114 protein-coding genes, 2 tRNA genes and 2 pseudogenes (2 of these 118 running past the window's edge) are annotated in these 112,991 nt (G+C 67.8%); 51 read left to right on the top strand and 67 right to left on the bottom strand.

Going from position 1 to position 112,991, the window contains the following annotated elements; all coding sequences use genetic code 11:
• The 4 genes from folP to QXK92_RS27930 form a co-directional block, all read right to left on the bottom strand.
• On the bottom strand, positions 1–587 hold the 5' portion of the coding sequence (gene folP / locus QXK92_RS27945) for a dihydropteroate synthase (protein WP_306247227.1). Its footprint begins 256 nt before the window's first position; only the first 587 of its 843 coding nucleotides appear in the window; the start codon lies at positions 585–587; its stop codon lies off the left edge, out of view.
• Positions 584–1,186 carry a GTP cyclohydrolase I FolE gene (folE, locus tag QXK92_RS27940; RefSeq protein ID WP_306247226.1) on the bottom strand — a complete coding sequence of 201 codons (603 nt, stop codon included), beginning with the start codon at positions 1,184–1,186 and terminating at the stop codon, positions 584–586. Before folE ends, folP begins: the two co-directional genes overlap by 4 nt.
• Before the next feature lie 15 nt (positions 1,187–1,201).
• A complete protein-coding gene (ftsH, locus tag QXK92_RS27935) occupies positions 1,202–3,430 on the bottom strand; it encodes an ATP-dependent zinc metalloprotease FtsH (RefSeq protein WP_306247224.1) in 2,229 nt (742 codons plus the stop codon).
• Positions 3,431–3,748: 318 nt separating this feature from the next.
• Positions 3,749–4,162: a VOC family protein gene (locus QXK92_RS27930; RefSeq protein ID WP_306247222.1), complete on the bottom strand. Its 414-nt coding sequence runs from the start codon at positions 4,160–4,162 to the stop codon at positions 3,749–3,751.
• 81 nt (positions 4,163–4,243) lie between these two features.
• Here QXK92_RS27930 and QXK92_RS27925 point away from each other — a divergent pair, with 81 nt between their 5' ends.
• Genes QXK92_RS27925 through QXK92_RS27915 form a run of 3 tightly spaced genes read left to right on the top strand, consistent with a single transcriptional unit; the run spans position 4,244 to position 7,406 of the window.
• Entirely contained in the window at positions 4,244–5,209 is a 966-nt protein-coding gene (locus tag QXK92_RS27925; RefSeq protein WP_306247220.1) for an alpha/beta fold hydrolase, read from the top strand.
• Positions 5,206–6,393 (top strand): LLM class flavin-dependent oxidoreductase, encoded by a 1,188-nt coding sequence (locus QXK92_RS27920; RefSeq protein ID WP_306247218.1) that lies wholly within the window; start codon positions 5,206–5,208, stop codon positions 6,391–6,393. The genes QXK92_RS27925 and QXK92_RS27920 overlap by 4 nt, the downstream gene beginning before the upstream one ends.
• On the top strand, positions 6,393–7,406 hold the full coding sequence (locus tag QXK92_RS27915) for a zinc-binding dehydrogenase (protein ID WP_306247216.1): 1,014 nt from the start codon (positions 6,393–6,395) through the stop codon (positions 7,404–7,406). The genes QXK92_RS27920 and QXK92_RS27915 overlap by 1 nt, the downstream gene beginning before the upstream one ends.
• Before the next feature lie 3 nt (positions 7,407–7,409).
• Here the strand turns inward: QXK92_RS27915 and QXK92_RS27910 are convergent, their stop codons facing one another.
• The 4 genes from QXK92_RS27910 to QXK92_RS27895 form a co-directional block, all read right to left on the bottom strand.
• Positions 7,410–8,654: a PPE family protein gene (locus QXK92_RS27910; RefSeq protein ID WP_306247214.1), complete on the bottom strand. Its 1,245-nt coding sequence runs from the start codon at positions 8,652–8,654 to the stop codon at positions 7,410–7,412.
• Between the two features lie 6 nt (positions 8,655–8,660).
• Positions 8,661–8,960 (bottom strand): PE family protein, encoded by a 300-nt coding sequence (locus tag QXK92_RS27905; protein WP_306247213.1) that lies wholly within the window; start codon positions 8,958–8,960, stop codon positions 8,661–8,663.
• 667 nt (positions 8,961–9,627) lie between these two features.
• Positions 9,628–10,875: a PPE family protein gene (locus tag QXK92_RS27900; RefSeq protein ID WP_306247211.1), complete on the bottom strand. Its 1,248-nt coding sequence runs from the start codon at positions 10,873–10,875 to the stop codon at positions 9,628–9,630.
• A 9-nt stretch (positions 10,876–10,884) separates the two neighbouring features.
• On the bottom strand, positions 10,885–11,184 hold the full coding sequence (locus tag QXK92_RS27895; protein ID WP_306247209.1) for a PE family protein: 300 nt from the start codon (positions 11,182–11,184) through the stop codon (positions 10,885–10,887).
• Positions 11,185–11,849: 665 nt separating this feature from the next.
• Here QXK92_RS27895 and QXK92_RS27890 point away from each other — a divergent pair.
• On the top strand, positions 11,850–12,575 hold the full coding sequence (locus QXK92_RS27890; RefSeq protein ID WP_306247206.1) for an SIMPL domain-containing protein: 726 nt from the start codon (positions 11,850–11,852) through the stop codon (positions 12,573–12,575).
• Here the strand turns inward: QXK92_RS27890 and hpt are convergent, their stop codons facing one another.
• The 4 genes from hpt to dacB are packed head-to-tail and all read right to left on the bottom strand — an operon-like array spanning position 12,576 to position 16,556.
• Positions 12,576–13,151 (bottom strand): hypoxanthine phosphoribosyltransferase, encoded by a 576-nt coding sequence (gene hpt, locus QXK92_RS27885; protein WP_306247205.1) that lies wholly within the window; start codon positions 13,149–13,151, stop codon positions 12,576–12,578. It lies immediately after the preceding gene.
• Positions 13,152–13,189: 38 nt separating this feature from the next.
• A complete protein-coding gene (gene tilS / locus QXK92_RS27880; RefSeq protein ID WP_306247203.1) occupies positions 13,190–14,149 on the bottom strand; it encodes a tRNA lysidine(34) synthetase TilS in 960 nt (319 codons plus the stop codon).
• Positions 14,128–15,171: a zinc-dependent metalloprotease gene (locus QXK92_RS27875; RefSeq protein ID WP_306247201.1), complete on the bottom strand. Its 1,044-nt coding sequence runs from the start codon at positions 15,169–15,171 to the stop codon at positions 14,128–14,130. The genes tilS and QXK92_RS27875 overlap by 22 nt, the downstream gene beginning before the upstream one ends.
• The gene (gene dacB, locus QXK92_RS27870; protein WP_306247986.1) at positions 15,168–16,556 is read right to left on the bottom strand and encodes a D-alanyl-D-alanine carboxypeptidase/D-alanyl-D-alanine-endopeptidase; all 1,389 of its coding nucleotides are present in this window, start codon (positions 16,554–16,556) and stop codon (positions 15,168–15,170) included. Before dacB ends, QXK92_RS27875 begins: the two co-directional genes overlap by 4 nt.
• 101 nt (positions 16,557–16,657) lie before the next feature.
• Here dacB and QXK92_RS27865 point away from each other — a divergent pair, with 101 nt between their 5' ends.
• The 4 genes from QXK92_RS27865 to QXK92_RS27850 are packed head-to-tail and all read left to right on the top strand — an operon-like array spanning position 16,658 to position 19,508.
• Positions 16,658–17,146 (top strand): inorganic diphosphatase, encoded by a 489-nt coding sequence (locus tag QXK92_RS27865; RefSeq protein WP_306247199.1) that lies wholly within the window; start codon positions 16,658–16,660, stop codon positions 17,144–17,146.
• Positions 17,143–18,441: a hypothetical protein gene (locus QXK92_RS27860; RefSeq protein WP_371934620.1), complete on the top strand. Its 1,299-nt coding sequence runs from the start codon at positions 17,143–17,145 to the stop codon at positions 18,439–18,441. Before QXK92_RS27865 ends, QXK92_RS27860 begins: the two co-directional genes overlap by 4 nt.
• A gap of 13 nt (positions 18,442–18,454) precedes the next feature.
• Complete coding sequence (locus QXK92_RS27855; RefSeq protein ID WP_306247195.1) at positions 18,455–19,156, top strand: glycosyltransferase family 2 protein; 702 nt, start codon at positions 18,455–18,457, stop codon at positions 19,154–19,156.
• A 13-nt stretch (positions 19,157–19,169) separates the two neighbouring features.
• Positions 19,170–19,508 (top strand): DUF2304 domain-containing protein, encoded by a 339-nt coding sequence (locus tag QXK92_RS27850; RefSeq protein WP_306247192.1) that lies wholly within the window; start codon positions 19,170–19,172, stop codon positions 19,506–19,508.
• Here the strand turns inward: QXK92_RS27850 and QXK92_RS27845 are convergent.
• On the bottom strand, positions 19,505–20,449 hold the full coding sequence (locus QXK92_RS27845; RefSeq protein WP_306247190.1) for an NAD-dependent epimerase/dehydratase family protein: 945 nt from the start codon (positions 20,447–20,449) through the stop codon (positions 19,505–19,507). The genes QXK92_RS27850 and QXK92_RS27845 overlap by 4 nt on opposite strands.
• Here QXK92_RS27845 and QXK92_RS27840 point away from each other — a divergent pair.
• The 3 genes and pseudogenes from QXK92_RS27840 (at position 20,415) to QXK92_RS27830 (ending at position 24,294) form a co-directional block, all read left to right on the top strand.
• Positions 20,415–22,217: a hypothetical protein gene (locus QXK92_RS27840; protein ID WP_306247188.1), complete on the top strand. Its 1,803-nt coding sequence runs from the start codon at positions 20,415–20,417 to the stop codon at positions 22,215–22,217. The two genes, QXK92_RS27845 and QXK92_RS27840, sit on opposite strands and share 35 nt — an antisense overlap.
• 74 nt (positions 22,218–22,291) lie before the next feature.
• Positions 22,292–23,485: pseudogene (locus QXK92_RS27835) on the top strand (PE family protein); the annotation flags it as partial.
• A gap of 26 nt (positions 23,486–23,511) precedes the next feature.
• A complete protein-coding gene (locus QXK92_RS27830) occupies positions 23,512–24,294 on the top strand; it encodes an enoyl-CoA hydratase/isomerase family protein (RefSeq protein WP_306247186.1) in 783 nt (260 codons plus the stop codon).
• Here QXK92_RS27830 and QXK92_RS27825 read toward each other — a convergent pair.
• The 3 genes from QXK92_RS27825 to QXK92_RS27815 all read right to left on the bottom strand — a co-directional run bounded on the left by QXK92_RS27825 (position 24,291) and on the right by QXK92_RS27815 (position 26,551).
• Positions 24,291–25,142: a PE family protein gene (locus tag QXK92_RS27825; protein WP_306247184.1), complete on the bottom strand. Its 852-nt coding sequence runs from the start codon at positions 25,140–25,142 to the stop codon at positions 24,291–24,293. The two genes, QXK92_RS27830 and QXK92_RS27825, sit on opposite strands and share 4 nt — an antisense overlap.
• Before the next feature lie 91 nt (positions 25,143–25,233).
• A tRNA-Thr gene (locus tag QXK92_RS27820) sits at positions 25,234–25,309 on the bottom strand.
• 24 nt (positions 25,310–25,333) lie between these two features.
• Positions 25,334–26,551, bottom strand: a complete 1,218-nt coding sequence (locus QXK92_RS27815; protein ID WP_306247181.1) for a DNA polymerase III subunit delta' — start codon at positions 26,549–26,551, stop codon at positions 25,334–25,336.
• Positions 26,552–26,712: 161 nt separating this feature from the next.
• Here QXK92_RS27815 and QXK92_RS27810 point away from each other — a divergent pair, with 161 nt between their 5' ends.
• A complete protein-coding gene (locus QXK92_RS27810) occupies positions 26,713–28,314 on the top strand; it encodes an adenylate/guanylate cyclase domain-containing protein (RefSeq protein WP_306247180.1) in 1,602 nt (533 codons plus the stop codon).
• Here QXK92_RS27810 and topA read toward each other — a convergent pair.
• The 3 genes from topA to cspA form a co-directional block, all read right to left on the bottom strand.
• Complete coding sequence (gene topA, locus QXK92_RS27805) at positions 28,311–31,124, bottom strand: type I DNA topoisomerase (RefSeq protein WP_306247178.1); 2,814 nt, start codon at positions 31,122–31,124, stop codon at positions 28,311–28,313. The genes QXK92_RS27810 and topA overlap by 4 nt on opposite strands.
• A 204-nt stretch (positions 31,125–31,328) precedes the next feature.
• Positions 31,329–31,907 (bottom strand): hypothetical protein, encoded by a 579-nt coding sequence (locus QXK92_RS27800; protein ID WP_306247176.1) that lies wholly within the window; start codon positions 31,905–31,907, stop codon positions 31,329–31,331.
• Between the two features lie 127 nt (positions 31,908–32,034).
• Positions 32,035–32,238 carry a cold shock protein CspA gene (cspA, locus tag QXK92_RS27795; RefSeq protein WP_003419650.1) on the bottom strand — a complete coding sequence of 68 codons (204 nt, stop codon included), beginning with the start codon at positions 32,236–32,238 and terminating at the stop codon, positions 32,035–32,037.
• A gap of 312 nt (positions 32,239–32,550) precedes the next feature.
• Between cspA and QXK92_RS27790 the strand changes: the two genes are divergently transcribed.
• From QXK92_RS27790 to QXK92_RS27770, 5 genes are all read left to right on the top strand, one after another.
• Entirely contained in the window at positions 32,551–34,860 is a 2,310-nt protein-coding gene (locus QXK92_RS27790) for a DEAD/DEAH box helicase (protein ID WP_306247172.1), read from the top strand.
• A gap of 131 nt (positions 34,861–34,991) precedes the next feature.
• On the top strand, positions 34,992–37,595 hold the full coding sequence (locus QXK92_RS27785) for a PE family protein (protein WP_306247171.1): 2,604 nt from the start codon (positions 34,992–34,994) through the stop codon (positions 37,593–37,595).
• Between the two features lie 148 nt (positions 37,596–37,743).
• The gene (locus QXK92_RS27780; RefSeq protein ID WP_306247169.1) at positions 37,744–38,589 is read left to right on the top strand and encodes a PE family protein; all 846 of its coding nucleotides are present in this window, start codon (positions 37,744–37,746) and stop codon (positions 38,587–38,589) included.
• Between the two features lie 1,074 nt (positions 38,590–39,663).
• Positions 39,664–40,695: a PAS domain-containing protein gene (locus QXK92_RS27775; RefSeq protein ID WP_306247167.1), complete on the top strand. Its 1,032-nt coding sequence runs from the start codon at positions 39,664–39,666 to the stop codon at positions 40,693–40,695.
• An 83-nt stretch (positions 40,696–40,778) separates the two neighbouring features.
• Positions 40,779–42,425, top strand: a complete 1,647-nt coding sequence (locus tag QXK92_RS27770; protein ID WP_306247165.1) for a PE family protein — start codon at positions 40,779–40,781, stop codon at positions 42,423–42,425.
• A gap of 66 nt (positions 42,426–42,491) precedes the next feature.
• Here the strand turns inward: QXK92_RS27770 and QXK92_RS27765 are convergent, their stop codons facing one another.
• The 7 genes from QXK92_RS27765 to ssd are packed head-to-tail and all read right to left on the bottom strand — an operon-like array spanning position 42,492 to position 46,955.
• Positions 42,492–42,788 (bottom strand): Rv3654c family TadE-like protein, encoded by a 297-nt coding sequence (locus QXK92_RS27765; RefSeq protein ID WP_306247984.1) that lies wholly within the window; start codon positions 42,786–42,788, stop codon positions 42,492–42,494.
• Between the two features lie 31 nt (positions 42,789–42,819).
• Positions 42,820–43,107, bottom strand: a complete 288-nt coding sequence (locus QXK92_RS27760) for a TadE family type IV pilus minor pilin (RefSeq protein ID WP_306247164.1) — start codon at positions 43,105–43,107, stop codon at positions 42,820–42,822.
• Positions 43,108–43,142: 35 nt separating this feature from the next.
• Entirely contained in the window at positions 43,143–43,343 is a 201-nt protein-coding gene (locus tag QXK92_RS27755) for a DUF4244 domain-containing protein (RefSeq protein ID WP_306247162.1), read from the bottom strand.
• 15 nt (positions 43,344–43,358) lie between these two features.
• Positions 43,359–43,943 carry a type II secretion system F family protein gene (locus tag QXK92_RS27750; protein ID WP_306247160.1) on the bottom strand — a complete coding sequence of 195 codons (585 nt, stop codon included), beginning with the start codon at positions 43,941–43,943 and terminating at the stop codon, positions 43,359–43,361.
• The gene (locus QXK92_RS27745; RefSeq protein ID WP_306247158.1) at positions 43,940–44,743 is read right to left on the bottom strand and encodes a type II secretion system F family protein; all 804 of its coding nucleotides are present in this window, start codon (positions 44,741–44,743) and stop codon (positions 43,940–43,942) included. The genes QXK92_RS27750 and QXK92_RS27745 overlap by 4 nt, the downstream gene beginning before the upstream one ends.
• Positions 44,740–45,906, bottom strand: coding sequence for a TadA family conjugal transfer-associated ATPase (locus QXK92_RS27740; protein WP_306247156.1), 1,167 nt, complete (start codon positions 45,904–45,906; stop codon positions 44,740–44,742). Before QXK92_RS27740 ends, QXK92_RS27745 begins: the two co-directional genes overlap by 4 nt.
• Positions 45,903–46,955 (bottom strand): septum site-determining protein Ssd, encoded by a 1,053-nt coding sequence (gene ssd, locus QXK92_RS27735; RefSeq protein WP_306247982.1) that lies wholly within the window; start codon positions 46,953–46,955, stop codon positions 45,903–45,905. Before ssd ends, QXK92_RS27740 begins: the two co-directional genes overlap by 4 nt.
• A 502-nt stretch (positions 46,956–47,457) precedes the next feature.
• Here ssd and QXK92_RS27730 point away from each other — a divergent pair.
• Entirely contained in the window at positions 47,458–48,315 is an 858-nt protein-coding gene (locus QXK92_RS27730) for an HAD-IB family hydrolase (protein WP_306247154.1), read from the top strand.
• Positions 48,316–48,749: 434 nt separating this feature from the next.
• Here the strand turns inward: QXK92_RS27730 and QXK92_RS27725 are convergent, their stop codons facing one another.
• Genes QXK92_RS27725 through QXK92_RS27700 form a run of 6 tightly spaced genes read right to left on the bottom strand, consistent with a single transcriptional unit; the run spans position 48,750 to position 55,070 of the window.
• Complete coding sequence (locus QXK92_RS27725) at positions 48,750–49,493, bottom strand: oxidoreductase (protein WP_306247979.1); 744 nt, start codon at positions 49,491–49,493, stop codon at positions 48,750–48,752.
• Positions 49,494–49,528: 35 nt separating this feature from the next.
• Positions 49,529–51,166 carry an ABC transporter ATP-binding protein gene (locus tag QXK92_RS27720; protein ID WP_306247977.1) on the bottom strand — a complete coding sequence of 546 codons (1,638 nt, stop codon included), beginning with the start codon at positions 51,164–51,166 and terminating at the stop codon, positions 49,529–49,531.
• On the bottom strand, positions 51,163–52,011 hold the full coding sequence (locus tag QXK92_RS27715) for an ABC transporter permease (RefSeq protein WP_306247152.1): 849 nt from the start codon (positions 52,009–52,011) through the stop codon (positions 51,163–51,165). The genes QXK92_RS27720 and QXK92_RS27715 overlap by 4 nt, the downstream gene beginning before the upstream one ends.
• Positions 51,977–52,903 (bottom strand): ABC transporter permease, encoded by a 927-nt coding sequence (locus tag QXK92_RS27710; RefSeq protein ID WP_306247150.1) that lies wholly within the window; start codon positions 52,901–52,903, stop codon positions 51,977–51,979. The genes QXK92_RS27715 and QXK92_RS27710 overlap by 35 nt, the downstream gene beginning before the upstream one ends.
• Positions 52,903–54,513 carry an ABC transporter substrate-binding protein gene (locus QXK92_RS27705; protein ID WP_306247974.1) on the bottom strand — a complete coding sequence of 537 codons (1,611 nt, stop codon included), beginning with the start codon at positions 54,511–54,513 and terminating at the stop codon, positions 52,903–52,905. The genes QXK92_RS27710 and QXK92_RS27705 overlap by 1 nt, the downstream gene beginning before the upstream one ends.
• A gap of 32 nt (positions 54,514–54,545) precedes the next feature.
• The gene (locus tag QXK92_RS27700; RefSeq protein ID WP_306247148.1) at positions 54,546–55,070 is read right to left on the bottom strand and encodes a DUF4232 domain-containing protein; all 525 of its coding nucleotides are present in this window, start codon (positions 55,068–55,070) and stop codon (positions 54,546–54,548) included.
• An 85-nt stretch (positions 55,071–55,155) separates the two neighbouring features.
• Here QXK92_RS27700 and acs point away from each other — a divergent pair, with 85 nt between their 5' ends.
• Positions 55,156–57,108: an acetate--CoA ligase gene (gene acs, locus QXK92_RS27695; RefSeq protein WP_306247147.1), complete on the top strand. Its 1,953-nt coding sequence runs from the start codon at positions 55,156–55,158 to the stop codon at positions 57,106–57,108.
• 1 nt (position 57,109) lies between these two features.
• Here acs and QXK92_RS27690 read toward each other — a convergent pair whose 3' ends face one another.
• Positions 57,110–57,796 (bottom strand): S1 family peptidase, encoded by a 687-nt coding sequence (locus QXK92_RS27690; protein WP_306247145.1) that lies wholly within the window; start codon positions 57,794–57,796, stop codon positions 57,110–57,112.
• A 231-nt stretch (positions 57,797–58,027) separates the two neighbouring features.
• Here QXK92_RS27690 and QXK92_RS27685 point away from each other — a divergent pair, with 231 nt between their 5' ends.
• Both QXK92_RS27685 and QXK92_RS27680 read left to right on the top strand, forming a co-directional pair.
• Complete coding sequence (locus QXK92_RS27685) at positions 58,028–58,570, top strand: phage holin family protein (protein ID WP_306247143.1); 543 nt, start codon at positions 58,028–58,030, stop codon at positions 58,568–58,570.
• Positions 58,571–59,524 carry an alpha/beta fold hydrolase gene (locus QXK92_RS27680; RefSeq protein ID WP_306247141.1) on the top strand — a complete coding sequence of 318 codons (954 nt, stop codon included), beginning with the start codon at positions 58,571–58,573 and terminating at the stop codon, positions 59,522–59,524.
• Here QXK92_RS27680 and marP read toward each other — a convergent pair.
• From marP to nth, 4 genes are read right to left on the bottom strand one after another with little or no spacing between them, the layout of a single operon-like run.
• A complete protein-coding gene (marP, locus tag QXK92_RS27675) occupies positions 59,517–60,710 on the bottom strand; it encodes an acid resistance serine protease MarP (RefSeq protein WP_306247140.1) in 1,194 nt (397 codons plus the stop codon). The two genes, QXK92_RS27680 and marP, sit on opposite strands and share 8 nt — an antisense overlap.
• A gap of 5 nt (positions 60,711–60,715) precedes the next feature.
• On the bottom strand, positions 60,716–61,531 hold the full coding sequence (locus tag QXK92_RS27670; protein ID WP_306247137.1) for a CoA pyrophosphatase: 816 nt from the start codon (positions 61,529–61,531) through the stop codon (positions 60,716–60,718).
• A 6-nt stretch (positions 61,532–61,537) separates the two neighbouring features.
• Positions 61,538–62,176: a TlpA disulfide reductase family protein gene (locus QXK92_RS27665; RefSeq protein ID WP_306247135.1), complete on the bottom strand. Its 639-nt coding sequence runs from the start codon at positions 62,174–62,176 to the stop codon at positions 61,538–61,540.
• Positions 62,177–62,187: 11 nt separating this feature from the next.
• A complete protein-coding gene (nth, locus tag QXK92_RS27660) occupies positions 62,188–62,868 on the bottom strand; it encodes an endonuclease III (protein WP_306247972.1) in 681 nt (226 codons plus the stop codon).
• Positions 62,869–63,020: 152 nt separating this feature from the next.
• On the opposite strand from nth, the gene QXK92_RS27655 reads away from it, so the two are divergent.
• Both QXK92_RS27655 and crp read left to right on the top strand, forming a co-directional pair.
• A complete protein-coding gene (locus QXK92_RS27655; protein WP_306247970.1) occupies positions 63,021–63,416 on the top strand; it encodes a hypothetical protein in 396 nt (131 codons plus the stop codon).
• A 107-nt stretch (positions 63,417–63,523) separates the two neighbouring features.
• The gene (crp, locus tag QXK92_RS27650) at positions 63,524–64,198 is read left to right on the top strand and encodes a cAMP-activated global transcriptional regulator CRP (protein WP_036362963.1); all 675 of its coding nucleotides are present in this window, start codon (positions 63,524–63,526) and stop codon (positions 64,196–64,198) included.
• Between the two features lie 133 nt (positions 64,199–64,331).
• Here crp and QXK92_RS27645 read toward each other — a convergent pair whose 3' ends face one another.
• The 3 genes from QXK92_RS27645 to QXK92_RS27635 are packed head-to-tail and all read right to left on the bottom strand — an operon-like array spanning position 64,332 to position 65,751.
• Complete coding sequence (locus tag QXK92_RS27645) at positions 64,332–65,117, bottom strand: MBL fold metallo-hydrolase (RefSeq protein ID WP_306247133.1); 786 nt, start codon at positions 65,115–65,117, stop codon at positions 64,332–64,334.
• A gap of 5 nt (positions 65,118–65,122) precedes the next feature.
• A complete protein-coding gene (locus tag QXK92_RS27640; protein ID WP_306247131.1) occupies positions 65,123–65,578 on the bottom strand; it encodes a RidA family protein in 456 nt (151 codons plus the stop codon).
• Between the two features lie 11 nt (positions 65,579–65,589).
• Positions 65,590–65,751, bottom strand: a complete 162-nt coding sequence (locus QXK92_RS27635) for a DUF4177 domain-containing protein (protein ID WP_120794267.1) — start codon at positions 65,749–65,751, stop codon at positions 65,590–65,592.
• A 42-nt stretch (positions 65,752–65,793) separates the two neighbouring features.
• Here QXK92_RS27635 and QXK92_RS27630 point away from each other — a divergent pair, with 42 nt between their 5' ends.
• Positions 65,794–66,816 (top strand): ArsA family ATPase, encoded by a 1,023-nt coding sequence (locus QXK92_RS27630; RefSeq protein ID WP_306247129.1) that lies wholly within the window; start codon positions 65,794–65,796, stop codon positions 66,814–66,816.
• A 1-nt stretch (position 66,817) separates the two neighbouring features.
• A complete protein-coding gene (locus QXK92_RS27625) occupies positions 66,818–67,954 on the top strand; it encodes an ArsA family ATPase (protein WP_306247127.1) in 1,137 nt (378 codons plus the stop codon).
• Positions 67,955–68,435: 481 nt separating this feature from the next.
• On the opposite strand, the gene QXK92_RS27620 is transcribed toward QXK92_RS27625, so the two are convergent.
• Positions 68,436–68,786 carry a WhiB family transcriptional regulator gene (locus QXK92_RS27620; RefSeq protein WP_065132588.1) on the bottom strand — a complete coding sequence of 117 codons (351 nt, stop codon included), beginning with the start codon at positions 68,784–68,786 and terminating at the stop codon, positions 68,436–68,438.
• 361 nt (positions 68,787–69,147) lie between these two features.
• Between QXK92_RS27620 and ponA2 the strand changes: the two genes are divergently transcribed.
• The 4 genes from ponA2 to QXK92_RS27600 all read left to right on the top strand — a co-directional run bounded on the left by ponA2 (position 69,148) and on the right by QXK92_RS27600 (position 73,830).
• Complete coding sequence (gene ponA2 / locus QXK92_RS27615) at positions 69,148–71,577, top strand: transglycosylase/D,D-transpeptidase PonA2 (RefSeq protein ID WP_306247125.1); 2,430 nt, start codon at positions 69,148–69,150, stop codon at positions 71,575–71,577.
• A gap of 58 nt (positions 71,578–71,635) precedes the next feature.
• Positions 71,636–72,595: a metallophosphoesterase gene (locus QXK92_RS27610; RefSeq protein ID WP_306247122.1), complete on the top strand. Its 960-nt coding sequence runs from the start codon at positions 71,636–71,638 to the stop codon at positions 72,593–72,595.
• Positions 72,592–73,695 (top strand): PLP-dependent cysteine synthase family protein, encoded by a 1,104-nt coding sequence (locus tag QXK92_RS27605; protein WP_306247120.1) that lies wholly within the window; start codon positions 72,592–72,594, stop codon positions 73,693–73,695. Before QXK92_RS27610 ends, QXK92_RS27605 begins: the two co-directional genes overlap by 4 nt.
• A 61-nt stretch (positions 73,696–73,756) precedes the next feature.
• Positions 73,757–73,830: transfer RNA gene (locus tag QXK92_RS27600), tRNA-Pro, on the top strand.
• A 92-nt stretch (positions 73,831–73,922) separates the two neighbouring features.
• Here the strand turns inward: QXK92_RS27600 and QXK92_RS27595 are convergent.
• The 3 genes and pseudogenes from QXK92_RS27595 to QXK92_RS27585 all read right to left on the bottom strand — a co-directional run.
• A complete protein-coding gene (locus tag QXK92_RS27595) occupies positions 73,923–74,078 on the bottom strand; it encodes a hypothetical protein (protein WP_120794271.1) in 156 nt (51 codons plus the stop codon).
• A gap of 95 nt (positions 74,079–74,173) precedes the next feature.
• Positions 74,174–74,422: a hypothetical protein gene (locus QXK92_RS27590; RefSeq protein WP_306247118.1), complete on the bottom strand. Its 249-nt coding sequence runs from the start codon at positions 74,420–74,422 to the stop codon at positions 74,174–74,176.
• Between the two features lie 33 nt (positions 74,423–74,455).
• A pseudogene (locus tag QXK92_RS27585) lies at positions 74,456–75,676 on the bottom strand (cytochrome P450); the annotation flags it as partial.
• A gap of 214 nt (positions 75,677–75,890) precedes the next feature.
• Between QXK92_RS27585 and istA the strand changes: the two are divergent.
• Together istA and QXK92_RS27575 are read left to right on the top strand one after the other, a co-directional pair.
• Positions 75,891–77,408 carry an IS21 family transposase gene (istA, locus tag QXK92_RS27580; RefSeq protein ID WP_240258325.1) on the top strand — a complete coding sequence of 506 codons (1,518 nt, stop codon included), beginning with the start codon at positions 75,891–75,893 and terminating at the stop codon, positions 77,406–77,408.
• Between the two features lie 47 nt (positions 77,409–77,455).
• Complete coding sequence (locus tag QXK92_RS27575; protein ID WP_240263800.1) at positions 77,456–78,181, top strand: ATP-binding protein; 726 nt, start codon at positions 77,456–77,458, stop codon at positions 78,179–78,181.
• A 79-nt stretch (positions 78,182–78,260) separates the two neighbouring features.
• Here the strand turns inward: QXK92_RS27575 and QXK92_RS27570 are convergent, their stop codons facing one another.
• From QXK92_RS27570 to QXK92_RS27560, 3 genes are all read right to left on the bottom strand, one after another.
• Entirely contained in the window at positions 78,261–78,422 is a 162-nt protein-coding gene (locus QXK92_RS27570; protein ID WP_306247116.1) for a hypothetical protein, read from the bottom strand.
• A 28-nt stretch (positions 78,423–78,450) separates the two neighbouring features.
• On the bottom strand, positions 78,451–78,750 hold the full coding sequence (locus tag QXK92_RS27565) for a DUF4193 domain-containing protein (protein WP_306247114.1): 300 nt from the start codon (positions 78,748–78,750) through the stop codon (positions 78,451–78,453).
• Positions 78,751–78,886: 136 nt separating this feature from the next.
• A complete protein-coding gene (locus tag QXK92_RS27560) occupies positions 78,887–79,234 on the bottom strand; it encodes a hypothetical protein (RefSeq protein ID WP_306247112.1) in 348 nt (115 codons plus the stop codon).
• A gap of 112 nt (positions 79,235–79,346) precedes the next feature.
• Between QXK92_RS27560 and QXK92_RS27555 the strand changes: the two genes are divergently transcribed.
• On the top strand, positions 79,347–79,886 hold the full coding sequence (locus tag QXK92_RS27555; protein WP_306247110.1) for a cysteine hydrolase family protein: 540 nt from the start codon (positions 79,347–79,349) through the stop codon (positions 79,884–79,886).
• Between the two features lie 44 nt (positions 79,887–79,930).
• Positions 79,931–80,098 (top strand): hypothetical protein, encoded by a 168-nt coding sequence (locus QXK92_RS27550; protein ID WP_306247108.1) that lies wholly within the window; start codon positions 79,931–79,933, stop codon positions 80,096–80,098.
• 34 nt (positions 80,099–80,132) lie between these two features.
• Here the strand turns inward: QXK92_RS27550 and QXK92_RS27545 are convergent, their stop codons facing one another.
• The 5 genes from QXK92_RS27545 to QXK92_RS27525 are packed head-to-tail and all read right to left on the bottom strand — an operon-like array spanning position 80,133 to position 83,929.
• Positions 80,133–80,894, bottom strand: a complete 762-nt coding sequence (locus tag QXK92_RS27545; protein WP_306247105.1) for an endonuclease/exonuclease/phosphatase family protein — start codon at positions 80,892–80,894, stop codon at positions 80,133–80,135.
• Entirely contained in the window at positions 80,885–81,526 is a 642-nt protein-coding gene (locus QXK92_RS27540) for an SAM-dependent methyltransferase (protein WP_306247103.1), read from the bottom strand. The genes QXK92_RS27545 and QXK92_RS27540 overlap by 10 nt, the downstream gene beginning before the upstream one ends.
• A complete protein-coding gene (locus QXK92_RS27535) occupies positions 81,523–82,272 on the bottom strand; it encodes a PIG-L deacetylase family protein (protein WP_306247101.1) in 750 nt (249 codons plus the stop codon). Before QXK92_RS27535 ends, QXK92_RS27540 begins: the two co-directional genes overlap by 4 nt.
• Positions 82,269–83,216: an acyl-CoA dehydrogenase gene (locus QXK92_RS27530; protein WP_306247099.1), complete on the bottom strand. Its 948-nt coding sequence runs from the start codon at positions 83,214–83,216 to the stop codon at positions 82,269–82,271. The genes QXK92_RS27535 and QXK92_RS27530 overlap by 4 nt, the downstream gene beginning before the upstream one ends.
• The gene (locus QXK92_RS27525; RefSeq protein ID WP_306247097.1) at positions 83,213–83,929 is read right to left on the bottom strand and encodes a glycosyltransferase family 2 protein; all 717 of its coding nucleotides are present in this window, start codon (positions 83,927–83,929) and stop codon (positions 83,213–83,215) included. Before QXK92_RS27525 ends, QXK92_RS27530 begins: the two co-directional genes overlap by 4 nt.
• Positions 83,930–84,032: 103 nt before the next feature.
• Here QXK92_RS27525 and QXK92_RS27520 point away from each other — a divergent pair, with 103 nt between their 5' ends.
• Positions 84,033–84,587 (top strand): hypothetical protein, encoded by a 555-nt coding sequence (locus QXK92_RS27520; protein ID WP_306247095.1) that lies wholly within the window; start codon positions 84,033–84,035, stop codon positions 84,585–84,587.
• A 38-nt stretch (positions 84,588–84,625) separates the two neighbouring features.
• The gene (locus QXK92_RS27515) at positions 84,626–84,796 is read left to right on the top strand and encodes a hypothetical protein (protein ID WP_306247093.1); all 171 of its coding nucleotides are present in this window, start codon (positions 84,626–84,628) and stop codon (positions 84,794–84,796) included.
• Here QXK92_RS27515 and QXK92_RS27510 read toward each other — a convergent pair whose 3' ends face one another.
• Positions 84,797–85,054: a Rho termination factor gene (locus tag QXK92_RS27510; protein ID WP_306247091.1), complete on the bottom strand. Its 258-nt coding sequence runs from the start codon at positions 85,052–85,054 to the stop codon at positions 84,797–84,799.
• 361 nt (positions 85,055–85,415) lie between these two features.
• Here QXK92_RS27510 and QXK92_RS27505 point away from each other — a divergent pair, with 361 nt between their 5' ends.
• From QXK92_RS27505 to QXK92_RS27495, 3 genes are all read left to right on the top strand, one after another.
• Positions 85,416–86,177 (top strand): STAS domain-containing protein, encoded by a 762-nt coding sequence (locus QXK92_RS27505; protein ID WP_371934619.1) that lies wholly within the window; start codon positions 85,416–85,418, stop codon positions 86,175–86,177.
• Positions 86,178–86,364: 187 nt separating this feature from the next.
• Positions 86,365–87,543, top strand: a complete 1,179-nt coding sequence (locus QXK92_RS27500; RefSeq protein ID WP_306247088.1) for a glycosyltransferase — start codon at positions 86,365–86,367, stop codon at positions 87,541–87,543.
• A gap of 12 nt (positions 87,544–87,555) precedes the next feature.
• A complete protein-coding gene (locus tag QXK92_RS27495) occupies positions 87,556–88,551 on the top strand; it encodes a helix-turn-helix transcriptional regulator (RefSeq protein ID WP_306247086.1) in 996 nt (331 codons plus the stop codon).
• 5 nt (positions 88,552–88,556) lie between these two features.
• Here the strand turns inward: QXK92_RS27495 and QXK92_RS27490 are convergent, their stop codons facing one another.
• From QXK92_RS27490 to QXK92_RS27475, 4 genes are all read right to left on the bottom strand, one after another.
• A complete protein-coding gene (locus tag QXK92_RS27490) occupies positions 88,557–89,150 on the bottom strand; it encodes a PAS and ANTAR domain-containing protein (RefSeq protein WP_306247084.1) in 594 nt (197 codons plus the stop codon).
• A 141-nt stretch (positions 89,151–89,291) separates the two neighbouring features.
• A complete protein-coding gene (locus tag QXK92_RS27485; RefSeq protein WP_306247082.1) occupies positions 89,292–90,350 on the bottom strand; it encodes a DNA topoisomerase IB in 1,059 nt (352 codons plus the stop codon).
• Between the two features lie 176 nt (positions 90,351–90,526).
• The gene (locus tag QXK92_RS27480; protein ID WP_306247080.1) at positions 90,527–90,925 is read right to left on the bottom strand and encodes a heme-binding protein; all 399 of its coding nucleotides are present in this window, start codon (positions 90,923–90,925) and stop codon (positions 90,527–90,529) included.
• 284 nt (positions 90,926–91,209) lie between these two features.
• Positions 91,210–91,578, bottom strand: a complete 369-nt coding sequence (locus QXK92_RS27475) for an STAS domain-containing protein (protein WP_306247078.1) — start codon at positions 91,576–91,578, stop codon at positions 91,210–91,212.
• A 159-nt stretch (positions 91,579–91,737) separates the two neighbouring features.
• Here QXK92_RS27475 and QXK92_RS27470 point away from each other — a divergent pair, with 159 nt between their 5' ends.
• Genes QXK92_RS27470 through QXK92_RS27445 form a run of 6 tightly spaced genes read left to right on the top strand, consistent with a single transcriptional unit; the run spans position 91,738 to position 97,290 of the window.
• Complete coding sequence (locus QXK92_RS27470) at positions 91,738–92,616, top strand: STAS domain-containing protein (RefSeq protein WP_065048101.1); 879 nt, start codon at positions 91,738–91,740, stop codon at positions 92,614–92,616.
• 15 nt (positions 92,617–92,631) lie between these two features.
• Positions 92,632–93,021, top strand: a complete 390-nt coding sequence (locus QXK92_RS27465) for an STAS domain-containing protein (RefSeq protein WP_065132435.1) — start codon at positions 92,632–92,634, stop codon at positions 93,019–93,021.
• Positions 93,011–93,421, top strand: a complete 411-nt coding sequence (locus QXK92_RS27460; protein ID WP_306247968.1) for an anti-sigma regulatory factor — start codon at positions 93,011–93,013, stop codon at positions 93,419–93,421. The genes QXK92_RS27465 and QXK92_RS27460 overlap by 11 nt, the downstream gene beginning before the upstream one ends.
• A 31-nt stretch (positions 93,422–93,452) precedes the next feature.
• Positions 93,453–94,052 (top strand): SpoIIE family protein phosphatase, encoded by a 600-nt coding sequence (locus QXK92_RS27455; protein WP_306247966.1) that lies wholly within the window; start codon positions 93,453–93,455, stop codon positions 94,050–94,052.
• Positions 94,049–96,256 carry a SpoIIE family protein phosphatase gene (locus tag QXK92_RS27450; RefSeq protein ID WP_306247073.1) on the top strand — a complete coding sequence of 736 codons (2,208 nt, stop codon included), beginning with the start codon at positions 94,049–94,051 and terminating at the stop codon, positions 96,254–96,256. Before QXK92_RS27455 ends, QXK92_RS27450 begins: the two co-directional genes overlap by 4 nt.
• A 17-nt stretch (positions 96,257–96,273) precedes the next feature.
• Positions 96,274–97,290: an iron-containing redox enzyme family protein gene (locus QXK92_RS27445; protein ID WP_306247072.1), complete on the top strand. Its 1,017-nt coding sequence runs from the start codon at positions 96,274–96,276 to the stop codon at positions 97,288–97,290.
• Between the two features lie 5 nt (positions 97,291–97,295).
• Here the strand turns inward: QXK92_RS27445 and QXK92_RS27440 are convergent, their stop codons facing one another.
• The 8 genes from QXK92_RS27440 to QXK92_RS27405 form a co-directional block, all read right to left on the bottom strand.
• Positions 97,296–97,511, bottom strand: coding sequence for a CDGSH iron-sulfur domain-containing protein (locus tag QXK92_RS27440; RefSeq protein ID WP_306247070.1), 216 nt, complete (start codon positions 97,509–97,511; stop codon positions 97,296–97,298).
• On the bottom strand, positions 97,508–98,200 hold the full coding sequence (locus QXK92_RS27435) for a HemK2/MTQ2 family protein methyltransferase (protein WP_306247068.1): 693 nt from the start codon (positions 98,198–98,200) through the stop codon (positions 97,508–97,510). Before QXK92_RS27435 ends, QXK92_RS27440 begins: the two co-directional genes overlap by 4 nt.
• 104 nt (positions 98,201–98,304) lie before the next feature.
• Entirely contained in the window at positions 98,305–98,868 is a 564-nt protein-coding gene (locus tag QXK92_RS27430) for a type 1 glutamine amidotransferase domain-containing protein (RefSeq protein WP_306247066.1), read from the bottom strand.
• Positions 98,869–98,876: 8 nt separating this feature from the next.
• Positions 98,877–100,046 carry a zinc-dependent alcohol dehydrogenase gene (locus QXK92_RS27425; protein ID WP_306247064.1) on the bottom strand — a complete coding sequence of 390 codons (1,170 nt, stop codon included), beginning with the start codon at positions 100,044–100,046 and terminating at the stop codon, positions 98,877–98,879.
• Positions 100,043–100,978: an SRPBCC family protein gene (locus QXK92_RS27420; protein ID WP_306247062.1), complete on the bottom strand. Its 936-nt coding sequence runs from the start codon at positions 100,976–100,978 to the stop codon at positions 100,043–100,045. Before QXK92_RS27420 ends, QXK92_RS27425 begins: the two co-directional genes overlap by 4 nt.
• Positions 100,979–101,110: 132 nt before the next feature.
• Positions 101,111–102,097, bottom strand: coding sequence for an LLM class F420-dependent oxidoreductase (locus tag QXK92_RS27415; protein WP_306247060.1), 987 nt, complete (start codon positions 102,095–102,097; stop codon positions 101,111–101,113).
• 141 nt (positions 102,098–102,238) lie between these two features.
• Positions 102,239–103,732: an HNH endonuclease signature motif containing protein gene (locus QXK92_RS27410; RefSeq protein WP_306247964.1), complete on the bottom strand. Its 1,494-nt coding sequence runs from the start codon at positions 103,730–103,732 to the stop codon at positions 102,239–102,241.
• A gap of 147 nt (positions 103,733–103,879) precedes the next feature.
• Positions 103,880–104,344: a GatB/YqeY domain-containing protein gene (locus tag QXK92_RS27405; protein WP_306247059.1), complete on the bottom strand. Its 465-nt coding sequence runs from the start codon at positions 104,342–104,344 to the stop codon at positions 103,880–103,882.
• On the opposite strand from QXK92_RS27405, the gene QXK92_RS27400 reads away from it, so the two are divergent.
• The 5 genes from QXK92_RS27400 to QXK92_RS27380 are packed head-to-tail and all read left to right on the top strand — an operon-like array spanning position 104,331 to position 109,891.
• The gene (locus QXK92_RS27400) at positions 104,331–105,821 is read left to right on the top strand and encodes a hypothetical protein (protein WP_306247057.1); all 1,491 of its coding nucleotides are present in this window, start codon (positions 104,331–104,333) and stop codon (positions 105,819–105,821) included. The two genes, QXK92_RS27405 and QXK92_RS27400, sit on opposite strands and share 14 nt — an antisense overlap.
• Positions 105,822–105,829: 8 nt before the next feature.
• Positions 105,830–106,480 carry a DUF4129 domain-containing protein gene (locus QXK92_RS27395; protein ID WP_306247055.1) on the top strand — a complete coding sequence of 217 codons (651 nt, stop codon included), beginning with the start codon at positions 105,830–105,832 and terminating at the stop codon, positions 106,478–106,480.
• Entirely contained in the window at positions 106,462–107,619 is a 1,158-nt protein-coding gene (locus tag QXK92_RS27390) for a DUF4350 domain-containing protein (RefSeq protein WP_306247053.1), read from the top strand. Before QXK92_RS27395 ends, QXK92_RS27390 begins: the two co-directional genes overlap by 19 nt.
• A complete protein-coding gene (locus QXK92_RS27385; RefSeq protein ID WP_306247051.1) occupies positions 107,616–108,569 on the top strand; it encodes a MoxR family ATPase in 954 nt (317 codons plus the stop codon). Before QXK92_RS27390 ends, QXK92_RS27385 begins: the two co-directional genes overlap by 4 nt.
• Positions 108,569–109,891: a DUF58 domain-containing protein gene (locus tag QXK92_RS27380; RefSeq protein ID WP_306247049.1), complete on the top strand. Its 1,323-nt coding sequence runs from the start codon at positions 108,569–108,571 to the stop codon at positions 109,889–109,891. Before QXK92_RS27385 ends, QXK92_RS27380 begins: the two co-directional genes overlap by 1 nt.
• A gap of 83 nt (positions 109,892–109,974) precedes the next feature.
• Here the strand turns inward: QXK92_RS27380 and QXK92_RS27375 are convergent, their stop codons facing one another.
• The gene (locus QXK92_RS27375) at positions 109,975–110,967 is read right to left on the bottom strand and encodes a stage II sporulation protein M (RefSeq protein ID WP_306247047.1); all 993 of its coding nucleotides are present in this window, start codon (positions 110,965–110,967) and stop codon (positions 109,975–109,977) included.
• 35 nt (positions 110,968–111,002) lie between these two features.
• Here QXK92_RS27375 and QXK92_RS27370 point away from each other — a divergent pair, with 35 nt between their 5' ends.
• Positions 111,003–111,998 carry an RDD family protein gene (locus QXK92_RS27370; RefSeq protein WP_306247045.1) on the top strand — a complete coding sequence of 332 codons (996 nt, stop codon included), beginning with the start codon at positions 111,003–111,005 and terminating at the stop codon, positions 111,996–111,998.
• Here QXK92_RS27370 and QXK92_RS27365 read toward each other — a convergent pair.
• Complete coding sequence (locus tag QXK92_RS27365) at positions 111,995–112,348, bottom strand: hypothetical protein (RefSeq protein ID WP_371934335.1); 354 nt, start codon at positions 112,346–112,348, stop codon at positions 111,995–111,997. The two genes, QXK92_RS27370 and QXK92_RS27365, sit on opposite strands and share 4 nt — an antisense overlap.
• Positions 112,349–112,537: 189 nt before the next feature.
• Between QXK92_RS27365 and QXK92_RS27360 the strand changes: the two genes are divergently transcribed.
• On the top strand, positions 112,538–112,991 hold the 5' portion of the coding sequence (locus tag QXK92_RS27360; protein ID WP_306247042.1) for a PadR family transcriptional regulator. 206 nt of this gene lie beyond the right edge of the window; the window shows 454 of its 660 coding nt (coding positions 1–454); it begins with the start codon at positions 112,538–112,540; its stop codon lies off the right edge, out of view.

Below are 112,991 nucleotides of genomic sequence, written 5' to 3'. Positions count from 1 at the left end.
AGGCCGTGCAGCAAAGCCCAATTGTGTTGGCCCGTCTTGGCGAAACCCAGCCCGGGGTCGATCAGCAGCTTGGCGGGGTCAACGCCTGCCGCGACCGCGTCGTCCACGCTGGCCAGCAGGTCGGCACGTACGTCGGCGACCACGTCCAGGTAGTCCGGTACCCGGTGCGGGTGGTCCCTCGATACCGGCCGCCAGTGCATCAGCACCCACGGCACTCCGGCCTCGGCCAGCAGCGGCGCCATGCCCGGGTCCGCCCGCCCGCCCGACACGTCGTTGACGATCCGCGCGCCGTTCTCCAGCGCCGCCCGCGCCACCCGTGCATGCATTGTGTCGATGCTGACCGTAAGTCCCTGCGCCGCAAGATTTTTCACGACCGTGACGACGCGTGCGGCTTCCACAGCGGGGTCCACCCGGGTGGCGCCGGGCCGGGTCGACTCGCCGCCCACGTCGATGATGTCCGCACCTTCAGCGGCCAACGCCAGTCCGTGTTCGACAGCACCGTCAGGATCCAGGTAACGCCCGCCGTCGGAGAACGAGTCGTCAGTGACGTTGAGCACCCCCATCACCTGCATGGGTGCCGAACTCACTTACGCAGGATGAGATCGAGCGCTTCCGCCCGGGAGGCGGCGTCGGACTTGAACTGACCACGCACCGCAGACGTCGTCGTGGTGGCACCGGGTTTGCGGACACCACGCATCGCCATGCACAGGTGCTCGGCCTCGACCACCACGATGACGCCGCGCGGGTCCAGCTTGTGCACCAGGGCGTCCGCGATCTGGCTGGTGAGCCGCTCCTGCACCTGGGGACGTTTGGCGTAGAGGTCGACCAGCCGCGCGATCTTCGACAGGCCGGTCACCCTGCCGTCCACACCCGGGATGTATCCGACGTGAGCCACCCCGTGGAAGGCCACCAGATGGTGCTCACAGGTGGAGTACATCGGTATCTCTTTGACGAGCACCAATTCATCGTGGTTCTCGTCGAACATGGCGTTGAGCACCGAGGTTGGCTCCGTATAGAGCCCGGCGAAGATCTCCCGGTAGGCGCGCGCGACCCGAGCCGGCGTGTCGCGCAGACCGTGCCGATCGGGATCCTCACCGACGGCGATCAGCAACTCACGAACCGCCGCCTCGGCACGCTCCTGGTCGAACGGCCTGGTGCCGGTCTCTGTGGATTCCAGCTGCGTCATCAAATGCTCCGTCGTTCAGCCGTGGGCCGGTGGGTTGGACCGAGTCACATCCTTGTCCAGCTGACCGGAATCGTCCTCGGCGTCGGACTCATCCGGGCCGGGGTAACCGGGAGCCGGTTGCGGCCGGCTGGAAGACGGCGGCGGCCAGCCGGGCGCGTGCCACCCTGCCGGGGCCCCGTAGTCGGGCTGGGTGGTGGCGTGCGAGCCGTTGCCTCCGCGCGAATTCGCACCGTCCCCGTTGCCCTTTTCCGCCTCTTCGGCTGCCTTATTGGCGCGCGCGATCGCCAATTTGAAAGCCGGCTCGGGCACCGGTTGCGGCCACGGCTCGCCCCGCTCGATGGCCAGTTCGCCGGGCGTCTTGATCGGCGGCTTGTCCGAGGGGATCCGGCCACCGAAGTCGTCGAACATGGTCAGCCGCGGGCGCTTCTCGACGTCACCGAAGATCGCTTCCAGCTCGGGCCGGTGCAGCGTCTCCTTTTCCAGCAACTCGCCGGCCAGCGTGTCCAGCACGTCGCGGTATTCGGTGAGGATCTCCCAGGCTTCGGTGTGCGCGGCCTCGATGAGCTTGCGGACCTCTTCGTCGATTTCGCGGGCGACCTCGTGCGAATAGTCCGGCTGGGTCCCCATGGTGCGCCCCAGGAACGGATCGCCGTGTTCGGTGCCGTACTTCACCGCGCCCAGGCGCGCGCTCATCCCGTATTCGGTGACCATCGCCCGGGCGACCTTCGTGGCCTGCTCGATGTCGGATACCGCGCCGGTGGTCGGCTCGCGGAACACCAGTTCCTCGGCTGCGCGCCCGCCCATCGCGAAGACGAGTTGGGCGATCATCTCCGAGCGGGTCCGCAGGCCCTTGTCCTCTTCCGGCACCGCGACGGCATGTCCGCCGGTGCGGCCGCGGGCCAGGATCGTCACCTTGTAAACCGGGTCGATGTCCGGCATCGCCCAGGCCGCCAGCGTGTGCCCGCCCTCGTGGTAGGCGGTGATCTTCTTCTCCTGCTCGCTGATGATGCGGCCCTTGCGGCGGGGGCCGCCGATGACCCGGTCGACCGCCTCTTCCAGCGCCGGGCCGGTGATGACGGTGCCGTTTTCCCGGGCGGTCAGCAGCGCTGCCTCGTTGATGACGTTGGCCAGGTCGGCGCCGGTCATGCCGACGGTGCGCTTGGCCAGGCCGTCCAGGTCGGCGTCCGGGCCGATCGGCTTGCCTTTGGAGTGCACCCGCAGGACGGCGCGGCGGCCGGCCAGGTCCGGGTTGGTCACCGGGATCTGGCGGTCGAACCGTCCCGGCCGCAACAAGGCGGGGTCCAGGATGTCGGGCCGGTTGGTGGCCGCGATCAGGATGACGCCGGCGCGGTCGCCGAAGCCGTCCATCTCGACCAGCAGCTGGTTCAGGGTCTGCTCGCGCTCGTCGTGACCGCCACCTAGGCCGGCGCCGCGCTGGCGGCCGACGGCGTCGATCTCGTCGACGAAGATGATGCACGGGCTGTTTTGTTTTGCCTGCTCGAAAAGGTCCCGGACGCGCGATGCGCCGACGCCGACGAACATCTCGACGAAGTCGGAACCGGAGATGGTGAAGAACGGAACGCCCGCCTCCCCCGCCACCGCGCGCGCCAGCAGCGTCTTGCCGGTGCCGGGCGGGCCGTAGAGCAGCACGCCCTTGGGGATCTTGGCGCCGAGGGCCTGGTACCTGCTGGGGTTCTGCAGGAAGTCCTTGATTTCGTAAAGTTCCTCGACAGCCTCGTCGACGCCGGCGACGTCGGCGAAGGTGGTCTTGGGCATGTCCTTGGACAGCTGTTTGGCTCGCGATTTGCCGAAGCCGAAGCCCATCCGGGCGCCACCCTGCATGCGGGAGAACATCACGAACAGCCCGACCAGCAGCAGCAGCGGCAACACGTAGACCAGCAGCTCGCCGATCAGGCTACCTTCGTTGACCACGGTGCTGACCTTGGCGTTCTTGGCGGTCAGCGCGTTGAAGAGGTCGACACCGTAGCCCGTGGGGTACTTGGTGATGACCTTGTCGGAGTTCTCGGTGTCGTTGTTGCCCTTTTTCAGGGTCAACCGCAGCTGTTGTTCGCGGTCGTCGATCTGTGCGCTCTTGACGTTGTCGGTGTTGATCTGGGTCATCGCCACCGAGGTATCGACGGGTTTGTAACCGCGGGTGTCATCGCTGAAGTAAAAGAACGACCAGCCGAGCAGCACCAGCACAGCAACTGCCGTAACGGTGCGGATCACGTTTCTACGGTTCATCAATCATCGGCCGTGGGGGCCAGGTCCTTCCGATAAACGCAGCTGGAAATGTCCAGGTTACCGCCCATGGCGATCGCAAGCTCCGGCAGAGCCGGAGCGCAGCGGGTCGCCACGGTTGTTCCCCGGCGATCGCAAGCTCCGGCAGAGCCGGAGCGCAGCGGGTCGCCACGGTTGTTCCCCGGCGATCGCAAGCTCCGGCAGAGCGGATCGCCTTTGTCTCTTGGTCAACGATCGGGAGTTCCCGGCCCGTCGCCGAGCGTGCGGCCAGCTTCACGTTCGGCGCCGAGCGTGCGGCCAGCTGCACGCTCGGCGGAGGGGCTACCCGTAGTAGCGGGCCTCGATCACATTTCCGTCGGGGTCGGCGAAGTAACAACCCTGCGGCGCCCAACCCCGGGCACCGAAGCTGTTGTTCAGTCGCGCGCTGGTGTCCACGCCCCGGGTCTGCAGCCGGCGGTCCAGCGCGTCGTACTCGTCCTTCGTCATGGCCAGGCAGACGTGGTTGACCGGATGGCCCGCACTGCCGGCAACCTTCGTCATCGCCTCGGTGTCGCCGGCGCCGCCGGCCGGCAGCAGGTCGATGATCGAGTCGTCGCAGACGCGCACACTCGGGAACGGCGCCTCGCCGGACCGAAACTCCTCGAACCGGACGGGCGCCAGGCCCACCACCGTGGTGTAGAAATCCATGGCCACCGCGGGGTTGTTGGTCCAGAGCACCACATGGTCCAGCTGCATGAGGCCATGATGCGCGGGGGTCCCGCCGATAACCACCGGCGGCCCCTTCTCAGGCCGGTGGCGGTGTGATTTGGTGAGACGATGGCCCTATCAACCGAACGGTTAGTTGACACCAACGGTGTGCGGTTGCGCGTGGTCGAGGCCGGGGAGCGCGGTGCGCCCGTCGTGGTGCTGTGTCACGGCTTCCCGGAACTCGCTTACTCCTGGCGACATCAGATCCCGGTGCTCGCCGACGCCGGCTACCACGTGCTCGCACCCGACCAGCGCGGCTATGGCGGCTCGTCGTGTCCGGCCGCGATCGAGGCCTACGACATCCACCAACTGACGGCCGACATCGCCGGCTTGCTCGACGACGTCGGCGCCCAGCGCGCCGCCTGGATCGGCCACGACTGGGGCGCCATGGTGGTGTGGAACGCGGGCCTGCTGCACCCGGACCGCGTCGCCGCCGTCGCCGCACTGAGCGTTCCGCCGGTGCCGCGCGCAAAGCGTCCGGTCACCGTCGCGCTCCGGCGCACGTTCGGCGAAAACTTCTTCTACATCCTGTATTTCCAGGAACCCGGTGTGGCTGACGCCGAACTCAACGGCGACCCCGCGCGGGTGATGCGCCGGATGATGGGAAGCCTGCAGCTCACCGGCGACCAGGGCGCGGCATTGCGGATGGTGGCGCCGGGACCTGAGGGTTTCATCGACCGGCTCCCGGAGCCCGAAGGGTTGCCCGACTGGATCAGTCAGGACGAAATCGACCACTATGTAAGCGAATTCACCCGCACCGGTTTCACCGGCGGACTGAACTGGTACCGCAATATGGACCGCAACTGGGAGACGACGCCGCAACTCGACAGCGCGAAGATCACGGTGCCCTGCCTTTTCATCGGCGGCACAGCCGACCCGGTGCTGGCGTTCACCCGCAGCGACCGCGCCGCCGAAGTGGTGAGTGGCCCCTACCGCGAGCTGATGATCGAGGGGGCGGGGCACTGGCTGCAGCAGGAGCGGCCCGCCGAAGTCAATTCCGCCCTGCTGGAATTCCTCAAAGGAGTGGAATGGTGAGTGCACCAATGCGTTTCGGAGTCTTCATCACCCCGTTTCACCCGACCGGCCAATCGCCGACGGTGGCGCTGGAGTACGACATGGAACGGGTGGTCGCACTGGACCGCCTGGGTTACGACGAGGCTTGGTTCGGCGAACACCATTCGGGGGGTTACGAGTTGATCGCGTGCCCCGAGGTCTTCATCGCGGCCGCCGCCGAACGCACCAAGCACATCCGGCTGGGCACCGGCGTCGTTTCGCTGCCGTATCACCATCCGCTCATGGTGGCCGACCGCTGGGTACTGCTGGATCACCTGACCCGGGGACGCGTCATGTTCGGCACCGGGCCGGGCGCGCTGCCTTCCGACGCCTACATGATGGGCATCGATCCGGTCGACCAGCGCCGGATGATGCAGGAATCGCTGGAGGCGATCCTGGCGTTGTTCCGCGCCGCGCCGGACGAACGGATCGACCGCCATACCGATTGGTTCACACTTCGCGATGCGCAGTTGCACATTCGTCCCTACACCTGGCCGTATCCCGAGATCTCCACGGCCGCAATGATCTCGCCGTCCGGACCGCGACTGGCCGGCGCGCTGGGCACCTCACTGCTGTCGCTGTCGATGTCGGTGCCCGGTGGATTCGCCGCGCTGGAGAACACCTGGGACGTCGTGTGCGAACAGGCCGCGAAGGCAGGACGCGCCGAGCCCGACCGCACCGATTGGCGGGTGCTGAGCATCATGCACATCGCCGACACCCGTGACCAGGCGATCGAGGATTGCACGTACGGGCTGTTGGATTTCGCCAAGTACTTCGGTGCCGCCGGCTTCGTCCCGCTGTCCAACACGGTCGAAGGGGCGCAATCACCGCGCGAGTTCGTCGAAGACTATGCGGCTAAGGGCAATTGCTGTATCGGCACGCCCGAGGATGCCATCGCGTACATCGAGGATCTACTGGAACGCTCGGGCGGTTTCGGCACCCTGCTGTTGCTAGGCCATGACTGGGCGTCGCCCCAGGCGACCTACCACTCCTATGATCTGTTTGCCCGCAAGGTGATTCCTCACTTCAAGGGCCAGCTCGAAGCGCCGCGGGCCTCCCACGAATGGGCCAGGGACAAACGCGAGGAACTCATCGGCCGTGCCGGTCAGGCTGTCGTGCAGGCGATTACCCAGCATGTGGCCGAGCACGACGGCGCCGCCAACTGATGCGCGCGTCGGTGTTGCGCGACGGGCGCATGGTGTACCGGGACGACGTCCCGGACCCGGTGCCGGGACCGGGACAGGTGCTGGTCGGGGTCCGGTGTTGCGGAATCTGCGGTTCGGACCTGCATTTCGCGGCACACGGTGCCGACGTGGTGGCGCTGAGCAATCAGCTGGCCCGGGGCCGGGGCGGCATGGACCTCGACCTTGGCCGGGACGTCTTCATGGGGCATGAGTTCAGCGCCGAAATCCTCGAGGCCGGACCCGATACCGAAACCCATCCGCCCGGCACCCTAGTGACGTCAGTGCCGGTAGTGCTGTCCGACAAAGGCGTTGAACCGATCGTCTTCAGCAACACCACGCTCGGCGGATACGCCGAGCGGATGTTGCTCTCGGCCCCGCTGCTGCTGCCCGTCCCGAACGGCTTGGACGCCAGGCATGCCGCGCTGGCCGAACCGATGGCGGTGGGATTGCACGCGGTGAACAGGTCCAAGATCGAGGCGGCTGAAACCGCACTGGTGATCGGCTGCGGACCGATCGGCATCGCCATCATCGCGGCGCTGCGAGTGCGCGGGGTGGAACATATTGCGGCATCGGACTTCTCGCCCAAGCGGCGCGAGCTGGCGGCCACCATGGGCGCCCACCAGACGGTCGATCCGGCACAGGGGTCGCCGTTCGACAGCGTCAAAGCACGGGTGGTCTTCGAGGCCGTCGGGGTACCCGGCATCATCGACGACATCATGTGGCGCGCCCGCAACGGCACCCGGCTCGTCATCGCCGGCGTGTGCATGCAGCCCGACACCGTGCATCCGTTCTTCGGCATCGCGAAGGAGATCAGCCTGCAGTTCGTCAACGCCTACACACCCGAGGAGTTTGCCGACTCGTTGCGTGCGATCGCCGAGGGCCTGATCGACGTCGCACCCATGATCACCGGCGAGGTCGGATTACAGGACGTCGGAACGGCATTCGACGATCTAGCAGATCCGGAGCGGCACTGCAAGATCCTGGTGACGCCGTAGAGTTCATCCCGCAAACGGTGGCCGGGTCATCACCGTCGGGTGGAACCCGTAACGCGGAGCGTTCGCGGCAGCTGCGCCGCGGCCCAGACCACCGGTTAGCGGCATGCCGCCGAGCAGGTGTTGGCTGGGCAATGGAGCCGCGGCCGCGTTGGCGCCCGCGCCGCTGAACGGCAATGCCGATACCCGGCCGAGACCGGGGGTGCCGGCCGCCCACGCATTGGGCACCGATAGGCCTCCAATCTGTGCGGCGGTTCCGATCCCGCCCAGTCCCGGGAGGACCGAGGGCGCCGGGATGGCAGCAGGCAGCGCCTGCAATGCCTTGGCGCCCTCGGATGCGGCGTGCGGCAGCAGGGACGTGCCGAGTCCGTGGATGTCCCTGAAGACGGTTGCGAAGAGCCTGACCGGAGAAACCAGCCTGATGAAGGCGTCGACACCCGTGCTGCCGTCGATGGTCGCCGACCCCGTCAGACCCTCCACCACGTCGCCGAGGAGGCCGGCCACCACAATCCCGTCACCGTTGGAGTTCCAGGTGTGCCCCGTCAGGCCCAGTGCCGCAGCGGGATTGCTGAGCCAGGGCGGCGCATTGGTGAAACCGGCCATGGTTAGCAGACTGCTGGGCAGGGTGTTCATCAATTGCTGCAGCGCCAGGGTGTCGCCTGCCGCGGCGCCGCCAACGGCTTGGCCCACTGCCGCCGCCTGAGCCGCCAAGCCCGACGGTGTGGTGGCGGTTTGCGGTGGGACCAACTCGGGGAGCGCCGCCGCCGCAGCCGACGCGCCGGCGTAGCTGTACATGGTGCTGGCGTCCTGCGCCCACATCTCGGCATAGTCAGCCTCTACCACGGCGATCGCCGGAGTGTTCTGGCCGAAGATGTTGGTGGCCACCAGAGTTGCCAGTAATGCGCGGTTCGCCGCTACCTCCACTGGCGGCACCGTGCCGGCGAATGCGGCCTCGTAGGCGCTGGCTGCCGCGGCCGCCTGGACACCGGCCTGCTCGACCTGCGCGGCGGTGGTGCTCAACCATGTCAAGTGTGGCGAGACCGCAGCGGCCATGGCCGCCGATGCGGGCCCCAACCAGGGACCTGCGGTAACGCCGGACACCAACGACCGATACGACGCCGCAGTGCTGTGTAACTGCGCGGCAAGGCTTTCCCAGGCAGCGGCCGCCGTCAGCATCGGTCCCGAACCCGGACCGGAGTACATCAAGGTTGAGTTGACCTCCGGCGGCATCAGCGCGAAACTCATAACCATCCCCCGCTAGGCGATCGTCGCCGCGTTGGCGGCCTCGGTATCGGCATACGAGCCGGCGGAGACGGCCAAGGTGGTGGCCAGCTCGTCCTGAACGGCGGCAGCCTGAGCGCTGATGACCTGATAGAGCTTTGCGTGCGCGGCGAACTGGGTAGCGGTCAGTACCGAAACCATGTCCGCCGCAGCAGGTACTACCCCGGTGGTCGGTGCTGCCGCGAACTCGTCCCCACTGCGCGCCACGGCGTTGATCGATTGCAACTCACCAGCGACTCCGGCCACGATCTCTGGCCGTGCGATCACTTGTGACATGTTTCCTCCCGTAAATGCATGTTGTGGAAGCAATTTCCCCCGTTGTCAGCTCACTGACGGCGACGCCGCACTCCTACGCCCGAACGTCTGCGAAGCGGCCACTGGCCAGGCTATGGGAGCCCCCCGCTGGCAACACAAGGCTTCTCGCGGCCTGTTCATCGTCGAGTTGACAACTATTCATCCACGGCAACGCATCTCAGTGTTAAAATGCCGCATTTTATGAACTATGCATGAGGATCTGAGAAGGTCGCGGTTGCGGACTATACTGCCCTTCTTGCCATAGTTGTTGTCCGCCAATAGATTTGCTGTTGGCACGCACCAGGTTGGCATCCCAGGAATTCTGCGGTGCACAGAGAAGAAACCAAATAGTCCAGTGCGCGAAGGGAATTGCGCAGGTGAACACCCGGCGAGCGAACATCTCACGACTTCGCCTGCGGCACAACGAATGCTGAACGGACGTAGCCTACGCCGACGCCATTGCAGTTGAAGCTGTTACGGCGCAGGCCTTATCGCCCCTTCTGGGGCGGAGCTGCACCAGCGGCGTCAGGTCGGGCCCGCCAATGAGGCGAGTTCTTCACCACCTTGGCCGCGGTGCTGCAAATGCCGAACGGCGGCAGCTTGTGCTGCCGCCGTTCGGGTCGAAGATGCTACTGCGCCGGTCTTTTCGTCATCCCCCGGACGGAGGCTGTACGACCACCGTCGGCTTGAAGCCGTAGCGCGGCGCTGCGAAGTTCGCCACGCTCCGGCCAGTGCCGGCGCCCGGCACCATCGGCAACCCACCGAACGCAGCGGTGGCGGGTTCGGCTGCGGCCGCACCACTCATTCCGTTCAGTGCCACCGTGATCGGGTTCGCAGCCGGCGTGCTGATCCAGCTGGCGGGAACCGACATCGCGCCGACCTTGGCCGCGTTGCCGGCCGCGCCGGCGATTCCGCCCAAGGCATTGCCCAGACCGCTGCCGAAGGTGGGGGCAACGGCCGCCGCCGCTCCCTCGGCCGCCTTCGCGGCACCCTCGGCAGCTTTGGAAGCAGCGGGAAACGCGCTGTGGAAGAGACCGTCAAGGTCCTTCATCGCGGTCGTGCTGAGACGGAAGGGAGAAACCATCCTGATGTAGGTGTCGAACGCGGTGCTGGCGTCGACCGTCGCCGATCCGGTGAGACCCTCAACGACGTCACCGAGCATCCCGTTGATGACAATCCCGTCACCGGTGGCGTTCCAGGTATGTCCGGTCAGACCCAGGGCCGCCTGCGGGTTGGCGAGCCAGGGCGGGGTGTTGGTCAGACCGGCCATCTGGCTCAAGGCCTTGGGAATCTCGTGCAATCCCGCTGCCGCGGCGGCCGAGTTGAGGGCGTTGAACTGCGCGTTGACCTGGGCACCCAGGCCGGCCAGGCTGGTGGCTATGTACTGAGGAGTCAGGGGCGGCAGGGCGGTTGCCGCCGCCGACGCGCCGGAGTAGCCGTACATTGCAGCGGCATCCTGCGCCCACATCTCCAGGTATTGCGCCTCGGTCGCCGCGATGGCAGCGGTGTTTTGGCCGAGGAAGTTTGTCGCCAGAAGCGTCGCCAGCAGCGTCCGGTTGGCCTCGACCACCGGCGGCGGGACTGTGGCCAGGAAGGCGGCCTCGTAGGCACTCGCCGCGGCAGCAGCCTGCGAACCGCTTAGCGCGGCCTTTTCGGCGGCGCTGTTGAGCCACGCGATCTGCGGCGTTGCGGCGGCCGCCATGGCAGCCGCCGACGGCCCCTGCCAGGGCCCGTCGGTGAGGCTGACGACTACCGCTCCATATGAGGCCGCAACGGACTGCAATTCACCGGCCAGCGCGTCCCACGCGGCGGCGGCGGACAGCATCGGCCCCGAACCCGCACCGGCATACATCAGCGCCGAGTTGATCTCGGGCGGAAGAGCTGCGAAGTCAATCATGAGGTCGCCCTAACCGATCGTGGCGGCGTTGGCGCCTTCGGTAATCCCATACGAGGCGGCAGACAGCCCCAGGGTGGCCGCGAGCTGCTCTTGCACCGCCACCGCGTGCGCGCCGATCTCCTGATAGAGGTTCGCGTGATTGGCGAACTGGGTGGCGGTCAGCAGTGACACCAGGTCGGACGCGGCCGGAGCGATCACCGTGGTCGGGCCGGCGGCAGCCGAATTGCCGGCGCGCATGGCCGCGTTGATGGACTGCAACTCCCCCGCGGCACCAGCCAATGTGTCGGGCTCTGCGTAGACGAGCGACATGAAGGTTCCTCCCTGATTGCAATGTGCACTCACAGCGTTGCGCGCCCAATGACTTCGTCGTCATCGGACGCGTTAGCGGATCTGAACTCACGTTAAGCAAGCGGGCGGAAACAACAACAGGCTTCCTACAGCCTGTTCATTGCCGAGTTAGCAATTATTCATTTGCCTCCCGATAAACGCAGGAGACAATCGAGATTATTATGAATCATATTTGTTTCAAATATGATTTGAGAATCATATGAATCCATTGGATTCTGACTCCATGATCTATTTAATGCGGTAGGGGCGCAGCCGGTCGCGCCCCCGGGCCTGCACACCTCCCCCATTGCCACTGTGATCAAAAACACTGTGCGCCAGCACTTAAGCGCGTACGGCCGCATGCGCAATGACGGTCCGCAGAGATACGGCACCCTGCCCCTGCGCAACGCCGCCCTGTCACAGAATCGCCAGGTAAATCTGACCGCGCGCGCGCCGGGCAATGATCTCGATAGGCGAATGACTACGAAGGCTCATCCGTGCCCGGCGGAAATGCGGAGCGACCGACCTGCCGCTTCGCCGAATTGTTGAAGTCGCGTTGGGTGAAACCTGAAATGGGCATGCGCCAGCGAGCCGGCCAGGTCCTTTGCTGGCCCTTCCGTCGGCGCCGGGCGGCTAAGGTGCCAGGCATGCCGATCGCAATCCGCGCCCGCAGGTCGATTGCCGCCGCGGGCCTCGCCCTGGTCACGTTGTCGGCCTGCGACTCGCACACTGCGGCGCCGTCACCAGCGACCACACCGCGGCAGGTGACTGTGGTCGGATCCGGGCAGGTGCAGGGCGTCCCGGACACCCTTACCGCCGCCGTGGCCATCGAATTCACCGCACCCGACGTCACCACCGCCATGAATCAGACCAACGACCGCCAGCAAGCGGTGATCAATGCCCTGCAGGGGGCCGGCGTGGACCGCAAAGATATCCGCACCACGCAGGTCAGCCTGCAACCGCAATACACCACGCCTGAATCCGCCGGATCCGCCACGATCGCCGGCTACCGGGCCACCAACGGGATCGAGATCAAGATTCATCCCACAGATGCCGCGTCCAAGCTGCTGTCCCTGATCGTCAGCACGGGCGGCGACGCCACCCGGATCGGCTCGGTGAGTTACTCGATCGCGGACGATTCGCAGCTGCTCAAGGACGCTCGGGCACGCGCCTTCGAGGACGCCAAGAACCGTGCCCGGCAGTATGCCCAGCTCTCGGGCCTCAGCCTGGGCAAGGTGCTGTCTATTTCGGAAGCCTCCGGCGCGACGCCCCCGCCCGGCCCGCAGCCCGCGCCGCGCGCCGCGATGGCGCCGCTGGAACCCGGCCAGCAGACAGTGAGTTTTTCGGTGACCGCGGTATGGGAGCTGGACTAGTTACTGGTAGACGCGAGGGTCCAGGGTGCCGATGTAGGACAGGTCCCGGTAGCGCTCGTCGTAGTCCAGGCCGTAACCGACCACGAAGTCGTTGGGGATGTCGAAACCCACGTAGGTGATGTCGACGTTGGCACCTACGGCTTCCGGCTTGCGCAGCAGCGTGCACACCCGCAAGGAGCGGGGATGGCGGCTGGTCAGGTTGCGCAACAGCCAGGACAGGGTCAGGCCGGAGTCCACCACGTCTTCCACGATCAGCACGTCGCGGTCGTGGATGTCGCGATCGAGGTCCTTGAGGATGCGCACCACTCCCGACGAGGACGTCGAGGACCCGTAGGAGCTCACCGCCATGAACTCGAACTGGGTCGGCAGCGGAATGGCGCGCGCCAGATCCGTCACGAAAAGCACAGCGCCCTTGAGCACGGTGATCAACAACAGGTCCTGGCCGGTGGTGGCCGCCAGATCCTGGTAGTCCTCACCGATCTGTCGGCCGAGCTCAGCGATGCGGCCCTGGATCTGCTCCTGGGTGAGCAGTACCGACTTGATGTCCCCCGGGTACAGCTCCGCCGTCACGAGCACAGCGTGCCACGCCTACCTGAGAAGAACCAACGCAGGCGTCAAATTGCCTGCTGGCGCAACATAAGTACGCCGTCGCTGCGACCCGCGAAGAGGCGCTGACCCCGCAGCCTGGACCCGACCGCCACCCCGCCCTGGCCCCGCCACGCCGTGATCAGCGCGTCCACTGCCCGGATCTGCTTGTCGGTCAGTCCGACCGCCCCGCCGGCCAGCAGCCAGCTGCGGATCACGCGGCGGCGCACGGGGGCAGGCAATGCGGCCAAGCCAGCCGCGTCCAGCCCAGCTCCGGTCGAGACGTCGGTGAGCGCCTCGGCGGCGAGCGCGTCGATCAGGTCGGTGTCCTCACGCAAGGCGGTCGCGGTGCGAGCCAGCGCCTCGGCGACACCGCCGCCCAGCACGTCCTCCAGCAGCGGCAGAACCTCGCTCCGCAGCCGGGCACGGGTGAACCGCCGGTCCACGTTGTGCGGGTCCTGCCAGGGTGTCAGGCCCAGTTCGGCGCAGGCGGCGTGGGTGCTCACCCGCCGTATCCGCAATAGCGGCCGGCACCAGGGCGGATCGTACGGACGCATGCCCGCGATGGACCGGGCCCCGGAGCCGCGGCCCAGCCCCAATAACACCGTCTCGGCCTGATCGTCGAGCGTGTGCGCCAACAGCACCGGCCCGTCCCGCTGGGCTTCCAGCGCGCCGTAGCGGGCTGTGCGTGCGGCGGCCTCCGGGCCGCCATCCGACGTCACCTCGACACGCAGCACCTTCGCCGCGGCACAGCCGAGCGAAAGAGCTTGTTGCCGTGCGGTTTCGGCAACGGATGCGGAATCTTGCTGCAGGCCGTGGTCGACGATCAGGGCGGTGGTGGGCAGCAGGCCCGCCGCAACCGCGGTCAGCGCCAGCGAATCCGGCCCGCCGGACAGCCCCACGCTCCAACGATCGGTTCCACCCAGCTGGGTCTGCGCGAATTCGCTTACTGCCCTGCGCAGTTGGGCTACAGCACCCTGTCGATCCATCGCTGTGGGTGATCGATCTCGGCGGGCAGGGGCAACGTCTCGGGGCCCGTCCAGACCGCGTTGAACCGCTGCATCCCGACCCGGTCCACCACGTGGTCCACGAACGCCTTGCCGCGGGTGTACTGGCTGAGTTTGGCCTCGAAGCCCAACAGCGCACGCAACAACCGCTGCAACGGCGGCTGCTTGCGCTGTCGACGTTCGTCGAACTTGCTGCGGATGGCGGCGACCGAGGGCACCACCACCGGCCCGACGGCGTCCATCACGTGCTCGGCGTGGCCTTCCAGCAGCGTCCCGAGCACCAGCAGTTGGTCGAGGGCCTGACGCTGCGGCTCGGACTGCACGGCGCGCACCAGTCCCAGGATTCCTTCGGGGTGGGATTCGTCGCGTCCCCGGTTGCGGACGAAGTCGGCGAGCCGGCCGGCCACCTCGCGGATGTCCTCGGCGGGCTCCTGGGTCAGCAGGCCCAGCGAGCTCGACATATGGCCGGCGATCCAGGGGTTCGCCGTGAACTGCACCCGGTGGGTCACCTCGTGCAGACACACCCACAACCGGAAATCCGACGGGTCGACCTTCAGCTGCCGCTCCACGGCGATGACATTGGGATACACCAGCAGCAGCGTGCCGGCGTCCGGGCTGGTGAACGGGTCGTACTGGCCGAGGATGCCGGAGGACACGAAGGCCAGCACGGCACCCGTCTGGGCTCCGGTGAGCCGGCCGGTGAGGAAGCTGTGCGGCTTTTCGGCGCCGTTGGTCATGGCGCGCATCGACTCGGCGGCCGCCCGGATCCATTCCGGCCGGTCCACGATGCGGGCCGGAGGCACCGTGTCATCGGTGATCAGACCGGTAACTTCGCGGACCGGCGGCTCGGCCTGCTCGGCCGCCCGGGTCAGCTCCTCCATCACCTGCCGGCGGGTGTAATCAGAGGTGACCGGCCCCCCGCGGGCCAGCTTCTCCCCCACCGTGGCGGCGAACCGCCAGTCGACGGCATTGCCCATCGACAGGCCGGACGATGACGGGCTCATGTCGCGCACCCGCAGAACCACAGCTTGGTGGCCAGCGCGTCCATCGCGTTGCGGCCGTTGGGGCCGGCGTCGTTGGAGATGAAGGCGAAGGTGAGGACCCGTCCGCTGGCGTCGGTGAGCACCCCGACCAGCGAGTTCACCGCCGTCAGCGACCCGGTCTTGGCGCGCAGCCAGCCGGCCGGGCCCTGGTTGGTGGACCGGTCCAGGAAACGTTCGCCCAGCGTGCCGCTGCCGCCGGCGATCGGCAACAGGTCCAGCAGCGCCCGCAGCGACGCCTGATCCGGTCCGGCCGCGGCCTGCATCACGCCGTCCAGGGTCCGGGCCGTCAGACGGTCGTTCACCGACAACCCGCTGGAGTCGACCAGTGCGGCGCCGCCGGTGTCGACGTGGGCCGTGTTGAGCCGGCTGGTGACGGCGTCGACCGCACCGGTGAAGCTCTGCGGCCGATTGATGGCCGCGGCCACCTCACGGCCGATGCACTCGGCCATCACGTTGTCCGAGGCGTTCATCATCTGCGACAGCCGCTGGATCAGCGGCGCCGACTGCACCACCGCGAGCTGGCGCGCGCCGGCCGGCGCCGACCCGATTGTCACCTGCGCAGGGTCGAGGCCCAGGGCAATGGCCAGCTGGCGTCCGGCATCCAGTGCCGGGGTCTTGGACCGTCTCGAGTTGACGGTGGTCGGCTGGATGCGTCCGGCGTCGATCATCGCGGACTCGATCGGAGCCACGTCGCCGTTGTCGATGTCGGCCGGGTCCCAGCCGGGTGCCAGCCCGGGACCGCTGAACGCCGAGGTGTCGACCTGCACGGCCGTCGGAGTCATGCCGCTGCGGTGCACCTGTTCGACCAGGTCGCTGATCCGGGCGGCACCCCGGTACCAGGTCTCCACACCCGGCGGTGCCGCCGACAGCGTCGGGTCGCCGGCGCCCACCAGCACGACGGGCCCCTGCGCGGCCTGACCCGCCGCCACCACCCTGGTGCTGATGCGGGCCTGCCGGTCCAGGGTGAGCAGGGCCGCTGCCGCGGTCAGCACCTTGTTCGTCGAGGCCGGCACCATCGGCAGGTCGTCGAGCTGCCGCCAGAGTTCCTTGCCGGTCATGGCGTCGGTGATCCGCCCGCCCAGCTTGCCGAGATTCGGATCGGCCACCGCGGGCGCCAGCGCCGCCGTCACGCCTTCCGAACTCGGTGCGGCGGCATTGTCGGCCACCGGGCTCACCCCCGCCTTGACCGTCGGCGGCCGGGGCGGCGGCACGGGTGAGCGCGCTCCGTTGGGTCCGTGACCACCGGTGGTGAAGAGCACCGCGGCGGCCACCACGGCCGCGACGAACGCCAGCACCACGAGCCCGACCAGCACGTGGGTGGACTTGCGCCAGCGTTTGGGCCCCATCAATTCCTCAGCGATCGCGTCGTAGCTCTGCTTTTCGAGACCCATTCTGCCGAATCGGCCGTAGAGCACTGCCGCGGCACCTGCTCGACTACTGTGTACCCGTGCAATTCGACGTGACCATCGAAATCCCAAAGGGCCAGCGCAACAAGTACGAGATCGATCACGTGACCGGCCGCGTGCGCTTGGACCGCTACCTCCACACCCCGATGGCCTACCCGGCCGATTACGGCTTCATCGAGGACACCCTCGGTGAGGACGGTGACCCGCTGGACGCGTTGGTGCTGCTGCCCCAGCCGGTGTTCCCCGGCGTGTTGATCGAGGTGCGGCCGGTGGCGATGTTCCGGATGGTCGACGAGAAGGGCGGCGACGACAAGGTGCTGTGCGTGCCGGCCGGTGACCACCGGTGGGATCACGTCCAGGACATCGGCGACGTCCCCCAATACGAGCTGGACGACATCAAGCACTTCTTCGAGCACTACAAGGACAACGAGCCGGGCAAGTTCGTCAAGGCGGCCGACTGGGTGGGCCGGGACGAGGCCGAGGCTGAGGTGCAGCGGTCGGTGGAGCGGTTCCAGGCCGAAGGGCACTGAAGTCCGCGTCCGATAGTGTCGCGACGGTGACGGACGGCGCGGGTACCACCGGAGCCACCGGCGCGTCGGTGGGCCCGGTCGCACGCGGCAGCGTCGCCCGGGTCGGCACCGCAACGGCGGTGACCGCGCTGTGCGGCTATGCGGTGATCTATCTGGCGGCGCGCAACCTGGCACCCGGCGGCTTCTCTGTCTTCGGCGTCTTCTGGGGAGCGTTCGGCCTGGTCACCGGCGCCGCCAACGGCCTGCTTCAGGAAACGACCCGCGAGGTCCGCGCGATGCAGTACCTGGACGTGCGCCCGGACGGGGAACGAACGCATCCGCTGCGCGTCGCCGGCATGGTCGGACTGGCCTCTGCCGTCCTGATCGCGGGCAGCTCGGTGCTGTGGAGCGGACGGGTCTTCGTCGAGGACCGCTGGCTGTCGGTCCTCCTGCTCAGCGTCGGACTGGCGGGTTTCTGCCTGCACGCGACGCTGCTGGGCACGCTCGCCGGCGTCAACCGGTGGGGCCAGTACGGCGCGCTGATGGTGACCGACGCCGTCATCCGGGTGGCGGTCGCGACGGCGACCTTTGTGCTCAGCTGGGGGCTGGTCGGGTTTCTGTGGGCGACGGTCGCGGGGGCGGTGGCCTGGCTGATCATCCTGGCCACCTCGCCGACAGCCCGTACAGCGGCACGTGTGCTGACGCCCGGCAGCACCGCGACGTTTCTGCGCGGCGCGGCCCACTCGATCACCGCGGCGGGCGCCAGCGCCATCCTGGTGATGGGGTTTCCGGTCCTGCTGAAGTTGACGTCTACCGAGCTGGGCGCCCAGGGCGGCGTCGTGATTCTGGCGGTGACGCTGACCCGGGCGCCGCTGCTGGTGCCGCTGACCGCTATGCAGGGCAATCTCATCGCGCATTTCGTGGACGAGCGCAGCCACCGGTTGCGGGCCCTGATCTCGCCCGCCCTGCTCATCGCCGGGATCGGCGGGGTCGGGGTACTGCTGGCCGGCCTGGTGGGGCCGTGGTTGCTGCGGTTCGCGTTCGGTTCCCAGTACCAGGCCAGTAGCGCGCTGCTGGCCTGGCTGACGGCCGCCGCCGTCGCCATCGCCCTGCTGACCCTGACCGGTGCCGCGTCGGTGGCGGCCGCGCTGCACCGGGCGTACTCGCTGGGCTGGGTCAGCGCCACCGTCGCCTCCGGGCTGCTGCTGGCGCTGCCACTGGCACTGGAGACCCGCACCGTCATCGGCCTGCTGTGCGGTCCCATGGTGGGAATCGCCGTCCATCTGGTCGCGCTCGGACGCGGCGGACGCGTGTAATTTTGGCCTTGAAATGGCCCTGAAAATGGATTACTCCGACGCCTGGATCATCGTCCCCGCCTTCAACGAAGCCGCCGTCATCGGCGAGGTCGTCGCCGAGTTGCGAACGGTCTTCGACCACGTCGTCTGCGTGGACGACGGCAGCGCGGACGGCACCGGCGAGATCGCCCGGCAGGCTGGCGCGTTCCTGGTGCGTCATCCCATCAACCTGGGCCAGGGTGCGGCGATCCAGACCGGCGTGGAATACGCCCGAAACCAGCCCGGCGCCCAGGTCTTCGCCACCTTCGACGCCGACGGACAGCACCGCGTCAAGGACGTGACCACGATGATCGACCGGCTGAAGCAGGGCGACGTCGACATTGTGATCGGCACCCGGTTCGGCCAGCAGGTCACCAACCGGCCCCCGTTCCTCAAGCGCATGGTGCTGCAGACCGCCGCGCGGCTGAGCCGCCGCGGGCGCCGGCTCGGCCTGACCGACACCAACAACGGCCTGCGGGTGTTCAACAAGACCGTCGCCGACGGCATGAACATCACCATGAGCGGCATGAGCCACGCCACCGAGATCGTCATGATGATCGCCGAAAACCATTGGCGGGTGGCCGAAGTGCCGGTCGAGGTGCTCTACACCGAGTACTCCAAGTCCAAGGGGCAGCCGTTGCTCAACGGCGTCAACATCATCTTCGACGGTTTTCTGCGAGGGAGGATGCGGAGATGAAAAGGACCGGAGAATGAACTGGATCCAGGTGCTGCTGATCGGGTCGATCATCGCGCTGCTGGTGTTCCTGCTGCGGTCGCGGCGCAGTGCGCGGGCCCGCGCCTGGGTGAAAGTGGGCTACGTCCTGTTCGTGCTGCTGGGGGTCTATGCGGTACTGCGACCGGACGACACCACGCTGGTGGCGCACTGGTTCGGCGTGCGGCGCGGCACCGACCTCATGCTCTACGGGCTGATCATGGCGTTCAGCTTCACCACGCTCAGCACCTACATGCGCTTCAAGGACCTGGAGTTGCGCTACGCCCGGCTGGCTCGCGCGATCGCGCTCGAGGGAGCGCAGACGCCCGAAGTCTAGGCGTGCTTGTGCTGGCGGAAGTACTCCACGGTGCGCCGCACACCCTCGTCCAACCCCACCTGTGGCCGCCAGCCCAAAACCTCTGCGGCCCTGGCAATGTCGAGGCATGACCGCTTCAGGTCGCCCAGCCGCGGCGGATGGAACTCCGGGTCGTCGGGGCCGCCGACCGCAGCCGCGACCGCGGTATGCAGCTGACGGTCCGAGGTCTCGATGCCGGTTCCGACGTTGAAACGCTGCCCGCCCCCGGCATCCCCGGCCGCCTTCACGAAGGCGTCGACGACGTCGTCGACGAACACGTAGTCGCGGGTGTTGGAGCCGTCACCGAAGACTTTGGTGGGCCTGCCTTCCAGCAGGGCCTGGGCGAAGATCGCCACCACGCCGGCCTCGCCGTGCGGGTCCTGGCGCGGCCCGTAGACGTTGGCGGGCGCGATGTGCGAGCAGTCCAGGCCGTACAGATGCCGGAAGGTGTTCAGGTAGATCTCCCCGGACACCTTCCCGGCGGCATAGGGCGAGAACGGGTCGGTCGGCACCGTTTCGGGCGTCGGGTACTGCGGCGGCACGCCGTAGATGGACCCGCCCGACGAGGTGTGCACCACCTTGCGCACTCTGGCACGCTGGGCCGCTTCGGCAAGCCGGATGGTGCCGATCACGTTGACCGAGGCGTCGAACTGCGGGTTGGCCACCGAGTGCCGGACGTCGATCTGCGCGGCCAGGTGAAAGACCACCTCCGGCTTGTGCTCACCGAGGATGGCGTCCAGGTCCGACGTGACGATGTCGGCCTCGACGAAGACGTGTTCCGGGTTGTCGGCGAGGTGCTCCAGGTTGGTCGCCCGGCCGGTGGCGAAGTTGTCCAGGCCGACCACCGTGTGCCCGTCGGCCAGGAGACGGTCGACTAGCGTCGACCCGATGAAACCGGCTGCCCCGGTGACCAGTGCTCGCACCGGCCCACCATACAGAGTCGCCGCGGTGGCAGCCGCGCTGATCGTCGCGCAGCTGGGCGTTCGTGCCGTGTTGGCGTTCGGTGGCTACTTCTATTGGGACGATCTGATTCTCATCGGCCGGGCCGGCACCCAGGGCCTGCTCTCGCCGTCGTACCTGTTCGACGACCACGACGGACACGTCATGCCGGGCGCGTTCCTGGTGGCCGGGGCGATCACCCGGCTGGCCCCGCTGGTCTGGACGTGGCCGGCGGTCAGCCTGGTGGTGCTGCAGTTAATCGCGTCGCTGTCGCTGCTACGCGCCCTGTACGTGGTCCTGGGCTGGCGTCCGGTGCTGCCGATCCCGCTGACGTTCGCACTGTTCACGCCACTGGGGATCACCGGCTTCGCCTGGTGGTCGGCGGCGCTCAACTCGCTGCCCATGCTGACGGCACTGGCCTGGGTCTGCGGCGACGCCGTGCTGCTGGTCCGTACCGGCAACGCGCGCTACGCGGTCACGGGTGTGCTGGTCTACTTCGGCGGCCTGCTGTTCTTCGAGAAGGCGGCGGTGATCCCGTTCGTCGCGTTCGCGGTGGTGGCGCTGCTGTGCCACGTGTCCGGGGACCGGGCCGCCCTGCGAACGACGTGGCGCGGCGGTCTGCGGTTGTGGGTGGCGTCGCTGGCGCTGACCGCGGGCTGGGTGGCGCTGTACCTGGCGGTGGTGAACCAGCGACGCTGGAGTTCGGATCTGGCGATGACCGGGGCCCTGTTACGCCGGTCGGTCACCCACGGCATCGTGCCGGGACTGGCGGGCGGGCCGTGGGACTGGGCGCGCTGGGCCCCGGCCTCCCCCTGGGCCACTCCACCGACGTCGGTGATGCTGCTGGGTTGGTTCATTCTGGTTGGGCTGCTCGCTGTTTCGCTGATCCGCAAACGGCGCATCGGGTTGGTCTGGCTCACCGCGGCCGGGTACGCGGTCGCTTGCCAGGTGCCGATTTATCTGATGCGGTCGTCGCGGTTCACCGCGTTGGAACTGGCGCAGACGCTGCGCTATTTTCCCGATCTGGTCGTCGTGCTCGCGCTGCTGGCCGCCGTCGCCTTCACTGCGCCGAACCGGGAGTCGTCGAGGTGGCTGGACACCTCGCGGACGCGTACCGCACTGACAAGCGTTGCGGCGCTGTTGTTTCTGGCCAGCAGCCTGCATTCGACGCTGACGTTTCTCACGTCCTGGCGCGACAATCCGGCCGAGCCGTACCTGAAGAACGCTCAAGCCGGCCTGGCGGCCACCGATTCCGCGGTGCCACTGCTGGACCAGGAGGTCGATCCGTTGGTGCTGCAACGGGTGGCGTGGCCGGAGAATCTGGCCAGCCACATGTTCGCCCTGGTCCGCGATCGACCCGAATTTGCCTCGGCGACAACGCAATTGCGGATGCTGGACAGCAAGGGCAAACTGGCCGGCGCCCGGGTGACCTGGGTGCGGACCATCACACCCGGTCCCGTTGCAAACTGCGGCTACTTCGCCCAGCCCGATCAGCCGGCCCGCATGGTTCTGGACGGGCCGTTGTTGCCGGCCGACTGGACAGTCGAGCTGAACTATCTGGGCAACACCGACGGCTCGATGATGCTGGCGCTGTCGGAGGGGCCCGAGGTCAAGGTGCCGGTGCACCCGGGACTCAATCGTGTGTACGCGCGGTTGCCGGGCGCCGGGAGCGCGATCACGGTACGGGCTACGACGGCCGCGCTGTCGCTGTGCCTGGCCTCGGGACCGGTGGGGTTTCTGGCGCCGCTCTGAGCCGCCGAAATGAAACGTTCTGACGGGCGATCCCGATACCCTTCTTGTCGACCAGTCCGAGTGGGAGGGCAGCGTTGTCGAACCTTGTTGCGGTTCCGGAGCTGATAACCTCCGCGGCAACGGATCTGGCGGGTATCAGGTCGGCGCTGTGCGCCGCCAACGCGTGCGCGGCGCCGCCCACCTCGGCCGTGCTGGCCGCCGGAGCCGACGAGGTGTCGGCGGCGGTAGCGGCGCTGTTCTCCGGCTACGCGCGGCAGTATCAGGCGCTGAGCGCCCAATCCGAGGCTTTTCACGACCGCTTCGTGCAGTTGCTGACCTCGGGCGCCGGGGTATACGCCGCGGCGGAAGCCACCAACGCCGGTCCGCTGCAGCCGGTGCTGGACCTCATCAATGCGCCCACCCAGGCGCTGCTGGGCCGGCCGTTGATCGGAAACGGGGCCGATGCCACGACGCCGGGAGGCGCCGGCGGGGCCGGCGGCCTGCTGCTCGGCAACGGCGGAAACGGCGCGGCCGGCGGGGCCGCTCAGGCCGGCGGCGCCGGCGGCGAGGCGGGTTTGATCGGCAACGGCGGTCGGGGCGGAACCGGCGGCAGCGGAGCCGGTGGCGGCGCCGGCGGCGCCGGCGGATGGCTGCTGGGCAACGGCGGTGGCGGCGGATCCGGCGGACTGGGCGGCGGCTTCGGCGGCGCCGGCGGGGCCGCCCGGGTGATCGGCTTCGGGGGCATCGGTGGTGCGGGCGGAGTCGGCGCACTCAGCGGCACCGGCGGCGGCGGGGGCGCCGGCGGCCAAGGTGGTTTCCTGTTCGGCGGTGGCGGCAACGGCGGTGCCGGGGGCTTGGGTGGATTGGCGGGTGGCAGCGGCGTAGGGGGCAATGGCGGCGCCGGTGGAGCCGGGGGCGCCGCAGGCCTGCTGTACGGCAACGGCGGCGTGGGCGGGTCCGGCGGCCAGGGCGGTGAGGCCGCAGGTGTCGCGGCCGGCGTCGGCGGCGACGGTGGCGCCGGCGGCCGGGGTGGTGACGCCGGATGGATCGGCACGGGCGGGAATGCCGGCGGTGGTGGAGCCGGCGGGGTCGGCGGAGTCGGCGGGTCGGGGGGCGACGGCGGTGACGGCGGGGCCGGCGGATCGGCGAAGTATCTCGGCACCGGCGGCAGCGGCGGGGCCGGCGGAGTGCCCAGTCCGCCCTTCGGCGTCGCCGTCGGCGGCACCGGCGGGCCCGGTGGCGCGAAGGGCCTGATCTTCGGCGCGGCCGGCTTACCGGGGCCCGACGGCTGAGCCGCCCTGGCTAGCATCCCAGGATGACCAGCTACGAGACCCTCAACTTCGCCCAGGACGGGCCCGTCACACGCATTGCGCTCAATCGGCCCGACGCGGCGAACAGCATCGACGATGTGATGGCCCGCGAGCTGATGGATGCGGCAAGCCGCTGCGATGTCGCCGAGACGAAGGTCGTCCTGCTCACCGGCAACGGCCGGTTCTTCTGCGCCGGAGGTGACCTGCAGGCGATGGCGCGCTCGCCCCTGGGTGCGGGCCGATTCGTCAAGGGCATCGCCGACGACCTGCACCGGGCGATCTCGACCTTCGCCCGCATGGACGCCGTGCTGGTCGTCGCCGTGAACGGCGCCGCGGCCGGGGCCGGATTCAGCCTTGCCCTGATGGGAGATCTGGTGCTGGCCGCCGAATCCGCGTCCTTCACGATGGCCTACACCAGGGCGGGACTGAGCCCCGACGGCAGTTCGTCGTACTACCTGCCGCGGCTGGTGGGAGTGCGGCGCACCCAGGAGCTGATGCTGACCAACCGACGGCTGTCGGCCACGGAGGCGGCACAGTGGCACCTGGTCACCGAGGCCGTGCCCGACGACGCGCTGACCGACCGGGCCGAAGCTCTCGTCACCCAAATGAGCTCTGCGGCAAAACTTTCCAGTTCGTCGGTGAAGAAGCTGCTGCTCATGAGCTTCAGCAACGGCTTGGAGGAACAGATGGAGATCGAAGGCCGCATGATCGCGGCATGCGCCGGTGGCCCCGACGGCCGGGAGGGCATCGACGCGTTCCTGAACAAGCGCCGACCCGAATTCGCCTAGGAGGGCCAGAGCAGCGCGGGGATCGCCCCTGGCGGCGGCCAGGCATGGTCGTTGCGGTAAGCCCATGTCTCCCAGGGGTTGTCGTAATAAGCCAGCGTCGTGATCACGCGGGACAAGTCTTCCTCGGGGTGCAACAACCAGTAGCCGTAACCGGCGATCGTTCCGCCCGTAGTCCAGGCGGAATAGCTGGCCGAGAACAGCGGCCCGAACAACCGGTTCTGCCAGACGTGCAGTGCTTCATGGTTGAGCATGAGATCCACGGCCTTCGGGCTGTAGCCGAGATGACTAGTGACGTTGCCGAACGTGGTGGCATAGCCGGGGAGCCCGATGCCGCCCCGGTAGACGTGCGAGCCCGCTACCGCGCTCAGCGCTGCATCGTAGTTGGAATTCGGGGTCGAATCGTTGACGATCTGTACGGCATAGCCCAGTGCGGTGCCCGGCGCCCCCCACGTGTAGTCCAGCAGGAAAGCGGCCCAGCCGCGCGGGTCACTGAAGTCGTAGATCGCGAATTGGCGAGCGATGAACCCGGTGACGCGGTCGATGGCGGAGCCGACCAGCAGTGACGAGTTCGTCGCCTCGGCGGCCGCGTACGTCTGGGCCGCCGCTTGGATCGACTGCCCGAACTGCTGTAGCAGCGCCCCCGTCTGCGCGCCCAGTGCCTGGTACTGCTGGCCGAATCCGGAGAAGAGGGCGGCGACCGCCACCGATATCTCGTCGGCGGCCGCCGACGCGAGAGCTGTAGTCGGCGCAGCCGCGGCCAGCCGCGCCGCCTCGAGGCCGGAACCGATGCCTGCGACGTCCGCGGTCGCCAGCGTCAGCAAGTCTGGCGCCACGAACAGCTGCGACATGCGGTTTCCTCCCCCAACCTGGAACGACTCCTGATTATGGACGGGAGTCGCCGGCGCCACCGGCATTTGATCGGCGTGGGAGGTCGAGCAGTGGAGCCGCCTAGGAGAATCGAACTCCTGACCTATTCATTACGAGTGAATCGCTCTACCGACTGAGCTAAGGCGGCCGTACCCTCGCGGGCGGCACGAGTCTAACGCAGTTGCTGGCCGATGGTTGCGACCATGGCGTCGACGGCGAACTTGGGCTTGACGTTGATCGCCAAGGCTTCACGGCATTCCAGCACGGCTTCGATGCAGCGCAGCAGCCGCTCGGGGGTGGCGTGCCCGGCCAGCGACGCCACCCGCTCGGCCATGTCAGGATGGTTCGCCCGAACCTGGCCGGCGTTCGCGGAGACCACCAGCGCATCCCGGAAGTAGGTGGCCAGGTCGATCAACGCCCGGTCCAGTGCGTCACGCGAGGCCCTGGTCTGCCGGGATTTCTGCCGTCGCTCCAGATCCTTGATCGCTCCTGTGGCGCCGCGCATCGCCCCGGCCGCACCTTTGCCGGTGCCGCCCGCTCCCAGCGCGGTGCGCAGTTCTTCCGTCTCGGCCTCGGCCCGCCCGGCAGTGAGCGCCACCGCCTCGGCTTCGGCCGCGGCGACCAGTTCCTCGGCCGCGGTGTACGCGCGCGCCGGCCGCGCGGCGTCACGTACCAGCTCCAGTGCCTGCTCGCGTCGCTGCCTGGCCTCCGGGTCAGTGGCCAGCCGGCGCGCCCGGCCGACGTGCCCGCCGCTGACGGACGCCGCCCAGCCGGCGGTGCCGGCGTCCAGTCCGTCGCCGTCGATCAGCACCTGCGCGATGGCCTCGGTGGGCGGTGTCACCAGCGCCACGTGCCGGCACCGGGAGCGCAGGGTGACGGCGATGTCCTCGGGATCCACCGACGGGGCGCACAGCAGGAAAACCGTCGACGGAGGCGGCTCCTCGACGACCTTCAGCAGGGCGTTGGCGGCGCCTTCGGTCAACCGGTCGGCGTCCTCGATCACCACGATCTGGTGGCGACCGGTGGTGGGGCGCCGGGACGCGACCTGCACGATGCCCCGCATCTCGTCCACACCGATCGACAGGCCTTCGGGGATGACCCGCCTGACGTCGGCGTGGGTGCCCGCCATCGTCGTCGAACAGGCGCGGCACGTCCCGCACCCCGGCTCGCCTTCTGACGTGCATTGCAGCGCCGCCGCGAAGCAAAGAGCGGCCACCGAACGGCCGGAACCCGGCGGACCGGTTATCAGCCATGCATGTGTCATAGTTCCCAGGCCGGCGCCTGCGTGACTCTGATCACCCTCGGCGGCACCGCGTGCGGACCGGGCGGCGGCGAGCAGTTCCGCTTCCACCGCCTGCTGGCCTACCAGCCGTGTAAACACCCCGGTCATCATCGGCAACAGTAGTGAGGACCCCCGACGGAGACCGATCAGCATCCGTTTTGCGATAAATCCGTGATCTTTCGGCAACTTTTGCCCACGTCGCACGACCTGCCGGGGACACTTTTAGTTTCCGGCGAGTCCCCGCTGACCGATACGGTGGGTGCGTGACCATGGCAACAACACTCCCGCGGCGGATCAGTGCATTCGCCAAGTGGGTGGTGCGCACTCCATGGCCGGTTTTCTCGCTGAGCATGTTGCAGGCCGACATCATCGGGGGCTTGTTCGTTCTGGGCTTCCTGCGTTACGGTCTGCCGCCGCACGACCGGATCGAGCTGGGCGACCTGCCGACGCTGAACGTCGCGATCTTCATCAGCTCGGTGATTTTTCTGTTCTTCGCGGGGTTCGCCTGGAACCTCAAATTGCTGGTGCCGGTTTTCCGCTGGCAACGCCGCGACAACCTGCTGGTCGAAGCCGACCCGTCGACCACCGAACTGGCCCGCACCCGGGCATTACGGATGCCGTTCTACCGCACGTTGACCAGCGCGGCGTCCTGGGCGGTCGGGAGCGTGGTGTTCATCATGGCCAGCTGGTCGGTGGCACGCCAGGCCGCGCCGGTCGTGGTGGTCGCCACCGCGCTGGGCGCCACCGCCACCGCGATCATCGGCTACCTGCAATCCGAACGGGTGCTGCGCCCCGTCGCCGTCGCCGCGCTGCGCAGTGGCGTACCCGAGAGCGTGCGGGCACCCGGCGTCATCCTGCGATTGATGCTGACCTGGGTGCTGTCGACGGCCGTCCCGCTGCTGGCGATCGTGCTGGCAGTGGTTTCGGACAAGATCGCGCTGCTGCACGCCTCGCCGGAGAAGCTGTTCAACCCCATCCTGCTGCTGGCGCTGGCGGCCCTGGGCATCGGAGCGGCCAGCACACTGCTGGTGTCGATGTCGATCGCCGACCCGCTGCGTCAGCTCCGCTGGGCGCTGTCGGAGGTGCAGCGAGGCAACTACAACGCGCACATGCAGATCTACGACGCCAGCGAGCTGGGACTGCTGCAGTCCGGCTTCAACGACATGGTGCGCGACCTGTCCGAACGGCAGCGGCTGCGCGACCTGTTCGGCCGTTACGTGGGCGAGGACGTGGCCCGGCGGGCCCTCGAGCGGGGCACCGAGCTGGGCGGGCAGGAGCGCGACGTCGCGGTGTTGTTCGTGGACCTGGTGGGGTCCACTCAGCTGGCGGCGTCGCGACCGCCCGTCGAGGTGGTCCACCTGCTCAACGAGTTCTTCCGTGTCGTGGTCGACACCGTCGGCCGGCACGGCGGGTTCGTCAACAAGTTCCAGGGCGACGCTGCGCTGGCGATCTTCGGCGCGCCGATCGAGCATCCGGACGGCGCCGGCGCCGCACTGGCCGCCGCCCGCGAGCTGCACGACGAGCTCATTCCCGTGCTGGGATCCGCCGAGTTCGGTATCGGCGTCTCGGCGGGCCGCGCCATCGCGGGGCATATCGGGGCGCAGGCGCGTTTCGAGTACACCGTCATCGGCGACCCGGTCAACGAAGCCGCCCGGCTCACCGAGCTGGCCAAGCTGGAGGAAGGGCATGTGCTGGCCTCGGCGATCGCGGTCAGCGGCGCCCTGGACGCCGAGGCCCTGTGCTGGGACGTGGGTGAGGTGGTCTTTCTGCGTGGCCGCGCCGCGCCCACGCAGCTGGCACGCCCGCTGAATCTGGCCGAGCCGGAGGGCGCCTGTGAATCGGAGGAAGTCTCCAGCGACGCGGGCCGCTAGCTGCGCTTGACGGCCTTCTTGGCCGGCGCCTTCTTGGCCGGTGCTTTGCGGGCGGCCTTCTTCGCGGTCCGCTTGACCGGCCCGCGGGCGCGGCGGTCGGCCAGCAGTTCCGCGGCGCGCTCATCGGTGATCGACAAGACGTCGTCGCCCTTGCGCAGGCTCGCGTTGGTCTCTCCGTCGGTGACGTACGGCCCGAAGCGGCCGTCCTTGATCACCATCGGCTTGCCCGAAGCAGGGTCGTTGCCCAGCTCACGCAGCGGAGGCGCCGAAGCAGCTTGCCGCCCCGAACGTTTGGGCTCGGAGTAGATCTTGAGCGCTTCGTCGAGGGTGATGGTGAACATCTGGTCCTCGGTCGCCAGCGAACGAGAATCGGTGCCGCGCTTGAGATATGGGCCATAACGCCCGTTCTGGGCGGTGATCTCCTCACCGGAGGCAGGGTCCACGCCGACGACCCGGGGCAGCGACAGCAGCTTCAGCGCGTCCTCGAGCGTCACCGTCTGCAGGTCCATGGTGCGCAACAGCGAACCGGTGCGCGGCTTCGGTCCGGTGGGCTTCTTGCCCTTCTTGGCGCCGGCGGCGGCGCCGCCGTCGTCACCCTCGGGCTTCGGCAGGACCTCGGTCACGTACGGCCCGTACCGGCCGTCCTTGGCCACGATCTCGTGGCCCGTCTGCGGGTCGACGCCGAGCACGCGTCCCTCCTGCGGAGTGGCGAAAAGCTCTTCTGCCACTTCGAGAGTCAGCTCGTCGGGGGTCAGCGAGTCGTTCAGGTTGGCCCGCTGCGGAGTCGGTTCACCGTCGTCACCGGTCACCGTGCGCTCCAGATACGGCCCGTTCTTGCCGACACGGACGTAGACAGGCCGGCCTTCGGCGTCGTCGAACACCTTGATGGAGTTCACTTCTCGCGCGTCGATGCCTTCGAGATTGACGCCCACCAGCTTCTTCAGGCCACCGGAGCGGGCCACCGAGTCGGGCACCCCGTGGTCGCCGCCGAAGTAGAAGTTGTTGAGCCAGTTGGTGCGTCGCTCGTTGCCGGAAGCGATCGCGTCGAGTTCGTCCTCCATCGCCGCGGTGAAGTCGTAGTCGACGAGCCGGCCGAAATGCTGTTCCAGCAATCCGATCACCGCGAAGGCGATCCAGGACGGCACCAGGGCGCTGCCCTTCTTGTACACGTACCCGCGGTCCTGGATGGTCTTGATAATGGACGAGTAGGTGGACGGCCGGCCGATACCCAGCTCCTCGAGCGCCTTGACCAGCGAAGCCTCGGTGTAGCGCGCGGGCGGGTTGGTGGAGTGGCCGTCCGGCGTCAGCTCGATGGCGGCCAGGCGCTGCCCCGGCGACAGGTTGGGCAGCCGGCGCTCGGCGTCGTCGGCCTCGCCGCCGGCCAGTTCGTCGACGGTTTCCACGTAGGCCTTGAGGAAGCCCGGGAAGGTCAGTGTGCGCCCGGACGCCGAGAACACCACCTGCTGCTCACCGGCGCGGCCTTCGATGCGCAGGCTCAGCGTGGTGCCCCGCGCATCGGCCATCTGTGAGGCCACCGTGCGTTGCCAGATCAGCTCGTAGAGCCGGAATTCGTCGCCGTCGAGCTCGCGGCGCACCGCGTCCGGGGTGGCGAAGGTCTCTCCGGCGGGCCGGATGGCCTCGTGCGCCTCCTGGGCGTTCTTCACCTTGCGGGTGTATTGCCGCGGCGACGGCGACACGTACTCCTCGCCGTAAAGCTGCCGCGCCTGGTTGCGCGCGGCGGTGATGGCCGACTGCGACAGGGTCGTCGAGTCGGTACGCATATAGGTGATGTAGCCGTTCTCGTACAGGCGCTGCGCGATGCTCATGGTGCGTTCCGAGGAGAACCGGAGCTTGCGGCCGGCCTCCTGCTGCAGCGTCGACGTCATGAAAGGCGGGTACGGACGACGGGTGTAGGGCTTCTCCTCGGCCGAAGCGACGCTGAGCTGCGCGCCCTGCAGGCTGGTGGCCAGCGCGGTCGCACCGGCCTCGTCGAGCACCACCACTTCGTCGGCCTTGCGCAGGGCGCCCAGTGAGTCGAAGTCACGGCCGGTGGCGACCCGCAGGCCGTCGACGTTGGTCAGACGCGCGGCGAACGTGGGCGGCTGGGCCTGCGGGTCGGACACGCTGGCGTCCAGCCTGGCCAGGATGTCCCAGTAGGACGCGCTGCGGAACGCCATCCGGTCGCGTTCGCGCTGCACGATGATCCGGGTGGCAACCGACTGGACCCGGCCCGCCGACAGTTTGGGCGCAACCTTCTTCCACAGCACGGGGCTGACCTCGTAGCCGTACAGCCGGTCCAGGATGCGGCGGGTTTCCTGCGCGTCGACCAGATCGATGTCCAGGTCGCGGGGGTTTTCGGCCGCCTCCAGGATGGCCGGTTCGGTGATCTCGTGGAACACCATCCGCTTGACCGGAACGCGCGGCTTGAGCGTCTCCATCAGGTGCCAGGCGATCGCCTCGCCTTCGCGGTCACCATCCGTTGCCAGATAGAGCTCGTCGACGTCCTTGAGCAGGCCTTTGAGCTCGGTGACGGTGCTCTTCTTCTCCGGACTGATGATGTAGAGCGGCTCGAAGTCGGCATCGACGTTCACGCCCAGCCGCGCCCACGGCTCGGACTTGAACTTCGCGGGCACGTCGGCGGCGGCGCGGGGCAGGTCGCGGATGTGACCGCGGGACGACTCGACGATGTAATTGGAACCCAGATATCCGGCCAGCTTGCGCGCCTTGGTGGGCGACTCCACGATCACGAGTCGCCGGGTGCTGCCGTTTCGGCCGCTGCTGCTAGCCCTCTTGGGGGCCCGGTCAACCAACTGCGCCTACGCTCCATCTCCTGTGTCGGCCCCTGGGCGGAACCGTCTCGCAGAAACAATGACAGGGCGGCTCCCCGATATTCCGGATTTCCGGTCCACCTTTGGTACGCCGCCGCGCCGTTGCCCCGCGGGCAACTGACAATTTCGCACCATTGGGCGGGCCCGCGCAAACCGGCCCACCCCGGCATGGGTGGCACACAGCGGTCAGACCCGTGGCCACTGCGCTGCCGCATCCGGGCCCTGCGGGGCCTCTCCCACGTTCTCTACCAGGCGCGATAGTCTGCGGCGACCGCTGATCCGCAGTGCCGGGCGGGCACCGCGGGTACCGATCAAAGTGGGTGCGATGCCGACCCTCATCAGAGCCGACGCCAGCGGTGAATGGGTGTCCGGCGCGTGCGGATCCAGCCCGAGCAGGTAACGGTCAGCTTCTGGACTGCCTGCCGCCAACGTCCAGGCCCGCAGCTCCCGCGGCCCGGGCAGCCAGCGCGGCGGAACCGTCTTCACCGCCCCTCGGGTCCATTCGGTGGCGATGCCGCGCAGCGACGGGTCCGCGGACGTCCGCACCAACGGGTGGTCCTCGTCGGTCCGGGTGATCTCGGGGGCCAGACCCGCCTCCCGGATCATCTCGGCCAGCGCCTCGGCACGCCAGGGCTCGTCGACGACCACCGACAGCCTGGCACCGGCGCCTACCGTCACTATCTGACCGGGTGCGGCCAGCAACCCGCACAAGTCTTCGACCGCGGGCGGGACCGATTCCGCGGCGAAGAAGGAAAGCTGGCTCACGCCACAGACAGTAGGCGAGCGAGTGGGCACGCGGCTCCTCCGTATCGGCGCGGCGGGCCGGTTCCGCTGTCCCAGAAACGAAAACCCCCGGACTGCTCCGGGGGTTCCGTCTGGGAATCTGCTCGAATCAGAGCGAGCGGACTCCGGTGGCCTGGGGGCCCTTAGGGCTGTGGCCGATCTCGAACTCGACCTTCTGGTTTTCTTCGAGGGTGCGGAAGCCCGTCCCCTGGATCTCCGTGTAGTGGACAAAAACATCCGCGGATCCATCTTCGGGGGCAATGAAACCAAAGCCCTTCTCCGCGTTGAACCACTTCACAGTTCCCTGTGGCATCTCTCGATCTTTCCTTTTCTTTCTGGGTGCGGGGCGCCGCCTTTCGATGCCCCGGGCCAGCCGCGACCGCCATACCTCGCAGAGTCGCCGGAACTTCACCCGACAGATAACCTCGCAGGAACCGCGACCGCAACGTCGATCCTGCGAAAGTTTTACACGAACACAGAAGCTGCGACCGCAATCAGTCAACCATGTTCAACGCGTCGGCGACAGTCTCTAGGCCCAGACATACCGCCGAATGGCGCGTCAATTTACGTCAGCGTCATCACCGGGGGCCGCGCCCGGCCGCGACGGGGCCGAGAAAGGTATCTGATGGCGAGTTTCGGCAGTGAACTGCTTGCCGCCGCGCTCGCCGGGACCGCACCCGACGAGCATCCGCTGCGGCACACCGCCGAGCTGCCGCCCCGGCCCGGCCGGCCGCAGGGTTGGCCGGCGTGGGCCCGGCCCGAGGTCGTGCGGGCGTTCACCGGCCGGGGACTCACGGTGCCGTGGTCGCATCAGTTGCAGGCCGCCGACCTTGCGCACGACGGGCGTCATGTGGTGGTGAGCACCGGTACCGCGTCGGGGAAGTCACTGGCCTACCAGCTGCCGGTGCTCAACGCGCTGGCCGACGATCCGCGGGCCCGGGTGCTCTATCTCTCGCCCACCAAGGCACTGGGGCATGACCAGCTGCGCGCGGCGCAGGCGCTGGTCACCGCCGCCGAGCTCGGCGACGTGGCGCCCACGGCCTACGACGGAGACAGCCCCACCGAGGTGCGGCGGTTCGCCCGCGAGCGCTCCCGGTGGATCTTCTCCAATCCCGACATGATCCACCTGTCGATCCTGCGCAACCATGCCCGGTGGGCCGTGCTGCTGCGCGGACTGCGCTTCCTGGTTGTCGACGAATGTCATTATTACCGAGGGGTTTTCGGTTCCAACGTGGCGATGGTGCTGCGTCGCCTGTTGCGGCTGTGCGCGCGCTATTCGTCGTACCCGACCGTGATATTCGCCAGCGCGACGACAGATTCCCCCGGACTGACGGCGACCGAGCTGATTGGCCAGCCGGTGACGGAGGTCACCGAGGACGGCTCGCCGCAAGGGGCGCGCACCGTCGCGTTGTGGGAGCCGGCCCTGTTGACCGACCTGGTGGGCGAGAACGGCGCCCCGGTGCGACGGTCGGCGGGGGCCGAGGCGTCCCGGGTGATGGCCGACCTGATTGTCGAGGGCGCGCAGACCTTGACCTTCGTGCGGTCCCGCCGCGCCGCCGAGCTGACGGCGCTGGGTGCCCAGGCACGACTGGGTGAGCTGGCGCCGCAACTGGTTCCGACTGTCGCCTCCTATCGCGCCGGATATCTGGCCGAGGACCGCAAAGCACTGGAGAACGCGCTGGCCGAGGGTCAGCTGCGGGGTGTGGCCACCACCAACGCCCTCGAGCTCGGCGTCGATATCGCGGGCCTGGACGCGGTGGTGCTGGCCGGGTTTCCCGGAACGGTCGCGTCGTTCTGGCAGCAGGCCGGCCGATCGGGGCGGCGCGGTCAGGGCGCGCTGGTGGTGCTCATCGCCCGCGACGACCCGTTGGACACCTACCTCGTGCACCACCCGTCGGCGTTGCTGGACAAGCCGGTCGAGCGCGTCGTCATTGATCCGCGCAATCCCTACATCCTGGGTCCGCAACTGCTCTGCGCGGCAACCGAACTCCCGCTCGACGAGGCCGAGGTGCGAGCTCTGGACGCCGTGGAGGTGACTGAGGGACTCGTCGACGACGGACTGCTGAAACGCCGCGGCAGCAAGTACTTCCCGGCACCCGGTATGGAACCCCACGGGGCGGTCGACATCCGCGGCTCGATCGGCGGTCAGATCGTGATCGTGGAATCCGACACCGGACGCCTGCTCGGCAACACCGGTACCGGACAGGCTCCGGCCTCCATTCATCCGGGCGCGGTGTACCTGCACCAGGGCGAGAGCTACGTCGTCGACTCTCTCGACCTGGAAGAAGGCATCGCTTTCGTCCACGCCGAGGACCCCGGCTATGCCACTTTCGCGCGGGAGATCACCGACATCGCGGTGACCGGACCGGGCGAGCGTTCTGCGTTCGGACCGGTCACGCTGGGCCTGGTGCCGGTGACGGTGACCCACCAGGTGGTCGGATACCTGCGCCGGCGGGGCAATGGTGAAGTGATCGACTTCGTCGAACTCAGCATGCCCGAGCATTCGTTGCCGACTACGGCGGTGATGTACACCATCGAGCCGGAGGCATTGGAGCGCAACGGTATTGAGTTGCTGCGCGTACCGGGGTCGCTGCATGCCGCCGAGCATGCGGCTATCGGGCTGCTCCCCTTGGTAGCCAGCTGCGACCGTGGCGACATCGGTGGACTGTCCACCGCGCTCGGTCCCGACGGTCTGCCGACCGTCTTCGTCTACGACGGATACCCGGGTGGTGCGGGATTCGCCGAACGCGGTTTCCACCGCGCCGCCACCTGGCTGGGTGCCACCGCCGCGGCCATTCAGGCGTGCGAATGCCCGAGCGGGTGCCCCTCGTGTGTGCAGTCGCCGAAGTGCGGCAACGGCAACGACCCGTTGGACAAGGCGGGTGCGGTGCGGGTGCTGCGACTGGTGTTGGACGCCATCGGACGCGTCGAGTAGGTCGCCCGGTCCTCCCCCAACAGGAGGAGGAAACTTCATCCTCCGGACCCGCCTGTTGGCCGAAGATGCGGAAACCCTTGTTGAGCGATGGTGATAGCTGCATCACCGGCGCTAAGCAAGGGGCAGCAGCGATGTCATTCGTAGTGGCCAGCACAGAGGCAGTGGCAGCGGCAGCAACCGACGCGGTGCGTATCGGGTCGACGCTGCTCTCGGCAAATGCGGCAGCCGCGTCGGCCACGACCTCGGTGCTGGCCGCGGGCGCCGATGAGATCTCGGCAGCGCTGGCCGCGCTGTTCTCCGGGCACGGGCAGGCCTATCAGAGCCTGAGTGCGCGAATGATGGCGCTTCACGACCAGTTCGTGCAGACCCTCGATGCCAGCGCGACAACGTATGCCAGGGCGGAAGCCGCCAACGTCTCGCCGTTGCAGTCGGTGCTGGACGCCCTCAACGCGCCGGTCCAGGCGGCGACCGGACGGCCGCTGATCGGCAACGGCGCGAACGCCGCCCCGGGGAGCGGGCTCAACGGCGGGGATGGCGGGTGGCTGATCGGCAGTGGCGGGGCCGGCGGCTCCGGTGTAACCGGCGCCAATCAGAACGGTGGCAATGGCGGTTCCGCCGGCCTCATCGGCGCCGGCGGTGCCGGCGGTGCGGGCGCGAATTCACCGGTGCCCGGAGGCGGCGCCGGCGGTGTCGGAGGGGCGGGCGGTACCGGCGGATGGCTCTGGGGCACTGGCGGCGCCGGTGGCGCCGGCGGAATGGCCGGCACGGGCGGATATGGCGGCAATGGCGGGGTCGGCGGAGCAGGTGGGCTGTTCGGTGGTGGCGGCGCTGGCGGCACCGGCGGCCAGGGCGGTGCCGACAACGGTGGAACCGGTGGCGCCGGCGGAGCGGGCGGACTGCTCTCCGGACTGGTCGGCAACAGCGGCGGAAACGGCGGCGCAGGGGGATACAGCGGTGCGACCGGGGGCGCCGGGGGCGCCGGGGGCGAGGGCGGGTTCTTCGGCGGGTCCGGCGGTGCCGGCGGGGCCGGCGGTTACGGCAGCGGCGGCGGCGGCGGCGGAACGGGCGGCACCGCGGGGGCGTTGTTCGGGCACGGCGGCGCGGGTGGCCTGGGAGGTGACGCCATCGGCACCGGGGGTCGTGGTGGCGCCGGCGGTGACGCCGGACTGTTGTTCTCTACCGGCGGGGCCGGTGGAGGCGGCGGGTCGGGCTATCTCGACAGCGGCGGATCCGGCGGATCCGGCGGCAACGGCGGTCTGCTGGGATTCGGCGGCAGCGGAGGGGCCGGCGGCTTCGGCGGTGGCGGCGTGTGGGGGTACGGGGGCGTCGGTGGCACAGGTGGCGACGGCGGCCGAGGCGGCCTGCTGTTCGGCAATGGCGGTGCCGGTGGGGCCGGCGGCGAGGGCGGCATTACCGGCGGAGGTAATGGCGGCAACGGCGGCAACGCTGTCCTGATCGGCAATGGCGGCAACGCCGGCACCGGCACGGTCACAGGTACCGGCGGTACCGGCGGGACCGTGCTGGGTCTGGACGGCTTCCACGCCTCGCTCAGTCAGAATCCGCTGCACATCGCCCAGCAGCAGGTACTGCAAACGATCAACGCGCCCGTTCAGTCCCTGACCGGGCGCCCGCTGATCGGCAACGGCACCCCTGGTGCGGCGGGGAGCGGAGCCGACGGTACTCCCGGCGGATGGTTGCTCGGCGATGGCGGCGCCGGCGGCGCCGCCGAAAGCGGCAGCGGACTCAGCGGCGGCGCCGGCGGAGCGGCAGGACTCTTCGGCACCGGAGGCAATGGTGGGGGCGGCGCGGCACCCCCCACCGGCACGGGAGGTACGGGTGGCGCCGGTGGCGCCGGCGGATGGATCTCCGGCAACGGTGGAATCGGCGGGGCGGGCGGCGGCGGACACAACCTCGGCGGAGTCGGCGGCCTCGGCGGCGCCGGAGGCACCGGTGGGAACGGCGGACTATTCGGCGCTGGCGGACAAGGTGGGGTGGGCGGCACCTGCCTCACCGGAATCGGCATCGGCGGCACCGGCGGCACCGGCGGAACCGGCGGACTGCTAGGACCCCTGTCCGGCGGTGGCGCCGGCGGCGACGGCGGAATGGGAATCAGTTCCGGCGGCGTCGGCGGCCGGGGCGGCGACGCCGGCCTCCTGGGCGGCTCGGGTGGTGGAGGCGGATTCGGCGGCCCCGGTGAGAACGAAGCCGGTGGCAACGGCGGAGCCGGCGGCAACGCCGGGCTGGCTTTCGGCGACGGCGGGATCGGCGGCGCTGGCGGATCGACGCACGGGGCGATATTCAAGCCCGGCGGCATAGGTGGCGACGGCGGCGCCGGCGCGCGACTGTTCGGCAACGGCGGCGCCGGCGGGGCCGGCGGAAACACCTACACCCAGAAAGGCGGCTTTGGAGGCGCCGGCGGCGCCGCCGGACTGATCGGCGGCGGCGGGGCCGGCGCGGCCGGTGGCTATGGCAGCTTTGATCAATCCGGTGACGGCGGGCGCGGCGGGGCCGGAGGGAGGTGGTTGGGCTTCGGGGGCGGCGGTGGCGCCGGTGGCCCGGCTGGGAGCTCATTCGGAGCAATTGGAGGGCTAGGCGGGCCGGGCGGCGCTGCCGGGTGGTTCGGCGGTGGCGGCAACGGCGGCAATGGCGGCACCGGAAGCAGCACCGGATTGGCCGGCATCGGTGGCGCCGGCGGCACGGTGTTCGGGCAGACGGGACTCGACGGGTTGCCCTGACCGGCCTCCGCTCGGCGGCCTGGTACCTCCCCAAAATTGGTGGTTTCATTTTTCGGAAAAGGCGCTACGGTGCTCATATCCATCGCTGCACAGCGAGGGATAGCAGACACTGGCCGAGTCTGTCGTCGTAGACCGATTGGGAGGTGTCATGTCGTTTGTCAACGCGGCGCCCGACCGCTTGGTGGCAGCCGCTCGCAATCTTGCGGGTATCGGTTCAACGCTCAGCGCTTCCAATGCAAGTGCCGCGGCGCCGACACTGGCCGTGTCGGCAGCTGCCAGCGATCAGGTATCGGCCGCGGTCGCCGCGTTCTTCTCCGGACATGCCCGGGGCTATCAGACGCTCAGTGCTCAGGCAGCGAAATTCCACGACCAGTTCGTGCAGGCGCTCAACGCCGATGCCAACAGTTACGCCTCAACCGAGTCCGCCAACGCCTCCCCGCTTCGCCAATTGTTTGATGCAGCACCCGAAACGGCCGCGCCCGGCAGCGGCGAGACGATCAAGGCGGCTACCGGAGCACCCGCCGGCGCTACCGGCGTTCCGTACGACGGGGGTGTCGTTCGTGGCGGTACTGCGAATCCTCGATCCGGCAGCGCGGCCCGCCCGGTGGGCGGCGGCTCCGCGCCCAGGGGAGTGGGGAATGGCGCGTCGACCGAAGCGGGCACGCCCAGCGGGACATGCGGCAGCGGCGGTGTGTTGGTCCGCCCCGCGACATTCAGCCCACCCGCGGCCGGCTGGTCCGGCGGTGCTGCCAGAGCCGGTGCGTCCGGCGGACTGCTGAGCCGCCTGGTCGACGCCGACGGCGGAAACGACCGGTCCGGCAGTGGCAGCGACAGTGGCAGTGGCAGTGGCGCACGCAACGGCGTCTGGCTCGACGGGATCCGCGGTGCCGGCCTCAAGGGCTGTGGCAGCGGGCTGCACACCGTCCAACGCGGTCTCGGAGCCGGCGGCAGTGGCGGACTGCTGACCGGCGCCAACGTTGTCGGCGGCGCGTAAGAATTAGCTTTCGGCCGGCGCCACGTCATTACCCTTTAAGCAAACCGCGGACGCGTCGGCTATATCGGCTTGGGGCATTTAACGTCCACCGCGTTGGACTGCTTTGGCCGCCACTTGACGCTTCCCTAAAAGAATTTCAAATTCCTGCTTTCCGCACAGGTGCGCCAAGGTGCCATTGTGCAAATAACCCGGCGACGTTCCGGCAGCAATTTCATAACGGCGCGGAATGCAGGCAAACCACGCGCATCGGAGCGGAAATCGATACGATCCGCTCGGGCGCGCCCGCGACTCGGGACAGAAATACGAGCACACTGAGCCGATCAGCCTGCCGACGACTCACCCCCGGAGCCATTTTTGTCCAGACAGCTTGCGGTGCAACGCATTCCATGCTGCCCGATCAGCAATGGAAGACGATCGGTGTGATCCCGAACACCAATGACGGTGCATATCCGATGGATGGCGACCGACCCCTCGACGGTCGACCTCCACGGACCTGCCGATGCGGTCGACAACACAATCCGAGGTCGCACAGCCAAACTGCGAGTGCAGCAGCAACGTACCCGGCTTCGACTACCCGACGCAACATGCAAGTGGGCCATTTCACGAAAAAATTTCGACCCGAATCCGCCCGACGGTATGACAAACGCGCAGTCCTATACCCGCGCGTGTGACCTCTGCGCGGAATGCCTACTACGGCACTCAACTGGGCGCCGGACACCGTCGTGCTGTACGTGCAAATGCCGCGGAGACAACAGATTTGACGCCTGAGTCAGCGATTGACCTCAGGCCTGCCCGCCTGACGGACCGGGAAGGCGGACAGGTCGTATCTGATCGCGGGTCTTGCTGGTGAGCGAGTCAGCAGATCCAGCCGACTCTCAGCGGCTCTTGAGTCCGCCGCCGGGCGGCTGCCGGGCGAATCGCGAGAACGGGCTAAAGCCTCGGTGGCCTGCCGAATCTGCCTTGAACCGCAACGAAATTCCGCCTGGCTTCGTACCTGCGGAACCGTGCCGGGGGTGCCGCTCACGCACCCTGCCCTGTCAACGGGGCGACCGGTGATCGCCTAAGCTGCACCCTATGGGCCACGACTGGCTGCTCGTGGAGACGCTAGGGGACGAACCTGCCGTCGTCGCTCAGGGACGGCAACTCAAGAACCTGGTTCCGATCACCAGCTTCCTGCGCCGCAGCCCGAACTTGTCGGCCGTTAAGACGGCGATCGCCGAATCGGTGCAGACCGGCCAGGCACTGACCAGCATCACTCCCAAGAGCGACCGCGTCATCCGCACCGAACCGGTGATGATGTCGGACGGCCGCATGCATGGTGTGCATGTGTGGACCGGACCGATCGACGAGGAGCCGCCTGAGCGACCCGTGGTGGGTCCGCTGAAGTGGGACCTGACCTGCGGGGTGGCGACCGACACACCGGAGTCGCTGGCCAACAGCGGCAAGAATGCCGAGGCCGAGGTGACGTACGGCAGAGCCTTCGCCGAGGACCTGCCGTCACGGGAACTCAACCCGAACGAAACCAAAGTCCTGGCCATGGCGGTAAGGGCGGAGCCGGGCCAAACACTGTGCAGCACATGGGACCTGACCGATTGGCAAGGCAATCCCATCCGGATCGGCTTCGCCGCCCGCAGCGCGCTGGAGCCAGGAGCGGACGGACGCGACCACCTGGTGGCCCGCGCCATGAACTGGCGTGCCGAACGCAAAGGCCCAGCGGTGGTCGCCGACGACCTGGCACAGCGGATCCTCAACGGCCTCGCGCAGGCCGGCGTGCACCGCGCGCTCGTCGACCTCAAGAATTGGACCCTGTTGAAGTGGCTGGACGAGCCGTGCTCGTTCTACGACTGGCGCGGCAACGAGGGCAGGCAGCGCGTCCACCCCGATGACGAAGCCGTGTTGCATTCCATGACAGAAGAATTCACCGACGGAGCGACCAGTCGGGTGTTGCGGTTGCCGGGTAACGACAGCGAGTGGGTGCCGGTGCACGTCACCGTCAACCGGGTGGAGCTGGAACCCGAGACCTTCGCCGGCTTGATCTCGCTGCGGTTGCCGACTGAGGACGAGGCCGCTGCGGCGGGATTTTCGGCAGTAGTCGACCCCACCTAACCGAAACCTGCGTGGCGACGCACCCTGTCGCGATACCGTGCCTGGCAGGCAGCCGTGATTGGCCGCGGTGCGGAGGTATTCAGATGTCGCTCCTGCGCGTGAGCCCGGAACTGCTCAATACTGCCGCAGCGGACTTGTCCCGCCTCGCGTCCGGCATCAGCGCGGCAAACGCGGCGGTCCCGATCGGCTCGCTGCTACCTGCGGCTGAAGATGAGGTATCGGCCGCCGCGGCAGCGCTATTCAGTTCGTACGGTGCGATCTGTCAGGAAGCGACCGCGCGCGCGGTCGCATTCCACAACCAGTTTGTCGATGCACTGGCTCTCGGGGCAGCGTCGTACGCGAGTGCCGAAGCCGACACCAGTACCCTGCTGAACGCCATCAACGCCCCCGCTCAGGCATTGCTGGGCCGGCCACTTATCGGTAACGGCAGCAACGGTGCGGCGGGGACCGGACAGAACGGCGGGCCGGGTGGGATCTTGATCGGCAACGGAGGAGCTGGCGGTTCCGGCGCCCCCGGGCAGAAGGGCGGAAACGGCGGGAATGCGGGACTATTCGGCACTGGCGGCGCGGGGGGAGTGGGCGGATTCGGCCTCCCTGGTGGTCACGGCGGCCCAGGGGGCTCCGGCGGTTCGGGCTGGCTGTTCGGCGGTGGTGGGAACGGTGGTACCGGCGGTGGCTCTCTGGACGGCAACGGTGGAAGCGGCGGGTCCGGCGGCAACGCGGGATGGTTCGGCGTCGGCGGCAGGGGTGGCGTCGGCGGGGTCAGCGCCCACCATGTCGGTGGTAGTGGGGGATCCGGCGGCCACGGCGGCGGCGTATTCGGTGCCGGCGGCGCGGGGGGCAACGGCGGACAAGCCGACGACGATGTTGGGGGCGCCGGGGGATCCGGCGGGCATGGCGGCTGGCTGTACGGTGCCGGGGGCGCCGGCGGGACTGGGGGAAATGGCGGCCAGTACGGCGGTATCGGCGGAGTGGGCGGCATGGCGGGGCTGATCGGCAACGGTGGTGCGGGCGGCGACGGCGGCACCGGCCTCGCGGCCCAGGGCGGGATCGGGGGTGTAGGCGGCGCAGCCGGGCTGGCCGGTTCTGGCGGTGACGGAGGCCAGGGCGGGACCGGAGGTACCGACGGCGGCATCGGCGCCGCGGGCGGACGTGGCGGAATGCTGATCGGTTCCGGCGGGGCAGGAGGCGACGGCGGCAATGGCCAACCCTCCACCGGTGGCGACGGTGGAGCCGGCGGGGCGGCCGGGTTGTTCGGGTCAGGTGGCGCCGGCGGAGACGGCGGCGTCGGTCACGACAAGGGTGGCGCCGGTGGCACCGGCGGGTCCGTCTTGCTCTGGGGCGACGGCGGAACCGGGGGTGATGGCGGCGTTGCCGGCCTCGACGGCGGGGCGGGCGGTTCGGGGGGCAACGGCGGTGTGCTCTACGGTGCCGGCGGTGCCGGCGGCGCAGGCGGCTGGGGTGGTTTCAGCATTGCCGGACACGGTGGAGACGGAGGCGCCGGCGGGAAGGCCGGGCTGTTCGGAAGCGGCGGAAATGGTGGGGCTGGCGGCATCACCGCCGCCGTCGGCAGTACCGGTGGTGATGGGGGCAAAGGCGGCGACGCGTGGCTGGTCGGCGATGGCGGAAACGGCGGGGACGCCGGGCCCGCGACCAACCCGGGGCAGGCCGGTGCCGCCGGGACGGGCGGTCTTGTGCTGGGTCAGGCTGGTGTCGGGGGATCGCCTTAGCGGGCGGGCAGGACACGGCGTGCCCATCGCTTGGCGATGCCACCTCACGTTGGCCTGGCCGGAAAGCTAAGTCCCAGTTACTGGCCCCGCCCGCGCGCCAGCACGCGCCGCGCCCGCGACAGGCACAGCTATCTCGACGCTGACGACTAGATCGAGGTCTTGCACCACGCACTCGACATCGCGAACCCGCATCTCCCTGACCACGGCCCTTGCGCGCGCACAGGCCACCGAAGCACCTTGCGGCAGCGCTGCGGCCCCGGCGAGGGCACCGAGATCGGCCGCCGCCTGAGCCCGGTGGCGCGCCACCACCACCGAACCCACATAGACCCCTGCCGCCGTGATGAACAGCAGTACGGCGACCATCGCCACCCCGACCAGCGTGGCCGAGCCGCGATCATCGCGGTTCCTCGGCCGACACCGCTCGAGCGGCAATGTCGATGGCCGGCAGGAGCTTTGAGCGTGCGACGACGGTGGCGACCAGATAGCCGCCGTCACGACGCAGCCGCACCTGCGCGCCTGGCGGAGCGATCCGCCGCGCCACTTCGAGCGCGTTGTCGCGGTCGCCGCGCGCCGCCAACCGGGCCGCTTCGCGTGCCGCGTCGACGCAGCGCACTTGCATCGACACGGCCGTGATCCCGGCCAGGCACAGCACCAGCACCACCACCAGAGCGGCGATCGCCAAGGCCGCCTCGACGGTGCTCGCGCCCGCACTGTCGGCTAGACCTTGGTGCTGAGTGCACGACCGATGATGTGGTTGAGTGCGGACACCACCGAGTCGCCCGTCACGACGGTGTACAGGATCGCGCCGAAGGCCGCTGCCGCGATGGTGCCGATTGCGTACTCGACCGTCGACATGCCCGACTCGTCGCTCGCCAGCATCGTCAGACGTGTGGCGATCACCCGGAACTTGTTGCGCATCAATGTATTCCTTCCTCATATCAATCCCGACTGCAAAACATCTCCGGCCAACCCGGCGACCACCGGAACGATGCCGAGGCACACGAAGGCCGGTAGGAAACACAACCCGAGCGGTCCCGCGATCAGCACTCCCGCCCGCTCCGCGGCAGCTGCCGCCGCGGCTGCGGCGTCGTGGCGAGACTGCACCGCGAGTTCGGCAACGCCATCGGCGAGGGCGGCCCCCGAAGACGACGATCGACGAGCCAGCCGCAGCAGGCCGTCGATTTGGCCGTCGGTTTCGCCCCGATCCGCCGGCGTCGACCATGCGACGGACGGGTCGGCACCCAGCGCGAGCAGATCCGCGGCGCGCCGCAATGCCAGCGCAAGTCGCGGCGGCGCGGATGCGGCGGTCGCCGACGCGGCCGTCGCGACGGCCATACCCGCCAGCAGGCACACCGCGAGCACGTCCAGGCTCGACGCCATCCCCAACGGATCCGGGCCGCGCCGACCCTCGCGGCGGCGCCGGGACGGCCGCGGCAGCAGCCCCGCACGAGCGCGCACCACCGAAGGGCCCGCACCGATCAGCAATGCCACGGCTAATAGCGCCGCCGAGACGCTCACGTCGCGGCCGCGCGATCGGTGATCCGGTCCGACCACCACAGTCCCGCGCAGGTCAGCGTCACGCCCGCCAGCAGAAACCATCCGCCCGCACCGCCCCCGAACAGGAATTGCAGCGGCCGGGCGCCGATCAACTGCCCGAGCAGCAGGCCCAGCAGCGGCAGCCCCGCAAGGATGGCCGCTGTCGCGCGGGCACCCGCCATATCCGACTCGACCTTGGCCGAAAACCGTTGCCGCTCAGCAATGTCACGCTGAGCCGCCCGCATCAGCGTGGCGATCGCCAAGCCATGATCGCTGGCCAGCTGCCAGCACACCGCCAGCCGCTCCCAGTGTTGCGGCAGCACCGACGATCCCGCCGCGGCACGCAATCCGGCGGCGACGTCGGCGCCCAACCGGGCTCGCGCCGCTACCGCCCGCAGGCCCGCTGACACCGCGCCGGTGGTCTCACCGGCTGCGACGTCGAATGCGAGAACCGGGTGGGCGCCCACCCGCAGTTCACCAACCAGCACGTCGAGGCCCGCTTCCAGCGCCCGCCCCGCGGCGGCGGCGCGCCGAGCGCTGACGCGACGGCGAAAACGGAGGCCTACGACGACGCTTACCAAGGCGACCGATAACACCGTCGTCAACGGCAGCAGAAACGCCGCGACGACGCCGACGCACCCGGACGCCCACAGTGCCGCCCGCGACCCGATCGCGATTCGCCGGCCCGGCGGTGTCACGGGGACCAACCGGGCCCGCGGCGACGCGGGCGATGCCAGCAGCGCCAACGACAACAACAGCGCCGCAAGTTGCAGTCCCGTCATGCCGGCATCCGAGTCCGTAGCACCGCGTCCAACTCGGCGGCAGCGTCCATGCTGCCGTGGTCGGCGTGCCACGCTGTGACCACCCGGACCAACCCGCCCCCGGACCGGCGCAACAGCGCGATCTCGCCGAGCCGTCGCCGTCCGGCGCCGTCCCGTGTCATGTGCAGGAGCACCTGCACCGCGGCGGCGAGTTGACTGTGCAGAGCGCCGCGGTCGAGTCCGCCGAGTGCGCCGAGTGCCTCCAATCGGGCGGGTACCTCGCCCGGGCTGTTGGCATGCAGCGTGCCCGCGCCCCCGTCGTGCCCGGTATTGAGAGCGGTCAACAGATCGACCACCTCGGCTCCCCGGACCTCTCCCACAACGATCCGGTCGGGACGCATCCGCAGCGCCTGTCGCACCAGCTGACGCACCGTGACCTCGCCGGCACCCTCCACGTTGGCGCATCGCGCAACGAGCTTCACCAGGTGCGGATGATGCGGGGCCAGTTCGGCGGCGTCCTCGACGCATACGATCCGCTCGCCCGGCGAGACGGCACCCAGCATCGCCGCCAGCAGCGTCGTCTTGCCGGCTCCCGTGCCACCGCAAACCAGGAAGGCCAGCCGCGCGCCGATGATGCCGGACAGCAGTTCAGCGGCCCGCGGTGCCACGGTGCCCGCAGCCGTCAGGGCCTCCAGGTTCTGGGTGGCCGGCCGCAGCACCCGCAGAGACAGGCAGGTACCTCCGGCTGCCACCGGTGGCAGGACGGCATGCAGGCGCACTGCGAATCCACCTGCCCCGATCCCGGTCAGCTGTCCGTCCACCCACGGCTGGGCATCGTCGAGCCGGCGGCCGGCGGCCAACGCCAGCCGTTGCGCAAGTCGCCGCACCGCAGCCTCATCGGCAAATCGAATATGGCTGCGCTGCAAACCATTTCGATTGTCTATCCAAATCTCGTCCGGCGCCGTCACGAGTACGTCGGTGGTGTCGTCCGCGCATAGCAGCGGTTCGAGGATGCCGGCGCCGGTCAATTCCGTCTGCAGCAGCCGAAGGTTGGCGAGCACCTCCGTGTCGCCGAGTACTCCCCCGGATTCGGCGCGGATCGCCGCGGCGACCACACTGGCGCGCAGCGGACCGGGCTCGGCGGCCAGCCGCTCCCGCACGCGCTCGATCAACGAGCCCTTCACGCCGCGCTCCTGCCGAGCGCGCCACGCCTGCTCGGCAAGACTGCAAGTACCGAGCGTGCCGCCACAGCCAGCGGGCTTCGCCGCCCCAATCGCAGGCCGCCCCGCTCGAGCTGGTCGGACAACCCCGGCTCGGCACGCATCGACGCCAGCAGCGGTGCTCCGGCGATGTCGGCAACCTCGGTGGCCAACAATCCGCCCGGCGCCGGCCCGCGGACCACCAATCCGAGGTTGGGATTGATGGCCGTCAGCACTGGGACGAGCGCCGCGGTGGCCGCACATCCCCGCACATCGCAGCGGCTGACCAGCACCACCAGTTCGACGCTGTCCAGGGCGGCACGGGTCGCCTCGGTCAGACGCCGCGGGAGATCACACACCACCGTGACGCCGCCGCGGCGGCCCGCGTCGATGATCGCGGCAACCGGGCCGGGCTCCAACTCATAGCCGCGCCGGGTGCCCGAGAGGACGCTCACCGCGTGATGCCGCGGGAGCGCCTCGCGGATCGCCGGCCAACTCAGCCGTCCACCCTGAAGTGCCAGGTCGGGCCACCGCAGTCCGGGAGTGGACTCCCCTCCGATCAGCAGATCCATGCCACCGCCCCACGGGTCGAGGTCGATCAGCAGCGCGTTGCCCGCACTGTGTGCCAGGGCGGCGGCGAACAGCGAGGCCCCGGCACCGCCACAGCCTCCGATGACTGCCACGCCCTCGCCGTCGCGGCCGTGGTCACGCGCCGACTCCGCGGCTTCAGCGAGTTCGGCGACCAGCTCGCGCTCCTGTTGCGGCAGCTGCAGCACCCGCTCGGCACCCACTGCCACCGCGGCCGCCCAGGCGGCCGCCTCTGCGTCGCCGCCCGTGACCACGCTGACGTGGGCGCGCCGCGGAAGTGCGTCCCGGCCGCACCGCTCGGCCGCCGCCCGATCGAGCACGACAGCCGCGGCCGCAGACCACGACTTGCGGCTCACCGAACCTCGCTCGCCGGTATGTACCACCCGGACCCCGACGGCTGCGGCCACCCGGTCGATTTCTTCGCGCAGATGTGGTTCCGCCACGATCGCCAGGACGCCCGATCCGCTGGAATCGGCGAGGGAACCGCCCGGGGAAAGTTCGTTCACCACTCCACCGTGCGGGGCGGACGGTATTGGACACCAGTGCCAAAGCGGGATCTGTGGAGAAAGACCGGTCTGTGCACCGAGTCGTTCGCTGGGCACTGGTCCGTTCTGGAAAGGACGTCGTTCCCGCAACGCATGTGTTGCGGGATTTCACTACCCGGGAGAAGATTTTTTACCCCAGAAAAGGGACGACCCCCGCCAGGGGGGGAGGAGGCGGAGGTCGTCGTGTATCAGCCCCGGGGGGTCGGGCTGATACACCCTCGGCTCAAGGCCGAGCAATGCTTACTATACACATGCCAGCCGGGATTCACGCAAGTACTCCGCGCAAGGAAATAAGGGCTTGAGCCGTGTAAATGCGGTGGGCTCAAAGACAACAGCCGTATTCAGCCGTCCGGTTTCGGCTCAACATCGCAGCCCTGCGGGTTCGCCGACCTATGCTGGACTGGTGACCGTCCCCGACGAGGCCGCGCCGCAGCAAATCTCACCGCAAACATCGGAGCCGGCGCCACCGAGTGCCCGCACCGCTGCCTTCTTCGACTTGGACAAGACCATCATCGCCAAGTCGAGCACCCTGGCGTTCAGCAAACCCTTCTTCGCACAGGGTCTGCTTAACCGGCGGGCGGTGCTGAAGTCGAGCTATGCGCAGTTCATCTTCCTGCTTTCCGGCGCCGATCATGACCAGATGGATCGCATGCGCACCCACCTGGCCAACATGTGCACGGGATGGGACGTCGCGCAGGTGAAGTCGATCGTCGCCGAGACGCTGCACGACATCGTCACACCGCTGGTGTTCGCCGAAGCGGCCGATCTCATCGCCGCGCACAAATTGTGCGGCCGCGACGTCGTCGTGGTGTCCGCGTCGGGTGAGGAGATTGTCGGCCCCATCGCCCGCGCCCTGGGCGCCACCCACGCAATGGCGACCCGCATGGTGGTGGAGGACGGAAAGTACACCGGTGAGGTCGGCTTCTACTGCTACGGCGAGGGCAAGGTGCAAGCGATCCGCGAGTTGGCCGCCCGCGAGGGCTACCCGCTCGAACATTGCTATGCGTATTCCGACTCGATCACCGACCTTCCGATGCTGGAGTCCGTGGGCCACCCGTCGGTCGTCAACCCCGATCGCGGACTGCGCAGGGAAGCCCTCGAACGCGGCTGGCCCGTGTTGTCGTTCTCCCGTCCGGTATCGCTGCGCGATCGCATCCCCGCGCCCTCGGGTGCCGCGATCGCGACCACCGCCGCAGTGGGTGTCACCGCGGCGGCCGCCGGCGCGGTGACGTATGCGTTGTTGCGCCGCTTCGCCTTCTAGCGCTCTCACCGCAGCAAACACTTAGTGGACGCAATTAATTTGCGTTGCACAACTTTGACACGTCTAGGCCTTGCTGTGCCTGTGGTCTAGTAGTACAAAGGAGTCACGGCAGCCTGGTGAGGCCAAGGTCGATCCGGAAGAGAAGGTTCGATCTCCCAACCCGGGCACCCAGCACGGTTCCCGGCACCCACGCGGAGTCATAGCCACTGATATGGCAGAAGTGTTGCGGGCCTGCGTAATTGCGAAGAATGGAATGCCCCGACGGCCCTTTGGGTGGGGTCGCAGCAGGAAGTGTCGCAAACGCGCCGAGGCCACCCACGCAGCCCAGAAATGCACGCTTGGTAACCGAGAACCGTGTTGGCGGGCGGCGATTCGATAAATTCGGATCGCCGCCCGCTTTGCATTTCCGCATCGTTTTTGCAGCGACCCGCCAGCTACCCTCGGGGAATCGATTCCGCGATCGCCAGCGCCTCCTGCGCGCCCGACCTCATCGCCCGGCAACACAGCACCAGCCAGGCCGCGACACCCTCGGAAGTCCCCTCGGCGAACTTCGTCGCGGCGTCGCGGTAGGCCGCCGGCTGGCGCATCCAGGTCACCTCGGGCACCCCGAGCCCGTGTGGATCCAACCCCGTGGCGATGGTCACCAGACGCGACACTCCGCGTGCCACCACGCCGTCGGCACTGCCGAACGGCCGCAGCGTCAACAACTCACCGTGCGCCACCGCAGCGACCACCGGCGCCGAGGCCTGAGTGGGACGGCTGACCACTTCGGCCAGCAACTCCAGCCGCCGCCCGATGTCGGTATCGGTTCGCGGCCGGCCCAGCCGATCATCGTCGACCAGATCGGCTGCGGCGAGCACGTGCAACCGAGCCAGCGCTTGCAGGGGCGCCCTCCGCCAAACCGCGACGAGCGCTCCCCCACCGCCTTCGAGGGCCTGGGCCACCCGGAGCGCACCGGCGAACACCGGGTCGCTGATCCCGCCGCCTTCGGACACCGTGTCGGCCAGATCGTCCATCCGCACCGGGCCGCCGTCGAGGACCGACGATGCCCGGGCCGCCCGCAAGGATGCCTCCGCGGCGGTCACGGGCCAGCCGCGCAGGTTGGCGCGGTGCCGGTGAGCGCGGCCGAGCGCCTCGCGGGCCCGGTCGCTCGCTTCGGCGACGCCGGGCAGTTCCATCAGCGGAGCCAGCGGGTCAGTCACAGGTTGCCAACCTATCGGGGCCCGGCCGGGGCGCCGGGAATGGCCTCCAACAGTTGGCGCGTGTAGCCGTGGGCGGGCCTGGTGAACACCGCTTCGGTCGGCGAATGTTCCACCACCTTGCCGGACTGCATCACCAGCACGTCATCGGAGATCTGCCGCACTACCGCCAGATCGTGGCTGATGAACAGGTAGGTCAGCCCCAGGTTGGCCTGCAATTCGCCCAGCAGGTCGAGGATCTGCGCCTGCACCAGGACGTCGAGCGCCGACACCGCCTCGTCGCAGACGAGGACGTCCGGTCGCAGCGCCAACGCCCGCGCGATCGCGACCCGCTGCCGCTGGCCCCCGGAAAGCTCGCGGGGCAGCCGGTCGAACACCGACGACGGCAGTGCCACCTGCTCCAGCAGCTCGCGCACCGCCTGCTCGCGCTGCCGGCGGTCGCACACCCGGTGAATCCGCAGTGGCTCCTCGATGGCGCGAAACACCGAGTACATCGGATCCAGACTGCTGTACGGGTTCTGGAACACCGGCTGGATGCGGCGCCGGAATGCCAGCGTCTTGCGCACCGCGCCGACGTCGGTTCCGTCGAAGACAACGCTGCCAGACGTCGGTGGCAGCAGACCGAGCACCATGCGTGCCACGGTCGACTTCCCGGAGCCGGACTCCCCCACCACCGCCAGCGTGCTGGCCCGTCGCACCCGGAAGGACACCCCGTCGACCGCACGAAATTCCGTCCGCCGCCAGGGCACTCCGCCGGATTCCGGGTAGACCTTGGTCAGCCCCGACGCCACCAGGATGTCGTCCTGGGCGCGGGCATGTTCGGCCGCCTCGGTCGCAACCCGCTCCCGAATCTGCGCGGCGCGTTTGTCTCGCGCGGTCACAGACGGGGCCGCGGCCACCAGCCGCCTGGTGTACTCGTGCCTCGGCTCGCGCAGAATGGCTTGCGCGGCACCGGATTCGACGACCGTTCCGTGGTGCATGACGACTACGCGCTCGGCACGCTCGGCGGCCAGCGCCAGATCGTGGGTGATCAGCAGCAACGCGGTTCCCAGTTCATCGGTGAGCCGCTGCAAGTGGTCGAGGACCTGCCGTTGCACGGTGACGTCCAGCGCCGACGTGGGTTCGTCGGCGATCAGCAACTGTGGCCGGCCGGCCAGGCCGATGGCGATCAGCGCGCGCTGACACATGCCGCCGGAGAGTTGGTGCGGGTACCGCCCGGCCTGCTTGCCCGGGTTGGGCATGCCGGCGTCGGCGAGCAACTGCACCGCGCGCCGCCGCGCATCGCGCCCCTCGGTGTTGACCCGCAGCGCCTCGCGGACCTGGAAGCCGACCTTCCACACCGGATTGAGATTGGTCATCGGATCCTGTGGCACATAGCCAATTTCGCGTCCGCGGATGGACCGCATCAGGCGCCGGCCGGCACCGGTGATGTCCTGCCCGTCGAACATGATGCGACCGGCGGTGATTCGTCCGCCGGGTGACAACAGCCCGAGGATCGCGGCCGCTGTGGTGGATTTCCCGGAACCGGATTCGCCGACGACGGCCACGGTCTGGCCGCGGCGGACGCTGAGATCGACGCCGCGGACCACCGGTTCGCCGCTGCCGAACCGCACCTGCAGACCCTCGACCGACAGCAACCCCTGACCGGTCATGCCCGCCACGCCCGGGATGCCGGATCCAGCCCGTCGCGCAACGCGTCGCCCATCATCATGAACGCCAACACGGTAATCGCCAGGGCGCCAGCGGGATAGAAGAGAATGGCGGAGCCGGCTCGCAGCCGCATCTGCGCCACGTTGATGTCGCCGCCCCAGGACACCACCGTGGTCGGCAGCCCGACCCCGAGATACGACAAAGTCGCCTCGGTGACGATGAAGACTCCGAGTGCGATGGTGGACACCGCGATCACCGGGCCGATCGCGTTGGGCACCACGTGGCGTAGCAGAGTGCGAAAACTGCCCAGGCCCAACGCCTTCGCTGCCAGTACATAGTCGCGGCCACGCACCTCGAGCACCGAGCTGCGCGCGATGCGCGCCACTTGCGGCCACCCGAACAGAGCCAGTATCGCGACCACCGTCCATACCGTGCGATGGTGCATGACCTGCATCAGCACAATGGCGGCCAGCAACAACGGCAATGCGAAGAACACGTCGGTGATGCGCGAGACCAACGCGTCCACCCAGCCCCCGTAGAAACCGGCCAGCGCGCCCAGGGTTCCACCGACGACGAATACGGCCAGCGTGGCGCCCAGGCCGACGGTGACCGAGGCGCGCGCGCCATACACGGTGCGCGCGTATATGTCGTGGCCCTGAAGGTCGGTCCCGAACCAATGCGTGGCCGACGGCGGCAGCAGACTCTGGCCGGGGTCGGCGTAGCCGGGATCGGCACCGGTGAACAACGCCGGAAATGCGGCGACCAGCAATATCAATCCGATCAGCACCGCGGCGACGACGAACTTGGGACGCCTATACATAACGGATCCGGGGGTCCAGCGCCGCATACAGCAGGTCCACCAGCAGATTGCTGATCAGATAGATCAACACCAGCACCGTCACGATCGACACGACCGTCGGCGCCTCCTGACGGGTGACCGCCTGGTACAGCACGCCGCCGACGCCGTGAATGTTGAAAATCCCTTCGGTCACAATCGCTCCGCCCATCAACGCACCGAGATCGGCGCCGAGGAAGGTGACCACGGGGATCAGCGAATTGCGCAGGATGTGGACCGTCACGACCCGCGGCCGCGACAGCCCCTTGGCGGTGGCGGTTCGCACGTAGTCGGCATGCGCATTCGCGGCGACGGCGGAGCGCGTCAACCGCACCACATACGCGAATGACACCAGACCCAGCACGATCCCGGGTAGCAGCAACCGCCCGAAAGTGGCCCGTCCGCCGACGGTGACCGGAGCCCAGCCCAGCCGGACGCCGAACACGAACTGCGCCAGAAAGCCCAGCACGAATATCGGGATCGCGATGATGACCAGTCCGGTGACCAATACCGTGGCATCGAAGATGCCGCCCTGGCGCAGTCCGGCGACCACCCCGAAACCGATGCCGAGCACTCCCTCCACCACGAGTGCGATCAGCGCCAGCCGGATAGTCACCGGAAAGGCATGTGCCAGAACAGCACTGACCGGCAGACCGGAGTAGGCGCGGCCCAGGTCGCCGTGCACCAAGCCGCCCAGGTAGCGCAGGTACTGCACCAGGAACGGATCGTCGAGGTGGTAGCGGGCCCGCAGTTGCGCGGCCACTTCCGGACTCAGCGGCCGATCCCCGGCGATCGCGGCCACCGGGTCGCCGGGCAGCAGGAACACCATGCCGTAGATCATCAGCGTGGCGCCCAGGAAGACCGGGATCATGACGGCGACCCGGCGCAGCACATACCAGTACATCAGCGCATCACGCCCTTCACGATGTTCTCGTAGTCGGGCAGCCCGTTCCAGGTGGGCTTGACGTTGCTGACCTGGCTCGACCATCCGATGACACTGATGTAGTACCACAGCGGCACGGCGGGCATGTCGTGCAACAGGATTCGTTGTGCCACGTTGGCCAGCACATCGGCCTGACGCAAGTCCGGCGCGGCTTCGGCGGCCGCCAGTGCGGCGTCGAATTCCCGGCTGGAATATCCGACGTCGTTGGACCCGGCTCCGGTGGCGTAGAGCGGCGCCAGGAACTCGATCATCGACGGATAGTCACCGATCCAGCCGGCGCGAAACGCGGAGTCGATGGTGCGGTTCGTGATCTGGGTCCGGAATCCGGCGAAGGTCGGCTGCGGTGCGCCGACCGCGTCGATGCCCAGGGTGTTCTTGATGCTGTTGGCCACCGCGTCCACCCACTCCTGATGGCCGCTGTCGGCGTTGTAGGCGATGGCGTAGCTACCGTTCCACGGCGCCATCGCATTGGCCTGCGCCCACAACTGGCGGGCACGTTCAGGATTGAAGTCCAACGCTTCGTTGCCCGGGATGTGCGGGTCGAAGCCCGGCAGTGAACTTGCGGTAAAGTCACGCGCCGGACTGCGGGTGCCGTTGAAGATCTGCTGACAGATCTGTGGGCGGTTGATCGCCGCCGCTATCGCCAACCGGCGCAGCCTGCCTTCTTCGCCGCCGAAATGCGGTAGCCGCAAGGGCGTATCGAGCGACTGGCTGACGGCCACCGGCCCCTTCACGGCGTTGCCGCCCAGGTCGCGCTGATAGATGGTCAGTGCGCTGGACGGAATCGTATCCAGCACATCGAGATTGCCCGACAGGAGATCGGCATACGCGGTGTCCAGATTGGCGTAGAACTCGAACCGGAGTCCCTTGTTCCTGGGTTTGCGGTTGCCGTGATAGTCGGGGTTGGCCGCCAGGTCGATCTTGACGTTGTGTTCCCACGCCGGTTCGTCCGGACGGTCGTCCAGCTTGTAGGGACCGTTGCCCACCGGATGCCGACCGAACGCCGCCATGTCGCGAAAAGCCCACGAGGGCAACGGATAAAACGCGTTGTGGCCCAGACTCAACATGAAATCGATGGTCGGCGCCCGCAACCGTACGGTGAACTCGAGGTCGTTGACCACCCGCAGCCCGGACATGGTGGTCGGCTTGCCGTCGCCTGCGGCCGCCGATAACCCGTCGAAACCCTCGATCGGGCTGAAAAACTGCTGCTGCAGTTGGGCATTGACGCTTGACGCGCCGTAGTTCCACGCATCGACGAACGAGTGGGCCGTGACCGCAGATCCGTCAGTGAATTTCCAGTCCGGCTTGAGGACGATCCGGTAGTTGATGTTGTCGACGCTCTCGATCGATTGCGCGACCTCCGGCGAGGATCGCCCGGCGGCGTCGTAGGACACCAGGCCGGCGAACAACCGGTCGATGATGCGGCCACCGTTGCTGTCATTCGTGCCGGTCGGGATCAGTGGATTGGGGGGTTCACCGCCGTTGACCACCACCACGTCAGGTGTGAGCATTCCGCCGCCGCACCCGGCCAGGCACGCAGCCACGAGCAGGACAGCCAGCACCACCCGCATCGTCCGGCCCACAGGACCGACCCTAGAGCGTGCTATGACGGTGGCGCCGGTTCGATGACCACCTGGGTTACCGGGTGCACCTGCAACTGGCAGCTGTCGATCGCCGCCGGCACGGTGACCGGATCGCCTCCACCGGGCGGGACGACGCTCAGGTCGGTGTAGTTGGGACACGGGTCGCCACTGGCATTGACCGACATGCCCTCGACCACCGCCTCCGCCCGCTGCGAGGGCGACACCGTGACGGTCGGCGGCACGTCGAGGCCGCTCGGCAGCCCACCCATGTATCCGCGCAGCGTGGGCTGCGCCGTGACAAGCGGTCCCCCGCTTCCCGACTCCACTCTGGGGTAGCCGCTGAGCGTGCAGGGCTCCGCGCCCGGGGCCGGCGCGAATATCAGGGTCACCGCGCGGTGGCCCACCGCCGCCTCGGGCCCGGCGGCGGTCACCACGACCTGCCCTGCGGAGCATGGCGCGACGTCAGTCGGCGCCGCCCACCCGGGCGGGGCCGTAATGCCCGCGCCGACCACCAGAACAGCGACTAACCGAAATGCGGGTGCCATGAGACGAATTGTCCGGCAGATGGACTCCCGGTGACGAATCGAAGCCCGTCCGTGTCCGCACCGCCGCGGAGTTACGCTCACACCCGTGACCGCTACCGAAGCAGAGCACCCCGGTTCCTACCCGCCTCCAACGCAGTTCGCCGAACAGGCCAACGCCCGGCCGGAGCTGTACGAGCAGGCCGAGGAAGACCGGTTGGCGTTCTGGGCCGCCCAGGCCGACCGGCTGTCGTGGGAGACGCCCTACACCGAGGTGCTGGACTGGTCGGACGCGCCGTTCGCCAAGTGGTTCGTCGGCGGCAAGCTCAACGTCGCCTACAACTGCGTGGACCGGCACGTCGAGGCCGGCAACGGCGACCGGGTCGCCATCCACTGGGAAGGCGAACCGCAGGACCAGCGCCGCACCCTGACCTACGCGCAGTTGCAGCACGAGGTGTGCAAGGCCGCCAACGCGCTCACCGACCTCGGCCTGGTCGCCGGCGACCGGGTCGCCATCTACCTACCGCTCATCCCCGAAGCCGTGATCGCGATGCTGGCCTGCGCACGGCTGGGCGTCATGCACAGCGTGGTATTCGGCGGCTTCACCGCGCACGCCCTGCGGACCCGGATCGCCGACGCCGACGCCAAACTGTTGATCACTGCCGACGGGCAGTTCCGCCGGGGCAAGCCGGCGCCGCTGAAGGAAGCCGCCGACGAGGCGGTGTCGGTCGAGGACAGCCCCGTCGAACACGTTCTGGTGGTGCGGCGCACCGGCATCGACGTCGCGTGGAACGACGATCGCGACCTGTGGTGGCACGACGTCGTGGACAAGGCCTCGCCCGAACACACCGCCGAAGCGTTCGACGCCGAGCAGCCGTTGTTCCTGCTGTACACCTCGGGCACCACCGGCAAACCCAAGGGCATCGTGCACACCAGCGGCGGCTATCTGACGCAGTGTGCGTACACGATGCACGCCATTTTCGACGTCAAGCCGGAGACCGACGTGTTCTGGTGCACCGCCGACATCGGCTGGGTCACCGGGCACACTTACGGCGTCTACGGCCCGCTGTCCAACGGCATCACCGAAGTACTGTACGAAGGCACACCCAACACCCCCAGCGAGCACCGCCACTTCGAGATCATCGAAAAATACGGTGTCACAATCTATTACACGGCCCCGACGTTGATCCGGACGTTCATGAAGTGGGGCCGCGACATCCCGGACGCGCACGATCTGTCGAGCATCCGGCTGCTCGGTTCGGTCGGCGAGATCATCAACCCCGAGGCGTGGCGGTGGTACCGCGACGTCATCGGTGGGGGCCGGGTGCCGGTGGTGGATACCTGGTGGCAGACCGAAACCGGCTCGGCGATGATCTCGCCACTGCCCGGCGTCAGCGAGGTCAAACCGGGTTCGGCCATGACCCCGCTGCCGGGGATCTCGGCCAAGATCGTCGACGACCACGGTGAACCGTTGCCGCCGGATGCCGAAGGGGAAGCCCACGTCACCGGCTACCTGGTGCTGGACCAGCCGTGGCCGTCGATGCTGCGCGGCATCTGGGGTGACCCCGAGCGATACCGCAAGACGTACTGGTCGAAGTTCGCCGACAAGGGCTACTACTTCGCCGGTGACGGTGCCCGCTTCGACCCCGACGGCGCGATCTGGGTGCTGGGCCGCATCGACGACGTGATGAACATTTCCGGGCACCGCATCTCCACCGCGGAGGTGGAATCCGCGCTCGTCGGACACCCCGGCGTGGCCGAGGCGGCCGTCGTCGGGGTCACCGACGACACCACCGGCCAGGCCATCTGTGCGTTCGTCGTGTTGCGTTCCAACTACGACGTCAGCGAAGGGACCGTCGAGGAGTTGCGCGGCGAGGTCGCCCACGAGATCTCGCCGATCGCCAAGCCGCGCGAAGTACACATCGTGCCCGAGCTGCCGAAAACCCGCAGCGGCAAGATCATGCGCCGGTTGCTGCGCGACGTCGCCGAGAACCGCGACCTGGGCGACACGTCAACACTGTTGGATCCCAACGTGTTCGACGCTATCCGCGAAGCGAAGTAATTCAGGCGATCGGAACGAACCCCGAGCCCGGGCGGTTCTTGGCGACGATGTCGTCCAGGTCGGTGTTGATCGACATCACCACCGCCGGCGTGTGCAGCGGGATGTACTTGGTGACGCAGCTGGGCAGGCTGTCACTGAAGGCGCCGTGGATCATTCCGACCAGCAGGTTGTCGACGGTCACCGGGGCTCCGGAGTCACCGGGGCCACCGCAGACCTGCATCAGGATGCTGCCCGGGTCCTGGCCCGGACCCCAGGTGACGCCGCACGAGTTGCCGGTGGTGCGGCCCTGCTTGCACGCGACCTGACCGAAAACCGGCTCCGGGCCGATCCCGTTGATCGCGAAGCCGTTGACGTTGTTCACCGGGTTGACCTTGGCGGGATCGAATTTGATCACCGCATAGTCCAGCCCGTCGTTGCCGGCGACCATCGTGCCGACCTGGCCGCGGTTCTCGGCGCCCTCGGCGGCCACCGGCGCACCGGGGCCGCCGCAGTGGGCAGAGGTGAATCCAATGAGGTCGTTGAACTTGTCGTGACCGATCGCGGTCAGCGTGCACAGCGTGCCGGTGTTGACCACGATGCCCGATCCACCCCCCAGGGCGACCTTGTCGTCTGCGGATGCGGTCTTCGCCGGCAGGAACAGAAGGCCCAAGAAAACGGCCAGGACGGCCGCGGCAGAAGCCGATTTCACGCCGCTTCGCGCCTTCTGCAAAGTGATACCCCGTTCGGTTGTCAAAGATTGGAGTGAGGAATCTCAGACCAGTGGGCCAGTGTAGAGGATCAATGCATACGTCCCGCCGCACTTGCGACGGCCCTCGGCTGGCCTCGTCCGGCCTCGCGCCGCATGGCAACATAAACCGCGACTACGCGCACTGCGCGGCCCAGAGGGACACCGCGGGCCGCGAGACGGAGAGGACGGTCTGTGAGCAAACCCGATCGAAAGAACGGTGTGCCGAGCACGCTGACCACGATCCCGTTGGCCGACCCGCATGCCAGGGCCGGTGAGCCGTCGGTCGGTGACCTGATCAAGGATGTCACGACCCAGATGTCGACCCTGGTGCGCGCCGAGGTCGAATTGGCCCGCGCGGAGATCACCCGCGACGTCAAAAAAGGCCTGACCGGCAGCGTCTTCTTCATCTCCGCCCTGGTCGTGCTGTTCTATTCGACCTTCTTCTTCTTCTTTTTCCTCGCCGAGCTGTTGGACAACTGGCTGTGGCGCTGGGCGGCGTTCCTGATCGTCTTCGGCATCATGGTCGTCGTCACGATTGCGCTGGCGCTGTTCGGCTTCCTGAAGGTCCGCAGGATCCGCGGGCCGCAGAAGACCATCGAATCGGTCAAAGAGGCGCGCACCGCCTTCGCCCCCGGCCACGACAAGACCCCCGCGGGCCCCAAGCAGCTCCCGGAGCACCACGGCAAACACGAGAAGCCGGAGAACAACGCCCCCACCGATCCCTCGGGCTGGTAAGTGCCGGCTCCAGATCCGTCGGTCGTCCGCATCGACGGGCCTTGGCGCCATCTGGATGTGCACGCCAACGGCATCCGGTTCCACGTCGTCGAAGCCGACGCCGGCAACCCCAACGGCGCCGGCACCGGTCGGCCCCTGGTCATGCTGCTGCACGGCTTCGGATCGTTCTGGTGGTCGTGGCGCCACCAGTTGCGCGCCCTCGCCGGAGCCCGCGTGGTCGCCGTCGACCTACGCGGCTACGGGGGCAGCGACAAACCGCCCCGCGGCTATGACGGCTGGACGCTGGCCGGCGATACCGCCGGGCTGATCCGGGCACTCGGACATTCCTCGGCGACGCTGATCGGCCACGCCGACGGCGGACTGGCCTGCTGGGCCACCGCACTGCTGCATTCCCGGCTGGTGCGCGGCATCGCCGTGATCAGTTCGCCGCACCCGGCGGCGTTGCGACGGTCCACCCTCACGCGCCGGGACCAGGGCCGCGCGCTGCTGCCGACGCTGCTGCGGTACCAGGCTCCGTTATTGCCCGAGCGACTGCTGACCAGACACGACGGCGCCGAGATCGAGCGTCTCGTCCGCAGCCGCAGTGGCCCCAAATGGCTTGCGACTGAAGACTTTTCGCAGACGATCCGGTACCTGCGCCAGGCCATCCAGATCCCGGGCGCCGCGCACTGCGCACTGGAATATCAGCGATGGGCGGTGCGCAGCCAGCTACGCGGGGAAGGCCACCGGTTCATCAAGTCGACCACCGCGCAACTAGGTGTGCCCCTGCTGCACATCCGTGGCGACGCGGACCCCTACGTCCTGGCCGCGCCCGTCGAACGCACCCAGCGCTACGCGCCGCACGGGCGCTATGTATCCGTGGCCGGGGCAGGCCATTTCAGCCACGAAGAGTCACCCGAGGAGATCAACCGGCTGCTGACGCGATTTCTGGCCAAGGTGCAGCAGGTCAGCTGACGCAAGCCCCGGTGCTCACCGGCGCGCTGGCGCCGATCTTGGAGAGCTGGCCGGCCACCTCCTCGGCCGTCAGCACGAAACCGGTGTCCGCGTCGTCCACGGCCGCACCGAACACCACCCCGAGCACGCGGCCGTCGAGGTCGATCAGCGGCCCGCCCGAATCGCCCTGCTCCACATTGGCCCGGATGGTGTAGACGTCGCGGGTCACCTGCTGCGGGCTGCGGTAAATATCCGGCCCGCTGAGCTTGATGACCTCCCGGATGCGCGCCGGGGTGGCCGTGAAGTTGCCACCGCCCGGATAGCCCAGCACCACCACGTCGGTACCGGTCTTCGCGGGGGTGTCGTCGAACACCAGCGGCGCGGACGGCAGACCCGGGACAGCCAGGATCGCGATGTCCACCTGCGGGTCGTAGGAGACCACCGTGGCGTCGTAGTTCTTGCCGTTGGCCTGCAGCGAGACGCTGCTGGAGCCGGCCACCACGTGCGCATTCGTCATCACCCGCTCGGGTGAGATCACGAAGCCGGTGCCTTCGAGCACCTTCTGACAACTCGGCGCCAGGCTGCGTACCTTGACCACACTCGGCGCGGCCGCCGCCACCACCGGGTTGTTGGCCAGTGCCGGGTCCGGCGAGGCAACCGGTATCACCGGGGTACGGCTGAACGGCTCCAGCACCGCGGGCAGGCCAGAGGTGTTCAGCAGCGCCGAAAGGCGTTTGGGCACCGTCTTCAGCCAGGTCGGCGCCACCTCGTTGACCTCGGCGAGCACCCGTGAACCCCGGACCGCGGCGGCCAGTTCCGGCTGGTCCTTCGATTGGGTCAAAGGCGTCGCCAACAGCCAGGCGGCGGTCAGCACCACCATCAGCTGCACGCCGACACCGATGACGGAGTCGATGGTGCGGATCGGCCGGTTGCGGATCGCGCCGCGCACCGCGCGTCCCAGCACCACGCCGGCGACCTCACCGACCACCACCAGCGCCAGGATCAGGAACAGCGCGGCGAACAGCTTGGCCCGCGGAGCGGCGATATGGCTGACGATGTGCGGCGCCAGCAGCACGCCGGCCACCGCACCCAGCACGACTCCGGCGAACGAGAGCACCGAACCCAGCGCGCCGGAACGCCACCCGGAGATGGCGGCGATGAACGCGACCGCCAGGACGGCGATGTCCAGCCACTGCGAGGGCGTCATGGAATTCATCGCAGCCCGCCCCTCAGCCCGTCCGAGTCACCGACCAGCACCATCGCGTCGTCCAACTCGCGGATGTCGTCGGTGTCCCAGGGCTGCGCCCAGCCCGCGACGTCGAGTACCGCAGAGATCACCTGGCCAGTGAAGCCCCACACCAGCATCTGGTTCAGCAGAAACGCCGGTCCGGCCCAGCGGCGTCCCAGGGTGCCCCGATAGACCATCAGCCGATTCTCCGGGTTGATGAAAGCCCGCACCGGGACCCGGGCGACGATCGCGGTCTCGGCGTCGTTCACGACCGTCACCGGGCCGGGGTCAGGCGAGTAGGCCAGCACCGGGACGACGTGGAAGCGCGACGGAGCGATGAAGGTCCGTTCCATGGTCACCAGGGGGTGCAGCCTCCCGGTGTCGATACCGGTCTCCTCGCGCGCCTCCCGCAGGGCGGTGGCAACCGGGCCCTCGTCGCCGGGGTCGGATGCGCCGCCCGGGAAGGCGGCCTGCCCGGCGTGATGACGCAGGGTCGAGGCCCGCACGGTCAGCAGCAGGTCGGCGTCGTCGGGAACGCCGCCGTCGGCGGCACCTGACTCCGGTCCCGAGAAGAGCACCAGCACGGCGGCGTCCCGGCCGCCCCGGCCCAACGACTTGGCGGCCGTCACCATGGCCAGTACGTCAGCCGGCAGCCGGCGACGGTATGCATCGGGAATCTGGTCGACGTTGTCGATCAGCGGCCGCAACCAGGCCGGGCCGGCGTCAGGAGTGAGTGCGACCGTCCCCCGCTCGCGCGCGGTACCCGCAGCAGTCACCGGCACCTCATCTGATTCGTTCACCCCGCCTCACTCCCCGACCGCGGCCGCAATCTCGTCGGCGCTGTCGAATGCCCGCGGCAGGGTCTGCGCAACGCTACCGTCCGGCCGCAGCACGACCGTCGCGGGCATCACGTTTGCCACCCGCAGCGCGGCCGCCACCCGGCGGCGACCGTCCTGCAGCGTCGGCAGATGAACGCCCAGCTCGGCCAACCGCAGCAGGGCAGCCGTCTCGTTCTCGTCCTGATGCACCGTCACCACCGTCACGTCGGAACCCGCCCGACGTTGATACTCGGCCATCGCGGGCAATTCGGCAGCGCACGGCCCACACCAGTAGGCCCAGAGGTTGATCACCACGCGCCGTCCCGCCAGCGCCTTCGCCACGTCCACCGCGGAACCGTCGGCCGCACATTCGGCCACCACGCCCTGCAGGACCGGGACGCCCGGCCCTGTCCCCGGGGCCGGACAGGGCGCCAGCGCGGCCCGTTGTCGCGGTCCGGCCAGTGCCTCGGCGGTGTCGGCATCCCGGTGTTCGCGCCCGGCCTGCCCCTGCGGGGTCGTCGGCGGCGCCGCGTCGTCGTGCAATTGCGCCACCAGCGCCACCACCAAAGCGACCACCACCGCCACGACCGCAATGGTCCAGCGGGCAGCACCGGAGAGCCCCTTCATGCCGCGAGCGGCTACAACCCGGCCAGGGCCAACAAGTGGTCGGTCTCCGGGCCCTGGACGAGTGGAGCGGCCAGCAATGGCTCGGTGGGGCCAAGCCCGTAGGTCGGGCAGTCCTTGGCCAGGACACACACCCCGCACGCCGGCTTACGGGCGTGGCACACCCGGCGGCCGTGGAAGATCACCCGGTGGCTGAGCAGGGTCCATTCCTTGCGTTCAATCAGTTCGCCGACGGCGTGCTCCACCTTGACCGGGTCTTCTTCGGCGGTCCACCGCCAGCGGCGCACCAGCCGGCCGAAATGGGTGTCGACGGTGATGCCGGGGATGTCGAAGGCGTTGCCCAGGATGACGTTGGCGGTCTTGCGGCCGACCCCCGGCAGCGTCACCAATTCCTCCATGGTGTGGGGCACCTCGCCGTCGAACCGCTCGACAAGAGTCTGGCCCAGTCCGATGAGCGAGGTGGCCTTGTTGCGGAAGAAGCCGGTGGGGCGGATCAGCGCCTCCAGCTCGTCGCGATCGGCCTGCGCATAATCCAGCGCGGTCCGGTACTTCACGAACAGCGGCGGCGTCGTCAGGTTCACCCGCTTGTCGGTGCTCTGCGCCGACAGGATCGTCGCGACGGCGAGCTCGAGCGGCGTGGTGAAGTCCAGCTCGCAGTAGACGTGCGGAAATGCCTGCGCCAGCGTCCGATTCATCCGGCGCGCCCGTCGCACCAAACCGGTGCGGGTTTCGTTGGCGAAGCGCTTGGCGACCGCCTGCTTCGTCCCCTTTTCCTTGACTGGGGACGACTTAGCCGCTGACACCTACGACAGAGTACTGATTTCGTAATCTGGCTGAGACCTTGGCCATGTTTACTCGATTTGTGTTGTGGTTGCTGGTGGCCTGCATCCCCGCGTTGCTGATGTTGGCCGCGCTGGGGCTGGGGCGGCTGGAAAAGTCACTCGCCCATGACACCGTGACCGCCTCCGATGTCGCCGATTTCCTCGATCACGCCGACGCTGTCGACGTCCGTACGCTGGCCCGCGAGGGGATGCCGGAGGCGCTGGAGCTGCTGCACCGCCGTCAGGCGCTCGGACTTGAAGCCGCGCCGCAGCCCAGAGCGCTGACCGGGCGGCATCACGCCGAGACATTCTTTGCCGCCGACATGGTCGGGCGTATCGAATCCGGCCTGCCGACCCGCATCCAGGGGCGGTATCTGAGCAATACGCAGTTTACGGTGATTCGACACGTTAATCGTGTGTAGCGTTGGCAGGCCGCACCGTTTGGCCTACCTTTAGACTCGTGTCGGCCGTCACAGGTTGGCCAGCCCGTATCTACTCGTCGGAAACTGAAGAGGCAAGAAGAGGCAACGTGGACGAGATCCTGGCAAGGGCCGGAATCTTTCAAGGGGTTGAGCCCAGCGCAGTCGCCGCACTGACCAAGCAGTTGCAGCCCGTCGACTTTCCCCGCGGACACACCGTTTTCGCTGAGGGTGAACCGGGTGACCGGCTCTACATCATCGTCGCGGGCAAGGTGAAGATCGGTCGTCGCTCACCCGATGGGCGGGAGAACCTGCTCACCATCATGGGCCCGTCGGACATGTTCGGTGAGCTGTCGATCTTCGACCCGGGCCCGCGAACGTCGAGCGCAACGACGATCACCGAGGTGCGTGCGGTCTCGATGGACCGCGACGCGCTGCGGGCGTGGATCGCCGACCGTCCGGAGATCGCCGAGCAGCTGTTGCGCGTCCTGGCCCGCCGGTTGCGGCGCACCAACAACAACCTGGCCGACCTGATCTTCACCGACGTGCCCGGCCGGGTGGCCAAGCAGTTGCTGCAGCTCGCACAGCGTTTCGGCACCCAGGAGGGTGGCGCCATGCGCGTCACCCACGACTTGACCCAGGAGGAGATCGCCCAGCTGGTTGGCGCGTCCCGGGAGACGGTCAACAAGGCGCTGGCCGATTTCGCGCACCGCGGGTGGATTCGCCTGGAGGGCAAGAGCGTGCTCATCTCGGACTCCGAGAGGCTCGCGCGCCGAGCGAGGTAAGCGCGCGCGCCCAGCGCGCGTCCGCGACACTTATCTGAGGTACAGAACACGCCGGCGCAGGTGTGCGTGGTTTCAATTTCGGCGCGCCAAACCGCCCGGACGCGCGACGTGCCGGAAACCGGCGCCGCAGCCGCTACGCCCGCAGGTAGTCCAGCTGCACCTGCACCGACCACTCAGCGGCGTCCCACAGCTTCTCGTCGACGTCGGTGTAGACGTGTTCGACGACCTGGCGGGCGCTGGCATCCTCGCCGAGTTCGCGCAGCGCCGACCGCACCTGCTCGAGCCGCTCGTTCCGGTGCGCCAGATACCCCTGGGCAACCGCGTCGAGAGCCGGCAGTTCCGGCCCGTGTCCAGGCAATACCGCCCGCCGTCCCAGCCCGCGCAGCCGGTGCAGCGATTCCAGGTAGGCGGTCAGATTGCCGTCTTCCTTGTCCATCACGGTGGTGCCGCGCCCCAGCACTGTGTCGGCCGTCAGCACCGCGTCCTCGAGCACGAACGACAATGAATCGGCGGTGTGCCCGGGCGTCGACATCACGGTGATCCGCAGACCGGCGGCGTCGATCACCTCGCCGTCGACCAGCTCGCCGCCGAACCCGCGCAAGAACCCGCTGCCCGCCGAGCGCACCGTCGCCCCGGTGAGCTCGACCAGCTTGTCGATGCCGTCGGTGTGGTCCCCGTGCCGATGACTGATCAGCACCAGAGTGATGCGGCCCAGGGCGGCCACCCGTGCGATGTGCTCGTCGTCATCGGGTCCCGGGTCCACGATCACCAACTCGTCGCTGCGCGGACCACGCAGCACCCAGGTGTTCGTGCCTTCCAGCGTCATCAGGCCGGGGTTGTCGCAGAGCAACACCGAGGCGGTATCGGTCACCGCCCGCAGTTGGGCGTAGGCGGGATGGGCGAGCGCTGACCCGGCCACGGCCGCTACCCGACCTCCACGATCATTTCGACTTCCACCGGCGCGTTCAGCGGCAGCTCGGCGACACCCACCGCCGAGCGTGCGTGCACACCGTTGTCGCCGAACACCTCGGCAAGAAGTTCTGAAGCGCCGTTGACGACGCCCGGCTGACCATGAAAGCCCGGCGCGGAGGCGACGAATCCGACCACCTTCACCACCCGGGTCACCGAGTCCAGACCCGCCACGGAATCCACCGCGGCGAGCGCATTGAGGGCGCACACCCTGGCCAGCGCCTTGCCCACGTCGGGGGCGACGTCAGCGCCGACTTTGCCGGTGGCACTCAACTTTCCGGCGACGAGCGGCAACTGGCCGGCGGTGTAGACGAGATTTCCGGTGCGCACTGCCGGCACGTAGGCCGCCAGCGGTGCCGCCACCTGCGGAAGCGTCAGGCCTAGCTCCTCCAGGCGTGCTTTCGCGCTCATCCGGCCGGACCCTACTTGGGGCGCTTGAGGTAGGCGACGTGCTGCTCGCCGGTGGGGCCGGGCAACACCGCGACCAGCTCCCAGCCGTCGGCGCCCCACTGGTCGAGGATCTGCTTGGTGGCGTGGGTGAGCAGCGGAATCGTCGCGTACTCCCATGTGGTGGGTTGGGTCATGGTCGCGAGCTTATCGGGCAAAACAGCAACGGCTAGCATGCGATGGTGGCAAACACATCGAGCGGCGGTAGTACCGTCGGGTGGCCCTCGCGGTTGTCGAAGGCTCGCCTCCATTTCGTAACCGGCAAGGGCGGTACCGGAAAGTCGACCATCGCGGCCGCCCTGGCGCTGACCCTGGCGGCTGGCGGGCGCAAGGTCCTGCTGGTGGAAGTCGAAGGGCGCCAAGGGATTGCCCAGCTGTTCGACGTCCCGCCGCTGCCCTACCAGGAACTCAAGATCGCGACCGCCGAACGCGGCGGCCAGGTCAACGCGCTGGCCATCGACATCGAGGCCGCGTTCCTGGAGTACCTCGACATGTTTTACAACCTGGGCATCGCGGGCCGGGCGATGCGCCGCATCGGCGCCATCGAGTTCGCGACCACCATCGCGCCCGGGCTGCGTGACGTGCTGCTCACCGGGAAGATCAAAGAGACGGTGATCCGGGTCGACAAGAATCGCCTGCCGGTCTACGACGCGATCGTCGTCGACGCACCCCCGACCGGCCGCATCGCCCGCTTCCTCGACGTGACCAAGGCGGTGTCCGACCTCGCGAAGGGCGGACCGGTGCACTCGCAGGCCGAAGGCGTGGTCAAGCTGCTGCATTCCGACCAGACGGCCATTCACCTGGTGACGCTGCTGGAAGCGCTGCCGGTGCAGGAAACGCTGGAGGCCATCGAGGAGCTCGCCGAGATGGAGCTGCCGATCGGCAGCGTCATCGTGAACCGCAACATCCCCGCCTACCTGGGCAGCGACGACCTGGCCAAGGCCGCCGAGGGCGTGGTGGACGCCGACGCCGTGCGTTCCGGGTTGGCGACGGCCGGAATCGAGCTCGAGGACGCCGATTTCGCGGGCCTGCTGACCGAGACCATCGAACACGCCACCCGGATCAGCGCTCGCTCGGAGACCGCCCAGCAGCTCGAGTCGCTGCAGGTCCCCAGGCTGGAGCTGCCGACGATCTCCGACGGAGTCGACCTGGGCAGCCTCTACGAGCTTTCGGAAGTACTTGCGCAACAGGGAGTTCGGTGACATGACGCAGCCACACAAGCCGCAAACCCTTGATATGGCCTCGATTCTGGCCGATACGACCAATCGGGTGGTGGTGTGCTGCGGCGCGGGCGGCGTCGGCAAGACGACCACCGCGGCGGCGATAGCACTGCGCGCGGCCGAATATGGGCGCACGGTAGTGGTTTTGACTATCGACCCGGCCAAGCGACTCGCACAAGCGTTGGGAGTCAACGACCTTGGCAACACGCCGCAACGTGTTCCGCTGGCTCCGGAGGTGCCCGGCGAGCTGCACGCGATGATGCTGGACATGCGCCGCACCTTCGACGAGATGGTGGTCCAGTACTCGGGATCCGAACGGGCGCAATCGATTCTGGACAACCAGTTCTATCAGACGGTCGCCACCTCCCTGGCCGGCACGCAGGAATACATGGCCATGGAGAAGCTGGGACAGCTGCTGGCCCAGGACCGCTGGGACCTGGTGGTGGTGGACACACCGCCGTCTCGCAACGCCCTGGATTTCCTGGACGCCCCCAAGCGTCTGGGCAGCTTCATGGACAGCCGGCTGTGGCGCCTGCTGCTCGCACCCGGCCGTGGCATCGGGCGGCTCGTCACCGGTGCGATGGGTCTGGCCATGAAAGCGATGTCGACAATCCTGGGCTCGCAGATGCTGGGCGACGCGGCGGCGTTCGTTCAGTCGCTGGACGCGACGTTCGGGGGCTTCCGGGAGAAGGCTGACCGCACCTACGCGCTGCTGAAGCGGCGCGGCACCCAGTTCGTGGTCGTCTCGGCCGCCGAGCCCGACGCCTTGCGCGAGGCGGCTTTCTTCGTCGACCGCCTGTCCCAGGAAGGGATGCCGCTGGCCGGGCTGGTCCTGAATCGCACCCATCCGCTGCTGTGTTCGCTGCCGGTCGAGCGGGCGATCGACGCCACCGAAAAGCTCGAGGCCGAGGCGAACGGTTCCGAGGCCGCGTCCCTGGCGGCCGCCGTGCTGCATATCCATGCCGATCGCGGTCAGACGGCCAAGAGGGAGATCCGGCTGCTGTCCCGGTTCACCGGCGCCCACCCCCATGTGCCCGTCGTCGGAGTGCCCTCGCTGCCGTTCGACGTCTCCGACCTGGAGGCGCTGCGCGCCCTGGCCGATCAGATCACGTCCGCTTGATCGCGCGCTGACCTGCGACGATGCTTCTGCGCACGGCCGTTATTTGACGCCCATTCAACGGCGGACCCGAACAACATCAGTATCTACTGCCCCAAAAACCCCGCTGACCTGCGTTAATGCAGCGATCCGGATAGTTCGTCCTGCTAAGCTGTAACAATAAAGTAATGATGGAGGCGGACTCAAAATGAGGCGCCTGGAACTCCGCGGACCCCCGCCGTCCGGGCCGTGCGGCCACCTGCCGGCGATCGTCGAGTTACGTCAGCAACCAACTCTGTAAAGGTGTCATGACCTGCGGTGACGGCGCTCAGAACCGCCCTTATTTGACGCTCATTCAATGACGGTCAGCAGGCCCAATCGGCGCTGCACCGCAAAAAAGGGCGCTGACCAGGGAAAATAGCCGGGCGCAACTACGACGTCCAGCTAAGCTGTAATAAAAAAGTAATGACGTGAGGGCCCGCAGCACGCGGGTTTGCGCAGCCGGTCAGACGATGTTGCGGCGCTTGCGCTTGTCGAAGTAGTCCGACCAGGACACCACCTCGGGGTGCTGCTTCAGCAGCGCCCGGCGCTGACGCTCGGTCATGCCGCCCCAGACGCCGAACTCCACCTTGTTGTCCAGGGCGTCCGCGCCGCATTCCTGCATTACAGGGCAGTGCCGGCAGATAACAGCGGCCTTGCGCTGGGCGGCGCCGCGTACGAACAGCTCGTCGGGATCCGTCGCCCGGCACAACGCCTGCGACACCCAGGTGATGCGCTCCTCAGCCTCGACGCTGCGGAGCAGATTGCCTGTGGACGTGAGGTTGGTCCTTCGTGCGCCCGGACGCGTTCCTGACACGAGCTGATCCCTTCCTTCCGGTCGCCGCCTGCGACCGCCCTCTTCGGGTACCAGCCGACCATGCGATTCGAGCCACAATGTGCACATCGGTGTTACCTGAATCTCACTGCGTCTCTAAGTTAGGGGTTGGGACGCCAATTGCGCAACAGTCCGATAACGCTTTTTCTGGGACGTTCGTGCCGTCTTGCGTCGACCGGCCGGGCAAAACAGGGCCGGCTTGTCCCCTTTTGGGGCTCTGACCAGTGCAGTCGCAGGAAATTCACAGTTCCCAGGGGTAGCGGACCGGTCCGACAGCTGCTACAGAAATTTTTTCCAGCCGCACGGCGCGGGGGGGTGACGAGAGGTCGCTACTGTAGTACGCATGTCCGAGCGTCCCCCGGTAGCACTCACGCTGCTGAAGCTCGCGGGCTTCTGTCTGCTCGCCAGCGTGGTCGCCACCGCGCTCATGTTCCCGCTCGCCGGTGGCGTGGGGCTGATGTCCAACCGCGCCTCCGAGGTCGTCGCCAACGGCTCGGCTCAACTCCTGGAGGGACAGGTGCCGGCGGTGTCGACGATGGTCGACGCCAAAGGAAACACGATCGCGTGGCTGTACTCCCAGCGTCGTTTCGAGGTGCCGTCGGACAAGATCGCCAACACCATGAAGCTCGCGATCGTGTCGATCGAGGACAAGCGGTTCGCCGACCACAACGGTGTGGACTGGAAAGGCACGCTGACCGGCCTGGCCGGCTACGCGTCCGGGGATGTCGAAACCCGCGGCGGTTCGACCATCGAGCAGCAGTACATCAAGAACTACCAACTTCTGGTGACGGCGCAGACCGACGCGGAGAAGCGCGCGGCCGTCGAAACCACCCCGGCGCGCAAGCTGCGCGAGATCCGCATGGCACTCACGCTGGACAAGACCTTCACCAAGCCGGAGATCCTCACCCGCTACCTGAACCTGGTGTCGTTCGGAAACAACTCATTCGGCATCCAGGACGCCGCACAGACCTACTTCGGGGTCAACGCGATCGACCTGAACTGGCAGCAGGCGGCGCTGCTGGCCGGCATGGTGCAGTCGACCAGCGCGCTCAACCCGTACACCAACCCCGAAGGCGCACTGGCCCGGCGCAACCTGGTGCTGGACACCATGATCGAGAACATCCCCGCCGAGGCCGACGCCCTGCGCGCCGCCAAGACCCAGCCGCTCGGGATCCTGCCGCAGCCGAACGAATTGCCGCGCGGCTGCATCGCGGCCGGCGATCGCGCCTTCTTCTGCGACTACGTGCAGGAGTACCTCTCGCACGCGGGGATCAGTAAGGAACAGGTAGCCCGCGGTGGTTACCTGATCCGGACCACGCTGGATCCCGACGTCCAGATTCCGGTCAAGTCGGCCATCGACAGGTTCGCGCCCCCGACGCTCAGCGGCATCTCGAGCGTGATGAGCGTGATCCTGCCCGGCAAGACGTCGCACAAAGTGGTGGCGATGGCCAGCAACCGCAAGTACGGCCTGGACACCGAGGCCGGCGAGACGATGCGGCCACAGCCCTTCTCCCTGGTCGGCGACGGCGCCGGATCAATCTTCAAGATCTTCACGACGGCGGCCGCGCTGGACATGGGCATGGGCATCAACGCCCAGCTCGACGTCCCGGGCCGCTTCCAAGGCAAGGGGCTGGGCAGTGGTGGCGCCAAGGGCTGCCCGAAGGACACCTGGTGCGTGATCAACGCCGGTAACTACCGCGGCAGCATGAGCGTGACGGACGCGCTGGCCACCTCGCCCAACACCGCGTTCGCCAAGCTGATCTCGCAGGTCGGCGTGTCCCGGACGGTGGACATGGCCATCAAGCTCGGCCTGCGGTCCTACGCCAACCCCGGCACCGCGCGCGACTACAACCCCGACAGCAACGAGAGCCTGGCCGACTTCGTCAAACGGCAGAACATCGGCTCGTTCACCCTCGGCCCCATCGAGGTCAACGCGCTGGAACTGTCGAATGTCGCCGCCACGCTCTCCTCCGGCGGCATGTGGTGCCCGCCGAACCCGATCGACAAGCTCATCGACCGCAACGGCAACGAGGTCTCCGTCACCACCGAGACCTGCGAGCAGGTGGTCCCCGAAGGACTGGCCAACACGCTCGCCAACGCCATGAGCAAGGACGCGGTGGGCAGCGGCACGGCGGCCGGTTCGGCCGGAGCGGCCGGCTGGAGCCTGCCGATGTCCGGCAAGACCGGCACCACCGAGGCGCACCGGTCTTCCGGCTTCGTCGGCTTCACCAACCGCTACGCGGCGGCCAACTACATCTACGACGACTCGCCCTCGCCGACCGACCTGTGCTCGGCCCCGCTGCGGCATTGCGGCAGCGGTGATCTGTACGGCGGTAACGAGCCCGCGCGCACCTGGTTCACCGCGCTACAGCCGATCGCCAACAACTTTGGCGAGGTGCACCTGCCGCCCACCGACCCGCGGTACATGGACGGTTCGCCGGCCGGGCGGGTGCCCAGCGTGGCCGGTCTGGACATCGACCAGGCACGTCAGCGCTTGCGGGACGCCGGTTTCCAGGTCGCCGACCAGCCCAACTCGGTCAACAGCAGCGCCAAGTATGGCGAGGTCGTCGGAACGTCGCCGACCGGCCAGACGATTCCCGGCTCGATCGTGACGATTCAGATCAGCAACGGCATCCCGCCGCCACCGCCGCCGCCGCCCGAGGGCGGGTTGCCGCCGGAGGTTGTCGGATCGCAGGTCGTCGAAATACCCGGCCTGCCCCCGATCACCATTCCGCTGCTGGCGCCTCCACCGCCGGCACCGCCGCCCCCCTAGGCGCTGATCACGCGAAGAGCCGCGCGTCGAGTCGGTTCCCGGCAGTAAACTGCCTGGCATGGCTGAGGTACTCCCTGTCGCGTTGAAGACCGGAGCCGCAGTGCTTGGCTCGGCGGTCGCCGGGATCGGCTACGCGGCGTTCGTCGAGCGCAATGCATTCGTACTGCGCGAGATCACGATGCCGGTGCTGAGCCCGGGTTCGACCCCACTGCGGGTGCTGCACATCAGCGACCTGCACATGACACCGAACCAGCGGCGCAAGCAGGCCTGGCTGCGCGAGTTGGCCAGCTGGGAGCCCGACTTGGTGGTCAACACCGGCGACAACCTGGCCCACCCCAAGGCGGTGCCGGCGGTGGTGCAGGCCCTGGGCGACCTGCTGTCCCGTCCCGGGGTCTTCGTCTTCGGCAGCAACGACTACTTCGGGCCGCGCCTGAAGAACCCGATGAACTACCTGACCAACCCCGATCACCGGATCAAGGGCGAGCCGCTGCCCTGGCAGGACCTGCGTGCGGCGTTCACCGAACGGGGTTGGCTCGACCTCACCCACAATCGCCGCGAGTTCGAGGTCGCCGGTCTGCACGTCGCCGCCGCCGGCGTGGACGACCCGCACATCGACCGAGACCGCTACGAGACGATCGCCGGACCGGCCAGCCCCGCCGCCAATCTGCGGCTGGGGCTGGTGCACTCGCCGGAGCCGCGGGTGCTGGACCGCTTCGCCGCCGACGGGTACCAGCTGATCATGGCCGGCCACACCCACGGCGGACAGCTGTGCCTCCCGTTCTACGGCGCGCTGGTCACCAACTGCGGGCTGGACCGCTCCCGGGCCAAGGGCGCTTCCCAGTGGGGCTCTCACACCCGGCTGCACGTCTCCGCGGGTATCGGCACCTCACCGTTCGCGCCGGTGCGGTTCTGCTGCCGGCCCGAGGCGACCCTGCTGACGCTGATCGCCACCCCGATGGGCGGCCGGGATTCGACCAGCAACCTGGGGCGCTCACAGCCAACCGTGTCCGTGCGTTGACACAGACCCGCATCGCGGCCCGAAGTCTCTCCCGGACCTGGACCGACAATGCGATCCGGCTGATCGAGGCGGACGCCCGGCGCAGCGCCGACACCCATCTGCTGCGGTACCCGCTGCCGGCCGAATGGGGTTCCGGGGCCGGCGTCGAGCTCTACCTCAAGGACGAGACGACCCATATCACCGGAAGCCTCAAACACCGGCTCGCGCGCTCCCTCTTTCTCTACGCGCTGTGCAACGGCTGGATCGAGGAGGGCACGACGGTGGTGGAGGCGTCCTCGGGTTCCACCGCGGTGTCGGAGGCCTATTTCGCGGCGATGCTGGGTTTGCCGTTCGTCGCGGTGATGCCGGCGGCGACCAGCGCGAGCAAGATCGCATTGATCGAATCACAAGGCGGCCGTTGCCATTTCGTGGAGAAGTCGAGCGAGGTCTACGCCGAGGCCGCCCGTGTCGCCGCGGAGACCGGCGGCCACTATCTGGACCAGTTCACCAACGCCGAGCGTGCCACCGACTGGCGCGGCAACAACAACATCGCCGAGTCGATCTACCTGCAGATGACCTTGGAGTCCCACCCGATACCCGCCTGGATCGTGGTGGGGGCCGGCACCGGTGGCACCAGCGCAACGATCGGCCGCTACATCCGCTATCGGCGGCACGCGACGCAGTTGTGCGTTGTCGACCCGGAGCATTCCGCGTTCTTCCCGGCCTACGTCGACAACCGGGCCGACGTGGTGACCGGCGCGTCCTCGCGGATCGAGGGCATCGGCCGGCCGCGGGTGGAACCGTCATTTCTGCCGTCCTTGGTGGACAGGATGGTCTCGGTGCCCGATGCGGCTTCGATCGCGGCCGCCCGCCACGTCAGCGCGGTCCTCGGCCGACGGGTGGGCCCGTCGACGGGCACCAACCTCTGGGGTGCCTTCGGCCTGCTGGCCGAGATGGTCGCCGAGGGCCGCCACGGTTCGGTGGTCACACTGCTGGCCGACAGCGGTGATCGCTATGCCGACACCTATTTCGACGACGAATGGGTGGCCGCCCAGGGGCTGGACCCCCGTGGTGCCGCCCGGGCGCTAGCCGAATTTGAACGCTCCTGCCGCTGGGACTGACCCGCCGACCTGCCGTTTGGGAGGTGACTGGTCCGGTGCGATAGGCTGTCGAGGCTTCAAGCGGGGTGTGGCGCAGCTTGGTAGCGCGCTTCGTTCGGGACGAAGAGGCCGTGGGTTCGAATCCCGCCACCCCGACTCATGTTCTACCGACCAAAAATGCGTCGGACCGAAACCGCGTTTCCGCAGTTCCGGTCCGACGCAACTAGCTCAGGGCGCAGGCGAGTGCGCTAGAACCAGACTCTTCGGCCTCCGACCGGGCGCCCAACCGCACCCAGAATCCACAGAATCACACCGACGAGCACGAGAATGCCGCCGATTGTGTAGAGAATTGGGATGCCGGCGAAATAGCCGATCAGCAGCAAAATAATTCCCAGGATAATCACGTCGCGCCCCTTCTGTTGAACGCTGTCTAATTGGCAGATCCAACCTCCGTGTACCCCGCGAATTGTGGGTCCAATCACATCGCTCTGTCACAGATCTACATCGAAGATCCGTGCAGCACCGCCACTGCCACTACCACCCAGGTCGCCGATATCACCAGCGCCGCGATAGCCTCGCGCCTGCCCTGTGGGAGGGTTTCAGGCTGCAACAACGCCGCGATCGCGCAGAAGACACCCAGCAGCACCGCTCCGACGATGCTGAATACCAAGGCCGCCGAGGCGTAACCGCTGGTGGCCGGTTCCGGCGCCGCACCCACAACCGCCTTCCTCGAAAAGTTGGTCGTCATGGCAGCACCATGGCACCCGGCCCTGGACGGGTTCTAAACGAATTCTTGGAGCGGCCGGAATCGCACGCTCGTGCCGCGGCGCGGCGCGAGCATGATGGACCGGCGCACCGCCTGCTCGGGCCGGGAATCCACGGAAATGAATTCACCTTCACGCAGCAATACGTGCAGCACCGTAATCAGCTCCCGCATCGAGAATGCGGCGCCCAGGCAGCGTTTCACCCCGCCACCGAACGGCAGCCAGGCATACGTCTGAGGCCGGACACCCAGGAACCGCTCCGGCCGGAATTCCCGTGGCGACTCGTAGACGGCCGGATCCCTGTTGATCGCGACGATGTGGACGACGATCCGGGTCCCCGCCGCGACCTCGTAGCCGCCCAACCGAAAGGGTTGCGCCGCCACCCGGGAGGTCAGCGGGGCGGGCGGGCGTACCCGCAGCGCCTCATCGATCACCGCCGTCGTGTACTCCTCTCCGCCGGCCGTCGCCTCGTCCCGCACCCGCCGCAGGGCATCGGGATGATGCAGCAACAGGTCGAACACCCATGCCAGGGTGGTTGCGGTGGTTTCGTGGCCGGCCAGCATCAAGGTAATCAGGTCATCTCGAATCTCGCTGTCCGACAGCCCGTCGTCGGATTGAGCGCACATCAACAACGACAGGATGTCGCGGCGGGTGGCCAGCCCGGGGTCGTTGCGGCGCTCGGCGATGAGCCGCATGACCACGTCGTCGATCTCGCGATTGGCCCGCGCCCGCGCCGGCCACACCCGCAACGTGCCGAGCCCGCGCAGCGCGTAGCGCACGGTCAACTGCTCTGATACCCCGAGGTTCAGCAGGTGTTCGAAGGGCCGCCCCAGCCGCCGGACTTCTTCCGGCTCCTCGACGCCGAAGATGATTCGGACGATCACATCGAGCATCAGCGCCCGCGCGGCCTGCAGCATCTCGAAAGGGCGATCGACGGGCCACGCGCGCATGGCCCCCCGTGTCGACGCTTCGATCACCGGCACGTAGGAGTTGAGCGCGGCGCCGTGCAGCGGTGGTGTCAACATCCGGCGCCGCCGCAGGTGCTCCGGTTCCTCCTGGACGAACATGGACCCGGATCCGTAGATGGCCGCCGCAGGTCCCACCCCTTCGCCCCCCAGCAGCACATCCGTCGGCGCGGTGAAAACTTCTTTGGCCAGCGCCGCATTGGACACAATCGCAACGTCACCCAGGCTGAGGATCGGCATGGTCATGATGGGGCCGTACCGGCGGATCAGCTGTCGGCGGACATGAAAAACTGCCCACTGGCGGACATGAAAGTGCCCGTTCGCGGCCAATAAGAACTGCCCACCGGCGGATACGAAAGTGCCCGCAGGCGGCCATGAATCTGCCCAGACCTACTTGATGTCGTTCGGCGCGTCTGCGCTGGGGCGGCCTCTCCTGCGGTTTCGATGTCGATGCCTAGTCGACCCGACAACCCCAGGAGAGACCTACTTGAAGTCTGACGGAGAACTCATGGAAATACTCAATGCCTACGACCTGACCGGGTCCTACCGCGCCGCGGCCGAGCTGTGTGGGTGCTCGCACCACACCGTGAAGAAAGCGGTCGAGGATCGCAACGCTGGGCTGCCCCCGGCCACGCGGCGGGCCCGGATGATCGATGATTGGCGCGACCTGCTGGAAACCTGGGTCGCTGATTCGAAGGGCAAGATCCGCGGCGACAAAGCCCACGACAAGCTGGTGGCGTTGGGCTACACCGGCACCGACCGCACCACCCGCCGTTCGTTGGCGGAGATCAAAGCGCAATGGCGCCTTGGCAATACACGCGTGCACCGGCCCTGGATCACCGAGCCAGGACTGTGGCTACAGTACGACTTCGCCGACGGCCCCCTTGTCGCCGGCCGCAAGATCGTGCTGCTCGTGGCGTGGCTGGCGTGGAGCCGCTACCGCGTCGTGGTGGCTTTGCGGGACCGCACCGCACCCAGTGTCTTCGCCGGCCTGGACCGCATCTTTCGCATCGTCGGTGGTGCTCCAACCTACCTGCTCACCGACAACGAGAAGACCGTCACCACTGGACACATCGCCGGAGTTCCGGTCCGCAACCGGGCCGCGGTCACCTTCGGCCGCTACTACGGCCTTTCGGTGCTGACGTGTGAACCCGCCGACCCAGCCACCAAGGGTGGGGTGGAGAACGCGGTGAAGCTCGCCAAAGCCGACATCGTGCCTACTGAGACCAACCTCCTGCCGCAGTACGACTCGTTCGCCGACGTCGAAGCCGCATGCGCCGGTTTCACCACCGAGATCAACGCCCGCGTGCACCGGATCACGGGACGCCGGCCGGCCGAGATGCTCATTCAGGAACGCCCGGCCCTGCACGCGGTTCCTGACCTGCCCCACACCGCCGCGTTGGGGGTGACCCGCCGGGTTCCCGACAACACCCCGATGGTCACCTTCGACCACTGCCAATACTCGCTGCCCGCAACTCTTCTGGGCCAGACAGTGTGGATCCGTGACCACGACGGCACCGATGAGGTGGTGATCTGCGCTCTTGATGGCGGCGGCCCGGTGGAGGTGGCGCGGCATCGCCGCGCCGCCCCCGGTAGTCCCGCCATCAACGATGACCACTTCCCTGAGCATCGGGACAAGGTGCCCGGTGATTACCGGGTGCGGGCCCGCACTGTCAGTGAGCAGACCTTCCTGGCGCTGGGGCCGGGTGCGGCGGTGTGGCTCAAAGAAGCCGCCGCCGTCGGCACCGAACGGATCCTGCAGAAGATGGCCCACGCGGTGGAACTGTCGGCGTTAACCGGCCGCGCCGATGTCGACTGGGCGCTCGGGCATGCTGGCGTGCACGGTCGCTTCGCCACCGGTGACCTTGATTCCATCCTCGCCAGCAAGGGCATGGACACCACTCGCCGCGGCGCCGACGAAGACACCTCCCTGGCGCAAGGAACCAGTGGGTGGAACTTATTCGGCCGCAACGTTATCGACGCTGACGAGGCAGGCATCGCGTGACTACCACCACGACCACCGCGTCGCTACCCGCCGACGTCGAAGCGCTGATGCGTGGGCTGCGGTTGCCGCACGCCCGCGCGATCGCCGCCGACGTGCTGGCCACTGCCCGAGCTCAACGCTGGGACCCCACCGAGGTGATCAAAGCGCTGCTGACCGAGGAGTCCGCCGGCCGGGCCCGGTCCATGCTGGCCGCCCGCCGCAAAGCCGCCGGCTTCCCGACCGGGAAGACATTCGACGTGTGGGACCCCAATGCGTCGTCGATCCCGTTACCGACCCAGCAGGCGCTACAGACCCTGGAGTGGGTGGGTCGTCGGGAGAACCTGGTGGTCTGCGGGCCCGCTGGCACCGGCAAGACGTTCTTCCTCGAAGCGTTGGGGCAGAAGGTCATCGAAGCCGGGATGCCGGTGGCGTGGTTCACCCTCGAGCAGATCGGGGTCCTGGTTCGGGCGCACCGCGCTGACGATTCGTTGGGCAAGGCCGTGGCCAAGATCGTGCGTGCCGAGCTCGTGGTGATTGACGACGTTGGACTGTTGCCCGTCGGTGCCGATGCCGCTGAAGGGCTCTACCGCATCGTCGAGGCCGCCTATGAACGGCGCTCGGTGGCGATCTCATCGAACCTGCACCCCAGTGGTTTCGATGAGCTGATGCCCAAGACGTTGGCGACTGCCACCGTGGACCGGCTGCTGCATCACGCGCACCTGTGCCAGACCAGCGGAGACTCCGTGCGGCTGGCCCAAGCCCTGCACGGGAAGGGAGTCAAACCCTTGAGCTGACAACGGCCTCAACCACCGGTGGCGGACACACCCTAATGGGCAGATTCGTGTCCGCCACTGGGCAGTTCTTATTGGCCACCTACGGGCAGTTCTCATGTCCGCCCACGGGCAGTTTCAGCTGTCCATTGACACGCAGCCGCATCATCCGGCGTTCGCCGCCTATCAGGTAGGCCAGTGCGTACGCCGCGGCGAAGGCGCTACGAAACCCGCGCGGAGCGGGCAGTCCGGGTGGAGGGCTCACACGCAGGGATTGTCCTCCTACGCGGGAGTCACGCGCAGTCGGCGCAGATCTGCCGTCCGCCACTGGTGTCGCGCAATCGGTTGCGGTGCTGCACCAGGAAGCAACTCGAGCAGGTGAATTCGTCGGCGCGCTGCGGGATCACCACGACCGAGAGTTCTTCGCTGGAGAGGTCCGCACCCGGCAACTCGAAGAAGAGCGACTCGTTCGGGTCGTCGTCGACCACAGTCGTGGCCAGCTTCGGCATGGGTCCCAGCTCACGCAGTGTGGATCGATCCGCGGCGTCGGTATCGGTCACGCGGCGGGCGTCATAGTCGCTGACGGTAGTCATGGCAGTTCCTTCCTGCGGAGGGCCGGGCCGGCCACCACATGGTCGCCCGTTGGCACAGGCAGTACCCCATTCCGCAGCCGCCCACACCCCTTCGGCGGGAGGAAATCTCAGATGTGCTATCGCGCGCCCGCGGGTGTCAGCGGGCGGTGAGTTGCAACGTCGGCCAACTGCCCGGGTACAGCACGGCCTGCTGGGCAAGCGCGCGTTGACGACGCATGTCGGCACGCTGGGTGCGCGCCACCCAGGCCAGGCCGAGCCAGGGCGACATGATGGCCAGTACCAGTGCCACTCCGGCCAGCAACTCGTGTCCCGATGCCATTGCGACCAGCCCGATGACCAGACCGACCGCCCAGGTGGCTGCAGCTACCAAACCGGGCACGCTCACGGCGCGCTCACCCGAGTCGCTGGTCGTGGCCGGCCCGTGGACGAGCGGGTCTGTCCCGATGTAAACCATGCTCACTCCCAGAGACGTAGGAAACCTCATTACGGTTACTATATCCCAGGGACACAGTTGCCGCACTCGCCAATTTTGGTGGCGGCTCCCCAGGATTACGCATCATCCTGTTGAGTTCCCGGAGAGCGGGTACAAGTCGACTGTGAGTGATACCGCGGTGCTGATCATCGATATGTTCAACGACTACGACCACCCCGATGCCGAACAACTGGCCGACAACGTCGCCGGCATCATGGATCCCCTGGTCGGGCTGGTGAACGACGCTCGCGACAACGACGGCGTCGACCTCATCTACGTCAACGACAACCACGGCAACTTCACTGCCGACCGCCGCTCGATCATCTCCGCCGCGCTCGACGGCAAGCGGCCCGAACTGGTCAAACCGCTGGTGCCGCCGGAGGACACCTACGTCATCACCAAGGTCCGCCACAGCGTCTTCTACTCGACGGCGCTGGATTACCTGCTGGACCGCTTGAAGAGCCGGCGTCTGGTGCTGGCCGGCCAGGTCACCGAACAGTGCATCCTCTACAGCGCACTGGACGGCTATCTGCGCCACTACGAGGTGGTGGTGCCGCCTGATGCGGTGGCCCACATCGACGAGGAACTCGGTTCGGCCGCGCTGAAGATGATGGAGCGCAACATGAGCGCGGAGCTGGTGGACGCTGCGCACTGCCTGTCCTAGCGCGAGCCCAGACCCCACACACCCAAGACCTGAAGGAGGTCGCGATGACCGGTGGCAAAGAGAAGAGCGAAGAAGACGTACAGGGCGACGAGCACGTCGCCAACTCACGCGAGGGACGCGACCAGGACGGCGACTACGTGGGACGCACGGCCGCCGACGACGATTTCGACGCCGGTATGACCGGCGCGGAGGCGCGCAGCCAGCAGGAGTGACGCAGCGGGCGGTGACTCAGCGGGCAGGAGTGACTCAGCGGTGCAGGTCCGCCACCAGCGGGCGGTGATCTGAAATCGGCATCAGCTCCGCGACCGTCGCGCTGACACGCAGTTCCCTGTCGTCGGTCACGATGTGATCGAGCTGCCGGGTCGGCGCGTCGGCCGGAAACGTCGCCGCCGACGCCAGTGGCCGCATCCCGGTCCAGCGGTGGACGGGAGCGGGCGGGAGGTTGAGGTCGCCGACCAGCAGCCGCGGCCCCGGCAGTCCCCGCAGGTCCCGCATCAGGCGCCGCAGCTGACGCACATTCCACGCCGGCACGAAGGACAGGTGGGTGTTAGCCACCGTCATCAGCCCGAGCGGCGTCTGCAGTCGCGCGATCACAGCTGCCCGGGGCTCCTCGTCGACGATCATCACCTTGTTGGGGCCAGGCAGATACATCGGGAAGCGCATCGGAATCCGGGGTAACCGCACCACCTGCCAGCTGGTCACCGGGAAGCGGGACAGTAATGCAATCCCATAGGCCGCGGTCCCCGGTTGTTCGCGTCCGGTAGCCGCCATCCAGGTCGCCCCCGGCGTTCCCGAGATAGCGGCGACGAACCGGTGCTCCACGGCACCCATCGCCTCGGCCGCGGCCGCGGTCAGATCGGCCCGACCGGACCGCGGCTGGTCGAAGTCGACTTCCTGCAGGGCGAGCACGTCCGGATCGAGGCGCCGCACGCAGTCCCGTAGCCGTTGCGGGTCGACGCCGTCGCCGACGGTGCGGCCGTGCAGGATGTTGAAGGTCGCTATCCGCATGTTCGCTCCCGCGCGCCGGGAACGTTCTCCCGCGCCGCCACTGAGCGACCGTCGGCGGTGTCGAAGACATCGATCACGACGTCGTCGTCGCAATATCGCCCCAGTGGTGTCAGCCCGGGCGTGGCCGCAATGACGGCGTGCGCCGCATCGCCGGTGAGCAGATAATCATCCACCGGGTGCCGCCAGTGGGCGGCGACGACAGTCGCGCCGCGCACCAATCGCGGACACTCCCGTCGCAGCACCTCCGCGAGGGTTTCCGCCGCGAGGTAGTAGGCGATCTCGCTGAGCACCAACAGGTCGAACGGGCCGCCCGCCCACGGCTCGTCCAGGGATCCACGCGAGAGCGTCACGCGGTCGCGGCAGCCGCTATCCCGCAGCCGGGCGTCGGCGGTGCGAATGGCCGCGTCGGCCACGTCGACGGCGGTGACGTGGTCACAGCGCGCCGCCAACTGCCCGGTCAACGTCCCGATCGAGCAGCCCGGCTCGAACGCGTGCCGATATCTCGGTCTGGGCAGCAGTGCCAGCGTGATGGCGTACTTGCGCTCCTCATACCAGCGCGTCGACAACTCCCAGGGATCGTGTGCGCCGGCGTACATCCGGTCGAAGTACGCGTCGGGCAGCCGCGTGGTCACCGGAAAACCATCTCCCCCACGGCAAGTAGCCGCTCGAGCACGAACGGCGGCAACACCGCTGCCGGGGGCTCGAATTGGCTTCGAAAGCATTGTGCGGCTTGACTTTTGCGCTCCACCGCCCACCGCGGCAGGGAAATTCCGCGGGCTCGATCCCAGGGCACGTCCGGATCATCCGGGGTGGCCCAGTGCCACATCCACAGCGGATACTCGACCAGGGTCACACCAGCGCGTGCACAGGCCGTCGCCGCCGCCCGGCCCACTGCCTCATGGTCGGGGTGACCGTCACCCCGCCAGGTCGCCGCGCACCAGGACCCGGGCGGGCACGCGTCCAAAATCCCACCGAGCTGACCCGCCAGATGATCCTCGTGCTCGGCCAGCTGCCCGTCGGGCAATCCGAGCGACAGCGGCGGCCCCACACCGAGAACAGCCGCGGCAGCGCGAAGCTCGGCACGGCGCGCGTCCTCGAGTCGAACCCGCTCAGCCAGCGACGAATCCGGGCGCGCGGCCCCGCCGTCACTGACCGACACGACCCGGACGGGAACGCCGGAAGCAACCAGCTGCGCCATCGTCGCGCCCATGCCCAGGGTCTCGTCGTCTGGATGCGCCGCCACCACGACCAGAGATGTGCAGGTCAGCGCCAGCGTCGGTGGACGAAGCGCGGGAAGCCAGTCCTGCGCGGGGGTGCCGCCACCTGTTAGAGGTCTGGCGGCGAATCGCGGCCCGTTGGTGGGCGGCGTGACCCTCAACGGCTGGGCCGGCCGGCCAAGCGGCCGAGTTCGGCCAGGTCGCGCTCGGCGTGACTCTGCCGTATGTAGATAGTCAGGTCGGCCACCCGCTGGGCGTGCCGGCCGTCCTGGCAGAGCGGGCCGGGCCCAAGTGCGCGTCCGGTGCGGGTGATCGCTTCGTCGACGGCGTGTTCCACGACCGCGCGGACGCGTCGGGCCAGCAGTTGCGCGGCGCGCGCCCGGTCGAACGGATCTGCGTCGATCTGCGCGGCGGCCGCGGCCAGCATCGCATCGCCGGCGGCCAGCGCGGCGTCGACCGCGCCCAGGTGTGCCAGAGCGTAGGCGTCTGCCGACTCGCTGCGGGCGCAACGGTACAGCGGGTCGGCCACCCGGCGGGCACCGCCGAGCCAGCAGGCGGCGACGCCGATCGCCCCGTGCCAGAACCCGGCACGGCTCAGGTAGTCCCCGGGCTCACCGACCAGGATCGCGTGCACGTTGCTGAATTGCACCGACCGGGTGTCACTGCCTGCCATCCCGGGGTTCCACCAGGTACTCGGCAGCGGCTTCACCCCGGCGTCGGTAAGGGTGACGGCAAACAGGCCACGCTCGCCGCCTTCCATGTGCGCGGTGACCAACGCGTTCGTGCAGAACCCGGCGCCCGAGCACCAAACCTTGATGCCATTGAGCTGGAACTCGTCTCCGGAGACGCTGGTGGCGGTCAGCTTCGCGTCGGATGCCTCGGCCGCCCACACCCCCCACAGCTGATTGGGCTCGGGCGGCTTGCCCCCCAGCTCATGCAGGATGGCGACCGCATCGACGTGGGCTTCGGCGATGCGCGCCGCCGCGATGTCGTCCTGGGCCAAACGCGTCAGCTGCTGCAGGCGGTCTGCGGTGTATCCCGCCGCCGGCAACGGCAATTCCAGTCGTCCCGATTCCAGCCAGTGTTGAACTAATCCGGCGGTCATGCGACATCCCCCGTCGCGCTTTCTGAGAGCGTGCTCAAGTGATCAGCAAATCCGCGTGGCGCCCGAGCCTGGATTCGCGCCGAAGTGACAACCGATCGTGCGGTATCTCGGCAAATTCGGTAGCCAGCATGCTCGAACCGCGCTACCAAGTCAACATCCTCACCGGACGTCAGGGCCCGAAAGCCACCGACGCGCCAGTACGCCGACGAGCTGAAAGCCATGTTGGCGCCATGAATGTGGTCATGTTCGTCGTCCACTCGCGCGTCGTAGTCGTGCTCGTACTTGTCCACCACTTCGCTGCGATGTTGTTCCCAGTCCGTGACCCTCACCAGGCCCAGGAACATGTCCGCGCCGCAATCGAGTTGCCGCACCAACCAGTCGGGATTCACGGTGCTGTCGGCGTCGGTGGTGGCATACCAAGAGTTGGTGTCCGTCCCGCACCACGAACGCGCATAGTCGAATCCGGCTGCCCGCGCCGCACCCACGTTGCGGGATTCCACCCGGACGAAATGAACATCGGTTCCGTAATCGCCGGCCAGCTGGGCACTCTCGTCTTCGCTGGCATCGAGCACCACGACGATGACGACCGGCAGAGGGACGCACAGGGCCGCGGTCACTACCGCCGACAGACAGTCGGGAAGACTGTCCTGCTCGTTATGGGCCGGAATGACGACCGCAACTTGGTCGTACGTGCGCGACGCTGCGGCTGACATAATGAATCTAATTTCCCGTTTAGATTCCAACTAAACGATTGAGCAACAGCACAACCCGGCCGGCAGGTTGCCGTGATTGACGGCCGGGTATGCCCTAGCGACCATGACTCCCTCTCCCGAGCCCCGCGAACTTCGTGAAGCGTTGCGCTGTGCGGCATCGGCGCTCAAAGAGCACGGGCCGGCGTTCGCACTGGCGGGCAGCTACGCGCTGTGGGCCTATGGCGCACCCGAGCCGACCCACGACGTCGACTTCGTGCTGGCCGAAGCCGACGTGCCCGCGGCCGCCACCACGCTTGGCAAAGCCGGATTCCGAATCGAACGTCCTCCGGAGGACTGGCTCTTCAAGGCCCACTTCGGCGAGACGGTGGTCGACGTCCTGCACCGGGTCAACGGGGTGACGGTGACTGCGGATGCATTGGACTGCGCCGAGCAGCGCGTGGTGCTGGCGGTATCGATCCCGGTACTGCCACCAACCATCGTGTTCATTCAGAAACTGCGCGCTCTCACCGAGCACTACTGCGACTTTGCGAAGTTGATTCCCCCCGCGCAGGCGATCAGGGAACAGTTGGACTGGGACCGCATGGCCGCGGAGACAGCGGACAACGATTTCGCGGTCGCATTCCTGGTGCTGGTCGACCGTCTGGGTCTACGGAGCTGACGGGATAAAACCCGCGATTACGGGTACTTAGCTGCACCATGGACCCGCAACCGAGTCGTGGACTTCGACGTGACCAGGACCTGGAAGACGTGGTCGACGAACTACAGCAGAACGTGACCGACGAACGCCGCGACAAGGACGTGCCCGGCAACGCGACCGAGCGCGAGCAGGCACCGGTCCAAGGGTCGGAGGACGAGCCGCCGGACTGATCAGTGGTTGCGCAGCTTCTGGACCAGTTTGTCCTTCGTCAGGCTCGAATACCCGGACATGCCCAATTCTTTGGCCCGCTTCTTCAGTTCCGGCACGGTCCAGTCCGCGTACGAACCGGACTTGCCGCCCTTGCGTGCGACCTTGGACTTGCCCTGCGCGGCGGCAGCATTCGAGATCCGCGCGGCCTTCTCCTTCGACTCACCCTTCTGACGCAAGTCTTCGTAGAGCTTTTCGTTCTTGATTGACGAATTCGGCACAGCACCCACCTCCTACAACATTCCCGCAGCGAAGGATGCCCGCATCCGGGCCGCACTAACCCCCGTGCCCCGGAGTGAAATCTTCTGCTGGGCCGGACTTTTGATTCAGATGAAATTCGCTTTGGCCGTAGAACTTCTGTGCCGACCCCGTGATCTGTTTGAGCCGATCCGGACCGGGAACCCGACCACGCGTTACCGCGGCTACCGGTCGCGACATCTGCAAAGAGATGGGAAATCACGTGAGCGAGAAGGACAGTGGACCCGAATCAGGCGCCAAGGGTGTCGCCGAAGCCGCCGAAGAGCGGCAAAAGTCCAACCAGTAACCCGTTCATTACCGGGGCTGAACGACTCGGTGACGCAGATGACGAAACCCAAACCCGCCGTGGCGACGACGAGGGACTGCCTGAACGACTCCGTTGTCCTGCGCACCCGTGGCGTACTGGACGGTTCCACCTACCGGGGGTTGCGCGACAGCGTCATCAGGGCGGCATTGGACGAACCCCGAGCGGTGATCGTGGACGTGGACCGTCTGGCCGTGCCGTCCCCGTCCGCGTGGTCAGTGTTCACCAGCGCGCGCTGGCACGTTAACACCTGGCCAGGCGTGCCGATTATGTTGGTGTGCAGCGACAGTCGTCAAAGGCGCGCCATCGCGCACTGCGACGTGGCGGGATATCTACCGGTTCACCCCACCTGTGAGTCCGCCCTGGTCGCGGCCGCCGAACTCCCCTCGCCCAGTCGCCGCCGAGGGCGCGCGGCGCTGCCGAGAAGCCGAGTCAGCATCCGTCTTGCGCGCACCATGATCGGAGGGTGGCTCACCGCCTGGTCGGCCGAGCGCCTGATACCGGTCGCCAACACGATCGCGACCGTCTTCATCGAAAACGTATTGGAGCACACGGACAGCGCGCCGCTGCTCATTATGGAGAGCCGCGGAGACGCCGTGGCGGTCGCCGTCGAAGATCGCAGCCGGCAGCCCGCCAGCCGCCTCGAAGCGGCAGGCTTCGGCGTTGACATCGTTTCCGGCCTGGCGATCGTCGCCGTCTTATGCCGTTTCTGGGGTAGCACGCCGACATCGTCGGGCAAGACGGTGTGGGCTTTGATAGGAGCGGAAAACGAGCTGGGATGACGACGTGCGCCGGGCCGATGCCAGGGTCGGCACCGGTCCCGGCGTGGCTGACCTGCATCTCCTCTCCCGCTGCGCGCGGCGATCCGTTGTTTATGGGCCCCCGCCGGCCCTATCCAGCGCTGTCCAGTAAGCGAATCACTTGCTCCGCGCCGTTTGTCCGGCACCGGGCGCGGTAATGCAATGCTGCGTGAGAATCGCCATTGTCTGGGGCGACGACTTCTCTGGCGACGAGCTGGACCTCGTCGGAAACCGCCTGGAGGACGAATGCCAACAACTTTGCGCGGCGCTGGCCGGCCACGGCCACACCGTGACGGCGTTGCCGCGCCGACCCCCTGAGCGTGCTGATTCGTCCTACCGGACCACGCCGGCGAGTGTCGGGCCGCCCGCACCCGTCCCGGCAGCGAAGGTCCTGCCGTTTGTCGGCGATTGGGCTGCTGAACTATCCCGCCACTGGGCCGGCGAACCGCCCGACGTCGTGCACAGCTTCGGATGGCTGGGCGGACTGGCGGCACAGCTGGCGGCTCGTCGCAGCCGCTTGACCACCGTGCAAAGCTTTCACGGCTTGGCTGCGACCGGTTGCGGTCCGGGCGCTGGGCAGCCGAGCGATTCGGAACGTGCCCGGATCGAACCTCTGCTGGCTCGCGGTGCCACCTGGGTTACCGGGGGCAGCAGCGAAGAACTCGGGGTGCTGACCAGATTGCGCCGCAATCGGGCACGCACGTCGGTCCTTTCAGCCGGAGTCGACGTCGACCGCTACGCGTGCACTGACCCCACCTGGGTGAACCACGACACCCACCGGATAGTGCAGATTGCGCCGAATCTACAGCCGTGCAACGGCTTTGACAGGACAATTCGGGTGTTGCCGCACGTGCCGGACAGCGAGCTGGTGATCGCGCAGACCTCCACCGATGACGCCCGCAACAGAAGAGAGCGGGCCAAGCTCAAGCGCATGGCCAGCGGACTGGGCGTCGCCAACCGGGTCCGATTCGCGGGTTACGTTGCGCCCGAGGATATTCCGCCGCTGCTGTGGTCCGCCGATGTGGTCGCCAGCACACCGCGGCTGGCACCACGCGCCGGCTCAGCACTGCAGGCGATGGCCAGCGGGCGAGCGGTGGTCGGGACGGCCGTGGGCGCTCTGACGGACACCGTCGTCGGCAACGTCACCGGCCTGCTGGTGTCCCCCACCAAGCCGCACGAACTGGCCAGGGCACTGAAAACCATGCAGAGTCAACGGTTCCAGTGCCAGAGCATGGGTTCGGCCGGCCGCTCCCGGGCGATGTCGCGTTTCACCTGGGACCGGATCGCCCAAGACGCGCTGAGCATCTACGACCAGGTGAGCCACCTGAAAACCGTTGCCACGGCTTAGGACAAAGAGACTATGACAACCGCGCCTTATCCTCAGGAAACCGACCGGTCGCCGGAGACACGCGCGCCGGACGCAGTCCGGTACGAAAAGTTTCATACCAGTGACTCCGAGGCCGCCCAACGATTCTTCGCCCAGGCCTACCACCCGGGCTGGCGGATCAGCAGCCTGGCCGGCGGCTCGTCGGTCACCCATCATCGCTTCGAGTCTGAAGCGGTCACCGTCGACGAGTTGCTGATCGAAGGCCGGGTGGGCTGCGAAATCCGGGCCACCGATGCCGTGGTGGTGATACACCCCCGTGCGGGATCGCTGACACTGGCCGGTGACCCCGGCACCAGGATGGACACCCCGGTCATCGCCGCCGACGGTCTGCCGTGCGCCATCCAGGCGAACACGGCGCGATTTCATGTCGTGCAGATGGATCTGCGGCACCTCACCCAGGTCGCCGCGGACCGAAACGGGCCGCTGCCCCAACAGATCCGCTTCGCCGGCTGCCGCCCCCGCTCCACGGCCGTGGCTCGGACATGGAGCCAGGCACTGGATTACGTCATCGCCGGCTTCTCGCACGCGGAAACCGCACAACAACCGCTGGTCGTCGGCGCGGCCGGCCACCTGCTCGGTGCCGCTCTGCTCGAATGCTTCCCGTCCAACATGAGCGACGGCCAGGACCTGCTGCGCAACCCGTCGGTGCCACCGACCCTCAAAGGCGCGATCTCGTTCATCCATCGCCACGCCGGAGACGGCATCGGGGTCAACGACGTCGCCGACGCGCTGCGCATGACCTCCCGCGCGGTCCAGTATCTCTTTCGGCAGCATCTCGAGACCACACCCACCGAGTACCTGCGGCGTGTGCGACTACACCGCGCGCATCAGGAATTGGTCAACAGCGACCGGTCCACCACCACCGTCAGCGAAGTGGCCCACCGGTGGAGCTTCGCCCACACCGGGCGGTTCGCGGCCCTGTACCGCAAGACCTACGGTCAGAGCCCGCACGCCACCCTGCAACAGTAACGGCGCTATAACCCCTCGCGAGTGCGCAGCAGCCGATCGACCCGGTCGGCCGCGTTGTCGTTCAAGACGTCCTGTGCGGTGATCTCGTCGACTACCCGCTCGGCGATATCGCGCAGCTTGACGTTGGACTCCTGCGAGAGCTTGACCAGCAGATCGAAGGCCGACTCGGCATTGACGCCGTACCGCAGCATCAGGATTCCCATCGCCTGGTTGATCACCGCGCGTCGCGAGTCGACTGCCAGCAGCGCCTCACTCAGGTGCTTCTGCAGGTCAGCGTCGAATTGATCGGTGACGTCGATGTAGAAGCCGCCGATACCGAGCAACCGGCCGTCCGGCCCACCGAACCGGTCCCCCACCACGACCACCACGTGCGTTTCGCCGCGGGTGTCGACGATTCGATGCCTGCTGCTGAAGGCGGCACCGTGCCGGCGCACCTGCTCGATCAGCTCTGGAACTGTCGGCTTCTCGTCCGGATGCTTGTGTTTGATCAACAACTGAGTCGTCGGCTGCACGGTACCCGGCTCGTAGCCGTGCATCCGTGCCACCTCGTCCGACCACTCCCAGCGGTCCTCACGGGCCAGGTAGCGAAATCTCCCCACCGGTGGCCACCGGCGACCCCTCTTTCGCCGCGAATCTGCGCACACCAGACTCATGATATTCCGACGGGCCCCGCCCGGCTGAACTTCGGTGTCTGCTGCATTCGCATTCCGGACAAAGTACGGAAAGCGAACGATGTCGGCTCAAGCCGTTTTGGCCAGCTCCGAGGGCCGGGTCTTCTTGTCGCCCTTGGCTATTCGGCGGATCATCTCCCGAGTGGCTTTCTCCAGCACACCTTGCGCGCCATCCGGCCGATCAGAACGGGCGGCCCGCCGCACCGCCGCGGCGATGGTGATGCCGTCGCGGTAACCGCCGACCACCCGCGGATCCACATAGGAACTGCGGGCGACGGCCGGCGTGTTCCCCAGCTCCTCGGAGACCTCCCGCATCACCGCGGCCTCGACCCGTTTGGCGACCCGCTGCGATACCGCCGGGTCCGCATCGGCGAAAGCCACCGCGGCGAGGACGGTGCCGTGCCACGTCCGCAGATCCTTCACGCTGTAATCCGAGCCGACCAGCTCCTTGAACCGGGCGTTGAGGTCGTCGCTGTGCACGTCGACCCATTCGGCGGCGTTGCGCCACACCAAGAATCGCCCGCTGCTGCAGTCGGTCCTGCGCAGCAGCGCCCGCACCGCCCGCACCACCTCGGCATTCTCGATCTCGTACTGGCGCTGCACGCCGCTCTTGGCGGGGTAATCGAAGGCCACCGCGTCGCGGCGCAGTGTCACATGTTCACACAGCAGGGTGGCCAGGCCGTAGGACTCGTTCTCCTCGGCGTACTGTTCGCCGCCGGCACGGAAGTATCCCAAGTCGAGCAGATGCAGCCCGAGGGCAAGGACCCGGTCGCGGGTCAGGCCCCGTCCCGCCAGGTCGCTGGCGATCCGCTCGCGCCAGGCCGGCAGCTCTTTGGACATCTCCAGCACCCGGTCGAACTTCTCTTCCGCCCGCTCCTGCTGCCACCTCTGGTGGTAGAGGTACTGGCGACGGCCCGCTGCGTCAGTCCCCACGGCTTGGATATGCCCGTTGCCGTACGGCGCGATCCAGACCTTCTTCCACGCCGGCGGGATCACCAGATCCTTGATCCGCTGCAACGCCTCGCCGTCGGCCAGCCGCTCGCCGTCGGGCCCGTAGTACGCGAAACCCTTGCCACGCCGTTTCCGCGTGATACCGGGCTTGGTTAAAACACTGCGGCGCAGCCGCATCGAAGTCCTCCGCTGTCCCCGACGTCACGTCGGCTGCACGGTGGATAACCCGCTCCGCAGGGGCTCACACCTGCCGGCCGCGGGTTCGTAGCAGCAACGGTACGAAACGACCACCCGGCGGATACGGAACGACCCGCCACTTCGTTGTGGCGGGTCGTCGCGTCGTGGCCGGCGAATCAGCCGGCCATGAATTCCTGATACGCCGATTCCAGGTTCGGCGGCAGCGCAGAAACGTTGCACTGCCGTTCGGTGTCGCCGATCGGCGCCAGAATTCCCCGCAGGTCGTAGTACTCGTTGGGATGTGCGGTGAAGTAGCCCCGCAGGTTGGCGGCTGCCTCCCCACGCGGCTGCCCGTACGCCGCGGTGACCACCTGGTTGGCGCCCGGGTGGCCGGCGAGGTACTGCTCCGCCGCACCCCGCGCGGACATGACGGTGGAGCTGACGCCGTCGGGGGTGCAGTCGGGTGCTGCCACGGCCACTGGCGCGCCGGCGATACCGACGACGATTCCCCCGAGCAGACACCCGGCGCTGATGCCGGCAACGCGGCGGCGGGCGGCGATGCTGCTGAATTTCATAATGTTTGTTCCTCCGAATGAGTGAACCGTTAGCTGGGGGCCCGATCCCCTGAAATCCAAAGTAGCGGAACCAAAACCGATCTTCGGCCGACGTTCGCGCACCATGAATGGGTGCCCGCTGCCGGGCTTGGTAAACATGTGACGCAAGGAACTCAGGTGGCATAATTAGCTAAGCAAACAAGCCAACAAAGTCGCCGAAAAATGAGAATTCTTAGAAAGTGGCGCGATTTCTTAGACGATCGTGATCCGGGTTCGTGACGTAAACGTTATCCGCGGGGACTGGATCAACCGTTGAGCTTGGCTTCCCGCACTCCGGTCAGGGCATCGTCGAGCGTCGGATACAACGGAAAGGTCTTGTCCAGACCGGTCAGGTGAATCGGCCTTCTGGTCGCCGGCCCGCGCGCCACCACACCGAACTGCGCAGAATCGCCGAGCTTCTCGTATGTCGCCGCCAGGATCTTCAGGCCCACCGAGCCGAGGAACTCCACCGCGGACAGGTCGATGATCAGCGCTTCCGGATTGTCCACCACCACACCGCCGATGGCTTCTTCCAGGGCCGGCGCGGTCACCAGGTCAATTTCGCCGCCGATACTGAGTACGACGATGCCGTCATGGTCTGCGACCGCGGCGGTGATCGAATCAGGAGCAGACAACTGGCGATCCTTCAGTCCGGGCGGGTGGCGAGTGTGCTGCAAGCCTAACCTGCCGTGCTTATCCCAAGAAGTAGAAGACCTCAACACGTCCGTCGCCACAGCTCAAGCTAGTCTCCCCTTAGGGGCCTGCGGTGGGCTAGGAGCGGCTTGGAGGGGCACATGTCAGATTCGCCGTCAGAATCCAGCAGCACCGGTAACAGCGTCTCCTCCGAAGGTTTGCTGCCACAGCTGGTGCAGCACCTGCGGCGAAATCGGACCGCGCTGCGCGAAGAATGGGCCCGCCGGATCACGGAGGCGGAACTTCTCACCGCGATGACCCCCGAAGAAATCTTCTCCGAGGCGACCGCCGTCTACGACAATTACGTGGAAGTGCTCGAGACCGGCAGCGTCGAGGCGCTGCAGGATTACGCGCGCGACCTTTCCGAACGCATCATTCCCCGGGGCGTGGAGACCGACGAGGTGCTCGGGATCGTGCTGTTGCTGCGTGACGTCCTCGCGCGCTCGTTGTTCGAGAAGTACCAGGCCGAATTCGACATGCTCAACCGCGTGCTGGACGCCTACGAGCCGGCGGCGAACCGCATCGCCAACACGGTGGGCGTCAGCTTCGTGCAGGAGCGCGAGCGCATCATCCGTCAGCAGCAGGAGGCAATCCGCGAGCTGTCGACGCCGGTGTTGCAGGTCCGCGAGCAGCTGCTGATTCTGCCGATCATCGGCGTGCTCGACAGCCAGCGCGCCCGGCAGGTCACCGAGCAACTGCTGCGCGCCATCCGCGCCAACCGCGCCAAGGTGGTCGTCATCGACATCACCGGTGTCCCCACCATCGACTCCACGGTGGCCAATCACCTGGTGCAGACGGTCGACGCGTCGGGACTGATGGGCGCGAGCGTCATCATCACCGGCCTGTCGTCCGAAATCGCACTGACCCTGGTGACCATCGGGCTGGACCTGTCGAAGATGAATGCCGTCGGCGACCTGCAGGGCGGCATCGAAGAAGCCGAGCGCCTGCTGGGTTACGAAGTCACCCGCACCGGCGAATAGGTCGGCGACCCGTCCATGCCCGTACCGATTCTGAAGCAGGGCGCGATCCTGATCGCCACCGTTCAGGCCGCGCTCACCGACTCCGACACCGAGCGGTTGCGCGAGGACCTGATGGAGCGGGTCAGCAGGTTCCGCGCGCAGGGGATCGTCGTCGACGTGACCGCCATCGACGTGATGGATTCGTTCGCGGCCCGGTCATTGCGCACCATCGCGCACATGACCCGGCTACGGGGGGCCACCACGGTGATCGTGGGCCTGCAACCGGAGGTCGCGTTCGCCATGGTGCAGCTCGGACTGGCTTTCGACGACATGAGCACCGCGCTCGACCTGGAAGAGGGCATCGCGCTGCTGAACAAGCAACTGGGGCTGGGTAAATCGATGATCGGGCGCGATGGTGGCGGGTGAGGTCGTGGTCGCCATCAACACCTCCGACGACATCGTCGCTGCCCGCAAAGCCGGCCATCAGCTCGCCCTCGATCTGGGATTTTCCCTGACCGACGTCACGATGATCGCCACCGCGATCTCCGAGATCGCCCGCAACATCACCAGCTATGCCGGGCACGGGGAGGTTCGGGTCGGCGTGGCCGACCGGGAGGGACGCAGGGCGCTTATTGTGCGCGCCGAAGACGAAGGTCCCGGCATCGCCGACATCGACCGGGCGATGGAAGACGGATACACCACCGGTCGCGGGCTGGGCATGGGACTCCCGGGTGCCCGGCGCCTGATGGATCGCCTGATCGTGGAGTCCTCGCTGGGGCGCGGAACGGTCATCGAGATGTGGAAATGGGTTCCGGCCCGTGCCTGACCGAGCCCGGTCGGCGGGTCGGTTCGGTCCGATCGAGTGGGCGACGGCGGGTCGCCCCCGCCCGGGCGAGCAACTCTGCGGCGACCAGGCCATTGCGGTGGAGGTGGACGGCGAGGCAGCGCTGTTCGGCGTGCTGGACGGGCTGGGCCACGGACCGGCCGCTGCCGGCGCCGCGCTCGCGGGAGTCGAGGCGCTCGCGAATGCCCGCGGGGAGCGGCTGGAGGTTCTGGTCGCGCTCTGCCACCGGGTGCTGACGGGCACCAGGGGTGCCGCAATGTCGCTGGCCCGCATCGATTTTCAGACCAGCAAGCTGACCTGGACCGGTATCGGCAATGTCCGCGCGAACCTGGTGGCCAAGAGCGTCGGCGGCGTGCAAGTCCGTTCCAGCGCCCGGCTGGCCGGCGGCATCGTCGGTTACCGGATTCCGGAAACCCGCCCTGCACAAGTGGTTTCGATACGAACCGGCGATCTGCTGATGATCACCAGCGACGGCATCTCCGAGGACTACCTCGACCACATCGACTTCGCGGCTTCCGCTGCCGACATCGCCGAGCAGGCCTTGGCCAAGCACGCTAAGGAAACCGACGACGCCATGGTGCTGGCCGCACGTCACCGGGGTATCGCGACATGACCTACACCGACGAATTTCACGATCACTACCGCGCTGCGCTGCGGACCTATCTGCAAACGCGCAACGAGGACAGCCTGGCGGTGGGGCACGAACTCGGGCGCCGGGCACTGCAGGAACAGATCAGCATGCTCGACATCATCGAGAACACGTTCTGGCTCCTTGACGAACTTTCGCAGACCGAGCAGGTGGATCGGGGCACCGCGCTGGAGTTCGTGTTGCAGACCCTGGCCCCGCTGGACGTCGCGACCCGCGGATTCATCGACGGCACAAGGCGGTACGCGCAGGAACGGGCCCGCGCCGAAGACCTTGCCGACCGGGACAGGTTCCGCACCGCGTTGGTGAACTCGCTGCAGGAGGGTTTTTTCGTCGCCGACGAGCACGGCGCGGTGGTCGAAATCAACAGTGCCTTCGCCGAGATTCTCGGATACGGCGCCGACGGTCTGCCGTATTCGTGGCCACAACCGTGGCTGGTGGACCGGGACGGCACCTACGCCGAGCAGCAGCGGGTCCGGGAACTGGGCAGCGCCGAGTACGAGATCCCGGTACGTCACCGCGACGGGCATCCGGCGTGGGTGGCGGTGAGTATCAACGCCGTTCGCGGTCCCGACGGCGGGCCGGACGTGTACGTCGGGACCGTCCGTGACGTCACCGCCCGGCGGGCCTTCGCCGCGCGCGAGAGCGCGGTCATGCGCTTGGCCACCTCGGTGAGTGTGGCCAAGAGCGTCGCAGAGGTGCTGGAGATCACGCTGGGCGAGAGCCGTGCCACGGTCGACGTGCGCCGGGTGGTCGCGGTGATGTGGCCGTCCGGCGAGGCCGAACCGCAGGTGATCGGCGCGGGCGATCCGCAGGAATCGAATTGGCGCACCATGGATTCCGGACTACGGAAGATCTTCCAGGAAGCCCGCCACCAATTGCCGCTGACCGCGAAGACGGTCGAGTGGCCGGACGCCCCCGGCAAGGCGTGCGGTTTGGTCGCGATGCTTTCCGGCGCCGGGGACGTGGCCCTGTGGCTGGAACTCGCTGCACCGCGCTGGGTAAGTGCCGAGGACAAGCTGCTGGTGACGATGCTCATCGGTCATCTGAGTCTGGCCATTCAGCACGTCAGGCAGTTCGAGGCCGCACGGGTGACGTCGCTGACCCTGCAACGGGCGATGCTGCCGCCGATGACGCCGCCACCTGGTTTCGCGGTGCGGTACGAGCCCGCGGTGCCGCCGCTGGAGATCGGCGGTGACTGGTACGACGTCCTTCCGATCGACGAGACCCGCATCGGCATCGTCGTCGGCGACTGTGTGGGGCGTGGGTTGCCTGCCGCCGCGATCATGGGCCAACTGCGCAGTTCCGCGCGCGCCCTGCTGCTCACCGGCGCCAAACCGGCGCTGTTGCTGGAGCAACTCGACGCCGCGGCGTCGCTCATTCCGGACGCGTACTGCACGACGGTGTTCCTGGCGATCATCGACACCGAATCCGGCGTACTCGAGTACAGCAACGCCGGGCACATGCCCGCTGTCCTCGTCCGGCCCGAGGCGGGCACGACGCTGCTCACCGAGGCCAGTTCGGTACCACTGGCGGTGCGCCGCAACGAAACTCGACCGCAGGCGGCCGAGCTGCTGCCGCCGGGGTCGACGCTGATCTGGTTCACCGACGGCCTGGTGGAGCGCCGGCGCGAGTCCATCGACGAAGGACTTGCCCGCGTCGCCGATGTCCTGTCAGACAATGCGGGGCTGCCGATCGATGCAGTTGCCGATGCGGTGCTCGACCAGCTGGCACCGGCGGACGGCTACGACGACGACGTCGCGATGGTTCTGTACCGGCACCGGTTGGCTCCGCTGCGCCTCGAAACGCCGGCGACCGCGGAGAATCTGGCGCCCATCCGGCGGGCGCTGACTCCCTGGCTGCAGGCCGCCGGCGTCCTCGAGCTGCAGGCCTCCGACATCGTGCTGGTGATCAGCGAGGCATGCACCAACTGCGTCGAGCATGCCTACGAAGGACACGAGGTCGGCACCATGCGGCTCGATGTGGAGGCCTCCGACGGAGAGATCCACGCGCGGATCGTCGATTCGGGATCGTGGAAGCCGCCGGCCGCCGATCCCGGAAACGGCGGCCGGGGCCTGCCGCTGATGAGGGTGATGAGCGAGTCGATGGAGATAGACCACCGCCCCGACGGCACCACCGTCGACATCGTTTTTCGTTTGCCTGCCGGATAGCGGGGTAGAACATCGTGGTGACCCACACGTCGATCACCGTTGAACCCGCCCTGCCGGCGGCCCACGGTCCCTTGTCGACGGCTGTACGCCGCATTCTTTCCGCACCGGTGTCCCGCGAGCCGTCGAGCGGCATCGGAGCGTCGGTGCGCGACTCCGATCCCTACGGCCTGGACCTGCAGCTGGCGCTGTACATGTGCTACGAACTGCACTACCGCGGCTTTGCGTCGGTGGATCCGGGATGGGAATGGAACCCCGCGCTGCTGGGCTTACGCGCGGAACTGGAGCGCGTCTTCCTGGCTGGCGTACGTCGCGACGTCGGGCCCATCGATGCCGGCCACACCGCCGCCGCGGAAATGGAGTCGCTGACCATCGAACCCCGTCAAGGCACCGGTCCGTCCTGGTATCTGCGGGACAGCGGGACCTGGGAGCAGATGCGCGAATATTTCGTGCACCGATCCCTCTACCACCTCAAGGAGGGCGATCCGCACGCGTTCGCTATCCCCCGTCTGACCGGAACCGCCAAGGCGGCGTTCGTCGCGATCGAGTTCGACGAGTACGGTGCCGGCTCGGGCCCGAAGATGCACCAACAGCTTTTCGCCGACTTGTTGAACGCGGCGGGCCTCGATTCGACTTACCTGGCTTACCTGGACGCGGTGCCGGCGGAGGCCCTTGCGGCGGTGAACCTGATGTCTCTGTTCGGGTTGCACCGGCGGTGGCGTGGCGCCGCGGTCGGGCATTTCGCATCCACCGAGATCACCTCACCGCCGGGGTCTCGGCGCATGGTCGACGCGCTGCGGCGGATGCAGGCGCCCGCCGAATGCGTGGCTTTCTACCAGGAGCATGTGGAGGCCGACGCGGTGCACGAGCATGTGGTGCGCAACGACGTGGTCGGCGATCTACTGGCCCGCGAACCGCACCTGGACAGCGATATCGTCTTCGGAATCCGTGCGCACGCCGCCGTCGAAGACCGGTTGGCCGACGCGCTGATGAGCGCCTGGCAGCAGGGGCGGTCGTCCTTGCGGCGGTTGCCCTGAGTGAGTCAGCGTTCGGCGTTGAGCATTCGCTCGACCTTGGGGCCGCGGCACCGCCGGTGACTGGTGTCGCACAGCGGGTAATCCTGGCTGCGCCGGCACGTGCACACGGCGACCATGAACCGATCGGACTCCACTACGTCACCGCCTGGCGTCTCGATCCGCGCCGGGCCGGAAACCAGCACCGGCCCGTTGGGTATTACCTGCACGCGAGTCGTGCTCACGGCTTGTCCGCCCGGATCACCACAATCTGCTCCTTCCGGCAACCGCGCCCGATGCGGCCGGTCTCCTCCAGCCATTGTGCTCGCGCCGTCAACACCGGTCCGAACGGGATGAGCTGTGATGCAACGACATCGGCCTTCAGGCCGGTGTCACGCAGGGATTGCACAGTCTGCTCGACACCGGCGAGGGCCGAGTGCACCAGCAACAGCGATCCACCGTCCGCCAGCAACTTCGACGCTGACCCGCACAGCGGATCCAGGACTAACCGCCCGTCCGGACCCGCGTTGTAAGCCCGGGACGGGCCGGCGATGGACGCGATAGTGCCCGTGTCGTCCAATGGCGGGGTCGGCACATAGGGCGGGTTGGAGACGACAACGTCATACGGGCCATGATCCAGCGCCTTGACCCAAGATCCCTGCCGCACATCGACATCCACCCCGGCGCCGGCCGCGTTGCCCCGCGAGTACATAACGGCCGAGGGGCAGATGTCGTAGGCGGTCACACTTGCGCAACCCATTTCGGCTGCCGAGATGGCGACGAATCCTGAACCGGTGCAGAGGTCGAGCACTCGGCGTTGCGGAATCAGACCTGACCGCCGCATCGTGTCGACCAGCAGGTAGGAGTCGTACTGAGGTTGATAGACCCTTTCGGCAATCAGAGATTCGACTGGCGCTGGGTAGGTGGTCGTCACGGCAAGCCTTTCTCGACCCGTCGGAGGAATTGCCGTGGCGATCACGGCTCGGCGTTTTGATGCCCCCAAATTTGGGTGTTAAAACCGATTTCAGGAGTTTGTCGTTATTCGGACGAAGCGGCGGGCACCTCGGCGAATTGCCGCAAAATCGTTGAACAAAAGGCCGACAAATCTCTTGGTGACCGACTGGTGATCAGATTCCCGTCGACCACTACTTCTTCGTCGACGACGCGTGCTCCGGCATTGCGGAGATCGGTGCGGATGCTCGGGTATGAAGTCAGGGTGCGGCCGGCCACCACGCCGGCTTCGACCAGCGTCCAAGGGCCGTGACATATTGCCGCGACGGGCTTTCCGGACTCCACGAACTCGCGGACGAATGAAACCGCGGCTTCGTCGGCACGCAGTTTGTCCGGGTTGACTGTGCCACCCGGCAGAATCAGACCGTCATAGTCCGCGGCGGACGAGTCTTTCACAGCACGGTCCACCGTGATCGTCCCAGCGGGTTCGAGATCGTGATTGCGGGCTTGGATTTCACCGGTTTTCAGCGACACGATGTCGATTCGCGCACCCGCTTCCCGCAGCGCCTCACGGGGTTGCTCGAGTTCGACCTTTTCTACGCCGTCGGCGGCTAAGATGGCAATTCTTTTGCCGTCCAGTGTCATCGACAATGCTCCTTTTAGGGATTCAGAACCACTTTTGTGCAGTTGTCCTGCTTGTGTTTGAAGATTTCGTAGCCCTTCGGCGCCTGGTTCAACGGTAAATGGTGACTGATGATTGCCGTCGGATCGATCTCACCGTTGCGGATCCGTTCTAGCAGCGGACGCATATAGCGGTGGACGTGGCACTGTCCGGTCTTGATGGTCAGCGAGCGGTTCAGCACCGCCCCGATCGGGAATTTGTCCATCATTCCGCCGTAGACACCGACGATCGAAATCGTGCCGCCGTTACGACAGCTCATCGCGGCTTCCCGAATCGCGTGTGGCCGTTCGGTTTCCAGCCGCGTGGCCTGCTTGACCCGGTCATAGGCGTCGACCACCTTGGAGCTGTTGCGGGCCTCCATACCGACCGCGTCGATGCAGTGGTCGGGCCCCCGGCCGGCGGTGATCTCCTGCAACTCTCCGAGCACCGACGTTTCAGCGAAGTTCAGCGGGGTGGCCCCCAACCGCTCCGCCAGCTCCAATCGGTAAGGCACCCGGTCGATCACGATCACCTGTGCCGCGCCGAGCAGCCGGGCGCTCACCGCCGCGAACAGGCCGACCGGACCGGCACCCCACACCGCGACGACGTCGCCGGGTGTGATGTCGCACATCTCGGCACCCATGTAGCCGGTCGGGAGGATGTCGGAGAGGAACAGCGCCTGGTCATCGGTGAGGTCGTCGTCGACCTTCAGCGGACCGACGTCGGCGAACGGGACGCGTGCGTATTCGGCTTGCCCACCAGCGAATCCGCCGAGCATGTGCGAATAGCCGAAGAGGCCGGCGGGGGAATGCCCCATCAGCTTTTCGGCGATTCCCGCGTTGGGGTTCGAGTTTTCGCAGAGTGAGTAGAGGTCACGGTCGCACGCCGAGCAAGCTCCGCAGGCGATCGGGAACGGCACCACCACCCGGTCGCCAACCTGGAGATTGTCGACGCCCTTGCCAACTTCCACCACCTCACCCATGAATTCGTGTCCGAGGATGTCGCCGTCTTTGACGGTGGGGATGTAGCCGTTGTAGATGTGCAGATCCGAACCGCAGATCGCGGTCGACGTGACCCGCACGATGGCGTCTCGGTCGTTGAGAATCTTGGGATCCGGAACCGATTGCACCTCAACGTTATTGCGCCCCGCCCATACTGTGGCCTTCATCGCGACACCACCTTGCCTGAGGGCTGGGCCGACTGCTGATGCAGCTGCCGGCGTGCGACAGTGCCGTCCGGCGATCCGTCTGAACGCAACACCTGACCGGTCTCCAGGATCTGTTTGAAACGGCGGAGATCGTCATTGACCTGCTGATCGGGAGACTCCCCCAGGAGGGTGGCCGCTGCCTTGCCGAGCGCACCGCCGGGCATCTGGTAGGCCATCGTGACCCGTACCTCGGTGCTTTTGCCCGTGGGATCGGGGGTGAAGTCGACGCACCCGCTGTTCTCGATTCCCGAGCCCGGCAGCGATTGCCATGCGATCCGCTTGCCGGGCAGGTCCTCGGTGATCTGCGCGTCCCACTGAACAGGTTGCCCGACAGGCGAATTGGCGATCCAGTGCGAGCATCCGTCCTGTGCGGTGGTCACCGATTGCAGGTGGTGCATGAACGTCGGCAGGTTTTCCAGGTTACGCCAGAAGCCGTACACGTATTCCGGAGTGCGCAGAACGGTGACGGCGGCGCGCAACGTCCGGGGCGGCTGACCACCCGCGTGGCGGGCGGTGTCACCGTGCGTGGTGCGCAGCGCTGCATAGAGGTCCGCCCCGCCTATCGCAGTGAGCGCGGCAGCGGTAATCAGGCCGCGCCGGCGCCGGCCGGGCCCACGGCGCATGACGCCTGCCCCCAGGAACGCGACGTCGAGCACGTCGCCAGCGACGCGAGTCCAGACGAGTTTGTCCGGGCCCGCCAACAACGCTGCGCCGTGCCCACATTCACGCATACCCAAGGCACGGATAATCGCGCGGGATCGCCTCGTTTCGTCTACGCCGGCAAGCGCTGCGATTCTCCCCGGTGCCACGATTTCGGACAGCCCGAGGCCGAGACTTGCCGCACCCAGTGCTTTGACCAGAACCGCCGTCTTACTTGCCGCGGAATCGTTCATTGGTCGAACTCCTTGCGTCGCCGGATAATCCGGCGTTCGTCATTGCGTACTGTTGAGCGGATCCGACCCGCGATTGCGCCATCGCTAACGGCAGCGATACCCGTGCAACGGCCACCCAAACGTGGCGTTCAGTCAGCTCGAGGCGCTGCGCAGCGCATCCAGCAATGGCTCGGCGGCTTCCTTCAGGAATTGCTGTTGAGTGTCGCCACCGATCTGAACGAGCGCGATATCTGTGAAACCGGCCTCCCAGTAAGACTTCGCGGCCTCGACGATCGCATCCAGGTCCGGACCGCAGGGGATGCTCTCCGCTACATCCTCGGGCCGCACGAACTGTGTTGCGCCGGCGAATCCGGCGGGCGTCGGCAGGTCCGCGTTGACTGTCCAGCCGCCGGCAAACCAGCGGAACTGATCGTGTGCCCGGGCGACCGCCGCGTCGCGGTCGGGATCCCAGCACACCGGCAGCTGCCCGACGACCCGGCCGGCGCCGGGCCAGCCGCCGCTCTGGCGGGCCGTGCGCCAGGCGTCGACCAGTTCCTGGTCGGGTTCCACCGCGATGAGGTGGTCGGCCAGTTTGCCGAACTTCTCGACGCCCCTGGCGCCCGCCATCGCCACTCCGATGCCGGGCGGCACGTCCGGTGCGTCCCACAAGCGGGCGGAGTCCACCTGGAAGTATTCGCCGCGCCAGTCCACCAGTTCGCCGCCGAAGAGTTCGCGGATGATCTTGATGGCTTCGCGCAACATGTCCTGGCGGCGCTCGACGGTCGGCCAGCCTTTGCCGATCACGTGTTCGTTGAGATTCTCGCCACTACCCAGGCCCAGCGTGAAGCGTCCGTCGGAAAGAATCTGCACGGTGGCGGCCTGCTGAGCGACGATCGCGGGGTGGTACCGCATGGTGGGGCACGTCACGTAGGAGTAGAGATCGACGCGTTCGGTGGCGTGCGCCACCGCGCCGAGCACAGCCCATGCGTTAGGGGCGTGACCCTGCGAAGTCAGCCACGGCGAAAAGTGATCGCTGCAGACCTCGAAGTCGAATCCCCGTTGTTCGGCCGAAACAGCATCGCGCACAAGCTCTTTGGGACCAGCTTGCTCTGTCATCAGGGTATATCCGAACCGGGGCATACCTGGGGGTACCCTGCGACCGGCGAAGCAAACGACGCTGGATTGTCAGAAGAAGTTCCGCCTGCGGCGCACCAACTCAAAGGAGTGCCCGGTGAGTGGCGTCTTTTCGCCGTCGCCTCTGGGTGAGGTGTTGACCGGTCCTCAGAAGGGTGGCGGGTCGTCGTTGGGGTGTGGTGGTGGGTGGTTGTCGGCGTAGGCGAAGTGGTCGGCGGTAGTGGAGCCGGTGGCCGTGCGGGCCTGGTGGTTGGCGCGGCGTTCGGCGGTGACGCGGGCGGCGCGGTCTTGGGTGCGGGTGCGGCGGCGGGTGGGCATCATCGCGGTGCGTTCGGCGCAGTAGTCGGCCGGTGGGGTGGTTTGGGCTTCGGGGGCGGGCATGCCGCCCACGGCGTGGCACAGGCTGGGAAACAGCAGCGCGCTACCGGGGGTGGTGACGTGGGTGTCTCCGCCCGGGGAGGTCAGGATCAGGGTGCCGTCGGCGAGTTGCTGCTCGCTCCAGCCCCAGAACGTTTTCATCAAATGATGCGTGCGGCAGTAGCACTTGAGGTTGCCGGCATGGGTGGGCCCGCCCTGGGCGTAGGGGATGGTATCCAGATCGCAGCGGGTGGCTGGTACGTCGCAGCCGGGCCAGCGGCACGTCAGATCCCGGGCCCGCACGAAATCGGCCAGCCCCTGCGAGGGGGTGTAGTGGGGTTCGGGTGCGGCGTAGCCGGGATGGATCAACGGCACCTGTTTGGCGCACAGCGCCAACTCGGCCAGCAGTTCAGGGGTGATGAGGTCCTGCCCGCCCAGTAGGTAGGCGGGGTTGTCGGCGTGCCCGTTGAGGGTGGCTTGTTCGGCGATCACCTGAATCACCACCGGGCCGGACGGCTTTCTGCCGGCGGCGGTGCAATCGGAACGGCCGCATTCACAGCCCAGCCGGGTCGCATCAGCAGCCAGCGCCCCCAACGCATCAGCGCGGCGCTGGGCGGCGGTACGCGGATCATGCGGGCACACCGTGGCCGCCAACGCTGTCAGTCGCGCATCGAGGGCCTGGGCGTCGGTACTGCGCAACCGGCCGTCGATCTGCGACAGCCCGTCGGACTCGCCGCCGATCCACACCTCCCGATCCGTCTGCGCCTCTTTGCGGCGGCGCACCGCATCGGCATCTGCGTTAACGACGATCGCATCGACCTTCTGCGACAGCCGCCCCCGGCTCAGCGAGGGCCACCGTGTCACCCGCGCGGCGATCTTAGCGTCCACGACCGCCAGCACCTGCGGGTCCTCGATCAGATCGGTACGGAACACAATCGTGGAAAACGCTTCCAGGTCGATGTCCCCGGCACACAACACCGCGGCCACCTGCGGCAGCCGCTCACGCATCGCCCGGGCATAGCGCAGCTTGGTCTCCGCACGGCCCTGACTGATCTTCAACCCCGCGGCCACCTCCCCAGCCACCGCCTTCATCGTGTCGATCGCCCAGTCCTCTCGCTCCCCACCCCGGGCCAGCCGGTAGGCGAACAACTCCCCAATCGCCACCAACTCCGCGGCCGCACCCTGATTGACCAGTCGCGCCGCCTCGCACACCCGCGTCACCCACCCACGCGATTCCGCGGTCTTGCCCAGCAGGCCCTCGCGGTGTTCGAACATCTGGCCCATCAGCGCATCGAAGCGCGCCATCCGCTCGGCCGCGGTCAGCTCGCTGAACGGTTTCCCCTCCCACGACGAAGACGGGCATCGATTCGAACATGTGTTCGATACTACTCGGGCCCGCCGACACTTCCCTGCACCGGACTCACGCCCAGGTCAGAGCCGGTCTTTCACCGCCGCCGACAGCCTCGAGCCGTCCGCCTTCCCCTCGGCGATCCCGGTCGCCACCTTCATGACGAGACCCATCTCTTTCCTGGAAGGCGCGTGCCCCAACGTCTCGGCAACCTGGGCAATCGCGGTCTCAACGACGTCAACCACCTCGGCATCGGTCAGCGGCGTCGGCAGGTATTCGTCGATGATCCGCGCCTCGGCATGCTCGTTGGCTGCGAGCTCGCCGCGACCATTCTGTGTGTAGATCTCGGCGGCCTCACCCCGCTTGCGAGACTCCCTGGCCAACACCTTGAGCACCTCGTCATCGGTGAGCTCCTTGGCCTCTTTCCCCGAGACCTCTTCAGTCTGAATCGCCGCCAACAACATGCGCAGTGTCGCAGTCCGCAACTTGTCCTGCGCCTTCATCGAGTCGGTCAGGTCCGCCCGCAGCCGGGATTTGAGTTCCGCCATTGCACAGACGCTACGCGCTGACCCGGGGACCTACATTGAGAAATGCACCAACCGCCGACAGGATGGACCCCATGACAAACGACGACAGCCGCTGCCTACGGTGAGCACGCTGCCGCCTGAATACCCGGGTGACACTTCGCCGGGATCCGCCGGTCAAGAGCCGCCCCCGGCCTACGAGCCGCCTCCGGCATACGGACCACCTCCCGCATACGGCCCGCCTCCCGCTTATGCCGCGACAGGCGGGTACGGTCCGTCCGCCGGTTACGGGCCACCTCCGGGTTACGGTCCGCCCGCGGGCTATGGCCACCCGCCGGGCTACGGCCAACAGCCTTCCGGCTACGGCCCGCCCTCGGGCTACGGGCCCCCACCGGGCTACGGCCCGCCCGCGGGCTACGGCCAACAGCCTCCCGGCTACGGCCCGCCCGCGGGCTACGGGCCCCCACCGGGCTACGGCCCGCCCGCGGGCTACGGCCAAACCCCGCCGGGCTACGGTCCGCCATTGATCCCGGGCGCCGTCAAGCCCGGCATCATTCCGCTGAGACCGCTCACCCTGAGCGACATCTTCAACGGTGCCGTGGGCTACATCCGGGCCAACCCGAAGCCGACTCTGGGCCTGACGGCCATGGTCGTGGTCGTCATGCAGGTGATCTCGCTGCTGGCGACCATCGGTCCACTCGCCGCCGCGAACTCACTGCAGACCAACAAGTCCGAGCCCAGCCTGGGCGCCGTCGGCGCATGGACGGCGTCGCTGGGCGGCAGCGCCCTGGTCAGCTGGCTCGGCAGCATGCTGCTCAGCGGCATGCTCACCGTCATCGTCGGGCGCGCGGTGTTCGGCTCGCCGATCACCATCGGCGAGGCGTGGGCCAAGGTCCGGGGCCGCCTCCTGGCGCTGCTCGGCCTGGCACTGCTGGAAGCCGTCGGCCTGGCCGTGATCATCGGGCTGGTGGTGGTGATCCTGATCGGCGTCGGAGTGGCCGCCAATGCCGGCGCCGCGGTGCTGGTCGGGTTCCCGTTGTTGTTGCTGGTGGCCGCATTAATCGCCTATGCGTACACGGTGCTGATGTTCGCGCCGGTGCTGATCGTGCTGGAACGGCTGCCGGTCTTCGACGCCATCACCAGGTCATTCCGGTTGGTGCGCAACGGCTTCTGGCGGGTACTGGGCATCCGCGTACTGGCGGCCATGGTGGTCGGCATCGTCGGCGGGGCGATCTCGGCACCGTTCAGCATCGTCGGTCAGATTTTGTTGATGGGAGCGTCGAGCACCACAACGCTGTTGGTCGGCACCGCGCTGTCGTCCATCGGCGGCGGTATCAGTCAGATCGTCACCACCCCGTTCGTTGCCGGCGTCGTGGTGCTGCTGTACACCGACAGGCGCATCCGCGCCGAGGCATTCGATCTGGTGCTGCAGACAGGTGCGGCCGGCGGCATGGCAGCCGTGGAATCCACCGACAACCTCTGGCTCACCCGGCCTTACTGAGGAGCACAGTGCCCGCCATCGACATCGACCGCGATGCCGCGCACGATGCTGCGCAAAGCGAGTTGAACAAGCCGATCTATCCCAGGCCGTCGTTGACCGACGAAATCTTCGACAAGATCAACGAATTCCTGCTCAAACTGATGTTGAAGGCGTCGCACGTGTCGGGTGGATGGTTCACGGTCACCGTGCTGCTGATCTTGCTGGCCATCGCCGTCTTCTTCGCCATCCGGATCGCACGCCGCACCATCCGCACCAACCGCGGCGGTGACTACGAACTGTTCGAGGCCGGACAACTGACCGCCGCACAGCATCGGGCGACCGCGGAATCCTACGCCGCCGAGGGCAATTGGGCGGCTGCCATCCGGCATCGGCTGCGCGCGGTGGCCCGTGAGCTGGAGGAGACCGGGGTGCTCACTCAGGTTCCCGGACGTACCGCCAACGAGCTGGCCCATGACGCCGGCGAGGCACTGCCCCACCTGGCTGCGGAGATGTCCCAGGCGGCAACGGCTTTCAATGACGTGACCTACGGCGAACGGCCAGGGACACAAGCCGCCTATCAGATGATCGCCGACCTCGACGACCATCTACGTTCGCGGTCCGCCGCGTCGCCGGCGGTGGCACAACCCGCCGCACCGGAGTCATGGGCGAAGGTCCGGTGACGCTCACCCGCCCCGGAGTGCCGCCTGGCACCACGCAACAACGACGCCCGTGGCGTGGGGTGCTGCTCACGCTTGCCGCACTGGTCATCGTCGCGTCGATCACCACATACCTGACCGCGCCGCGACCCGGCGGCACCATGGACCCGGAGGCCACTAGCCCCTCCGGCGCGCACGCTCTGGTGACACTGCTGAGCGACGCCGGCGTCGAGGTGGTGGTCGCCAACACCGTCGCCGAGGTCCAGCGCGCCGCCCGGCCGGACACGTTGCTCCTGGTGGCGCAGTCCCAGTACCTGACCGACAATTCGTTGCTGGACAAGCTGTCCAACGCACCCGGTGATCTGCTGCTGGTGGATCCGACGTCGCGGATCCGCGCCGCTCTGACGCCGCGGCTGCGCGTCGGGGCCGCCAGCAACCTGGACAACGAGCCGAATTGCGATCTCCGCCAAGCCAATCGGGCCGGCACCGTAAATCTCGGACCGAGTGACGCTTACCGGGCCAAAGGCGACCTCGATCTCGTCAGCTGCTACGGCGGGGCGCTGGTCAGCTACCGCGACGGAAGCCGTACCGTCACCGTGGTCGGCACCAGCCACTTCATGCAGAACGACGGCCTGCTGGAAGAGGGCAACGCCGCACTGGCGATGAATCTGGCCGGCGCCCGGTCCCGGCTCATCTGGTACGCCCCGCAGCGCGCGGAGGGGCACACCTCGGAGCCAGCATCACTGATGGATCTGATCCCGGAGAACGTGACCTGGATGGTCTGGCAGCTCTGGCTGGTGGTAATCCTCGTTGCGCTGTGGAAAGGCCGGCGGGTCGGCCCACTGGTCGCCGAAGACCTGCCCGTCGTGGTGCGCGCATCGGAGACAGTGGAAGGCAGTGGCCGCCTCTACCGGTCGCGGCGAGCGCGCGACCGAGCCGCCGAGGCGCTGCGCACAGCCACACTGCAACGACTGATGCCCCGGCTGGGCCTGGGCCCCAACGCATCGCCGCCCGCGGTGGTGATGACGGTGGCCCGGCGCTGTGGCGCCGACCCGGATTTCGTCCAGTACCACCTTTTCGGACCCCCACCGGCCAACGACTCCGATCTACTCCAGCTAGCCCGTGCACTCGACGACATCGAAAGGCAGGTCACCCACTCGTGACAGAACCGGATTCCGCCCGCGAGGCGTTGCTGGGATTGCGAGCCGAAATCGGCAAAGCCGTCGTCGGGCAGGAGGGCGTGGTCAGCGGCCTGGTGATCGCGTTGTTGTGCCGCGGCCACGTCCTGCTCGAAGGCGTTCCGGGGGTGGCCAAGACGCTGATGGTCCGTGCCCTGGCCGCAGCGCTGCAACTCGAATTCAAGCGGGTCCAGTTCACGCCCGACCTGATGCCCGGTGACGTCACCGGCTCACTGGTCTATGACACCCACACCGCGGAGTTCGCCTTCCGGCCGGGCCCGGTGTTCACCAATCTGTTGCTGGCCGACGAGATCAACCGCACGCCACCCAAGACACAGGCGGCGCTGCTCGAGGCGATGGAAGAGCGCCAGGTCAGCGTGGACGGCGAACCCAAGCCGCTGCCGGACCCGTTCATCGTCGCCGCCACCCAGAACCCGATCGAGTATGAGGGCACCTACCAGCTGCCCGAGGCCCAGCTCGACCGCTTCCTGCTCAAGCTGAACGTCACGCTGCCGCCGCGCGACGCCGAGATCGCGATTCTCGGCCGGCACGCGCACGGATTCGATCCGCGCGACTTGTCTGCGATCAAGCCGGTGGCGGGTCCGGCGGAGCTGGCCGCCGGACGCGAGGCGGTGCGTCAGGTGCTGATCGCCGACGAGGTGCTGGGCTACATCGTCGACATCGTCGGGGCCACCCGCTCCTCCCCCGCCCTGCAGCTGGGGGTCTCACCGCGCGGGGCGACCGCGCTGCTCAATACCGCCCGGTCCTGGGCGTGGCTGTCCGGCCGCAACTACGTGACGCCCGACGACGTCAAGGCCATGGCCCGCCCAACGCTGCGGCACCGGATCATGCTTCGCCCGGAAGCCGAACTCGAGGGAGCCACCCCCGACGGTGTTCTGGACGGCATCCTGGCCTCGGTCCCGGTGCCCCGCTAGTGATCCTCACCGGCCGCACCGGACTGTTCGCGCTCGTCTGCGTCCTGCCGATCGCGGTATCACCCTGGCCGGCAAAGGCTTTCGTGATCCTGCTGGCAGTATTGGCAGCGATCGTGAGCATCGACGTGGCGCTCGCTGCCAGTACTCGCCGGCTGCGCTTCGTCCGATCGCCGAACGGTTCGGCCCGATTGGGTCAGCCGGTGGATGCCGGCCTGTTGGTCCACAACGACGGACGGCGCCGTTTCCGTGGTCAGGTTCGCGACGCGTGGCCGCCCAGCGCCCGCGGTGAGCCCCGAACCCACCGGTTGGTCATCGCGCCGGGGCAGAGCCAGCAACTGCACACGCAGCTTCGGCCGGTCCGCCGCGGCGACCAGCGGGCCGCGGTGGTGACGGCGCGCTCGATCGGGCCACTGGGTTTCGCGGGCCGGCAGAGTTCGCAGCCGGTACCCGGCCAGGTGCGCGTGCTGCCGCCGTTCCTGTCCCGCAAACACCTGCCGTCGCGGCTGGCGAAGCTGCGGGAGATCGACGGCCTGCTGCCGACGCTGATCCGCGGGCAGGGCACCGAATTCGATTCGCTACGTGAGTATGTCGTCGGCGACGACGTCCGCTCGATCGACTGGCGAGCCAGCGCGCGGCGCAGCGACGTTATGGTGCGCACCTGGCGGCCTGAGCGGGACCGCCGTGTGGTGATCGTGCTGGACACCGGACGGATGGCGGCGGGGCGCGTCGGCATCGACCCGACGGCCGCCGACCCCGCCGGCTGGCCGCGGCTGGACTGGGCGATGGACGCCGCGCTCTTGTTGGCGGCGTTGGCCTCTCGCGCCGGTGACCACGTGGACTTCCTCGCGCACGACCGGTTGAGCCGGGCCGCCGTCTTCGGTGCGTCGCGCACCGAACTGCTCGCCCAGCTGGTCGACGCGATGGCCCCCCTGCAACCGGCGCTCGTCGAATCCGACTGGCGGGCAATGGTTGCCGCAATTCTGCGACGGACCCGGCGGCGGTCGCTGGTGGTGTTGCTCACCGACTTGAACTCGACCGCGCTGGACGAGGGACTGCTGCCGATGCTGCCGCAGTTGTCGGCCAAACACCATGTGCTGGTTGCCGCGGTGGCCGACCCGCGGGTCGACGAGCTCGCGGCCGGCCGCAGCGACGCGGCGGCGGTCTATGACGCCGCGGCAGCCGAGCGCTCCCGCAACGAACGCCGTGCCATCGCCTCCCGGTTGCGGCGCAGCGGGGTGGAAGTCGTCGACGCGCCACCCACCGACATCGCACCCGGCCTCGCCGACCGCTATCTGGCGATGAAAGCGACCGGACAGCTCTAGATCTCAGGCGCCCAGTGTGAATTGCACGACGCGTCGGCGGGGTGTCGCGTCGTGCAATTCACACTCGGCCAGGGAAAACGGGCCTAGGAGGTGGGGACGTAATCCGGGGCGTCCTCGATATCGCCGGTCTCGCCGGCGGCCACGCCCCGTCGTCCGAAGTAAATGATGTAGGACAGGAACGCCGCCTCGGCGAGGACGCCGATGGTGATACGGGCGAACGTCGGCAGCGGCGACGGCGTCACCATCGCTTCAATCAGCCCCGAGACCAGTAGCACGCCGACCAGCCCCACGGCGACCGAGACCACGCCGCGCCCCTCCTCGGCCAGGACCTGACCACGTGGGCGATCGCCGGGGGAGATCACCGACCACCCCAGCCGCATGCCCACCGCGCCGGCCAGGAACACCGCCGTCAGCTCGAGCAGCCCGTGCGGCAGCAGCAAACCCAGCAGCAAGCCGCCCTTGCCCGCCGGGAACATCAGACCAGCGATGACGCCCACGTTGGCGGCGTTCTGGAACAGCACAAACGGAATCGGCGCGCCGAGCAGCACCGCCATCGCGATGCATTTGGCGGCCACCCACGAGTTGTTCACCCACACCTGCAGGGCGAAGGCCGCGGCGGGGTGCTCGCTGTAATAGGACTCGACGTCGTGGTTGATCAATTGGTCGATATCGGCCGGGGTCCCGATGGCGGACTGTACTTCGGGACTGCCGGCCACCCAGAACGCCATGACCACCACCACGGCGAAGAACGCGAGGGCCGTCGCCAGCCACCACCGCCAAGACCGGTAGGCCACCACCGGGAACGACACGGTCCAGAAGCGGACGAAAGTGCTGCTCAGCGGGGCATGCGCGCCGGTGACCGCAGATCGGGCCCGGGCCACCAGACTGGATAACCGGCCGGTGATCAGCGAGTCCGACGACACCGACCGCAGGATCGACAGGTGGGTCGACACCCGCTGATAGAGCTCGACGAGTTCATCGATCTCGGCACCGGTCAGCGAACGGCGCTTCTTGATCAACTGGTCGAGCCGGTCCCAGGTGCCCCGATGGGTGAGCAGGAACGCATCGACGTCCACTTGGGCAGCCTACCCAGCCTGTAGCGTTTCGAGGTATGTCGGAGGTGGTGACCGGGGACGCCGTAGTGCTCGACGTCCAGATAGCCCAGCTACCGGTGCGCGCAATCAGCGCGATTATCGACATCATCGTCGTCTTCATCGCCTACATCCTCGGAGTCACGTTGTGGGCGGCCTCGCTAGCCCAGTTCGACGAGGCACTGACCGTCGCATTTCTGATCATCTTCACGGTGCTGGCGATGGTCGGCTATCCGGTGGTGATCGAGACCGCAACCCGGGGCCGCTCGGTGGGCAAGATGGTGATGGGTCTGCGGGTCGTCTCCGACGACGGCGGACCGGAACGATTCCGCCAGGCGCTGTTCCGCGCACTGGCCGCCGTGATCGAGATCTGGATGCTGCTCGGCAGCCCCGCGGTGATCTGCAGCGTGCTCTCTCCGAAGGCCAAGCGCGTCGGCGACATGTTCGCCGGCACCGTCGTGGTGAGCGAACGCGGACCCCGCCTCGGCCCACCGCCGGTCATGCCGCCGGCACTGGCGGGGTGGGCGGCGTCGCTGCAGCTCTCCGGTCTGTCCACCGGCCAGGCCGAGGTGGCCCGGCAATTCCTCTCGCGGGCACATCAATTGGATCCGGCGCTGCGTAATCAGATGGCGTACCGGATCGCCAGCGACGTGGTGTCCCGCATCGCGCCGCCACCCCCGCCGGGCGTCCCACCGCAACTGATCCTGGCCGCGGTACTGGCCGAACGACACCGGCGGGAACTGGCCAGGCTGCGCCCGCCATCGGCACCCGGGTGGCCTCAGCCGGCGCCATCACCAGGCTGGCCGCAACCGCAGACCTGGCCGCAACCGCAGACCTGGCCGCAACCGCAGGGATGGCCGCAACCGCAGGGATGGGTGCCGCCGCCCGGTCAGCCCCCGGGTCAGCCCCCCGGCCCGTCACCCGTCCCGGAGCCGCCGCAGGGCGGGGCGACCACTGCCGCCCCGGCACAAACCCCGGAAATCACCGAGGCCGGCGGCTTCTCCCTACCGACTTAGTACTGGGCGACGGAGGCCGCCAAGATGGCGACGTCGGTCACCAGCAACCCCAGACCGATCAGCGGGACCGCGATGCCCCAGTGCCGTTTGGCGGTGAAGACCGAGGTGATGATCACCAACACCGCCACCAGCGGGGGACCGTAGAAGAAGACGTCGAAACTGATCCCGCCGCCGAGGTTCGGGCACTGGTTCTGGGTGCACGAGTCGGTACTCATCACCGCCCCGAGCGCAAAAAGCATCACGATCGCGGCCGCGGGGACTGTCAACAGGGCCAACACCCAGTTGACCCGCGAACGAGCCCTGTCGCCGTCGTCGCCCGCCGGATCGGTGGCGCTGCCGGGTCCGGTCATGGTCCGGTAGCGGTTATTGCCGTTCACCCGTCAGGTGCTACCCGGCGTTCGGGGTGCGCAAACGGTCGAGGTTCGGGCCTGCAGGACCCCAGGCGGTTGCCTTCCGATACTTAGCGATATATCGTGATACGTAGTGATACACCGGAGCGTCGGTGAGCGACGCCCCACTAGACCAGAAGGACTACAACGATGAACACCCTTTTCACTCCCCCTACCGGGCCGTTCGGCCCACGGCCCGGATTCGGCTTCGGCCCGGGCGCCCGGCGGCAAGCCCGCCGGGAATTCTTCGAGAACATGCGCGAGCAGGCCGGCAGCCACGACGGCCCGATGGGCTTCGGACCGGGATTCGGGGCCGGCTTCGGCCCAGGCTTCGGGTTCGGGCCCGGTGGCCGCGGCGGACGCCGGGGCGGGCGGGGCCGGCGCGGCGACGTGCGGGCCGCCATCCTGGCGCTGCTCAACGAGCGGCCGATGCACGGCTACGAGATGATCCAGCAGATCGCCGAACGCAGCAACGGAATCTGGAAGCCGAGCCCCGGCTCGGTGTACCCGACGCTGCAACTGCTCGACGACGAGGGCCTGATTACGGCCAGCGAAACCGACGGCAGCAAGAAGCTGTTCGAGCTGACCGAAGACGGTCGCGCCG

It is taken from the genome of Mycobacterium sp. TY815, from assembly GCF_030755135.1.
GTDB lineage: Bacteria > Actinomycetota > Actinomycetes > Mycobacteriales > Mycobacteriaceae > Mycobacterium.
The sequence above is the reverse complement of the archived record's forward strand: the minus strand, read 5'-3'. Positions and strand labels throughout refer to the sequence as shown.

Excerpts from the sequence above, each read along its gene's own strand:
- folE (WP_306247226.1), bottom strand. The coding sequence starts at position 1,186 with ATGACGCAGCTGGAATCCACAGAGACCGGCACCAGGCCGTTCGACCAG.
- ftsH (WP_306247224.1), bottom strand. The coding sequence starts at position 3,430 with ATGAACCGTAGAAACGTGATCCGCACCGTTACGGCAGTTGCTGTGCTG.
- QXK92_RS27930 (WP_306247222.1), bottom strand. The coding sequence starts at position 4,162 with ATGCAGCTGGACCATGTGGTGCTCTGGACCAACAACCCCGCGGTGGCC.
- QXK92_RS27925 (WP_306247220.1), top strand. The coding sequence starts at position 4,244 with ATGGCCCTATCAACCGAACGGTTAGTTGACACCAACGGTGTGCGGTTG.
- QXK92_RS27915 (WP_306247216.1), top strand. The coding sequence starts at position 6,393 with ATGCGCGCGTCGGTGTTGCGCGACGGGCGCATGGTGTACCGGGACGAC.
- QXK92_RS27910 (WP_306247214.1), bottom strand. The coding sequence starts at position 8,654 with ATGGTTATGAGTTTCGCGCTGATGCCGCCGGAGGTCAACTCAACCTTG.
- QXK92_RS27905 (WP_306247213.1), bottom strand. The coding sequence starts at position 8,960 with ATGTCACAAGTGATCGCACGGCCAGAGATCGTGGCCGGAGTCGCTGGT.
- QXK92_RS27900 (WP_306247211.1), bottom strand. The coding sequence starts at position 10,875 with ATGATTGACTTCGCAGCTCTTCCGCCCGAGATCAACTCGGCGCTGATG.
- QXK92_RS27895 (WP_306247209.1), bottom strand. The coding sequence starts at position 11,184 with ATGTCGCTCGTCTACGCAGAGCCCGACACATTGGCTGGTGCCGCGGGG.
- QXK92_RS27890 (WP_306247206.1), top strand. The coding sequence starts at position 11,850 with ATGCCGATCGCAATCCGCGCCCGCAGGTCGATTGCCGCCGCGGGCCTC.
- tilS (WP_306247203.1), bottom strand. The coding sequence starts at position 14,149 with ATGGATCGACAGGGTGCTGTAGCCCAACTGCGCAGGGCAGTAAGCGAA.
- QXK92_RS27875 (WP_306247201.1), bottom strand. The coding sequence starts at position 15,171 with ATGAGCCCGTCATCGTCCGGCCTGTCGATGGGCAATGCCGTCGACTGG.
- dacB (WP_306247986.1), bottom strand. The coding sequence starts at position 16,556 with ATGGGGCCCAAACGCTGGCGCAAGTCCACCCACGTGCTGGTCGGGCTC.
- QXK92_RS27855 (WP_306247195.1), top strand. The coding sequence starts at position 18,455 with ATGGCCCTGAAAATGGATTACTCCGACGCCTGGATCATCGTCCCCGCC.
- QXK92_RS27850 (WP_306247192.1), top strand. The coding sequence starts at position 19,170 with ATGAACTGGATCCAGGTGCTGCTGATCGGGTCGATCATCGCGCTGCTG.
- QXK92_RS27840 (WP_306247188.1), top strand. The coding sequence starts at position 20,415 with ATGAAACCGGCTGCCCCGGTGACCAGTGCTCGCACCGGCCCACCATAC.
- QXK92_RS27830 (WP_306247186.1), top strand. The coding sequence starts at position 23,512 with ATGACCAGCTACGAGACCCTCAACTTCGCCCAGGACGGGCCCGTCACA.
- QXK92_RS27825 (WP_306247184.1), bottom strand. The coding sequence starts at position 25,142 with ATGTCGCAGCTGTTCGTGGCGCCAGACTTGCTGACGCTGGCGACCGCG.
- QXK92_RS27815 (WP_306247181.1), bottom strand. The coding sequence starts at position 26,551 with ATGACCGGGGTGTTTACACGGCTGGTAGGCCAGCAGGCGGTGGAAGCG.
- QXK92_RS27810 (WP_306247180.1), top strand. The coding sequence starts at position 26,713 with ATGGCAACAACACTCCCGCGGCGGATCAGTGCATTCGCCAAGTGGGTG.
- cspA (WP_003419650.1), bottom strand. The coding sequence starts at position 32,238 with ATGCCACAGGGAACTGTGAAGTGGTTCAACGCGGAGAAGGGCTTTGGT.
- QXK92_RS27790 (WP_306247172.1), top strand. The coding sequence starts at position 32,551 with ATGGCGAGTTTCGGCAGTGAACTGCTTGCCGCCGCGCTCGCCGGGACC.
- QXK92_RS27785 (WP_306247171.1), top strand. The coding sequence starts at position 34,992 with ATGTCATTCGTAGTGGCCAGCACAGAGGCAGTGGCAGCGGCAGCAACC.
- QXK92_RS27780 (WP_306247169.1), top strand. The coding sequence starts at position 37,744 with ATGTCGTTTGTCAACGCGGCGCCCGACCGCTTGGTGGCAGCCGCTCGC.
- QXK92_RS27775 (WP_306247167.1), top strand. The coding sequence starts at position 39,664 with ATGGGCCACGACTGGCTGCTCGTGGAGACGCTAGGGGACGAACCTGCC.
- QXK92_RS27770 (WP_306247165.1), top strand. The coding sequence starts at position 40,779 with ATGTCGCTCCTGCGCGTGAGCCCGGAACTGCTCAATACTGCCGCAGCG.
- QXK92_RS27765 (WP_306247984.1), bottom strand. The coding sequence starts at position 42,788 with ATGGTCGCCGTACTGCTGTTCATCACGGCGGCAGGGGTCTATGTGGGT.
- QXK92_RS27755 (WP_306247162.1), bottom strand. The coding sequence starts at position 43,343 with ATGCGCAACAAGTTCCGGGTGATCGCCACACGTCTGACGATGCTGGCG.
- QXK92_RS27745 (WP_306247158.1), bottom strand. The coding sequence starts at position 44,743 with ATGACGGGACTGCAACTTGCGGCGCTGTTGTTGTCGTTGGCGCTGCTG.
- QXK92_RS27725 (WP_306247979.1), bottom strand. The coding sequence starts at position 49,493 with ATGGAACTGCCCGGCGTCGCCGAAGCGAGCGACCGGGCCCGCGAGGCG.
- QXK92_RS27720 (WP_306247977.1), bottom strand. The coding sequence starts at position 51,166 with ATGACCGGTCAGGGGTTGCTGTCGGTCGAGGGTCTGCAGGTGCGGTTC.
- QXK92_RS27715 (WP_306247152.1), bottom strand. The coding sequence starts at position 52,011 with ATGCGGCGCTGGACCCCCGGATCCGTTATGTATAGGCGTCCCAAGTTC.
- QXK92_RS27710 (WP_306247150.1), bottom strand. The coding sequence starts at position 52,903 with ATGTACTGGTATGTGCTGCGCCGGGTCGCCGTCATGATCCCGGTCTTC.
- QXK92_RS27705 (WP_306247974.1), bottom strand. The coding sequence starts at position 54,513 with ATGCGGGTGGTGCTGGCTGTCCTGCTCGTGGCTGCGTGCCTGGCCGGG.
- QXK92_RS27700 (WP_306247148.1), bottom strand. The coding sequence starts at position 55,070 with ATGGCACCCGCATTTCGGTTAGTCGCTGTTCTGGTGGTCGGCGCGGGC.
- marP (WP_306247140.1), bottom strand. The coding sequence starts at position 60,710 with ATGACGCCCTCGCAGTGGCTGGACATCGCCGTCCTGGCGGTCGCGTTC.
- QXK92_RS27665 (WP_306247135.1), bottom strand. The coding sequence starts at position 62,176 with ATGAAGGGGCTCTCCGGTGCTGCCCGCTGGACCATTGCGGTCGTGGCG.
- nth (WP_306247972.1), bottom strand. The coding sequence starts at position 62,868 with ATGAATCGGACGCTGGCGCAGGCATTTCCGCACGTCTACTGCGAGCTG.
- QXK92_RS27655 (WP_306247970.1), top strand. The coding sequence starts at position 63,021 with ATGTTTACTCGATTTGTGTTGTGGTTGCTGGTGGCCTGCATCCCCGCG.
- QXK92_RS27640 (WP_306247131.1), bottom strand. The coding sequence starts at position 65,578 with ATGAGCGCGAAAGCACGCCTGGAGGAGCTAGGCCTGACGCTTCCGCAG.
- QXK92_RS27635 (WP_120794267.1), bottom strand. The coding sequence starts at position 65,751 with ATGACCCAACCCACCACATGGGAGTACGCGACGATTCCGCTGCTCACC.
- QXK92_RS27630 (WP_306247129.1), top strand. The coding sequence starts at position 65,794 with ATGGTGGCAAACACATCGAGCGGCGGTAGTACCGTCGGGTGGCCCTCG.
- QXK92_RS27625 (WP_306247127.1), top strand. The coding sequence starts at position 66,818 with ATGACGCAGCCACACAAGCCGCAAACCCTTGATATGGCCTCGATTCTG.
- ponA2 (WP_306247125.1), top strand. The coding sequence starts at position 69,148 with ATGTCCGAGCGTCCCCCGGTAGCACTCACGCTGCTGAAGCTCGCGGGC.
- QXK92_RS27610 (WP_306247122.1), top strand. The coding sequence starts at position 71,636 with ATGGCTGAGGTACTCCCTGTCGCGTTGAAGACCGGAGCCGCAGTGCTT.
- QXK92_RS27590 (WP_306247118.1), bottom strand. The coding sequence starts at position 74,422 with ATGACGACCAACTTTTCGAGGAAGGCGGTTGTGGGTGCGGCGCCGGAA.
- QXK92_RS27575 (WP_240263800.1), top strand. The coding sequence starts at position 77,456 with ATGCGTGGGCTGCGGTTGCCGCACGCCCGCGCGATCGCCGCCGACGTG.
- QXK92_RS27565 (WP_306247114.1), bottom strand. The coding sequence starts at position 78,750 with ATGACTACCGTCAGCGACTATGACGCCCGCCGCGTGACCGATACCGAC.
- QXK92_RS27560 (WP_306247112.1), bottom strand. The coding sequence starts at position 79,234 with ATGAGGTTTCCTACGTCTCTGGGAGTGAGCATGGTTTACATCGGGACA.
- QXK92_RS27550 (WP_306247108.1), top strand. The coding sequence starts at position 79,931 with ATGACCGGTGGCAAAGAGAAGAGCGAAGAAGACGTACAGGGCGACGAG.
- QXK92_RS27545 (WP_306247105.1), bottom strand. The coding sequence starts at position 80,894 with ATGCGGATAGCGACCTTCAACATCCTGCACGGCCGCACCGTCGGCGAC.
- QXK92_RS27530 (WP_306247099.1), bottom strand. The coding sequence starts at position 83,216 with ATGACCGCCGGATTAGTTCAACACTGGCTGGAATCGGGACGACTGGAA.
- QXK92_RS27525 (WP_306247097.1), bottom strand. The coding sequence starts at position 83,929 with ATGTCAGCCGCAGCGTCGCGCACGTACGACCAAGTTGCGGTCGTCATT.
- QXK92_RS27520 (WP_306247095.1), top strand. The coding sequence starts at position 84,033 with ATGACTCCCTCTCCCGAGCCCCGCGAACTTCGTGAAGCGTTGCGCTGT.
- QXK92_RS27515 (WP_306247093.1), top strand. The coding sequence starts at position 84,626 with ATGGACCCGCAACCGAGTCGTGGACTTCGACGTGACCAGGACCTGGAA.
- QXK92_RS27505 (WP_371934619.1), top strand. The coding sequence starts at position 85,416 with ATGACGAAACCCAAACCCGCCGTGGCGACGACGAGGGACTGCCTGAAC.
- QXK92_RS27495 (WP_306247086.1), top strand. The coding sequence starts at position 87,556 with ATGACAACCGCGCCTTATCCTCAGGAAACCGACCGGTCGCCGGAGACA.
- QXK92_RS27485 (WP_306247082.1), bottom strand. The coding sequence starts at position 90,350 with ATGCGGCTGCGCCGCAGTGTTTTAACCAAGCCCGGTATCACGCGGAAA.
- QXK92_RS27480 (WP_306247080.1), bottom strand. The coding sequence starts at position 90,925 with ATGAAATTCAGCAGCATCGCCGCCCGCCGCCGCGTTGCCGGCATCAGC.
- QXK92_RS27470 (WP_065048101.1), top strand. The coding sequence starts at position 91,738 with ATGTCAGATTCGCCGTCAGAATCCAGCAGCACCGGTAACAGCGTCTCC.
- QXK92_RS27465 (WP_065132435.1), top strand. The coding sequence starts at position 92,632 with ATGCCCGTACCGATTCTGAAGCAGGGCGCGATCCTGATCGCCACCGTT.
- QXK92_RS27450 (WP_306247073.1), top strand. The coding sequence starts at position 94,049 with ATGACCTACACCGACGAATTTCACGATCACTACCGCGCTGCGCTGCGG.
- QXK92_RS27425 (WP_306247064.1), bottom strand. The coding sequence starts at position 100,046 with ATGAAGGCCACAGTATGGGCGGGGCGCAATAACGTTGAGGTGCAATCG.
- QXK92_RS27420 (WP_306247062.1), bottom strand. The coding sequence starts at position 100,978 with ATGAACGATTCCGCGGCAAGTAAGACGGCGGTTCTGGTCAAAGCACTG.
- QXK92_RS27415 (WP_306247060.1), bottom strand. The coding sequence starts at position 102,097 with ATGCCCCGGTTCGGATATACCCTGATGACAGAGCAAGCTGGTCCCAAA.
- QXK92_RS27410 (WP_306247964.1), bottom strand. The coding sequence starts at position 103,732 with ATGGGCCAGATGTTCGAACACCGCGAGGGCCTGCTGGGCAAGACCGCG.
- QXK92_RS27405 (WP_306247059.1), bottom strand. The coding sequence starts at position 104,344 with ATGGCGGAACTCAAATCCCGGCTGCGGGCGGACCTGACCGACTCGATG.
- QXK92_RS27390 (WP_306247053.1), top strand. The coding sequence starts at position 106,462 with ATGGGCGAAGGTCCGGTGACGCTCACCCGCCCCGGAGTGCCGCCTGGC.
- QXK92_RS27370 (WP_306247045.1), top strand. The coding sequence starts at position 111,003 with ATGTCGGAGGTGGTGACCGGGGACGCCGTAGTGCTCGACGTCCAGATA.
- QXK92_RS27365 (WP_371934335.1), bottom strand. The coding sequence starts at position 112,348 with ATGACCGGACCCGGCAGCGCCACCGATCCGGCGGGCGACGACGGCGAC.